We start from the raw sequence: 115,343 nt of genomic DNA on the forward strand, positions 1-115,343 counted from the left end.
GTATCGTTTTGGTCATTATAAAATCAATCTGTTCCTCATCTCCCATGTAAAAAGCATGGGCTCCCGTCTGTACAAACCCCATCTTTTCATAAAAGGCGATGGCATTTTCATTTTTCTCCCACACACCTAACCAAAGATTCGTCTTGTGATGTTCAGTTGCCATCTCTATGGCTTTATGGAGCAATACTTTACCAAGGCCATGTTTTTGGAACTCTTTCTTGATGTATACCCGCTCGATCTCAAGGGATTCCACACCCATCTTCTCAGACTGAGCATCATTGATATTTACCTTCATGTACCCTGCCACTTTGTGGTTGACATAAATAAAAAGAAATTGTGAATCCGCAAGGGACAGTTCCGTTTCTAATTGCTCCCGATTAAACGCCTTTTCCAGATAAGCTTTCATATTTTCGGGTGAATTTTGCGCTTTAAACGTTTCATTAAACGTCTCATAACTAATCTCCTGCAGTTCACATACATGTTCAATGGTACATATCTCTATACGAATCGTCATCTATATTCACATTCCTTTAACAAGTTAATCGTTTGTTGCAAATGCAATAAAAAAGGGTTACATTGAATTTAGCTCAATTTTGTTGTATTTGCAACATAATATCAAAAAAGAGGTTGAATGAATTTGAAATATGTACTTTTTGTCGCAGGTATTCTAATCTTAACGCTTGGCATTTCCCTTACCATTCAATCTGAACTGGGTACCTCACCGTTTGATGCACTTCTGGTAGGGCTGTCACATCATGTAGGGCTAAGTGTAGGTAGCTGGGAGGTCATCATTGCTTTCCTATTAATTGGATGTAATTCGCTTTTGAAGCAGCAAAAACCCGAGTTTTTGGGACTCGTCACCGCATTCATTACTGGTGTGGGGATTGATATCTGGCTTTATGTATCTGATTCCTTGATCACACCCGAAGTTTGGTACAGCAAATTAATGACTTTTTTCATTGGTTTAGTGATCATCAGTATCGGCACGGCGATTTATTTACAGACCAATTTTGCACCCATTCCGATTGACCGCTTAACATTAATCTTGCATGAAATCACTCAAACGCCCTTATTTGTATCGAGAACATTCATTTACCTTGTATTTTTAATTCTGGCGTTTCTGCTAAGTGGGCCAATCGGGCTTGGAACGTTGATAACCGTATGTTGTGCAGGTGTACTTCTTCAGTTCATTATGGGCCATACGAAAAGGATAATAGATCGCATATTAACAGACATGGATACATCGTCACATACTAAAAGTGAAAAAGAAAATTCGGTCTAATCGCTGTACTCCTTCTACACCATAAAAAGGCTGGATCAGAGGTTCAATCCCTGATCCAGCCCATTAAACGTGCTACCTACCTTTACGGCTCAATTCCCCATACCAGCTGACCGTTCACATACCCGGTAACCTTATCATGGTTTGCGAACTGACTACCGGATGCCTTGAACGAGTAATCATTAGTCTGTGTGTAATTCGTCCAATTGTTTTTGGAAAAGCGTGTTTGAATCTCTGCGCTCTGGCCCGCATTCAGTGATCCCGCTGCACTTGTAAAGCCCACTTCAAGATAGTGATCCGCTCCGGCAACTGGAGTCGCCAGTTTAACGAATTGGCTCGTTACATTCGCACTGCCCATACTGGCCCAGTCGGACCAGAAACTCTGAGCTTCCTCCCCGTCAATTGTATAGTAATACCGGAGTTTTACATCACTTAACGGAATAGCCGAATTGCCTGAGTTGACCAATTTGAACTTGGGTGAGACGCCGTTGGTGGATGCACTTGTATTGCCGTTAAAAGCTTGAATCGTCAAATCCCCTGCTGGCACAGTAACCGTGCTATCTATGACGTTCACCGTTAGCACAGCGTCATTTCCTCCATTGAAGTGAAAGGTCAATACGTTCTGGCCCAGCGGAAGCGTGGCGAGATAGGATTTGTTCAGAACAACAGCAGAGCTGGATGCTGTATAATTCTGACCCGCTACAAGTGTAACATCCCCCTTCGTGATGCTTGTAAGCTGACGGCCATTTAAGGTGATAGATACAGAAATATCCTGTGCGGGATTCGTCGCTTTATCAAATGTTGCATTCACAGGAGAAATCACAGCATTTGTACTCGGTGTTGAATCCACAATTTTGACTTTTAACACAGGGTCCTGACCTTGATTAAAATCCAGAACAATCGAATGCTCGCCAACTGGCAGGGTTGCCAGATAAGCTTTTTTCAGCAGCAATGTGCTTCCGTTCAAGGTATAGTCTGTTGTTGCGGTCAACGCATTGTTGCCTGCCCGGAGAGCAGTTAGCGTATTGCCGTTTGCATTCACAGTTACGGTTTTGTCACTTTGATTGGGTGTGTATTTGTCAAATTCAACGTTTCCAGGTGTGATGGATGCACTGGGATTGGGATTGTTAACCTTTAGATTTGGCAGCTCATCCAGCGTAATGACATAATCACTTTGATAAAGCGTTTTCAATGTTGCCGGGTAATTAAAAGCAGAACTCATCAGATGCTCGCCATACCAAGGGCAGAAGTACAGCCATCCTGATTTCTCCTCTGTCAGATTTTTCACGCTTGGAATCGTGTCGTTCTCCGTCATGGCTACCATTTTCGTACCGTTCGTCAACTCAACAAGCTTATAGAAAATCGAGGTAATTGCATCCTCATTCGGTACGCCGGACAAGCCGTCATAACGGTTGTAGATCGTATTGTATTTATCATATCCGACGAGATCTACCTGATCATCGCCCGGATACCAGGCAGGAGAAGTACTGTATACGTAGCTGTTGTAGGTCCAGATCAGATTGTGCAAGCCATACGTCTCAGTCAGTTCGGTATAAAGCAGATCCCATAGCTCTTTGTACACTTCTGCGCCTGCCGAAGCCCACCAGAACCATGCACCTTCCCCGTTCAGCCCGCCGTTGCCTTCTGCTTCATGATACGGACGGAACAGAACCGGCACGTTGTTGTCTTGCAAAATCAATAATTGTTCTGCCAGATCCTCGATGGTCATCATCACGTATTGATACTCTTTCGTACCGGGAATTACCGCATTTGCTGTATTAAAATTCGTTTCTGTTGGCTTGTAGGTAGCCTCTTTCCAATCCACAAAGTCCCCAAGCTCATACGTATTGAAATTACGAGGTACATTGATATGCCAGGAAGCTGTTGCAATACCTTCACGGTTATTCACCCAATCAATCATGCGATCGGTTGTACCGTCCTCCCAACCATACAACGGATTATAATTCATCAGATCAAAGCCACGGATTGCAGGATACTTTCCGGTCAGATCATGAATCCATTCGAATTCAAGCTCTGTATCTCCGTCATTCCCTCCTCCATAGATCTCTTGCTGACCAGAAATAATGTTGTTTCCGTATACCTCCGTTAAATAATTCATCAAAATTTGAGTTTCCGGTGTAGCTTCAGGATCAGTGAGAACTGGCTGCACATTCAAGGGATCCAGATCAGCATGATCCACTGTAAAAGTATCAAAATACGCGAAGCCCCAGCCAGCCTTCAGCTCAATCGTGTTGGCACCCTGATTCAACTTGTGAAAGCCAAAATCGAAGTCTGACCATGTTGTCGTGTAAGGCAGCATGTAAGCACCTTTCGTAACACCATTCACGATTAAATTTTGTGACCTTCCATCTGCACTGAGCTCCTGCATATATCGTGTGGAGATTGCGTACATGCCGGTTTCCGGGACAGTTACTGTGAAGGTTAATGTGCCAGAGTTCTGCATCCAGACAAATCCGGCCCCTGAGAATCCGGGCTTGGGTTGTCCATAGATTGAAGTAACCACTTGAAGATCCGGGGTGAGCTGCGCATCTTCGCTTTCGATGGTGAACAACGGTGTGTCTGCATGAACGGGCGCTGTCATTAATCCAATCAGTAGGGCCAATGCCAGCATCATTGCGGTTGCCTTTTTGAGCAAATTTTTCATCAATTCCATCTTCCTTCCCAAGTGAAATATGATAATGAAAATTTCAATGAACCCATTCATGATGGCGCTTTCATTTTAACCATAGCATGTGCATCAATTTTTGTAAATATATGGTGAATGAGAATGTTTGAAATTCTTTTGTACCAGTACTTTGAACATTATATTTCCTTTCTCTCATCCGACTTGATAATTGACGAAAACGGTTCATAATCTAATCAATTTAGCGTATGAAACTTCATCTCACATTAGATGTGTACTTGAAAGAAAAACTGATAAACAACAAAAAAAAGCATTCCTATTCGGATGCTTTTTCACGTATGTTTCTTCAATTGCCCTTGCTTATATCTTCGGCCTAGGTCCCGGCTCAACTTACAGTTTCCTCGGTAGACGTTTCTTTTACCACACAGCGTTCCCCCGCCTTGAGTACCGCCCGAATAATGCCACCGTAGCCGGTACAACGACACAGATTCCCGCACAATCCCGTTTCAATCTGTTCTTGAGAAGGCTCAGGATGTGCATCCAGTAATGCCTTGGTTGAGATCACCATGCCCGGAGTACAGTAGCCGCACTGAAAGCCACCTTCCTCTACAAAAGCCTGTTGAATCGGATGCAGAGTGCCTTTCTCATCCCCTTGCAGACCTTCAATCGTCGTAATGTCACTGCCTTCACATTGATAAGCCATGACAAGACAGGAATTCACGGGTTCTCCATTCATCAGAACCATACATGCGCCGCAGCGACCAACTTCGCAAGATACTTTGGTACCCGTCAGTTGCAAATGAGTCCGAAGCACATCGACAAGTCGGGTCGTTTGCGCGATCTCCAGATATTTCTGTTCGCCATTCACAACAGCTGTCCAGTGATTCTCAAGTGGTTTACTCATGATGGACCCACTCCTTCCTGCAAAGGTACATTTAAAGGTCTGACCAGTTGTTCCCTCGGTACAGGAAGACGGTTAACCCATACGCCTGTCGCCTGATGAATTGCGGCTGTAATGGCCGGCGCAAGTGCTACGGAGCCAATCTCACCGATCCCCCTAGGGCCAAAAGCATCACCTTCGGGTAAGTCTTCAATAGCCTCAACCTCCAGATTGGTATGAATATCCTGAATGGTTGGGATCAGATACGTGTCGAGGTTCGTGGTTACATAACGGCTGTCCTGCATGACCGCATCCTCGGTCAACGTGAATCCAAGTGCCATGACACTTCCGCCTTCAATCTGTCCGATAAAGCCCATAGGGTTGATAACTGGACCTGCCGCAACAACATGGCGCGTATCAAGAAGCTTGGTTTCTCCGGTCAAAGTATTTACTTCCACCTCTGCCGCAACCGCCGCATACGTATACAAATAATGCCCGCCTACCACATTGTCCGGCGTAGTTGGATAATCAAACTTTGTATCAAAAATCCATTCATCGGCTTCGCCCTGCGTCACGAGTTCAGCATACGAGATCACTAAGCCTGAAGGGACTTCCACTTTCGACAGGTATTGAGATGCGCCTAAACAACTTTCAGCAATTTGAGTATTTTCAGTCCCTCCAGCAACGATCTCAGCCAGTTCAAATTTTTCAGCCTTCTCTAGTTTTCCTGCTTCTTCAGACGTTTGATTTACGTCTTCCAGAGCCAATACTACTTCCTTCTCGCTCTTTCCCGTTCCTCGCACATCTGTTTCCACTTCTGAACTTTCGGCAGGAAGCTGGCCTTTGCGCCATATACCCCCAGGCCCTGTCACCAGTTCATCTGCCGGAACGCCGGACATTTCAGACGCGACAGTGAGAACACGGGAACGAAATGGAGTCTGCAAGCGTTGAAGAGCCATCCAGGCCATCGTTGTTGAACGTGAAGCTGTGCTTGATCCGCTGTGTGGCACACGATCCGTATCTCCGATAATAATACTGAGATCCGATGTACTGCATTGAAACAGATCACATAGCATAATTTCCAGCGTTGCAACGAGCCCCTGGCCAAATTCCTCGTAGCTGAACGCCACCTCAATCTTGCCTTCGTTATTCAGAGACAGACGGCCTCCCGCAGGGTCCGGAATGCCGTAACCCAGCCCTGCACCATGCATGGCGATGGCTGCTCCGACTCCGCGTTTGATCCACGGCGGCAGAGTAGGATCTGCCGGGGGACTCTGATGTTTTTGCCACAGTTCGGAGCGATCCAATGCCTCCCATACTTGGGACAGTCCATCCGTAACCAGAATGCGTTGATTTAGCGGTCCGGGATCATTCTTTTCCCTCATATTACGTCTGCGGAACTCCCAAGGGTCCATGTTCATGATTTCTGCAAGCCGATCCATCTGGCCTTCCATGGCAAAAATCGCCTGGTTCCCGCCAAATCCACGAAACTCACCTGACAGCCCGTTATTCGTATACACAGACACACCTTCCACATCCACATTTGGAATGGCGTAGGGTCCAAGGCAATGCTCGGTACAGAAGTTCAGCACCGGTGCGCCAAGTGTGGCGTAAGCTCCCGTATCTGCTGTAATGCGGACACGGTGCGCCTGTATGATGCCTTCTCGACTCATGCCAGTCTGCATTTCAATCTTCATTGGGTGACGTTTCAGCCCTGCACGTACGGATTCTTTACGTGAATTATGCATTTTCACAGGACGTCCGCATCTCAAGGCCAGTAATACACCATAGGGCTGTACGTTTAGTTCATCTTTTCCGCCAAATGAACCACCAATCGGTGAAGACACCACCCGGATATCTTCTTCAGGACAGCCAATAATGCGTGCCAGCTGCATCCGGTCTTTATAGCCATGTTGCGTTGCCGCGTATACATTCAGCCTTCCCTCTTCATCCGGGACAAACAGGCCACCTTCTGTCTCCATGTACGCATGCATCTGACGAGGCGTATAATACGTCTCTGTCACGATATGATCACACGTGGCAAAAGCTTGCTCGGCATCTCCACGTTTAATCTCCGTCCGATGTAACACATTACCTGGACCATGCTCATGCAGCTCTGGTGCGCCGGGAGCCAAGGCAGCGTCTGTACTATTCAGCGGAGTAAGTTCCTCATACTCTACGCGAATCGCATCCAGCGCAAGTGCCACACGTTCTGGAGAATCCGCAGCAACCGCTGCAATGGCGTCACCGACATAACGAACGATATCCTCGCAGAACACAGGCTGATCCGGAGTCGCTATGCCAAAACGATTCAGACCAGGCACATCTTTGGAGGTCAGAACGGCATAAACACCTTCCAACGCCTCAGCTTCCGAAGTATCTATAGACAGTATACGAGCATGAGGATATTCGCTTCGCAATACTCTGCCATGAATCATGTCAGGTAGCGTCATATCCGTCAGATATTGAAGCTGGCCTGTTACTTTGGGTGCCCCATCTGGCCGCAGGTGCCAGCGTTTCCCGCTCTGTTCTCGATTCAGCAGCATAATCCCTCTCCCCCTTTGTTTGATCCCATTCATCTATTCGTGAAGTGCTTCCCATAGCCCGGCACCAAGCATGTTGCCTGCGGTCTGCTTGCGATAATGTTCTGTTGCAAATGCATCGCCATACGTCGTAAACTCTTCAACCACAGCAGCTGCAAGAGTTGCCGCTTGCATGAAAGAAGCTTCGCTACCAAAAAGCCGTTGTTCCGACTCCAGAAGTCGCATCGCCATGCCTGAGCCTCCACCAGCCGCAATCGCAATCTTGGTCCAGCATTTATCCGAATTAATCTCTCCATACAACGCAACCGTCACCAGCGATGCACTGAACGTCTCCCGTCGACCCAACTTGCGGTAAAAGGAAACTTCTCGTGCAGCAGGCTTGTGCCCACTGTCCACATCAAGCAGAGAGGACGATCTCATCGGGATATGAATCGAGATTAATACATCCCCTGGATTACGGCTTCCATCCCGTCCACCCTGAAGCCAGGAAGACACACTGCGGATCTCAATTCCGCTATCCGTCAACCAGTGCAGCTCCGCATCATATACAAGCAAAGCAGGCAGCGTATCCCCTACTCCGGACACAATGTTCCCGCCAATGGTTGCCACATTTCGAATGGAAGGAGCAGCAATTGCGTTCACCGCTTCTTGCAGGATCGGCAGTTGATGCAGCAACGCTTGTGCAGCACATTCCTTTAATCGGGTCATTGCGCCAATGACCATCTCATCTCCACGAATAGATATACCGCTCATTCCATGAATACGAGCCAGACTAATCATGTGTTCAGGCACTGGAACCAAGCCGCCCTCCCACTGGGTTCGTAGCAATGTTCCACCTGCCGTGAAACAACATATCCCCTTGAGTCTACTTCTCAACGTTTGCAGTTCTTGCAGGTTCTCAGGCTGCCATACCGATGGCATGGCTCCAGAACCGTATGCCGGTGTTACCATCGCTGCATCCCCTTTCTCTCTCTTCCTTGGGCAGGAAATTCAACCGTCTGATCCAAATAATTCTTCAAATCATATGAGAGTTCAGCAGCAACGTCAATTACCTTTACATCGTTTTGGATAAATGTATAAAACCTGCGTTTTATTTGTGCCTGATGCATCACGATCTATTGAAAGCTAACACAGACTCTCTTCCATCACATGATAAAAGAAGACAAACAGGCCAACCAGACTGCCTGGCTGACCTGATCATGTTATTAAATTATACATAGTTAATAATCTTCTCCTGTTATTTAATCTGTCTGCTACGATTCATATACATGACTCAGAATACGTTCCAATTCAGGTTCTGTATCCGCATCCCAGAAACTCGTTTCAGACAGTGGTACATGTACACCTGAATAGTTAGCGCTGCGCATAATCTTACGTGCCCCCTCATCTCCATGCAAGGACAACAGAGGGCCGAACATATGGGAGCGAAAAGCAACAGGAGGTTTGCCTCCCTCACCGTCGGTAGCTGCGACATAGTCACACAGTTTGTGGGTAGCCAGTGCTGTGGTCACCCGATTAATATCCTGCGTTTTTAATAAAGGCTGATCACCCAGTAACATGAGAATGCCCTCCGGTTTGTACTCCATGGCCGACAATACGCCAGAATGAAGAGAATTGGCCATGCCGCAAGCATAGTCAGCACAGGTCACAATTCGAAGTCGCGTTGTGGCATGATAAGCATATGCGGCTGAATCAATCCATTTTACAGGCAGCCATGTCAACGAATCTTCCGGTTTGACCACACATACCACTTGATCCAACTCCGAATTCAGCGCAGCTTCCAATGACCATGCAGCCAGCGACCTTCCGTCAGGCATGACAACCGAGAGTTTATCTCGACCAAGGCGACGACTCTTACCTGCTGCCAGAACTATGCCCGTCATTCGCATGTGCAACGCTCCCCTTCTGCACATCGGAACTCAAAGAAGAGACCTTATGTTTACATGCGATCAATTCCGCTGCAATGCTGATGGCAATCTGTTCGGGACCGTCTGCTCCGATGCTCAAACCAACGGGAGAATGCACATATTTCAACGGTGGTAAGCCATCCAGCAGACGGGCTGTTCGTGTTTTGGAACCCATGATGCCAAGATACGCGTACTCACAGTCCACTAACATCTCTAACAGTTCACGTTCGCGGGGAAAATTGTGACTCATTAAAATCAAATAATCTCCGTTGTGCACGTTTAACAAAGGCATGATCTCACATGGGAAACCCATTACCAGTTCAGCTTCTGGGAACCTTTCCGAGGTGCATAAGGACTCTCGCCAATCGGCTACAACTACTCGGAATCCTGCGGATTGGGCAAGTCTGGCAACAGGAATAACATCATTCCCGGCTCCGATGATAATCAGGCGAGGTTTAGGCGTATACAGCGAAGTAAGTTGCTGCGGGAGGTCCCAGGGAATCGTTGAAACCGTGTTGTTTGTCGCTATTTCAGCATCAACATCAGAGATATGTTGTGAATCACCGGACAGATGGGATGAGTGAGATCCGTTTGACGTAGCAGTTACCACTTCAGGCACAATCGTAAGGCGAGGTATGTCAGGAGAATGTTGTTTTGATACCAAATGTTCATGCTTGATATTACCACTGCTGTGCTGTACCTCAATTTGCAATGAAGCTGGATTATAATTAGCCACGCGATCATGAGGAGGGACGAGCGAAGGACGCAAGATTGGCTGGCGCCGAGTACCCGTTGGTTCAATCCGTTTCCAGCCATATTGAACCTTCGTATAATCATCTTGGAACGTTCGGGTTAACGCTGTTGCAACGCCGGATTGAAAACACTCATGCATCTTCTGTAACGTATATTGGAGTTCACCACACACAGGTTCAAGCAACACAACAACGAGTCCGCCGCAGCCAATCGTCTCACCCCAGGACAGATCATCATCGGGACGCATGTCGTATTCCACGAATTCCATCTGGTTTGTATCCAGCACATGGCTCACCCGGGCCTGAAGATCACTCTCCAGGCATCCCGGACTGATACTACCAACCATTTTGCCATCCTCAGTCAACAGCATAGAGACTCCCTGCTTACGGTAAGCATGACCCTCTACCTTAATCGCTGTTGCGAGCACGCAGCGCGGTTCACGGGCTGCTATTGCACACAGATCATGCATTTCCATATGGGTCTCCATCCTTTCTGGAATTGCATAAGTTTCCTTCGATCAGATACGTTTCATCAATCTCGCAATACTTTTATCCGACTCACGCAGCACAATGCCACGATCAATCGTCTGAATCTTACGATTCTTGAGTACAATGCTGCCATCAATAATAACGGTATCCACACAGCTGCGTGTTGCGGAATAGACCACGCGGGAATAGACATCCGTCTCATAGGAAGGGTACGTGTGGAAATCATCCAGATCCAGCAACAGCATATCTGCCTTTTTGCCCACTTCGAGACTGCCAATTTCTTTTGACAAGCCAAGCACCTCTGCACCGCCCATGGTAGCCATACGTAATACGGTCCGGGCATCCATCACCGTTGGACCATGAGGAATCTTCTGCATCAGAGCTGTGAGGCGCATTTCCTGAAACATATCCAGATTATTGTTGCATGCGGCACCATCTGCCCCAATCCCCACCGCGATCTGACGATTCAGCAGATCAGGAATATCCGCTACCCCGGAGGAAAGTTTCATATTTGATCCAGGACAGTGAGTGACTTTGACACCACGTTTGCGGATGATCTCCTTCTCTTCCTCACTCAGCCATACACAGTGGGCCAGCACCAATCTTGGGGTAGCCAGACCGATATGATCAAGGTATACGATGTTGCGCATTCCGCGTTCGTGTTCTACCAGTTCGATCTCTCCGCGATTCTCGGAGGCATGGGTGTGGACTTTGACATGATATTTATTAGACAGATCTCGTACCTCTACCAGCAATTCTTCGGTACACGATACAACGAAGCGTGGACAGAAAGCATATTGAATGCGACCTCCGCCAAACCCGTTCCATTTCTCCAGCAGATCCACACTCTGTTGCAGCGAAGTTGCTGTATCCTCACGCAGGGGTTCCGGAACCTCGTCCCCATGATCCATCATTACCTTGCCGGAGATGACCCGGATGCCACTCTGTGCCATCGCCTGAAACGCCGAGTCCGTGTGATGTACCGTCTCCATATCCAGAATGGTTGTGGTTCCGCTGGAGATCAATTCGCCCAATCCGAGCATTGCCGAATAATACACGGACTCCTCATCATGTGCTGCTTCCAACGGCCAGATACGTTGACGAAGCCAGTCCATCAGTTCCAGATCGTCCGCACGTCCACGGAACAAGGTCTGACACAGATGAATATGCGTCTGGATGAAACCTGGCAACAGCACTTTACCGCGAGCATCAATGACTTGGTCAGCTTGCACGTCAATGTGCGCTGCAATCTCCTTGATTTTATTATCCTCGATCAACAGATCTCCAATGAACACTTCCTCTTCTGCATTCATCGTCACAAGCTGTGCGCCTTTCAGCAGGATCGTTCCCATGCCAATCTCCCCTATCTGTGTCTGTCTATATAGTACAACTCATACATATTTATACCTGCACTCCGATGACAGACTAACCTTCCGATCACTGTCTGTTACCACCCAATAGCCATACCATCCCCTCTGGGATCTGCTGCCCCGCTAATCATGCCGTCCTCACGAATAACAATGCCTTGCGACTGTCCCATAATACCGTCCCACGGTGCTCTCGCTTCAACGTTATGTCCCCACTGGGCAAGGGTTGCACATACGTCATCATGATATCGATTCTCCACACGCATCGTATCGCCTTCTTCGCCCCAGGTACGTCCGTACACCCAACGCGGCAGGCTGATTGCTTCCTGGATGTTCAGCCCGTAATCAAGCACTCCGGTAAGCACCGATAATTGTGTCTGCGGCTGGCCTTCTCCGCCCTGCGTACCCACGAGCATATAAGGTTTGCCATCTCGTGTAACGAGGCCCGGCATGAGGGTATGGAATGAGCGTTTGTTCGGTTCCAAAACGTTGGCATCCCTCGGATCTAAGGAGAAAAACGACCCCCGGTTCTGCATGATAACCCCCGTATCCCCTGGTACATACGCTGCACCGAAGTCAAAATACAGGCTTTGAATGAACGAAACGGCATTGCCTTCGCTATCAACAACGGCTGCATATGCCGTGTCCTGACCTATTGTTTTGGACAAAAACGGTTGTGCCACAGGTGGAGCAGACTGAATCTCATTCCACAATTGGTCTCCGTAATCCTTGGACAACAGAAGATCCAGCGGAATGTCCCTGAAATCCGGGTCCGTCAGATAACGATCACGATCCCGAAACGCCTTTTTCACCACTTCCGCCATCAGATGATAGAATTCCGGTGAGGTACGTGCTACTGAGGACAGATCCGTATGCTCCAGCATATTTAACATCATCAGCATCGAAAATCCTTGTGAGTTGGGCGGCATCTGATGAACTTCATAGCCACGATACTCCGTGCTAACGGGTTTCACCCACTCGCCCCGATGCCCAGCAAAGTCCGCTGGTGCAAGCATGCCCCCATCCTCACGAATAGCCGAAGTCAGACGATCCGCGAGTTCTCCTGTATAAAAAGTATCTCGACCATTCGTCTGAATCAGACGAATGGAGGCAGCAAGATCAGGCTGGATCAGCAGCTCGCCTTCCTGCAAAAGTGTACCCAAAGGCGCAAATACCGCTCGCAGCGGTGTATGCCCCATTATGAAATCTTCATCCCTTTCCATCCACAGGCGGAGATTTCGGGATACAGGGCATCCTTTTTCCGCATACTGCGCGGCAGGTTCAAGCAGTTTCTCCCACGGTAACTTGCCGTACCGGGACCAGACTTCCCACCACGCATCCACCATTCCTGGAACCGTAATGGCACTAAGCACTCCGCGCTGAGGGATGGCACTCATGCCCATCGCTTTGAACGTCTCCGCATGAATGCCTGCTGCTGAGCGACCACTTCCGTTATAGGCGGTAATCTCACCGCTGGCTCCGTCATGAATCAGGAAGAAGGCATCCCCTCCAAGTCCGGTCATATGCGGATATACCACACCCAGAGCTGCACTGACCGCAACAGCAGCATCATAAGCATTCCCGCCCTGCTGGAGGATGGAGCTTCCCACTGCACTCGCCAGATAATGAGGAGTAGTAACCATGACCTCTCTGGAGATTGGCATTTGGTTTAACATAAGGCGCCCTCCTTCCCTGCATACACATCCATCGCTGCCTGCACCGCTTCACCGGCTGGTAACACATGACGATGACGGAGAAGAACAGCTTCCAAAGCTCCGAGCACATGAAGTACGTTTTTTCGTTGGCAGCTGAATCCCATCGTACCGATCCGCCAGATTTGTCCTTTCAACGGTCCAAATGAACTGGCAATCTCAATGCTGAAATCGTTCAGCAACATGCTGCGCACCGACTCGCCATCGATCCCCTCAGGAATCGTGATACAAGTGACCACCGGAAGTTTACTGGACATATCCCCATACAACTGCAGTCCCATTCCCTGAATTCCCGCGACCAACGCACGTTCATTCACCAGATGTCTTTGGAACCTGGCCTCCAATCCTTCTTGCAGTAGAATGCGTAATCCTTCGTGAAGACCGTAGAGCATAGAGGTGGCCTCCGTATGGTGGTTCAACCGTGCTGAACTCCAGTAATCCTGCAATTGGCTCAGGTCAAAATAATTGCTGGCAATGGTGCGGCCTTCTGCCCGCGCACTGGTTGCGTCACGGAGTCCACGTTCAACTGTTTTGCGGCTCATCAACTTCTGTTCCACACGACTGTTATACGTGAGAGGTGCCATCCCTGAAGGAACGGATAGGCATTTCTGCGTACCACCCATTACCGCATCCAGATGCCAGGCATCCGTCTCTACCGGAGTCCCACCAATGGTTGCTACAGCATCTACAACGAGTAAAATATCAAGGTCGCGACAGGCTTTGCCAATCTCCGCAAGGGGCTGCATCTGTCCGGTGGAAGTTTCACCGTGAACCATCGCAACCAGACTCGGTTTATGGGTATGGATCGCCTTGATCACCTCTTCGGGATCAAATACCGTACCCCATTCCGTTTCAAAAAAGACAACCTCGGCACCACAGCGTTCCGAGATTTCAACCAGCAGATGTCCGAATCGTCCATAGATTGGGACGAGAACTTTGTCGCCGGGCTGTATCAGACTAACCAACACAGCTTCAATGCCTGAACGGGATGTACCATCGACTGGATAACACCACTCGTTATCTGTCATATATAACTCTCGCAGCATTGCCATCGTCTCGTTCATTAAGGATGTGAACTCCGGGTCAAACTGACCCAGGATCGGAAAGGATAATGCTCTGAGAACACGAGGATCAACTTCAACCGGTCCCGGGGTCATAATGGTCCGCAAGGACGGAGATAACTCTTTATAGGTGGACATCTTCATTCAACTCCCGTAACCGTATTTATAGAGTAGCCGGACCAGAACCCGAAAACCGTGCATCAGGTCTGCTTCAGCTGTATATTCAAGTGGATTATGACTGATACCGTCCTGACTTGGCACAAATATCATGGCTGTCGGACAAGCCGGCTGAAAAATCTGCGAATCATGTCCCGCGCCGCTTGGCATTAGCCAATAGGACAACTGCTCCTGCTCACAGGTATCCTGAATGTCTGAGATCATCTCTGCATTCATAGGAATGGGCGTTACCGACAGATGTTCTTCCCAGTCCAGTCCGAGCTGCTGCTCGGCTGCGATTCGACTAAAAGCCTGAAGCATATCCTGCCAGCAGCGATCAATACTCTCCTGCCGGATATGGCGGATATCCAGTGAAAACACCGCCCGGGCAGCAACCACGTTCCCAACACCCGGATCGGCTGTGATTCGCCCAACCGTGGCTACCAGCGGTTCTCCTGCTTCCAATGCGATATTCCTTACTGCAGCAATCATCTCGGCTGCTCCGGCAAGTGCGTCTTTGCGCCAGGACATCGGCGTCGTTCCTGCGTGATTTGCTTCCCCGCTTACGGTAATACTGAACCGCTTCTGACCTACAATGTCGGATACGACTCCAATCGAGTGTTCGAGACGTTCCAGAACCTGACCTTGCTCAATATGAAGCTCAATAAAGGCACCGTAATTTTTCGCGGCAGGTCTATATGCACTATCAGGTCCAAAACCCGTATCCCGGATCGCTTGTGCAAATGTAACCCCGTCTTGATCCTTCAAATGCTCTACATCTTCCAGAGACGTTATTCCTGTTATACTGCGTGAACCCCAATACGCAAAAGGGAAGCGACTTCCTTCTTCTTCGCATAACGATACCACTTGAAGTGTGCGCTTCGGTGCTCCGAAATGCTTCTGCAAATACTCCAAAGCAAGGACACCCGCCACCACACCGTAAGCACCATCATATTTGCCGCCATACACGACAGAATCAATATGTGAACCAGTCACAATTGGTAATACCTCTGCACCAGTTGTTGATTCCTCACCCTCGGCTTTGAGTGTTCCATACAGATTACCGGACTGGTCAAATTCGGGAGACAGCCCTTTCTCCTGCATTTTGGCTGCAAGGGCACCTTGTGCTTCACACCAAGCCGAGTCATACAACAGACGTGTGACGCCACCTTGTGTATCCGCACCATAGGTCGACAGCCAGTCAAGCATGGCTTTCAGCTCCACCTGTTCCACATTCGGCAAAGGAAGTGGGGCATTATTTGTACCGGATGACCGATATACTCCAGACTCATTCATGACGTCTCCTCCGTTCCCGCTTCGATGGGACTAGCAGAGTAAGCCGCAATGTGTTGCCCGATAGGCACGGGAGATAACCCGGATTCCGAGTTGTAAACGCGCTGACCACGGCAAAATACGTCTGCAATCTGACACTTAAATGTACGTCCCACATAAGGACTCTGTTTATGCGTATAGAGCAGATTCTCCGTGTTCAGGGTTGTGCTTTTCTCCCAGTCAATCAGGACCAGATCTGCATCCTTGCCGATCGCAATCTCTCCTTTGTTCTCCAGACCAAGCCTTCTGGCAGGCTGAAGGGAGAGCACTCTTCCGAGCAACGGGAGGTCGATATTACGCCGAAGATGTCCATCCTCCAGCATGATTAGCAATGTGCTTTGCGCACCGGATATACCGCCCCAGATTTCGAAGAAGTTATCGGATTGTTTCATGGATGGCGGACACGGAGAATGGTCTGAGGCAATAACGTCAATCAATCCCGACGTCAGTGCATCCCATAACAGCTCCTGTTCGGAAGAGCTGCGAAGCGGTGGAGCGCATTTCGCTACAGCACCCAATCGGACCACATCCTGATCGATCAGCGTCAGATAATGAGGGCATGTCTCCGAAGTGACATCCTGCCCACGCCGCTTGGCTTCTGCAATCAGATCCAGTGCTTCCCGGGTGCTAATATGCACAAAATGCAGCGCACAACCGGTCTGTTTGCCATATTGCAACGCCCTGGCAACCGCGACGACTTCAGCTTCCACAGGACGGGACCGGATATAGTCCATTGGTCCAGTCTTTCCCTCCGCAATGCTTTTCGCGCCGAGTTCAGCAACCATGCCTTCGTCCTCTGCATGAAGTGCCAGCACCCGGTTTAATTTGGCAATTTCATGCATCCCGTCCAGTAGCGTATGGTCATCGGCTCTGGCAAAGATATCTTCCCCTTCTCCACCCGGCTCGGACATAAATGCCTTGAATCCGGCTGCACCCAGCTGTGACAGTGGAGCAAGTTCCTCACGGTTGCCGGGAACCAAGCCTCCCCAGAACGCATAATCAACATACGATTGGTCTGCCGCTGCTTTCATTTTCATTTCCCATGCTTCCGGTCTCGTGGTTGGCGGTACGCCGTTAAGTGGCATATCGACATAGGTGGTGATTCCCCCTGCGGCAAGGGCTGCCGAACCTGATCGGAACCCCTCCCAACTGGCGAGTCCAGGTTCATTGAAGTGTACATGAATATCCACGACACCCGGCATCACTGTAAGCCCCTCAGCTTCTATGATCCAAGTCGCTTCGCCAGCGGTCAGCCGCGTGGATAGTTCCGTTATTTTCTCACCAGTAATGCCAATATCCAGTTGTTCTACCCGATCTCTCAGCACCACCCGGGCCCCCCGGATGATGGTATCAAATGTTGTCATGTGGATGACCCTCCCCTGAATCAGAACCGGATGTGTGCATGTTCAGCTTCCCCGGTATGTACTGTAACCTCCTGGAGCAATTAATAATGGAATATGGTAATGGCTTGAGGCATCAGATACGGCAAAACGAATCGGAACAATCGTCCATAATGCCTGCCCCAGTTCCTCCAACGAACGCTGTGCGTAATAACTCTCGACATGGAATTGAAGCTCATATATGGCTGGCTCCAACTTGCCTCCATCCAGCAGCGGTGCATCCAAACGCCCATCCGCATTTGTCACCGACTCAGCCACTTTTGTCTTGCTTTCCTGTTCTCCATCCCTCTTCAGGGTATACAGCTCGATCCGAACACCCGCAGCAGGCACGCCTTTGGATGTATCCAGCACATGTGTTGTAATTCGTCCACCAGATATTGACATTAGACGCCACCTTCTTTCCCGAAGTCATGGCCGTCTGTTCCCAGATCATCCCTTGTCATCGAAAAACCCTGGAATCCATAAGGTGGTCTCGGCTCGGTAAATACTTTGCCTTCTCCCTCTTTCACTTCCTCCAGCACTGTCTCCCAAGTCCGATTGTTGGACTCAAATGAAACCTCACTCAGTTGCTCAAATCGACTTAACAACCTTCGTCCAATCTGGTAGATCAGATGTTGAATGGAAGCGGATCGACACTCATGAAATACCGCAGCAGCCAAGTCTCTAACCTGTTCCGCCGCCACATACCGTCCACGCTGATCATCTATGCCATCTCTCGGATCTTCATAACGCCAATTGATGTTCAGGAAAATAAATAACGGTCGATCCCATGTCTCTGGAAGAGTGGTATATTCATCCTGCATAAATCCGGCAAATTCACTGCCTTTGACCTTGATCAGTCTCAGATCGGCTACACCACTGAAATGGTTGCTGAGTTCAATCGAGTCTCCTGTTCGTTCCGCTTCCACGGCAGCTGTCGCACGATCATTCTGCGAATAACGAAATACGAGCGCACTCGGTCGATAACTCCCTTCCAATCCAATCGGTATATCTTCAAAAGGAATCTGGTCCGCTGTCATCTGAACCTTGCTCATCTGCGGATACGTCTCCAGGAAACGCCGACTTACCAGCGCAAGAAATCCTTCCACCGTCGCCCCTGTGTAATCCGCTGCATGTCTAAGAATGAAATTTTTCATTGAATCGGTTGCGACCACCAGCGAATTATCCCCTTCTGCAAAAGAAGGTAAGAATTCATCCCCCTGCACAGCCACCTTGATGTTCAATCCAAACAAAATATTGCTGCGTCCCATGAACGGAGATTCGGGAATGGACTGTATACCCGTCAACGGTTTGGCGTAGGAACGGTACATCCACACATCCCCTTTACCGTAATACATCGTCCGCTGCTGCACTGCGGCTGGCTTGCTCACGAACTCATGTTCATGACCGATCTGTGCAAGCCACTGCTCCAAGCGAATGCCCGCAATTTTGAATACTTCCTTCAATGCAGTCTCGAATTCTTCTTCCCTGCCTCGGCGATGACGTTGTCTCATGGATTCGAGGATGGAGCTTGCGGTATGGCCTTTAACGGCCAATATGAAAGGAAAGCCAAATTGGCTTGTATATGCTTTGTTTAATTGTTGAAGTTCGTTGTATTGCTCTTGTGAGAGTGAATCAAGTCCTGCACCAGCCTGCTCCTGAACGGAGTTGCTGCTCATGCTGATTCGTGCTCCAAGATCCGGGTGATTACGAAGCAACTGCAACTTCACCTGGTCATCCGATGCCTGAACCTTGTTTTTCATCACTTTCATCATCTGTTCAAATGAATCAAAAGGTCGTAAAAGCCCGGCACGCTCAGCCACCCATGGTGATTCCTCAAATAAGCCGCCAAACGTATGCACAAACTGTGTGATAGACCAGTTGTTAACAAGTTTAATTAAGTCGCTCATGTTAGAACCTCCGGTCTGTTGTGGATTATTGTTCTTCATTCTAAGTGCCGTTCAATGTTGCGACAACAATATTTACGCAATTTTGTAATATAACATAACATCAGAGTTGTGATTTGTTTGCTGTGCACGGGAAGATCAACTTTTGTGGTCCTCAAACATGAAATAACCGCACTCCATCAACGGAATGCGGTTCTTGGGGGTCTGACCCGGTAGCATTGTCATGTTGCACAATGTGCGGTCTAGAGTTGGACATTGTGCGGTCTTGCAGCTGCTTTGTCCCGCACAAACTTGCGGAAGGTGAATACTAGCTTTAATTTAAGCAGATCATTCGTTTTCTTAAAGTCCATTTGCAGCAAGCTGCCAACTTTCTCCATCCGATAAGTGACCGTGTTGCGATGCACAAACAGCTGTTTGGCAGCTTCATTGATCAGTCCATCATTTTCTATAAAGGACTCCAATGTATTCATCAGCACCTGATTGGGATCACCGTCCCTGGCAAGTAGTGGTTCGAGTACTTTATTGCAGTAGTTCTCCATGATGTTATCCGGTACGTGTTGGAACACATAGGCAAATTCAAGCATTTCAAATTGCAACGCACGGTCTTTCATGCCGAATCGACGAGCCAGTTGTCGTGTATCCAGACACTCCTGGTATGCTTCACGGAGCGATTTGGGTTCATGTTTCATTTTGCTGATCCAGAAGCGTGGAGCCGGTGCCCCTTTTGCTTCTTGCGCTGCCAGAACATCACCGAAACGGCTTAACAGAAAACCTGACAGTTCCTCTCCATAATCTCGCCCTGTTGGACAGGTATAGATGGACAGAATGCCATCTTCGATCTGAAAATGCTGTGAGGCCGTGAATTGCATCAGCGGATTGTATTGCAACTCACGATGAATCTGTTTAAGCAGCTTACCCTCGGCAAACAGAGTCGGCTCAAGCGTGATCAACACGCACTGATAGGTTCCCTGGAACAGATGGATTCCTTTGTTTTCACTCAAGGTGGTCAATTCCTGAACAGTCATTTTGTTATCCAGATACTGTGAAAGCAATGTACGCATTTCGTCTTGTACGGTCGGATTAATATGCTCACGATAGGTCATATCCATATAGAATGCCAGTACATCCGCAGCCTGTTGGAACAGCTCTTCCTCTGCCCGAAGCGACAAAGCGGAATCCGTAAACACAAGCAACGACCCGTATTCTTCATCATTTTGCTTAATCGGTACGCGGTGACAGCTTCCCTGATTCCATTTCACTCGGTGCATGACGGATTTCCAAGGCCAGCCCTGTGTTACCGCATCTCCCGCAATGCCTTCACTGCCATAGAGCACATGCCCACGAGAACCAATGACAGCAAGCGGATAGTTCAACACTGTGGCTAATTCTGCAAACACATTCCGGTGTGGCTGCTGTTGCAGCGCAAACTGCATTAATTTCTTCTGCTTCTGCACGACCTCATGCAGCAATCGGTTACTGCGTTCATGTTCAGCCTTGAACAAGGCATTCATCTGGTCCGAGAAAGTGAATTGAAAGGGGAGCTCAAGCAACGGTAAACGAAGCCGATCAGCTTCCTCAACAATACCTTGGGGAATAGACTGCCAGAAGCGTCCCAGCTTGATGCCGAGTCCTGCACAGCCACGTTCATTCAAACGCCGCATCAAACGTAATGCATCTGTTTCACTGTCTTTCATAATAAAAGCGGTGGTGAACAACATTTCTCCGGATTTGATCCAATCCGCGATATCAGGAGCGTCCATGACGTTAACGGATTTCATCATCCGTGAAGTCCCTTCTCCACCCGCAACCAGTTTGGCCTCTGACAACGGGTACACCTGTAAAGCCTCTTTAACCGTAAGTTGCATGGACACTACCTCCCATATATATAACACGAAAATGTGTTATTGTCGTTTCTGTAGACTATATTCTGGATTATACTTCTAATTAAATCTATATTCATCCATTTAACTTTGTTGATTGTTAAGTATTATAACATCAATTTTCTAAATAAAGCTTACACGGCAAAAAAATAAAACCTATGACCTAATTACAGCGCAATTTCCTGTAATCGGCATAGGTTTTTAGATCAGATTTCCATGGTTTCGGGATTCATCCATAATTTCATACGGGATAATACATCTTTGATATTCAGCGGTTTGCTGAGATAGTCCGAAGCACCTGCAGCAATACATTTCTCCCGATCCTCTTTCATGGCCTTGGCTGTCAGTGCAATAATCGGAAGCTGAGTCATGCCAAGCCGTTCACGGATCTGGCGCGTCGTCTCATAACCATCCAGTTCCGGCATCATAATATCCATCATGATGATATCAGGCTTGACTCCTCCACGCTCCAACAATTCCAGACATTCGTACCCATTCTGAGCTGAAATGACATTCATGCCATATTGCTCCAGAGCGTTAGCCAGCGCATATACATTTCGAATATCATCATCAACGACAAGCACTTGACGACCACTGAGCAAAGATTCTTCCAGAGGTGTCAATAAAATATCCGATTGTTCGGAAGTTATTGAAGGAAGCTTATTGACCTCAGGTGTAGTGGTAGCCACCTCATTAAGGAACAACCGCGATGCATTCATAGTCTCAGGTTCATCTCTTCGCAGTGGCAGGAACAGCGTGAACACACTGCCATGTCCTTCACGACTTGTAGCCGAGATTGAACCCCCCAGCAAATTCGCAAGCGATTGAGAGATCGACAGGCCAAGTCCTGTTCCGCCATATTTACGTGCGGTAGCCCCATCCGCCTGTTTGAATGCATCAAAGATCTGTAGAAGTTTGTTTTCCGCAATGCCAATACCTGTATCACTGACGGAGAAAGCAATCACATCGGTCTCTTGATCTTTCAATTCAGGATGAGCCAGACTCATTTTGGAGATGGTTAAGGCAACTTCACCCTCACTGGTGAACTTGAATGCGTTCGAGAGCAGGTTTCGGAGAATCTGGTGCAATCTCATCTCATCCGTCACGATGGTTTCCGGTAAAGGACTTTGGAGCTGAATCCGGAAGTCTATTTTTTTCTGTTCCGCTGTTTTCAGGAAATACTGGTTCATGACTTCAGGAACACTGCCCAGATAGACATCATCGAAATCCACTTCCATCTGTCCGGCTTCCACCTTGGATAGATCCAAAATATCATTGATCAGATTCAGCAGATCTTTACCTGATTTGTGAATGACTGAAGCATAGTTCTGCTCTTCACTATTCAAGTGTTGGTTTTTATTCTCAGACAATATTTCGGATAAAATCAGCATGCTGTTAAGAGGTGTCCGCAGTTCGTGGGACATGTTTGCCAAGAATTCGGATTTGTACCCTGAGCTTGTTCGTAACTGATCTGCCACAACTGCAAGTTCATTGGCTGATGTCTCAGCAGCACTCTTCTGTATTTCCAGACGATCATTAAGCATATGAAGCTCTTCGGTCTGCATTTGCAGTTCCTCCGTCTGAGACAGCATCTCTTCGGTCTGAGCCTGAAGTTTCTCCGATTGTGCCTGTAATTCTTCATTCAGAACTTGTGACTCATCATATAATTGCTGTAATTCCATGCGAGTGACGGTCGAGTGTAGTGAAACACCAAAAATGTCCGTCAGTTCTTGCATCAGCTTCATATCATTCTCTTGCAATGGCTTCATCGAAGCAAGCTCGATTACCGCAATCGTTCTGCCTTCGAACAGGATCGGTACTACAGTAAGTGATGTGGCAGATGTATACCCGAGCCCCGAAGAGATTCGGATATAGTTCTGGGGCAGATCATTCATGCGTAGAACTCGCTTCTCTACAGCACTTTGACCTACAAGCCCCTCACCCGGGGCAAGCGACACTTTACCGGGCGAACGTTCTTTCTCTCCATCCCCAGCATATGCAGCCACGCGCAGCAGTCGATTGTCTTTCCAGTAATATAAGACGCTATATGGAACTTCAAACAACTTGGCAAGCTCGTTCAGGAACAAGCGGGACAATCCTTCCAGATTGGTCGGGTTCTGTAAGAGTGTGGCAATGCCTGTGATCTGGTCCTTGACCCGATTCTGTTCCTGTACTTCATCCAATAATTTGTTGGTTTCGTGGCCCAGGTCTCCCACTTCATCATGTGTACGCACCTGAATCCGCTGCTTCAGGTTTCCACCTTTGGAGATATCACTGATGGTTTGCATAACATCTCGCAACGTTTTGACGATATTTCCTGATATCACAATCGCGGCTGCAATGGATAATGCTGCAATAATACCCCACAGCGTGTACATAATCGTCAGCAGTGTGGAACTGCGTCTGGCAAGTTCAGTCACCCTCGCCTCGGTCAGAGCGATCTCTGTGTTACGGAAGGTTGTAAGTTGAGAGCGCAGTAAATCAATTTCAGTTTTACCCGGATCAGATTCGAAGAATGCAACAACTTTCGCTTGATCCCCTTGCTTTTTCAAGTCCACCGACGGCTCCCCAGCAATCTCAATCCAGCGTGTAATATGAGCTTTGATGTTTTGCAGACTCTGCTGCTGTGAAGGATTATCGCTAATGAGAGCATTCAACTGATCATAGTTGGAACTCCACTGGGATAGGCCTTGGGAATAAGGCTCCAAGTAACTTTCATTGCCTGTAATCATGAATCCACGCTGTCCTGTCTCCATGTTCAAGACATTTTTTTCAATCGCGTTGGTCAGATTATGTACTTCCAGATCATGATGGGAGATAAAATCATTTTCCTTCTGTAACACATTAATTTGGGCCGTAAGCACTAGCAGAACAGCACCAAACAAAAGCACAACCACAAGATAGCCCAATAAAATTTTGGAGCGTATCGTAAATCTTCTCGTTTTTGACAACGCGGAAACCTCCAAATATATACGTATCCCATTCAATTAAATTAAAACGGTGCATATGTAGTTTATATGTATACGTATAGTCTGACAAGCTTTAAGTTCATCGGTAAGCATGAGAAAAACGACCTGCTTGTGCAGGTCGTCCTCTTCATTGATCTATATTGCTCATTTTGGCTGATTTTAGGCCTTTGGAGCGATCATTTTGGCTGGATCGACATATTGATCAAATTGCTCTTCGGTAAGCAGGCCCGTTTGTAACGTCGCCTGTTTCAAAGACAAGCCTTCTTTATGTGCAAGTTTCGCGATTTTGGCTGCATTCTCATAACCAATATGCGGGTTGAGCGCTGTAACCAGCATAAGCGAGTTGTTCAGATTATGTTCAATCTGATCCAGGTTAGGCTCAATGCCTACGGCACACTTGTCATTAAACGCAATAATGGAGTCCGCCAGGAGTTGCACGGATTGCAAGAAGTTATAGATGATAACCGGTTTGAATACATTCAGTTCAAAATTACCCTGACTTGCCGCGAAACCAATCGCTGCATCATTACCCATGACCTGCGTAACCACCATAGTAATGGCCTCGCTCTGAGTTGGGTTGACTTTCCCCGGCATAATGGAGCTGCCTGGCTCATTCTCAGGAATACGGATCTCGCCCAATCCACTACGTGGGCCACTGGCCAACCAGCGGACATCATTGGCGATTTTCATCAAATCAGCTGCAAGCGCTTTAACGGCACCGTGCGCATACACAACTTCATCATGACTTGTAAGTGCGTGGAATTTGTTTGGTGCAGATACAAAATCTTTCCCCGTATGTTTGCCAATCTCCTTGGCAGTGAAGTCTCCAAAGTCCGGATGTGCATTAATGCCCGTTCCGACAGCCGTACCGCCGATCGCAAGCTCCTTCAGGTACTGTACACTTTCACGGATCATACGCTCACTCTTGCCCAGCATGGCTTCCCAACCACTAATCTCCTGGCCAAGCGTAATTGGTGTTGCATCCTGGAGGTGGGTACGTCCAATCTTGATAATATCCTTGAATGCCTCCGACTTGTCTGCAAAAGTGGCTTTCAAGACCGCAATGGCCGGCAAGAGTTGATCCTCAACAGCCAGAACACCTGCGACATGCAGAGCCGTTGGGAATGTATCGTTGGAGCTCTGGGACATATTCACGTCATCATTTGGATGCAGACGCTCTTCCTTGCCCTTTTGCTCTAGCAGTTGGTTCCCCAGATTGGCAATCACTTCGTTCACGTTCATATTGGATTGTGTTCCGCTTCCAGTCTGCCACACAACCAGTGGGAAATGGTCATCAATTCGACCTGCAATAATCTCGTCTGCTGCATAAGCAATAGCATCGGACTTCGCCGCAGATAATTTACCTAATTTATGGTTACTGGCCGCAGCACTTTTTTTCAAAATGGCAAGGGCACGGATCACTTCCATCGGCATATGTTCACTGCCAATCGGGAAGTTTTCCTTGCTGCGCTGCGTCTGAGCTCCCCACAGCCTGTCGGCTGGTACTTTCATTTCGCCTAACGTATCTCTCTCAATGCGGTATTCCACTTGCTTGTCCTCCTCCAAAAAGATGGTTTGGGTCTCTACAAAGCTTGTGTATCTCGTCATATTATACATGATTTGCGAGCAGGTTTTCACCTTTTCGACAAAATTGTAAGCGTAGCGCAAAACGAGCGTGAATTATTTTTGTGATGCAATTGGATACAATCGGCTGCTTTGTTCGAATAGTTCACCTGGTTCCAGACCGACCAATCCGATTTCTTCTGCCGGGATGCCTTCAACATTAGGAGCGTTAACCAGGTTCATCTGTGGTTCAGGACAGAAGAATTCGCCACCCATGTTATTGTTCCAGATCATCCAGTGTTTGTACGATGTACCCACATCATATACCAGTTTGTCTCCAGTACGGTTGTCCGTAAGTTCCATATAGTTACGTCCATTCTGCGGTTCCGCAGTGTAATGATTATCCATCGCAGCAAAGAACGGACTAACCCCGTCTTTCTTCAATTGTTCTTCCTCAGGTGTAAGCGGTTGAAATTGTCCTGTTGGCAGAGAACGCTCATTCAATTCACGTCGTTGTCCAATCGTAACTTTGGCCGTGTAATCCGAGGCTTGACTGTCCGGTGCAAAAGGTACAGCAATCGCTGTGTGGAATGCAAACAAATTCGGCATGTATTCAGTCCCGTTGTTGCGGACGATCAATTGTTGCTGAAGTCCTTGGCTACTCAATGAGTAACGAAGCGTCACCGTGAATGTAAACGGCAGGTACTGATAGAATGTATGTCCTTCTTTCACGTCTTGGCTAAGCAACACATAGCTCTCCAGCTGATCCGAACCGTATCCCTCGACCTTCCACTCGGCATCATGCAAAAATCCATGCAAATGGTTGCCTGTAGCCGGTTCGTTCACAGGCAACTGATAGACTTTACCATTCCACGGGAAACGTCCATCCTCATAACGGTTCGGTGGAGAAAGAATCGGAATTCCATAGACCGCAGGTGCAGCCATAAACTCATCCATCTGATCCTGATTCGGCTCTCTCAAATAACGGAAACCCTTTTCTGTATCACGGAAAGCAACGAGGTTGGCACCCACGCTTGGAATAACTGCCGCTTCAAACTGATTAAAACGAAGCCAAATGGCCGGAATCCCTCCAAATTGTTCTTCAAATGCTGCATTTTGCTGTGTCATCGTTATATGTACCTCCTGCATACTAAGGTTATATTATACGGCTCGACTATATCATGCCCGAGCGCAAAATACCAATCTATGATAGAGAACAAATTCATGATTGAGCCTCAAAAAAGACATGAAAAAGACAGCTGCAAACGGCTACGGCTGTCTCTGCTGTCTTTCATATGATAGTTCAATTAATCCACATATTTGCCATGATCCGGCACAGTGCTCTCTTCAAAGTCCAGATCAAGCCGCTTCAAGGATTCACTCAGCATATCTCCGCTCAAGGCATGCCCATGCCCGGTAATTGCAAGTTTCGGCTCCAGATGCCTGATATGCTGGACAGATTGATGAGCAGCCTGCCAATCGGTTGTGAAATAAGATGGTGGGCCATGCAACTGTTTGTCCTGAAGCAACACACTCCACAGCGACTCCTGCTTCACTGTGATGATTGCGTCTCCCGCAATTAACAAACGGTCTGCTTCTCGAAACAGCGACACATGTCCAGGCGTATGACCTGGCGTGTGCACCCACTCCCATCCTGATAGACCTGGCACGGAATGATCTTTGGGTAAACTGAATATCCGATCATCCAGATTGATTGCCTCATTGGGATAAGCGAATGACAACCTGGACATTAGACCTCCACCTACCGAAGGGTCCGCTGGCGGGTAATCTTTTAATCCCGTTAAATACGGAATTTCAAGCGGATGGGCATACACTGGCACACCCCAGAATTGTTCCAGCTCAATAACCGTTCCTACATGGTCGAAGTGACCGTGTGTCAAAATGATCGCAGACGGCGGACCTTGAAATCGTTCTGTTGCAACCTGAACAATATGATCTGTGAACCTCGCCATTCCGGTGTCCACGAGGACCCAGTTCCTGCTTCCTGGCTCTCCGATGAACACGACATTAACGAATAGTGTACGTAGACTGAGAATATCGGGCGCGACTTCTTCAAGACCCGTCAACCCTTCTGTAATCAGATTGTCAGATGCCATTCACGGTTACCTCCCATTAGGCGGATTGTCTCTCTGGTTCCATTCATCTCGTAGACTTCCCTTTTCTGGATCATCTATTCAACATTTCCAATAAAATAGACGGTATACACCCTGTTTCGGGCATACACCGTCTAGTATAGTCATCGACACAACACAATAGAACAAGAACATCTCGGCCAGTTAAGCCGGAAATGCCTCCAGAGCAGCATCGAGCAATTGATTGTACAGATCGTCATCATTCTCAAGCAGCTCGTCCATACGCAGTAACTCTTCTTCATCACCGGATTGCTCCGTGAAATGCAAGCTATAGTCCCAATCTTTTCCGTTCTTGCTCATGAAGGTAATCTCATATACTGACTTTTCGCCTTCTGTGCGGTAAACGGTATTTCCCACGTATCCTTTTTCACCTTCACGGCGCATTTCAGCACTTATAATTTCAATATTCACAATCATTCTCTCCTTTAATCTTTCATCTACAGTCGGTCTCCAACATTTCTGGTAAACCTAGTTTGGTAATTATTATTGGTTAATTGTACAATATATAACGTAGCAACGTATACCTTATTCAATGAAGGAACCATTCTGAGTCCTTACATAGTTGTAATGAGGACTATAATAGCCAACAAGCTACGATATTATTATCACATTGGAGGAAAAAATAGCATGAATACTTTTGAAACGAATCTGCAGCAATATGCTGAATTGGCTGTACAAGTCGGTGTCAATGTCCATCCTGGACAGACACTCGTGGTTAACGCTCCAATCTCGGCAGCACATTTTGTACGACTGATTGTCAAAGCAGCTTACGGTAAAGGTGCGAAATTGGTCAAAGTAAACTGGAGCGATGAAACCGTTACACGTCTTCATTACGATCTTGCCCCTGATGAAGCCTTCTCCATTGAACCAAAATGGTTTGCAGCTGAAATGACTGAACTCGTTGAAGAAGGTGCCGCTATTCTGCACGTCATCGCTGAAAATCCGGATCTGCTGAACGGTGTAGCTCAGGAACGGATTGTTACTAGCCAAAAAGTGCGCGGCAAAGCGCTCGAAAAATATCGTTCTTATCAGATGGCTGACAAATTCAGCTGGTCTATCGTGGCCGTTCCTTCTCCGGAATGGGCAGCTAAAGTGTTCCCGGATCTTCCAGAAGCGCAACAAGTGGACCGCCTATGGGATGTCATTTTCAAAACAGTACGGATCGGTGAACAGGATGCTGTTGCCGAATGGAAAACCCATTTGCAAAACCTGGATTCCCGCGCTGATCTGCTGAACAACAAGAAATACAAGAAGCTTCACTATACAGCTCCAGGCACAGACTTGACCATCGAACTTCCAGAAGGCCATATCTGGGTATCCGGTGGAAGTGTGAATGAGCAAGGACATGTCTTTATTGCCAATATGCCTACGGAAGAAGTATTCACGGCTCCGCTGAAAACGGGTGTTAACGGTACAGTTCGCAGCACGAAACCACTGAGCTACGGCGGCAACCTGATTGACGGATTCTCCCTTACATTTGAGAACGGTCGAATCGTTGATTACACCGCTGAGCAAGGACTGGATGCACTCAAAAACCTGATCGAGATGGATGAAGGTGCACACTATCTGGGTGAAGTAGCCCTCGTTCCACATCAGTCCCCAATTTCCGATACCAATATTTTGTTCTACAATACTTTGTTTGATGAAAATGCCTCCAACCATTTGGCGATTGGTAATGCCTATGCCTTCTGTCTGGAAGGTGGTAAAACGATGTCCAAAGAAGAGCTGATTGAACGTGGCATGAACTCCAGCCTCACTCATGTAGACTTCATGATTGGATCCGGAGAAATGAACATCCACGGCGTGACCTCCGAAGGCGCGGAAGAGCCGATCTTCCTGCAAGGAAACTGGGCATTTTAATCCCGTTTGATGTGATTTAGGAGAGAGGAGATTACTCCTCTCTTTTCCTGCGTCAACAGGTCACCAATTCAACAATTGGAGGGAACTCATATGTTAAGTTTTGAACAAAAACTGGATCGTTACGCCGAACTTGCTGTAAGAGTAGGTGCTAACGTGCAACCAGGACAAGTATTTGTCATCTCTGCGATGATTGATACCGCTGAATTCGTACGTTTGCTGGTACGTAAGGGATATGAAGCTGGAGCCAAGCAGGTGATTGTAAAATACGGAGATGAAACCGTCAATCGATTGCGGTTTGAGATGGCCCCTGAAGAATCCTTCCAAGAGCCGCCGAAATGGCATGCAGCGGAGCTTGAAGAACTGGCAGCCAATAATGCAGCCTTCCTGACCGTATTGTCATCCAGCCCAGACCCTGATGAAAGGTATTGACCCGGAGCGGATTTCCACTCATCAGCGTACATATGGTCAGGCGATGGCCAAGTACCGTCAGTATCAACAGGCGGATAAAATGAGCTGGACGGGTGTGGCTTGTCCTTCCCCCGATTGGGCAGCCAAAGTATTCCCGGATCTCCCGGCAGCTGAGCAGGTTAGCCAGCTGTGGGAAGCTATTTTCGCTGCGGTGAGAGCCGATCTGGAGGACCCTGTAGCGGCTTGGGAACAGCATATTGAACGACTGGAGACCAAAGCCGTTGCCCTGAACAACAAGAAGTATCAAGCATTACATTTCCTCTCCCCGGGGACGGATCTTACTGTCGAGCTTCCAGAAGGTCATATCTGGGCGCAGGCAGGTAGCGTGAATGAGCAAGGCACCCCTTTTGTCGCGAATATCCCGACAGAGGAAGTATTCACCGCTCCAGCCAAACATGGCGTTAATGGCAAAGTGTCCAGCACCAAACCACTCAGTTATGGCGGCAGTATCATTGATCGTTTTTCACTCACATTTGAGAACGGACGTATCATTGATTTTCATGCTGAAGAAGGTCAGGATACGCTGGAAAGACTCATTTCGATGGATGAAGGATCTCATTACCTCGGCGAAGTCGCTTTGGTCCCCTTCCATTCACCGATCTCTGAGAGTGGTATCCTGTATTACACTACATTGTATGATGAGAATGCGTCGTGCCATCTTGCGATTGGCAGTTCCTATGCATTCAATATCGAAGGTGGCAAAACGATGTCTCCTGAAGAACTTGCAGCTCGTGGCATGAACACCAGCATCACCCATGTGGACTTCATGATGGGCTCTCCCGAGACGGACATCTACGGTATCACGGCAAACGGCGAACGTGAAGCCATCTTCCTTAAGGGAGACTGGGCATTCTAACTGATCACGGAGGGTTATCTCCCGTAATAATTTTTCCTGAATAGGCGAAAAAGGCTGTCTTGCAACCATGTATTCATGGTTGGCGAGACGGCCTTTTATTAATTTTCAGCAAACTTTCCCGCATGTTATACACACTTCCCTCATCTGGTTTGTCCCGGACCAACCTCCCATTGTATCGTTTCCATATTATGTTGTAAAATGTAATGATACCAATGTTTGTGGATTGTTCACCAGAAAGGAGAACATCATGGCCAATCGGCTCCAGTTATTACTAGCCTCAGATTTCCATAATTTAGGCTCTGCACTTCAAGAAGAAGTGTATTATGAATATTATAATATGGTACATGGTCTTATCGTTTATATCATCAAGGAGCGTGCTGCAGCAGAAGATATTATTCAGGAAGCTTTTATCAAAATCATTAAAAACAAACCCATCTTTGAAGACGAGGTCAAACTGAAAGCCTGGCTCAAGGTTGTCACACGGAACACAGCTATTAATTATCTGAGAAAAAATAAAAATAACCGTAACCAATTGGATACGGATAGTGTTTTTATAGATATGGAGACGATGAATCAGACCGCAGCTTCCGTGGAAAGCATGGTAGAAACGCAGATGATGGAAGAGTCTATTGAATATTATCTCGGACAGCTCAAACCGGAATATCGTGTACTTGTTGAGTTACGGTGGAAAAAAGGTCTCTCTTACCGAGAGATGGCCGAACTACTGGATACCTCCGAAGACATTGTGAAGCAACGCTTGTTCAGAGCCCGTGGCAGTATCAAGAAGAAATTACATAAGGAATGGGGTGGAAGCATTGAGCAAAGGCAAGTCCGATAAAAACGTGGAGCGATTCGATTCAGAGCTGGAAGACGAATATTTCGACGCTGCGTTTGACCTGGCTTTTGATGAAGCTTTCCATCAGGCCGTCTCTGCCCCTTCCGCCTCCCATACCGAATCCATGCAGCAATCCTGGCAGAAGGTAAACAGGGAAATTAACAGAATCGGTTTACGTAAAAAAAGAATACGTACCTTGCGACTTTCAGTCGTCGTAGCTGCGTCCGTGACCATCGGGGCCGTTATTTTCAGCCTGCCGTCCGGTACGCAAGCGGTATCCCCTTTTGTGCAATCCATCAAAGATTGGGGTAATGGCATGAAATCCGTTATCATTGAGGATCGCACGACCCAACTGGGGGCTGATCCGTCAACAGCCAAAACGCCTCCACCACCGGAAACCAGCTTAGACGACATTCTTAAAGTACAAGAAGAAGAAGCTCTTAATACACCTTCGTATGAGTTATCGAGCCATCTGTTTCGTCCAGTACTTGTTACGGAAGAGATCGCACGCGAAGGGTTCATGGGTGACTTTCTGTTATCCAATGCCATTCCCGAGCGATTCAACAAGGTCAAATTCGAACTCGTGCTTGATACTGAAAACCCTGTGAATCCAGACGATTATTATGAGTCCACACAAATGAGAGTTCAATATACCAGTGAAGGCAAGAGCATAGAGGATGAGATTATCCAGTTTGATTATGTCCATGTCATGCCTGGGGAGAAAATTGAAGGGGCCATGCTTCGTGACATGAGCACCGTAAAGCTGGCGGATGGCTCGGAAGCACTGATGTATATCGGCCCACCCTATAACTCCTTTCAGTGGATGATGGGTTCCAACAATATGAGTCTGTTTGGCACCCTTTCGGAAGAAGAAATGACTGCTATTGCCAACGATTTTCAAGAGCAGAAGTTTCCCGGCAGCACCCGTCGATAAGATCAGAATAACACGGTGCCAGAGACATGTTTGCTTGTTTCCGTGGTACTTCCATCATACGCTGTATGAATACTGGTAACGCGATAATAATATCCTGGCATAACGGTCCAATCCGATGCGGCATTCAGTAAGTTTGTATTCGTTGCATTGTTGGAATTCGTTTTAAAAGTTACCCATGCTGTTCCTGTCCAGCGCTCAAGTCGATAATCTACGGAAAGTGTCTTCATTGCTGTATATGTCATGGTCTTGGTATTGACGATAGCCGATAGTCCACCCCCAGGAATGAGTGCACCGACCGCTTGATAGATATGTCCAAGTTCTCGAGTGTTAGCAAGCGAATGGATGGATGGTTCCGGCGGAGGTGGGGGTGTAAGGGCACCAGAGGACACGTTGATCATCGGGCTTGCAACGGCTGGTTCGGACGTAGGTATAGCCAGCATTGTTGGCACCATTAACAAGGCAACAAGGGTTATTTTTAGCATAGATGCTGCACTCTTATTATTCATTTTCCGCATATTGATCCATCCTCCGCTTCCATACTTGATTTTGTGTAAGGGTATAAACGGACGGATCGGGTGACAGGTTTCAAAAAAAAATTAGACGCTCCGATGTTTCTGTCGGCAGCGTCTTTTATCTTTGTATGCATCTCCAGCATGGTTGAAACCTAAATTATTCCAGCCCGTATGTATTGGGTAATGGATACACAAAACCATATGAACCAACAAGGTTTGCAAATGAGGTGTATAACTTGAGTAAATTTCAATCCAAATCCAGAAGGCATCGTCACAGCTCCAATCCGAATGAACTACATATCGAAGTTTCCGGCTCGTTCAAACGTTGGCTTGTTATCTTGGTGAGTGCGCTTACCGCAGGGACCTTAATATATTTCTTGGCTACAGCTCGGGAAAGCTGGATAAGCATGGGGATTGACCGCTATGTATTGCCCTTTATGATCTGGGGACTTGTACTGTCCCCCGTCCTTGCTTTTCTTTTCCTCAAGCAGAGCGGACGAACCCTTTCCCATGTCAAATTTTTACGTGTTTTCGGGATTGCTTTCTGCCTTCTGCCTCTGGTACTTCTGTTTTATGTGTTACCCGTAACACTTGGCATGGTGAATGATCACCTGACCCAGTTTAAGCAAAATCCCGTGTTATCCACCACTAAGGTGGGGGACTACAATTTTTACGAGGTTACTTTTGTCGATACGCCTATGTACGCCATCATCACCATTAAGACACCGACAACAACCCAATCCACTCGAAAAAAGCTGAATATTCAGTATGATCTCGCTCCTGGAGAGAATGTTTACGTCACTTATAAGCGAATTTCTATCGAGAATAGCTTGGTCACGGAGAATCGTTACGCCGATGTTGTCATTCATGCACCCAAAGAATCATGAGCATGCAAAAAAGCTGTACGATGACCATTACGTCACCATACAGCTTCATCTGTTACAATTTCGATCTGGCTACGCGCCTTCTTCTTCAACCAATAGTTCCAGCTTAATCACATTTACTCGGGAAATCCGCTTATGTTCTGTCTCTTGAATGACAAATACATAACCCCCATACTCAACCGATTGACCAACCTCAGGTGGAATGGCATCTACTCTGGAGTATAACCAGCCCCCGATGGTATCATAATCGGCACGATCCATCTCCAGTCCGAATCGTTCACTGACTTCTTCAATCAGCATCAATCCATCAATAGAGTATTCCATCTCATCCACTTGTTCAATGACAGGACGCTCATGGTCGAATTCATCCTGAATCTCGCCTACGATCTCTTCCATAATATCTTCAAGTGTGACCAGCCCGGAGGTTCCTCCGTATTCATCAATCAGTATAGCAATCTGTGTCTTGCTACGCTGCATTCGCTTGAGCAGATCACTGATCAGGGTGGTATCTGGCACAGCCAGGATGGGCCGGATTACGGAGATGGTATCCGTAAGCTGGGATCGCATCAGATCCTTAATGTGAATAAAGCCGATAATATGATCCTTGTCTCCGTTATATACCGGATACCTTGTTCGCATACTTTCACTGGCAATCTCCAGATTCTCCAGCATGGACTCATTGGCATTCAGACAGATCATCTCCGTCCGCGGAATCATAATTTCACGGGCGGTTGTATCCGTAAAATCAAATATATTATCAACAAGTGCTAATTCAGTGTTATCAATTAAACCGCTCTTATTGCTTTCTTTCATGAGAATACGTAATTCATCTTCACTATGCGCGTCGTCCATCTCCGAAGCTGGTGCCATTCGGAACAGTCTCAATAAGCCGTTAGCCATACCGTTCAGTGCCCATATGAATGGATACATTAACTTGTAGAAGAACGTTAGCAAAGCCGCAGACCACAACGTGATCGTCTCAGACTTTCGAATCGCCATCGTTTTGGGAGCAAGTTCTCCCAGTACAATGTGCAAGATCGTAATAATCACAAATGCAATGGCAATAGAGATTCCATGAACGTAGACTGGTCCCAGTCCAAATGCAGTAAACATGGGCTCTAACAGATGTGCAATTGCCGGTTCTCCCAGCCACCCGAGTCCCAGTGAAGCCAAAGTTATACCTAGTTGGCAAGCTGATAGATATGCATCCAGATTACGTACGATATTGGAAGCATAGATGGCATTTTTGTTGCCTGTTTCCACCAAAGCCTCAATCCGACTTCCACGAACCTTTACCATCGCGAATTCCGCCGACACAAAGAAACCATTCATTAATACAAGTAAACCAATGATTACTAAATTTAAAATACTCGGTAAGGGGTCACTCAAATTTTCATCCTATTCGCCGTCATTCTTCGGCAAATAGGTCCACCTCCTTCGAAAATGTAGGATATTAGCCATTCTGCCGTTCATATGCAATTTCAACTTCCCAATGCTTCCACCTCCACCTTGTTCTGTCGAATAACAAAGATATGCTTCTTTTATTATATAATTCTACACTACACAGTCAATCCGTGTCCTATGACAACGAAATGGCAGAAACGCCTTTTTTCTTTAACAAAAGTCTCGATTACGCTGTTTTTTTAACATTTCACAAACAATGATCTAACTAAACCAAAGAGAGTATCCTCGCTTATGCTTCCGCATGGCTGAATACTCTCTTTTTGCAATACTGTTATTTTCTCAGATTCTATCCGCCGATTACGATGTCGACTCAATCTCCACTACGGTTTCCGAAGCGGGATTCCAGCGCCACTTCGCTCGTCCCCCGCTTGCGTTATGCAATCCACCGATCCAGAATTCATCCTGCTTCAGCAATGCCCAATCGACTTCTCCATTCAACACCTGAATTCCGAGTTCCGTTAGCGACAGGATTCCGTCACGGAATTTTTCATCATGCTGCTTGAAATTAGGGAAAGTGGTTGCACCGCTCATCTGAAGAAGGGCATGAGGTCCTTCTGTCATCCGCTTCAGATGTGCCCAGTATTCAAGATCACCCATCCCGAGAATATGCAGCTTGTCTCCTACCTCGCGAAATAATGGATACGGATGCTCCACACCTGCTCTAATAGTCTCCAGTGTTGCCTGCTCAATGAGTCCCAGACCGTTCGATACAGATGGCAGACGGGACAAATGTGCCTTAAAGGCAGCTTTCGCAAAGGGTAGCGCAGAAGTGTCTGCCTGCAAGTAATCCAGATGATGCCGGAAATCAGTCGACGTATAGGCTTCCCAGAACTGCGCACCAGCTTGTAACTCGTTTTTCTCAATCACATGCCAACTACCGGACAGACGTTCAATCTGTGTGGAGGTAAGCTGTCCCAGTCCTCTAAAATGCTCAATCTCTGGATACGAGTCAATACAGAGCAGATTCAGTTTCGTATTCTGGAGTGCTTGTCCTTTGAAATAATGTAACAGATACGATAACATCGTCTGATCATAGAGATCGTATTCGAACCATAAGACAATTTCCTTGTATTGTTGAAACGAATGCAACTTGCGTTCAAGTTCCTCAATCTTCAAGTATTCCGCCTGTGGAATGCCCAACTGTTGTTCTAACACGGATGCCCGATTCTGCCGCTCCTTCGTATCTCCCATTTCTTTGGCTACCGGGCCGAACGTGTACAACTCTCTCCATACCAGGATGTCTCCCTGAATTCCACTCTCTCTTAAACGATTGGCAGCGTGATCCCCATTCATAATGTGTAACAATCCTTTTCCTCCTTCATACAAGTCACTGAATACAGAGACCAGATCCCTTACAGGCATAGAGCGCTTGAGTTTGGATCGGGCATCGAACAGTCTTTTCTTTAATGCAGGTACCTTCACCCCGAGGAAATCCGATATTTCCTTGAGCGAGTATCCTTCCAAATAAAACAGTTCAACAGCAATCCGCATCGATGATGGCAGTATTGCAATAGAATCACGTAGCGTACGATGCATTTCGTTTTGCACCGCTTGTTTTTCCGGATTATGCACCTGATCCTCTTCATGGAAAACATGCTCCAGCTCCTGAACTGGAATCATGGTATGCTGCTTGCGTCGTAGCCAGCGATAACACTGTCTCTCCACGATTACCTTGAACCACCCGGGAAAAGCCTCAGGAGCTTCCAGCTTGGACAGATTGCCAAAGGCTTCAGTAAACGCCTCCTGCACGACATCTTCTGCCCAAAATGTATCCCCCAGTCGGTGGTAGGCAACAGCAAGTGCCATCCCGCGATATTGAGACATCAGTTGTGCGTAAGCTTCGGATTCACCCTTCATCGCTCCTTCAATCCATGAATTCAATGCTATGGACTCCCTTCATATAAGCATGCTGCTTGTTCTATTCATGTATAAGTGCCATGTTATCGCCAAAAGGTTACGTCTGACTCTAAACCTAGAGTAACCTTCGTATATATGTTTATGTAAAAAGCTGTCCTGTCTGTGGATTACCTCCACATGCAGGACAGCGAAGTAAATCAGTATGTGTTAAACATGTCAGTTATCAATCAAAATGATGAGGGCCAATGATTATCTGCTTGGAGCTTGAGGGTAATTGCCTACCACTCCTGGATATTGATACAACAACGGCTCATCAAATGTAGCATAGTCAAAGTTGACCATCAACAGCATGATCCGTCTTCCTGTCTTCGGGTCACTGATGATAATATGGTCACGGCCCGCTGCTTCAATAATACCTTGGAATATGCGAGCGTTCCATTCTTTATTGCCTTCATATGTCATGTAGAACGTACCGAATTTACCAAGGTTCAGACGTAAAATATTCTCAATGTATGACTGCTCAAACTGTGGAGCCGTTGTTGTAATCACTGCACCCGTTGGTGTCATTGGGCTTCCACTGGATACGAGTGGGGGTACACTTGTGGAGCTTGGTGATACCATCCCTGGCGTTGGTGACATGGCAGGCATTCCGTTACCAATTTTGTAAGACGTACCTTGAACCTGAGAATTGGCTTGTTGACCCAACACAGAATTTGCTTGCTGACCCAGTGTTTGAGTCGTTGGTTGATAAGGCTGATTAATCATGGTGATTCCTCCCAAAATTTAATATACTTCCGGACAGTCATCGCCTGTCGGACTGAAGAAACAATGCGCTTTGAAACGTCCTGTATTTTGCTGGTCATACCACGTTGGTGGGCAGTCGCCCACAGGTCGGAAAAACCACAATGAATTGCTCGCTGGCCAGATGCGCTCTCCATTGATCACCCGTTGTGCGAGACGAATCTCGGACTGTCTTGCCCGTTGGTAGAAGTACCCCTTCTGTGTTGACTCGTAGCCTCCTGGATTCTGGAATACCATACGATTGATATCGCGAATATCCTTAAAGTCCAGACAATCCACCAGCACCCGGTTCACACCTACATTGCCCACAAGCAACATCCCCTGTTCGCCGTCACCTTCAGCCTCTGCCCTCATGAGCCTAGCCAGCAGCTTGACGTCCTCTGAGTTGGCTTTAATAACAGCCATAGTCTGTTTCCTCCCTTGTTTCAGCTGTTCATCACCGTACATCGTATTGTGCAGGAGCCCATTCGGTGACACGATTCCATCTTTTTTCCATAAAAAAAAGCCCGGAACCTCACCCAAGGTGAAGTCCCGAAGCAACTCGTTTCTTATAATACTCGCCTGTTTAAGGCTTGGCTTCAATCCAATAATCATAGGCATGAACAATGTTGCCTTGGTAAGCCTGATGTTCGGCCAGCAGATCCGGAAGCTTGGCAAGCTGAAGTTCCATCTCCGCTGCCCCTTTTTCATAAAAAGAAATATGAGGACCTTCGTGGTTCTGCTTCATTTCTACCGAAATCATCAACCTTTTACCCAAACGATCCGCGATCTCCATCTCCTGACTCACAACAGCAGCAATCCCATTGGAACCTTCGGCGTTGTTACGGAAAGCCATCAGCGACACATGATCGAGTGTACGGATTATAAATTCAGCCACAGATGTATCCTTTCCTGGCAACGCGAAGCTATCCAGCCATACAGCAAGGTCTGCGCTTGTTTCGAGATCACTGTCCTTCTTCGTTTCTTCCTGGAAAAATGTAATGTTGGCAGCCCATTCCGTCAACAGGGTGTCCCGACTATTCTCCCACTCTGGCAATGTGTAAGGCTCAATATCCAGATGGATGCCTTCAAATCGTTCATCCGGCTCGGATTCAGCATTATAGTTTTTCACATAATCAATCAAGCGCTTAATACGTGGACGATTCTCCTTTTTGCCCCAGATCGGATGTCCACCCATCGCATGGATCTCAATGCCCTGCGCTTTTGCCCGTTTCACAAAACTACGATAGCTGGAATAGGGTTGATCCAGATCCAAACGGACATACAACCAGTTAATATTCTGCTCTCTAGCAAACGCTAGTATGTGCTCTCCCCCGTCATTTGTCACCTGAGAGGCCTCCCAGATATACGTTCCCCGAATCTCAGGCTGATTGGATGGAATCTCCGGTGATGGCAGTTCCGACGGCTCCAGTTGTCCCCAGTATACGATGTCATGTACAGCAGAACCTGCGTAGGAACTATGCTTGCTGAATGCGGAGGCAACTTCTTCAATAACGCTTTCCAGTTGCGCTGCACCTTTCCCGGCAAATGACGTGAACTCCTCGCCAGGCATGGGCTTGGTGTTCAACCCAACCGTCACGCTCACATTGCTGGCATCGGCCCAGTTCATTTCCTGTTCAATCAAACGTATGATACCATTGTTCCCTTGCGCGTTATCACGGTAAGCGAGTAAAGTGACATGCTCCACTTGTTCAATGAACCAACGTGACAATGGTTCGTTATCTGCATCCTCAGAAACTCTATTTCCTGTGACGGTATAGGAATCCAGCCAAAATGGCAGGTCTATATTCACTCTAACTGCGCCATCCTGTCTTACTTGCTCAAATAACAGATTCATATTGGCTACCCAGGATTGTACCAGTTGCTTAGCATCTTCTTGCCAGGCTGGTAACACATAGGGCTTGATATCCAGATGTATGGCATCAAATTGCTCGTTGGGCTCAGTAGCTTGATTGTAATCACTTACCCACGACGCTAATCTGAGCATGGGGCCTTCACGACCACTGAGTGCCCAGGATGGATCGCCTCCCAGCGCTTCAACCGCAATACCTGCACGGCTTGCTTTGGCTATAAACGTCTGGTATACCTCCTTGGACAGCGTCATGTCTACATTCACGTACAGCCTGTTTATCTTATGTTTAGCTGCATTGGCCAACAGCTCATCTCCGTTGCTAACAGACTGTGCCTGCCATACCCAGGCTGCCCGTATATCTGCGCCGTCAGCTTCAGCAGGTGACTCATTCCCTATCATTATCATCCCTCCGATCAGCAGTAACAGCCAAAATACCTTCCGGGATTGTTTCCCGAACATATACTCCCTCCATTCCTCTACTGTTGTAAAATCACATTTATTATAGCAACCGAGTTATTAAAAACAAATAAGCCCAAGTGCTTAACTTGGGCTTATTACTCTTAATTTGGGACAGCTTAGGGCTCGCCCGGTTCAATCCCGGTTCTAGTCCTCATATATCATTTTTCGGGTCATGCCTCCATCAATAACGAGGTTGGTCCCTGTGACAAAGGTATTGCTTGGGTCAGACAAATATAGACAAGCACGGGAGATATCCGAAGGAACACCCACACGACCGGAGGGATGCTGTTCATGATCCTCCTTTTTCAATTTCTCCACGTCTCCTGTCTCAATCCATCCCGGACTGATACAATTGACCCGAATTTGGTCTTTGCCCAGTGAGACCGCCAGCGCATGTGTCAGAGCTACAATCGCTCCTTTGGATGCGGCATAAGCTTCGGTATCAGGCTCAGACATCAGTGCACGTGTAGAAGCCATGTTGATAATGGCACCCCCGTGTTCATTGCTTTTCATATGTTTGGCTGCTTCCCGACTCGCCAAAAAGCAACTTCTCACATTGGTATTGAGTACATCGTCCCATTCTTCCAGCGTTAGCTCATAGGGTGATTTCCACTTGGCGAGTCCTGCATTATTCACCAGAACATCGATTTGCTTGAATTCTTCCACGGTTGTACGAAAAAGATTCGTAATATCCTGCTCGCTGCGAACATCACATTGAACAAAGATCGCTTCTCCGCCTTCATTGCGAATGGAAGCTGCGGCTGCGGCACCCTCGGCTTCCTTGTGATCGGCAAGTACAACTTTGGCTCCAGCGACCGCATAAGCCTCGGCCACACTTCGTCCTATCCCTTGAGCGGCACCGGTTACAACAACGACCTGATCTGTAAATGACATATTGATTGCCTCCTCTATTGTAATGATCCTTTGATCATAATCTCATTAAGCCTCTTCTTATATAAAAACACGTTAGCCCCATTAAGAAACGCTTGTCCAGCAAATAATCAAAAAAAGCTCACGCCATCCTGGCGCAAGCTGCTCAGTTTAACCACGTAGGCGTTCAGAATATACGCGATTATATCGCTCGAAGCCTACATAACGCGTTCCTTTGAACGAGAGCCGTCCTTCATCCCCCTCAGCACACAGGCCATACTCTTCGCCATTGACTTTGAATTCGAGCCGATCTCCACTTTCGACTTCAAAGGTGACGTAGTATAACGTTCGTGCTGTACTGCCCGGTTCAGATTGCGACTGACTCATCTTCATCCGTCTGCTGGTGATTCGTGAAGGCACGGTCAATAGCGGCTCCGAGTTGTTGCGTCCCCACCTCCATACCTCCTTTCCCATCGACAGAAGAACTATACCTATAATCAGAACAAATACAACCGGAAAGACGGTTCCAAACAAATCAAACATCCAGGATGATTCAATGCCCATGTCTCTCCCTCCGTTCATACAACTTAGGACAGCCGGAGTCTTGACCCGTCTCCAGTAATGTATATGCACGTAAACAAGGAACTTGTTATCCGGATTGAAATCCAACGATGTGAAGGGAAAAACCCTCCGGCAGAATACCGAAGGGTTGCTTCATACGAAAATAAGTACTATTTCATTATCTAATACCCTGCTGCCTGGCAGCCATGTTTTACTTAAAGGTTGTTGCAAATCGTTGATCCGACAATATAACCTGATTAACCTGTCCCTCTTTTGTCAGCATAAACGATGCACGATAGATAGCCAGATCATCTTTTTCCGCTTGCAGCGACTTCTCATCCAGGAATGTTTCCTTCTGAATATGATAGGCATAATCGATATTACGTTCAGACTCGACTAAAACATGTTCCTTGCCATGCAGATCGAGAATCTCTTGATGTGTCATCCCCGCCTCTGCCCCGCGAGCCGTCTTAAAGTACCCTTTCGAGTCCTTATTCAAGATGATACTAACGACTTTGGCATCCCTATAACCAATCGTGATCCCGTTATTGTATTGATAGGATTGACCCACACCGGTTGATGTTCCCTCACCGAGGATTTTCTCCGCTTCTTCCTGACTCATTCCATACGCAATCTTATCCTCACTGTCGGTTTTCGTCACAGCCAGATCCTGTTCTGAAAATTCGTTTGGATTGAACTTGCTATTGCTGCAAGCCGTGATCATGATTAATAATAATGCCGCAACAACCCATGTTATTTTTCTCCAGTGTCCATTCTTCATGTACTCACCTCTGAGGTTTTTCTAATATTTTATCATATTAACTACTGAAAAAATAATTAGTGGTGACGTTTTCACCATTCCTCACAAAACAAAAAGGGTATCCGATATGTAGTTACTCCTGTACCAATATCCGCTCCAACTGAGATAACAGCCTCAGGTAAAGCACTGTTATCTCAGTTCAAGCAAACCCATGTTACCATTGTGGATGCATATTTAATAAAGTTGAGGAGAGTTTGCTAGCCTCTTAACGGATTCACGCTATTTGTGTGATCACAAGATGTGCCGATACAGGTCTTGTTCCGCCCGCAAGAGGCGTCATGGTTAATGCAGTGGGATTACCTGCTGGATTTCGTACAGTTAGTATTGAATTTATTACTGTTGTTTGCACGAGAGCCATTCCTGGCATCTGACTTGTACCTGTTGCCCGTCCCACTACTGAATTGAAAAGATCAGCACCATTGAGTGTTAACATAAGTTGCCCAGCTTCATTCATACTCCCCTGGAACATAACTAAATACGTACCAATGGCTGCCAGATTGAATGAACTAGGGCCCGTGCGAGAGATCGTCGTTCCACTTGTTGGACCATCTTGAGGGAAGTTAACATCTGCACCTGGAGCAACCGTTGCAGCATTATCAGGTGGCATCAGCGCGAAAAAGTCAGCGAACCCCAGTACGCCTCCAGCTGCTCCTGTCGCACCTGTAACTCCTGCGGCACCAGCCGGACCAGCTACTCCTGTCGCACCTGTCGCACCTACTGCTCCAGCGGGGCCTACCGCTCCTGTTGCACCAGCTGGGCCTGCCGGGCCTACTGCTCCAGCGGGTCCTACCGCTCCTGCTGCACCGGCTGGGCCTGCCGGGCCTACTGCTCCTGCAGCTCCTGTCGCACCCGTCGGCCCAACAGCTCCAGGAAAACCTTGAGGTCCAATTGCTCCGGCAGGTCCGGGATTACCTTGCGGACCTTGTGGCCCTACAGCCCCTGCTTCTCCCGGAATCCCCTGTGCTCCCATAGGTCCAGCAGGTCCGACCGGACCTTGAGAGCCTACCGCTCCAGCAGGACCAGGCTGTCCCTGAGGTCCTTGTGGTCCAGGTGGCCCCCCCGCTGGTCCTTGAGCTCCTGGTGGTCCTTCAACCCCTTGTTTACCTGGAATACCTTGTACGCCCTGTACGCCTTGTATACCTTGGGGTCCTGTTGGGCCAACAACAGTAGGGGTAGATATATTCACTTCTGGAGGAGGACATTTTACTTGAACAAATTTTTTGACCACTTTTAATCGGCGTTCTTTTCTTTTAACTTTACACGGATGTAACATTGCCTTTTTTCTCTTCATACGTTTCTTCACTTCTGAATGACTCACAGTGTGGACACCTCCCTATAGACATAGTTTAACGTACGTATGTAGATGATAAGATGCGTGGACGAACAACCATTTTAGTAAAAAAATCGGCTTATTTCCATTAAAAACAATAAAATGATATCACACCGCCCATACAGTTGATCTAAATTGGTCATAACCATCGATTGAGTCGAGCTGATTTACGTAACGATATTTGTTCACAAAAAAACTCATGCCGTTTGGGCATGAGTTGCATGATTTAACCACGCAGACGTTCCAAATAATACCGATTAGTTCGTTCAAAGCAAATATATCTTGTCCCTTGAAAGAGGGCCGTCTTAAATCTGCGTCGGATGTACGACGATATAGGAGTTTTGAGAAAAGGGCAACCATGACCTCCATAACGTGTTGAGTTCACTTATGCTGATTTTTCGATTGTAATATTCTTCATCACAATTAATCTTGTGATCTAACGATTCAGCCAAGTAAAAATGCGTTTCATCATAACCAACGACGGGAACAAAATGCAAATAACGTTGTTTGGGATGTACTCTAATAAATAAAATAACAGGTACACCCTGGCTGATCTGTCTTTTCAACGTATTCTCATTACCACGTAAGTACATTACTTGATATCCTAGCTTCCTGAAAAAAACAACGACCGCTTTAGGATATACCGTCCCATCCAGTAATTTGCGAGGATAGGTTTCATAAAGCTTTGTTCCGTTGGACTCCAAACCGAAATGTCTTAAGACAAACGCACTGGAAAATGCAGCGCATTCGTAGTTTTTCTGAATATCCAACCGATTTGAAGATTGAATGTAATATGTGCTTGGCACATTGACTGTGTACATGCGATCTTTCTTAGGAAAGCTGAAATAAAGGGAGATCACCCAGAGAATAATCAACCAAAGTAATACATTGAGAAACAATTCGTGACCTCCTTCGTCTCATCAAGATGTCTTTCAGGTGTTCATTCCTCGCACCAGTTCTTTAAAACCCATTCTTTAATTTGTTCAGCTACTCCCACTGCTGTAAGCTCTGTCGTATCAATTGTTTGCATTGGCGGGTCAAACGCAGTTTCCGAATTCTGGAGTAACCAGTTGGCAAAACTTTTGTGATCTTCAACCAGGTTCTCGTCCCACCCACGGGCTCTTAAACGTGTCTCGCGAGTAACATCGTCACAATGCAAATTCATATATAGAATTCGATCAAATCGATCGATGTAATCGGACGATGCAATATTTTCCGGCACCATCGTTCCACATAAAACAGTCCCTCGTCCACTTAGCGATATGTTATACGCAATCCTCAACCAATTCTCTTTGGCAATCTGCCAATCCACGTTATCGATGATATCCATATCAAAGACGTCCAATTCGGGAAGTTGCTTGCGAACAAGCGAAGAGATCGTTGTTTTTCCTGTCCCACTTGCGCCTGTCACTATAAACAGCGGTAATTTTCTCATAACAAGCTCCTTTAGTTAAAATAAATTTTGATTTATTACGTTCTCCATTGATCTGCTTTCAACCCATAAATAATCCTGTTTAAATATGCACCATTAATATATTCGTAATCTCTTAATTCACCTTCACGTTGAAAGCCTAATTTTTCAGGAATTGCGCGGCTTTTGAAGTTGTCTGTTGCTACGCCAATTTCAACTTTATTTAATTCAAGTTCATCAAATGCGTGAGCAATTAACACTTTAATCGATTTTGTAATAAGTCCCCTACCCTCATATTCCTGACCTAGCCAATATCCTATTTCAGTCTTCTTGTTTTCTTGATCAATGTATAAGTATCCAATAGAACCAGCAAGCTCGTCTCCACACCAGATTCCTAACCAATAACCATCATCTTGAGCATAGCGTATACGTGTTCCCTTGATGAAATTTCTTGAATCATCTTCTGTTAATGTCATACTGGGGAACTTCAACCACGCTCCTATATGATCCCTGTTTCGATCAATCAGATTATATAATTGGGGTGCATCTTTCATTGCCAATAGCGATATATAGGTAGCAGTATCCATTTGATATTTAAACATAGCCCACTCTCCGATTCGTTTCATTTATTCACCGTTTTCTCGCTTTAACCACAAAGGATACAGGTAACATCTTCGCTCTTTTAAGGAGACTATCGCTATTATTATGTAATTGCATGATATCCTCATCGGATTCTTCTATCATTTGTTCAATGACAAACCCCGCTTTCGCTAACGCATTGACATAGGTTGATATTTGACGATCAGCCAAGGTTAATTCACCCTGACAAAAGTCAGGAGATACCGCATACCACGATTCATCAGAATATGGCTTATTGAAGACAAATCTATCATTTTCTTCAACGACACATCTATGAATTGGATGAGACCAGCTGAAAATAAAAATGCCATCTTTCTTTAAATAAGAAGCGATTCGGCTGAAGGTAACTTCAAGATCGGTTGTCCAACCTATGGCATAAATCGAATACACAGCGTCAAAATAATTCGTAGGAATCCCACATTCCTCTTCCATGGGTGAACATATCAATGTTGCAGAAATACCGTTTGTTCTCAAGTGTTGCTGTGTCTTTTCTATCTGTTTCTGGGATATATCCATACCCCATAGCTCACCAGCTTTGCGGTCTCCATGATACTGCAAGGATTGACCATTTCCACAGCCCACCTCTAACATCTTTAATCCTGAGACATCACCAAAAAGCTGGTGTTTTTCTTCTGAGATAAATGCTCCATAATGTGGAAGCACGATTGCTCTCAAAAAGTCATTCCCTTTTGTATCCCAATAAAAGCTGTTTGTTTCATAAACACTGTGCTTGTTCATCTGATAGCCTCCTTTATAAACTACATTCAGAACATTACTTGTTACCTTCGTTGAAATATGTAATCTCATTGCCATTAAGTAAGCTTTTAAAGCCGTTCTTATAGTAAGGCATAAGCTCATCTGCCTGTGTTATATCCAACCATGCAATCTCAGAGATTTCGTCTGGTCTTGATATCTCCTCATTCCCTCCGACGATTTCCGCTCTGAATGTGATAAAAATGGCATGTTCTTTGATTCCTTCAAATTTACACTCGTTTATTGCTACAATGCCGTGGACGCCAACATCAAGTCCTGTTTCTTCTTTGGCTTCCCTGATTGCTGCTTGTTCCCATGATTCATCGGCTTCAACAGCTCCGCCAGGCAGCGACCAGCTTGAACGCCCTACATTTCTTACTGCAAGCACTTTAGATTTGGATGGATTGGTTAGTAGTGAGTATACAACATCGACTCATTTCATTGATTGAACTTCCTTCTTGGAATGGACCTTCAAATCTTTTTCGTTCATCATGACTACTTAGAACCTGCCTAACTTATCAATTTTTTGTTATTTTCTATTGTTTGTTCTTCTATATATTTTTTAATAATCATTTCTCCTTCAGTTGAATTCAAAAATTCTCTTATCTCATTCCCTTTTGATTTTTCCAGCGAAGTAGATTCTTCACTTTCAGTTTTAAATCCAAGTAACATTATTGCTATTCCTAGGCTAATTAAAGTGAAAAAATCACTATAAGTATTCACCTCTTTAACAGAGATAGCGACCTTTATATTAGGCAAAACTATGATAGCCATCACTGCACATCCAAGAAACAATGGGCGAAAACTAGATAAAACCTTGCTAAGTTTCAAACCCTTACTTGCCATTATTCTTTTAATCACAAATTCCATTAAGTCATATAGGATAAGAAAAAATGCTGCTATCGATATGTATAACAACCACTTACCAGTCACATTAATATAAGGAGTTAGTCTTAAGATTGATAAAATAATGAAGCTAACTCCGACCACTTTAGTAAAGGTTGCGTTCAATGTAATTCCCCCTATTGTAGTTTTGGTCAATTAACGAATAATTGTAAAGTTTCCAAAAAAAAAAAATTAGACAACACCACGCTTTTCCGGAAACTTTTAAATATTATTCTTATCACTGAACTCAATGCAAAAAGGTTGCATCTCAGGTTTTAAACAATACTCTATTCTTTCTCTGAAGTTTTTCCATTCGACTTTTAAAATGGCTTCTTCAATTGGAAAGAAACCAGACTCTAAACTCTCCAATGATGTCGTTAATTCTCCTCCTATCGGTTTGGCTAGAAATAATGTGTTACATATTGAATTTTCGATATTTTGAAATATTCCACAGAATTTGATAATTTCAATGTCTATTCCGGACTCCTCTTTCGTTTCTCTGATCGCAGCTTGACTTAGGGATTCTCCTTCTTCTACTTGACCACCTGGCATTTCCCAACCTCTTCGTGGTCCTCTAATAAGTAATAATTCATTTTGTTCGTTGATCACGATTGCAGCGGCAGATAAGATATGTTTTGGAGGGCTCATTTGTTTTACTCCTTCTAAAGAGATTGGATATGCATTTGAAGAACAATTTTTAGCCAGACTAAAAGAAGTTATATATCCCGTCTTCAAAATAATTATATTCTTCATCCGTTATTCTTAACTTTCCATACCCGTTATAAAATATTTCTCTATCTCTTTCATTATCAAACGCATTATGTTTCGGTCTAATGGCTAATGCTACATCATATCTTGGATCACCATAAGCGGCACCTGCCCAGTCAATAACTCCAACAATATTACAATCATTAACTAGCACATTATCTATAGTAAAATCTCCATGAATGAAAGTGTTCTCTATTGGTTTTGGTCTTGCTTCTTTTAACTGTTGAAGTAGTTCTACTGATCCGTCTACAGCAAAGTGAGTAAGATTATATTCTGCTTTATTAAGCATTGTATCTAACCAAGGACTGTTATTGTTCAATAATTCAACAGGACAAGAGCATTCATGTATTTTCTTTAAACAAAGCCCAAAGTTAAAAATCGCTTTTTCTTTACTTTGGAGGTCAGGCATCTTAGAGAGAAATTCTCTTAAACTTATTCCGTCAATATAATCGATCAGAAGCCATCTCGATGTGTCCTCAGTATGAAATGAATATACCTTTGGAACAGGGAGTCCCGTACGGTAAAGGTATTGGAGCACCTTATATTCATCTAATAACCATTCATTATAAAGATCGTTTTCTGTCTTCTTAATGATGTACTTTTGGCCGAACGTATCCAGAATAGCCACAGTAGAAGTATGACCTTGCTTAGGAAAAGTGATTTTCTGAACTTTCCCTATATGTTCTTTTATTTCAATGGGGAGATCTTGAATATTCATAGTTTATCCTTTCTACAATTTCATGCTCTTTCTCTTTCAGATAAATTCAATACAACAATTCCACATTTTGAGTCATTCACCTTAATTATTTCTATAATAACCCATGCTGCAATATTTGCGAAGTGAATTTAAGAGCGCATACATTTCTCTCCAAATCAAAAAGAACCCTCCCGCAGGAGCGTTCTCCGTGATTGATTCGTGTATCATTAGCCTAAGCGTACATTAGATCCATATACCCGCGAGTTACATCTCCACCTTCGGCTGGTTCGGGTTGGTCTGCCTGTGCGTGTTCTGCCATGCAAGCCTTCACTGCTTCCTCTGTTGTACAACGATTTGCATCGTCACATGTGTAGCATAATTGAAGCATATATCTGGTTAATTCATCCGCCTGCGTGAATTGAGTTTGACCGTTGGTTCTCATCTTCATCACTCCTTCTCTTGTTGAGTTAAATATATCACCTTCTAGTGGATTTATTTGTGATTTATTTCACAAACAAAGTAAAAAAGAAAGGAACCCTTAGGCTCCTCTCCTTTCTCCTATCTATTCACATCGATAACACTCTACGTTTATAGTACTTTCCAATGTACACCGCCATCTACCGTTTGCAATAACAACGATCTTTTGGCATCTGTATTTTCAACCAATATCCAGCCAAGCTTGGGGGTAACCATCTGCATCTTCACAATCTCCGGATAGTCTTCGAGAATTTTCTCCAGTACACTGCTTGCAGGAAGAGCGCTCCACGTTTTGCCCGCATCCTTGGTGTGGTAGGTTATGCCCTTTTGCATCGCCCAACCTTCTGACGCGTTCAGAAATACCGGTGAAAGGTTACGATTCGGACCCGTTTGTTTGTTTAAAGTGAAATTGGACAATTTCCAGCTCTTTCCGCCGTCGGTGGTAAAAAATCCATTGAATGTCGTGCTCTCCCCTTTAGAACAGGACATTGACATCCAGGCTGATTGCGCTTCACGTCCAAAAAATTGTGGTGAACTAACACTGAAATTACCACACCCGTTAAATTTGTTTCGATCAAAGAAGGATGGTCCAGTATTCCAGTTCTTTCCGCCGTCTGATGTTACATACAACTTCGGTGTGCCGAACTCCAGCGCTGTTAAGAAACCATGCTTTGGATCCGAGAAAGTCATCCCCGTGGTGTACCCACGTTTGGAAATCTCTTCTGCTTCCTGTTTGCCGTCTTCATTACTCGATGACATGCGGTTCCAGGTGATTCCACCGTCCTCGGTAAAGTAGAGTTTCTTCTCCTGTTTACCAATAGCGGTATCGACCGTAGTGAGAATCCAGCCTTTTTCAGGAGATACAAATGAGATCGCAGTCACTTTATCCGTCTTGGACAGAGAAGACAGACTCCATGTTACGCCCCCATTGTTGGTGCGAAGCACCATGGTATCTGTTCCACCCATGCCTTCACGAACAATCCAACCGTGCGCACGATCTACAAAATAAATGCTTTGTCCATATTTAGGGTTAGCCGGAAATTGTACATTTTCCGAAGGTGAAATATTGGTCCAGGTCTTTCCCTGATCCTGAGTGTAGTACAGGCGCAGCGCATTCCTCGTCACACCCCACGCCAATCCTCCGTTGTCATTGAGCAACTGAAAATCGGTCAAACGGGTCTGTATTTGGTACTTGGCCATATCTGCAGATTCTGTACTGTTCACAGGGGGAACGACAGTTAACGTCTGCCCTGTATTCCCGGCGTCCTCCTGCTGCTGCGGAGGTTCTGCTACCGGAGGTTGATCTGAGTCGGTGCATGCAGCCAATACAGCTGCTATACCTATAGACAGCAATGCTGTCTGCGCGATTTTAATCCATTGCGAACGCAAGTGGGCTCCACCTCTCTCATCCAATATACAGGCGCGCATGCCTGTCCTATGGCGTTTTATTTACGATTCATCAGAATCCACTGCTCCTATTCTACCACAAACCTTATGTAAAAGGCTCATTGCCCACTCATGGTCGGCCCGCTCCCTTTTTCCAGCTCATACTCTGGGCTATAGGTCGCACACATATTACCATTAATTTTATCCTAAACTGTTTTTCGACGGAATAATTGGTAAAAAGACATGAAATGTGAACTATTTTATAGACAACACTCGCTTTATATTCTCTAATCCCTTAATATGGATGGGAGTATAACCCAAAAAGGAGAGGATATGAACATGACAAATAGTGCAGCTCTGAAACCAAGTCGTGTCGTGATTGTAGGCATGGGTGCGGTGGGAACAACAACGGGATACACGCTAATGTTGAGACAGCGTTCGTCCGAGTTGGTATTTGTGGATGTGAATCATGATAAAGCAACCGGCGAAATGCTGGATATGAACCACGGTCTTCCATTTACGGGAGGCGTGAAAGTATGGGCTGGCGATTATTCCGACTGCAAAGATGCAGATATCATTATTATTACAGCCGGTGCTTCCCAGAAGCCGGGCGAAACTCGGATTGATCTGCTGAAGAAAAATGCAAGCATTTTCAAAGATATTATTGAGCGCATTACTGAAGTGAATTCTCATGGTATTTTACTGATTGCAACCAATCCTGTAGATATTTTGTCCTATACTTCATGGAAACAAAGCGGATGGCCTGCTTCCCGTGTCATCGGCTCAGGTACATTGCTCGATAGCGCACGTTTCCGTTACCTGATTGGTAAGAATAAAGGGATCGACCCGCGTAGTATTCACGCACACATTATTGGTGAGCATGGAGATTCCGAAGTACCGGTATGGAGCCTGGCTAACGTTGCAGGAACAGATCTGAAATTGGATGAAGAAACACAACAGGATATCTTCGACCGCACCAAAAATGCAGCGTATGAGATTATTAATGCCAAAGGCGCGACTTCCTATGCAATCGCCCTTGCTCTGGACCGCATTGTAGCTGCAATTCTCGGCAACGAAGGCTCCGTTCTGAACGTATCCACGTACCTTGAAGACTACAATGGTGTATCGGATGTTTATCTGGGTGTTCCATGTGTCGTAGATCGCAACGGTGTGCGCGAAATTCTACCTCTTCCACTGAATGAATCCGAGAAAGTGGCTTTCCAGGCATCTGCTAACAAATTAAAAGAACAAATCGCTGGATTGGAATAATCCAAGTATAAAAAATAACCACCTGTATTCCTGTATTAAGGAGTACTCAGGTGGTTATTAGCTTTCTAAATTTCATTTAGTTTACATAACATTTGTTCCGTTAATTTTTATCTTTGAACATTTTTTAATTCAAAATTTCGAATCATTCGATGTCAATCGTTACAGTGTATTACTAATTACCAACTCTCCGTTACTCTAAATACCACATCAACTGTGTTCGAGCCTGGACCACCAATATTCGATACGGCTAAAGTTACAACCTGATTTTCCGGAAGAGTGAAATCCAAAAGTTCTGAAGAAGCCAATATTTTGGTATTCCCTGCTCCCCCTCCTGTAATGCCTTGAAACACCACTTCTCCACCTGTAATTGTTGTAGAGGTATTGTTGACTAGCAGTGCGGTCTCGCTATCAGGAATAATCGTTGTAGCTGTGGGATAATTAACAAAAGTTCCATTTAACGTCCCTCCTACAAGCACTTGGTAACTTAGATCTACGGATGAAATAACATTAATTTCTTCCAAATTCACCTGTACCGAATTCGTTCTAGCCGAACCCGCTGGAAACACAGCTTTTCTTGTAAATGAAATGACGGGTGTTAATGTTGATGTAACATTTGTTATTCTTCTTCTTTCGGAAGTGACTCTATAGGTTGGTTCATATTTTCCGATAATACTATATTGTCTTCCACCCACAAATATACTATAAGCAACACCGGTTCCATTATTGGCGACTTGCGCTCTTAAGGGAAGATTTGGATCAACAAAGCTTGTTTGACCTGTTGGGGAGAATCGATGAACGGTAACTACCTCTTGGGCTAACGTTACGGGATCAGGGATAACCACTCTAAATTCGATCACTCCGTAACCATACCATGTAAACACAATTTGGTATATATTTCCTTTTGATAAGTTTAGTGTAGCTCCGCTTGGTCCTGTCCCGTTTAATGGATCTACATTCCATAAGCTTTGAGGAACTGTCGTATCAACTCCTGCTCTACGTACGGTTACAAATACCGTAGTACTGTTCACTCCAAAAAAGGCTCCGTTTTGAGTATCAAATAATCCCCATTGTGCCACTTGGTTACCTATGGGCAGAGAAGGAATCCGTACGCCTATCCCCGCCTCTCCTGCATATCCCGGTTCATATCGTCCTCGCAATACACTTTCTAAAACGGCCGAATCTACGCCACTGGCAGTGTTGCTCAAATTATACTCAGTCGCGTTATTTGTAACCGTGCCAGCCCCAGTAGTCGTAACTGCATCTCTAAGGATCGATAGACCATACACAGAGGTTAGCTCCACAATTGGAGTTTTTTGTGCTACACGCAACTCATCGAATTGCGAACTGACATTTGGTCCAATATTGGAGATGATAATATCTGACAATGTTTCTCCTCCTTTGCAGAAAGAGGGAGAAGAAGTGAATATTCTTCTCCCCGCTTTTTATTGACTACCATTCTTCAGTGACACTAAAGGTTGCGGTGACAGAATTCGTACCACCACTTAAGTTAGCTACAGCCAGCGTGACAAATTCAGTGTCTGGTAATTGAAAATCCAATAATGACGCAGAAGCTAAAATTCTGGCACTGCCTTCTACGCCAGCTGCTAAGCCTTGTAGTAGTACTTGACCTCCAGTAATGGTCGTTAGCGTACTATTTACTAACAGACCTGTCTCCGAGTTTGGAATATTCGTCGTTGCCGTTGGATACGTTGCAAAGGCTCCATTAATGGTTCCGCCTAATATGATCTGGTAGTATATATCGTCTGAGGTTACAAGGTCGATTCCTTCAAGTTTTACACTGACTGAATTCGTTCTGCCTGAACCTGCCGGAAAAGTTGCTTTTCTTTGGAAGGCCAAAATCGGTGTCAGAGTCCCGGTTGCAGTTACAGTTCTTCTTTCAGAAGTAATTCTGAATACCGGACTATATCTGCCCACAATGCTATATTGTCTTCCTCCAACAAATAAATTAAGTGCAGATGCTGTTCCACTATTCGAGATTTCAGCACGAAGAGGAAGATTAGGATCGGCCAAACTTGTTTGCCCGCTTGGTGAGAATCGTTGAACGGTGATTACTTCTTGCGCTAAAGTCGTAGGATCAGGAATAACGACCCTAAACTCAATGACCCCATAACCGTACCAAGTAAATAAAATTTGAAATATATTCCCCTTAGCCAGACTAAGCGTAGCTCCGCTAGGACCGGTTCCATCTAATTTATCAACGTTCCAGGAAGCCTGAGGAATAATCGTGTCAGATCCTGCTCTTCTGACTGCTATAAATATTCCGTTTGCCACACTCTGGCCAAAAAACAAACCATTTTGGTCATCAAAAAGTCCCCATCTCACCACTTGTGTTCCAGTAGGGGCAACAGGCAATCGCACACCGATCCCTGCTTCTCCAGCATACCCTGACTCATACCTTCCCCGTTCTGAGCTTTGAAGTATTGCCGTATCTGCTCCAGATGCTGTCGTGGTTAATTGAAACTCTGTGTTGTTGGTTCCAACCGTTGCAGCACCCAAAGTAGAGACGATGTCTCTTAGGTTAGATAGACCATATACTGAAGTCAATTCAATAATCGGCGTTTTTTCACTTGCTCTTAATTCGCTAAATTCAGAACTAACATTTGGGCCTACTCCCACTATAGTTACGGTAGGGTCTACTGTACCAGTTACTCCGGTTGCTCCAGTTGCACCAGTTACACCAGTTACTCCGGTTACACCAGTTACACCAGTTACTCCGGTTATACCAGTTACTCCAGTTGATCCGGTTGCTCCAGTTACTCCGGTTGATCCGGTTACTCCAGTTGCACCAGTTGCACCAGTTGCACCAGTTGCACCAGTTGCACCAGTTACTCCAGTTGCTCCAGTTACTCCAGTTACTCCAGTTACTCCAGTTACTCCAGTTACTCCAGTTACTCCAGTTACTCCAGTTACTCCAGTAGCTCCGGTATCTCCAGTAGCTCCGGTATCTCCAGTAGCTCCGGTTACACCAGTTACTCCAGTTGCACCAATAACTCCAGTCGCCCCAGTTTCTCCAGTTACACCAATAGCTCCGGTTACACCAGTTGCCCCAGTCACTCCAGTTTCTCCGGTTGCTCCAGTTATTCCGGTTGCACCAGTTATTCCGGTTACACCAGTAGCTCCAGTTTCACCAGTTACTCCAGTTGCTCCGGTTGCTCCAGTTACACCAGTTACACCAGTTACTCCAGTTGCACCAGTTACTCCAGTAGCTCCGGTATCTCCAGTAGCTCCGGTATCTCCAGTAGCTCCGGTATCTCCAGTGGCTCCGGTTACTCCAGTTGCACCAGTCACTCCAATTACTCCGGTTACTCCAGTTACTCCAATTACTCCGGTTACTCCAGTTACTCCAGTTACTCCAGTTACTCCAGTTGCACCAGTTACTCCAGTTGCTCCGGTATCTCCAGTAGCTCCGGTATCTCCAGTAGCTCCGGTTACTCCAGTTGCACCAGTCACTCCAATTACTCCAGTATCTCCAGTTGCCCCAGTCACTCCAGTTACTCCGGTTACTCCGGTTACTCCGGTTGCACCAGTTTCTCCAGTTACACCAATAGCTCCGGTTACTCCAGTATCTCCAGTTGCCCCAGTCACTCCAGTTGCTCCGGTTGCTCCAGTTGCCCCAGTCACTCCAATTACTCCGGTTACTCCAGTTGCACCTGTTGCACCAGTGGCTCCGGTTACACCACTACTTCCAGTAGCTCCAGTCACCCCGGTAACTCCCGTGGACTCATTTGCACCTAACAATTCTGAAGATACAATACGATGGGGCGTTACAAGCTGCCCAGCAGAATTTTTTCCCCAAACTGATATTTCTACTTGCTGCTCTGCGAGACCACTTGTTGTAAAGATAAATTCAAATACATCCAGGTTTGCAAAGTAATTCTTCGTTATTGCTTGATTCGGACTTATACTAATAAGTTCAAGTACATATAGAGTTCTGATTCCATTCAGATAATATCCTTGAATTAAGATGCTCGCATTATTGACCAGATCTCTATTATCGATCTTAATCGTCAACTGTTGTGTTGGCCTCACGCCACTAACTGGATTATTCTCAATCGGTCCAGTTGATAAAGTAGCCATGTCATCCCTCCCCTCACATGCATATTAATTTTTGGCATCACCTAACTTCTTTACATAAGGTATTCCAATTATTGCTTAGGGTGAGAGTGATCGCATAATTCAGTATTTGAGAACTCAAAAAGCCTGTCACTTGGACAGGCTTCTCTAAATCTAATTATTCAATAGCTAATTGTTCAACCCAAATGCGGGAAGTTTAACGTCCAGCAGAGCCATAGCCTCTTCTTTCTCCCGGCTGGTTACGTGAGTGTACACGGTTGTTGTTTGAATCGACGCGTGACCAAGCAGCTCCTGCACGGTACGCAAGTCGGCTCCACGCCGTAACATCATGGTCGCAAACGAGTGACGTAGCTTATGACTGGAGTAATTTTGACGTTGATTAGCCGGTGATTCCTGCTGGAAACGTTCAAAGGTTTCTGTAGATATGAGCTGGATGCTGCGAATCGACAGCCTCTTCCCTTTCTGCGAGACAAATAGTGCTTCCTCTTTTGGCCGCCAAGGATCGAGACGCTCAGCCATAGCTTGAGATAACACATCCGCCACGGTCTCTGGTACAGGGAGCGAGCGCCATTTACGACCTTTACCGAATACGTCCAATGTACGCCGCGCCGCGTTATAGTCTTTGCAATCCAGAGCATGCACTTCTCCAACCCGTAATCCCATATATCCCATCAATAGAAAAACAGCCAGATTACGTGTGCGATACTTCCCATCTACCGACTCCAGAAAACGTGTCAGCCCACTTTCATCAAGGAAAACGGGCGCACGGTTTTTCTCGGTTTTGGATTTTTTGATCCCAAAAGCCGGATTATTGGTTAACAATTCGAGTTCAATGAGGGACTTGTAAAAACAGTTCACCGCCGCATGTTTGCGATTTCTCGTGGCATCACTAACCCCACGCTCCCGAGCGCGGGACAGAAAAGACAGCACATGCAACTTTTTGACCTGCTCCAGTGATTTTCCTTGAATGGAGACCAGGAATTCCACCACGTCACCCGTGTATGATTTTACCGTATGGCCTGTATATCCGGCGTCCTTCATCCATATGTGAAAAGCTTCTAGCTCGTCCGCATATTGCTCCTGGATCTCCTCAGTCATCATCTGTCTACGTCACCTCGATTCGATTCTTTATAAGTTGAACAGTGCTCTACGCTTCATCCACAATGACAATGTCAATCAGCGGAATGATCGCTTCGGGTTTGCCCTGACTACGGGTAAGCACAAACGATGGCAATGGATTCTCGTGCAGCCCATTCACGGATTCGCAGATCTGAGTATATAAATCCATATGCAACGTCTCGCCTTCGCCCGCCACATCAATAACAGGCCAATCGTTCTGAACGCAAGCAGGCCAGTAAGCCAGTTCGTTCGCCGGCACAATGCTTAATTGTTGAATGGACGGATCAATACGGTAGATCCCTTGCCGTTCAGGTTCATCGCCCAGCTTGTCCACGGCAAGTATTCGAGCAGACTGCTCATCTGGTGCAGAATAGAGTGAATAACACCACGGAGTCACGCCCCAGGCAATCGCCATCAGACCTTCTTCCAGCAGCGTATCCAACAGTTCACCTTCCGCAAATTGTTCGATCAGATTATGGTTACCTGATCCAATCAGTTCCTCCACACGCTTAGCGAGTCGAGGCAGGTCAGCGAGAATAAATCCCCCTCTGCCATAGGAGTCAAACACATGATGGTTTCTGCTCCACACAGCTTGAGATGGTGAACTCAACGACGCTGCTTCTGCCGGGAAAAGCGATATATATACGGTGATAACTTGCGCATACTTAACCATTGCAAGTTGTTCGGGTTCGAGTGTACCTTCAGCAATACGAGGTGTTTTCATATGCAGGGAGATTCGAAGTTCGTATTCCCCTTCTGCAAATGCTGCCCAACCAAGATTAACAGACTGTTCAACGCCTTCAATAGATGCAATGGAGATTGTGCTATCTGGTTTCAGGTTAACAGCATACTGCACGTATGCCAGCTCCTGACCATAGATGATATTGGCATCCTGACGATTGACGGGTGAATCCAACTGTTGTGCAATGACAGATACTTTACGTCCATCCTTCAGAAGGCGCTGCGGATCAATATCTAACTGTAGGTCACCTGTACCTCCTGATTGTGAAACAATTAATTGCGCCTCGGCAAGTACGGTTGAGTCAGCTAATGCAAATCCAAAAGCTGCATTTTGATGATCTGAATTCGTATGTAATGGTGTGTTCATGATACATCCCCTCTCTTATGTCTGATGGCATGTCACATCCCCAAATATATTTCATATTTGGCTTAGCCGCAACCCCGCCCCCGTGATTAAGTTCGTCACGTCCCTTATTACTTACCCATATATGAAGAAAATTCCAACCTTCCCCTGCTGTTATCATCCTTTATCTTTCTATATAAAAAATCCCCATCCCGCTCCGCCTAAGCGATACGTAATGAGGAAAATTGAAGATGTTCTCGACTAGTTTACTTATCCTTCGCTCTCAAAGCACTGGAGATCCGGCGTGCCGGATTCAGATGACTGTAATGCCGTCCATACGCAAAGTAAATGATCAATCCGATGATCAACCAAGCAAAAAACGTAATCCATGTCAGAGCCGCAAGGCGTGTCATCAAGTATACACAACCCAAGGCACTCAGAATCGGAATCAGTGGCACAAGTGGAACGCGGAAGCCGCGTTTGAGATCAGGGTTATTTTTACGCAACACGATAATGCCCAGACTTACAACTGCAAAAGCAAACAACGTTCCGATGTTCGTAAGCTCCGCCAAATGTCCCAACGAGATGAACCCGGAGAACAGAGCCACGATAATGCCTGCAACCCATGTCCCTACCGCTGGTGTCTGACTTTTGCCACTAACCTTGGAGAAGACCGGCGACAGCAGTCCGTCACGAGACATGGAATAGAGCAAACGTGTCTGACCATACATCATGACCAGCAATACGGTCGTAATGCCGGCAATCGCTCCAAGAGATACAATCCAGGACAAACCCTTCAGTTGAACAAATTCAAATGCAAACGCAACCGGATCACTTACATTCAACATGTTATAAGGCACAATCCCTGTGAGGATCAACGATACAACAATGTAGAGAACGGTACAGATTGCCAGTGAAGCAATAATTCCAATCGGCAAATCCCGTTGTGGCTGCTTAACTTCTTCTGCCGCTGTGGAGACCGCATCAAATCCGATGTAGGCAAAAAATACCGTCGCTGCCCCTGCAGTTACACCCGAGATGCCAAAAGGCAAAAATGGCTGCCAGTTGGTTGGCTCTACATAGAAAACACCTACACCAATGAAGATCAGCACAACAATAATTTTAATCGCTACCATGATGCCGTTCGCACGAGCCGCTTCCTTCACCCCTCGGGTAAGCAGAAAAGTGATAATTAACGTAATGACCGCAGCTGTGATGTCAAAATAGGTTCCCTTTTCCGGGCTAAACGCACTCGTCAGCGCATGGGGTAACTCCAATCCAAATCCGGACAACAACGTTTGAAAGTATCCAGACCACCCACTGGCTACCGCCGCACTTGCGAATCCATACTCCAATATCAGATCCCATCCCAGAATCCAGGCAATCACTTCTCCAAAAGCCGTATAGCTATACGTGTACGCACTACCCGATGCCGGTATGCTTGATGCAAACTCCGAGTAACACAATGCCGCGAAGGCACATATGATACCTGCCAGCAAAAATGACAGTACAAGGCCCGGGCCAGCATACGTTGCGGCAGCTACACCGGTCAGCACAAAAATCCCGGTACCAATAATAGCTCCTACGCCAAGTGTGGTTAAGTCCAACGGACCAAGTGCCCGTTTCAATGCACTGTTGTTATCGCCCCCGGTGGCAATTGGTTTTTTACGAAATAATGAAGATCGTTGTTCGTTCTCACGCATAGTCATGTTCCTCTCGTCATGAATCTTGAATGTGCAATATGTGCTGTGGATGTAGCAGAGATTGGATGGCTTCCCATCTGTTCTATGAAAAAGTCATTTGTTCTATCTTATCGATCACCTATAAAAAACCTATTGAATTCTACACGTTATCGCGTTGCTTGGTTAAATTTATTTTTAAAGATCACTTATTTTGTTCTTTTTTCGCGAAAATTATCATGATCTGTTGCACGTGGTTGAATATGAAAATCGATTTAAAACAAAACTGCGTATAATTTATATTATGCGTAGTTTTTATGAGCCTATTTTTCCGCAAAAAACATCTTATATACCTTGTTATCTGAAGTTGATAAAAAGAGAGCTCTTTTCGTCTTTTTCCGCTGTATCTTTCTCCCTTATCTTGTCTAATTGGACGATATGTAAGCATGTAAAAGAGCCACATATCATTATGCGGCTCTTTATTTCTTACTATAGGTTCACGAGAAAGCAATTCTCTCTGCATCTGACATCCGGTATTGGGATAACAAATAATCTTTGCTTTGCATCGCCGCATGACGAATTGCGTCCAGATCAACATTCAACAGCTTACCCTCTCGCTTCACGAGTCTACCTGCCACAAAGACCGTATCCACATTGGATGGATTGGCAAATTGCACAACAGCGCCGATTGGATCATGAACGGGGAACATATTCAGATCGGTGGTACGAATCATGATTAGATCCGCTTCCTTCCCTGGGGTCAACGTACCCACCTTCTGCTCCAATCCCAATGCTTGGGCACCAGCTGAAGTTGCAAATCTCAGCACTTGGCTGGACTGCAAGTTCAACTCACCAGGCATCTCACCCTGCTGCAGAAGTTGTTCATTAGCTCTGGATCGTTCAGCCTGAAGTGCAAACTTCATCTGCGAGAACATATCTCCGCCTGTGGACGTCACTACATCTACACCAAGTGTAGGGGTTCCCCCGTGTTCAAGAAAATAGCCGGTGGCCGGATATCCATGACCCATCATCATTTCAACCTCAGGTGTGACCGACAAGGAAGCACCGCTATCTGCCAGCATTTTGTATTCATCCATGCCCATCGTGTTACCGTGAACAATATTCACTCGTGGACTTAACAGTCCCGCTTCGTACATGTGACTAATGGAGCGATCCACAGATCCCCAACTGCCAAATCCGGCATGCATGGAACAGATGGCATCCAGCTCCTGTGCTAGTTCGATCTCTTTCACGGTTGTATCCCAATGACTGAATTCTGGACCGCGAATGGCCAGCCCATAAGTAAGTAATTGATCCCGTGATGAAAAATAACGTTCTTTGACTCTTCTCACATCATTATTCGAATACGTGAGTTGACTATCCCGATTCCAGTAGTCCGTCTCACCAGGTACTCCGTGAGCAAATACCGCCCGAATGCCAGCATCCTGAAGTCCACGAATCAGTTCATCCGTATGGTCAGGGGAATATGGCATGCTCCAATCCATTACTGTCGTCACTCCTGCGTTAAGCGCTTCCAAGGAACCGAGCAGGTTGGCAATATAACTATCTTGTGGGCGGAGCTTGCTTCCCATCGCACCATAATAGAGATTTTGCAAATAAACTGGTAGCGACCAGTTGGTTCCCGCTGTTTTGACAAGTGATTCCCACATATGCCGATGCGTGTCCACCAGCCCAGGCATAATAATCATCGATGAAGCATCAATGATCTCCGCATCCGGAATATCCAGGTCGGGCTGAACCGCCATGATCAGTGAATCCTGAATCAGAACGTCCGCCCTCTTATACTGTCCAATTTTAGCATCCATCGACAACACACAGCCATTTTTCAACAGATAACTTGTCCGCACAAGAAACATCTCCCATCTATTTTGGTTTGAAAGACGATCACATCCTGCTTACGAATCCGTACTGCTTCTGACTATTTTTTCGCTAGTATATATACATTATATAGTTATTGTTAGTATTTATCAATTTTGGAATTTGCGTTTCGCCCGAAATCTTCTAACCTTCATCAGATTGCCACACATCTTATCATCACAGTACTTCTGTGTTCTGCTTCGGGTATCATCATAGAACATCCAGCGACAATCCGAATTATCACAGATCCGAATCCTGCCCCCTTCTCCCTCCACCAAAGTCACAGCAAAATCAGCAGCTACTTCAGCCATAACCTGATGCCAATGAGCTTCTACTGCTACCAGTTGGAGTTTCAGTTCCTGATCAATTGTATTCAATTTTCTTATCACATGCCCTGCTTCCATAAAGCCATTCAACCATTGTTTTTCTATATCCGTTAATGATGCTCCAGAAGATAAGCGGGCTCCAAGAGCTATCAATTCATTCCTGAAATTTCTCATCGACAACTCATCTTCTGGAGATGCAGGAACAGAAGCGTTAAGTTGCCATCGTTCCAGAAAGTCTTGCTGCCAGCTCGCCTTCCCCAGTCTGTCCTCCGATCGATCTCCCCCACGCCAGTCGTGATAATCGCTGTTTACAAAATCGGTCCATAACCTGTCCATATATACCTCCGTTCAGTGTAACCATCTAATTATATAAAGAAGGTTACAACTCATCTTTGTTGTGTTATATTAAGTGTAACCTTATTAATCAGTTTTAGCTAGTTACATCACAAATCACAATTATTCGCAAGGAGGAATAAGCAATGACAAAAACAACAGCACTAGATGTGTTACTTATTCAAAAGGATGATACTTGGGATCAATGTAATTGGATTGTACCTTTGTCGAAATCCTTGGAGGGTCTTACAGCAGAACAAGCAGCCTGGATTCCACCCTCAGGGGGATTAAGCATCTGGCAGTTGGTTAACCATATGTATTATTACAACCATCGCTTATTGTGTCGCATGCAAGGTAAGGAGCCCACCCTTCCTGCTGTAGACTCCAATGAATACACATTTGGGAATCCTGGAGATGCAACGGACGCAGCTGGATGGAATACACTGCTACAGGCTACAACTCGATTAGCCCAACAGTTGCGAGATCAATTAGCTACACTACAAGAGTCTGATCTTGAAGCCTCATATATGGACTCCGAAGAGAAATGGGCACACGAACTGGCTCGCTGGGTACTCCATGATGCGTATCACGCAGGTCAGATCGTGCTCCTTCGCAGACAGCAAGGAAGCTGGAAAATCATTTTCTAAAAAAAATGCTTGAACTGCTAGCGCTTACAGGAATAAGATGAACTTATTAATGTTACAGCTTGTTCAACACACTATATAATTGAATAGGATCTTCGGGGTAGGGTGCAATTCCCAACCGGCGGTGATGTTCTTCGGAACCAGCCCGCGACTCGCTATTAGTTCTTAACGAAGGACATCTAGCGACTGACTTGGTGTGAATCCAAGGCCGACGGTACAGTCCGGATGAGAGAAGATCAACACATTGACATGCCGTTCACGGGAAGGCCTCTTTCCTGACGCATGTCCTTGGATGAGCCCCCGTTTATTTGGTTTATACCAAAACGGGGGCTTTTGTCGATTTTGCCAACTGAAGATTCCGTGTTCTGACGAAGGAGTCCTGAATATGGAAAAGACATCAGCAGCATCACCTGTTTACCGCAAGGAACGAAGTAATACCGGATTCTGGCTTGTAGTTCTCGGCGCCGCTTTATGGGGTGTCGACCCACTCTTCCGCATTATTTTGCTAAATACGATGACATCCACGCAGATTGTACTGGTGGAACACATCATCGTCAGTCTTATTGCCATTCCCGTACTGTGGAAATTTCGAGCTGATCTGAAAAACCTGCGTGCTCGCCACTGGATTGCCGTGATTTTTATTTCATGGGGAGGATCAGCACTCGCAACGGTATTGTTCACCATGGCACTAACACATAACGATCCGAATACGGTGCTTTTATTGCAAAAAATGCAACCACTCTTCGCTATCGTGCTGGCTAAACTGTTATTAAAAGAAACGTTACCACGCCGCTTCGGTGGATTGTTCTTCATTGCATTAGCAGGAACCTACCTGCTTACATTTGGCTTCACATTGCCATTAGGTAACTGGGACAACTGGATTCATGCTGGAAGCTTGTTATCCCTTGGGGCTGCTGCCTTATGGGGAGGTTCAACCGTTATGGGCCGATTGATGCTGGGGCAGGCGCGTTATGAAACGGTAACCTCCCTGCGCTTTGTCGTTGCTCTCCCGCTCCTGATCTTTATGACGTGGAACGAAGGTGCGGCATGGACATTTCCGTCCGGAACGGGTGAACAGACTGCTGTCATCCTCAACATTCTCGGTCAGGCATTGTTACCAGGTTTGCTCAGTCTTCTGTTGTATTACAAAGGTCTGTCGTCAACCAAAGCATCTGTTGCAACACTCGCAGAACTTAGCTTCCCGATGGCGGGTGTGTTGGTGAACTGGATTGCTTTCCGTACGCTGATCACATGGGAGCAGCTGCTTGGTTTTATCTTAATCTGGGTTGCCCTCTTTGCCATTTCCAAACAGCAGGAACGATCATCAACTGCGGCCGATGCGGCTCCGAAGCTGCGTACAGAGTAAGTGGATATATCTGAGGTTCACATATTAACAAATAGAAAAATAAAACCACTGCACATCAAATTAGATGAGCAGTGGTTTTTTTATTTCCATGACTCGATATTACTCGTTCATTTTCTCAATTAGCAATATGAACTATTAACCCTGTGCTTTATTTCTATATCGCAAAAGCAAATCCCCCTCTTTTCCCTCCAATCTCATAACGAATATGCATATCATTGCACTACGTCCCTTCAATGTTTTGTCTTTTGTCTAATCCGGTGGTACGATGACATATGGAATAAACAGATGAATTATATTCAGAGAGGAACGATCATGATGTCTTCATTCTCATATACCTCCTACGACGCCGTAGGTTTGGCTGAACTGATCCGATCCCGGGAAGTATCCCCGGTTGAAATGCTTGAAGCGGCGTTTGCACGCCTTGAAGAAGTGAATCCGCAACTTAATGCGGTTATTCGTACATATGAATCTCGCGCACGTGAGGAAGCCGGTTTGGTTCGCCCTGGAGAACAACCTTTTGCCGGGGTTCCCCTGCTCTTGAAAGATATTTCGCAATCCTTGGAAGGTGAATTTCTGACTTCAGGCTCCCGTTTGTTCAGCGAGCATCGTGCATTACGCAATTCCAATTTTGTCACTCGACTCCGTGATGCAGGCTTTATCTTCATAGGACATACCAATACGCCTGAATTTGGTTTGAAAAATATTACCGAGCCCCGTCTTCATGGTCCCACTCGCAATCCATGGAATATCAATCACTCCCCGGGTGGTTCAAGTGGGGGTGCCGCTGCCGCTGTAGCTTCGGGTATTGTTCCTCTTGCCGGAGCCAGTGACGGAGGAGGTTCGATTCGTATCCCAGCTTCCTTTAGCGGATTGTTTGGATTAAAGCCAACCCGCGGGCGCACACCTGTAGGACCGGGAGTTGGTCGTCAATGGCAAGGCGCATCGATTGATTTTGCCCTCTCTCGCTCGGTTCGGGACAGTGCTGCATTGCTTGATACGTTACAAGTCATTCAGCCCGAAGCTGCGTTCCATGCTCCACTCTTTCCAGGCAGTTACTTGGCTGATATGAGCTATCCACATCAACGCAAACTGAAAATTGCATACACAACGGATTCACCCGTGGGTACACCTGTCAGCGCAGAAGCCAAAGAGTCTATATACAAGCTCGTGCGCTGGTTGGAAGAACAAGGTCATCATGTTGAAGAAAAACTGAGTCCCGTCAACGGAGTTCGGTTGATGGAGAATTATTACATGATGAACAGTGGTGAGATGGCTGCGATGATCTCTTCCATGGAACGATCCATGGGCCGGGCTCTGACCTCCGATGATATGGAGATTGAATCTTGGGTTCTGGCTGAAGCAGGCAAAAAGGTGTCCGCTGCGGAATTTGTACATAGCTTAGCTGAATGGGATGTAGCTGCAGCCCAGATGTCCACTTTGTTCGAGCGTTATGACTTCTACGTCACACCTGTTAATGCTTTTCCTGCGCCTAAGATTGGTGAATTAACACCTCATGACGAACAGATCCGTAATCTGATGCGAATTAGTGAATTGGACAAGACCCAGCAGCAGCAACTCATCTATGAAATGTTTGAGCCAAGTCTTACGTATACACCGTTCACCCAGCTTGCAAATCTGACAGGCCAGCCTGCGATAAGTGTACCTCTGCATATGACACCTGAAGGTTTGCCAATGGGCGTTCAAGTGATGGCAACCAAGGGACGTGAAGATTGGTTATTACATCTGGCTGGACAGCTTGAACAATCAGAGCTTTGGATTGGAATGAGAGGTAATCCACTGTTCCCTGCATAAAGGCATATAATGTGGTTTGTGTTTAATTTCATCATTGGATGTTTCTGCCTGAGTAGAGTACGTCGCCATAACAGTGAATGAAAGCTTCATCTGCTCCGCATACTGAAAGCAAACAGTAGCGGAGGAATGTGACAGATGAATACAAATCAGCGCCATAAACAATCTTATCGTATCCCTGCCAAAACGGGATATGCCCTGAAAGTAAACAAGGGTTCTTTACTACGCATAACGGATCTGGAGGGACAGCAAGTCATTGATTTTGTGGCATACGATGCTACAGATGCTAACCATCGCTTGGACCCCGGCGTGACGATGGACGTATTGCGTACTTACCGAATTAAACCAGGACAGTTTGTGTATTCCAATCAATATCAACCATTACTCAAGATTGTTCGTGACACCGTTGGGGTACATGATTTCTTCAACTCTGCTTGTCGTCCAGAGATGTATGAGGTGTTATACGACAAAAAGGATCACGCGAGTTGTTATCACAATCTGAACACGGCACTGGAACCCTTCGGGATTCTACCACCCGATCAACACTATCCGTTTAACTTGTTTATGAAGTCCGTTGTAGACAGTGAAGGCAAGATTGATGTTGTAGCTCCCGACTCTCGTGCAGGAGATTATATCGAGATGGAGGCATTAATGGATCTCACAATTGGACTCTCTGCCTGTCCTTGTGAAGAAAGCTCATGCAACGGATACAACTGCACCCCAATTCAATTGGATGTGGAACTTTAACAGAATAACAAGGCCTTGACGCAGTATGAGATAAAAGTAGTTTGTTCTAATTCACTCCTTGCGGGAATACGATGACTTGTACCCATTTTCTGTGACGACTGGTACAATTCATCGAACCCGTTAAGGAGTGAACGTGTTTATGTCTGTACTGTTCAGTTATATCATTCTGGGAATATCATTGTCCGCTCCAATCGGTCCGATTAACGCCGCCCAACTCGACCGCGGAGCCCGCCACGGATTCATGCATGCCTGGATTCTAGGACTCGGCGCTATGTTTGCAGACTTGGTGTATATGCTGCTGATTTATTTTGGAGTTGCCCATTTTCTGGACACGCCGTTCATGCGCTCTTTTCTCTGGTCATTTGGCAGTTTTATTCTGATTTACACGGGAGTGGAAACGCTCTCGAAGCTGAAACAGGGCATTCAAGGTACATCTACTGCGGAAGCAACTGTTCGAAAATCTTTTATTTCCGGCTTTTTGATGGCCCTGTCCAATCCACTGAATATTTTATTTTGGCTGGGGATCTATGGCTCTATTCTCGCGACAACTGTGAAACATACGGATACCGCTCATTTGCTGCTCTACAGTTCAGGCATATTCATTGGTATTCTGGTGTGGGATGTCATTATGGCTGGCATGGCCAGTCGATTCCACAAACATAGCAGTGAAAATGTATTACGCTGGATCTCCATCATATCGGGAATCTGCCTGATCGGATTTGGTTTGTATTTTGGGTATGAAGCTGTACGTTCCATTTTTTTCTGACAACAAAATCAGACTGGACAGTCACCCAACTTCCCCCACATTAATACTGTAACGGTATCATGTGGAATGGAGTTGGGAATCAATGGCGGAGCTGTATAGTGCCGACGAAATAAACACCTTGTTTGAGCGTCTTCCATCTTGGCAGCAGGACGCTTATTCGCAATTTGGTAAAATGATCGCCGACGAAGATAATACGTATCCATGTGTACCTGGACGAATGGGATTTCTGTCAGGACATTTGAGGTACGGCTTTACGTGTGACCCCCGATCTGAAAATGCTGCCGAAGATATGGCCGATCTGCTTAGACAATATGGTCCTGTCTCCAGAGACACTGGTCATTACGCTTCCATGGTTGTGATCTGTGAGACGCCAAGTGATCTGAAAGATCATACAACGGTAGAGCAATATCAGACGTTATTCTGGCAAATGCTTAATCGGGTAAGTTCACACGATACCGAGCCGTGGCCGGAACATATTTCAACCGATCCTCATGATTCATCATGGGAGTTTTGCTTTGGCGGAGAGCCTTACTTTTGTTTCTGTGCAACTCCTGCACATGAACTCCGAGCCAGCCGGCATTTTCCTTATCTGATGTTTGCTTTTCAACCACGGTGGGTATTCGAATCCATTAATGACAACACCCCTCTTGGCCGTAAAATGAAAACCTTAATTCGCAAACGTCTCGCTGCCTATGATGCTGTACCTGCTCACCCTTCGCTGATGTGGTATGGTCAGCAGGATAATCTGGAATGGAAACAATATTTCCTGCCTGATGATGAGCAGACACCTTCCAAATGTCCATTCATGCGGATGAAGCAAGCCTTAGGCAAGTTGACGAAATAATCTTAAAGCACTCATTAATCCGTTGTACGACATCCACAAGAGTTGTTGAGAAGAGAGTTGCTTATGGTTTGGATGGTGCTGACTGCGGTGGTTTCGAGCCACGTACCTTATGAACAACATACGTGATGATCCCAAGGAACACCACAAGTCCCATACTTGCCAGCAGGCCCGTTCTGCTGGCTTTTTCCATCGCTGTCCCAGCCACAGCAGCCACAATTAATACTATGGCAATCCACACTTTGATGAGATTCCACTTTACGGGCTTCATTTTTTTAATGTACGTGATGCAGATGAGCAGCCATGTATACATTAATACCAGACTACCTGCTGTCGTCACATATTCAAACAAACTCTTGGGCATCCATAATGCCATCAACGTAGACAGGACTAATCCAGCCGCTGTGCAACACAATGCCTGAAGTGGCATGTCCTTTTTTCCCCAGGTCTTCGTGAACAGCTTTGGTGCATCTCCATCTTCCGCGAGTTTCACCAACATGGACGTAATGGCATATAACGAAGCCACCATCGTCGAGAAACCGGCTATAATCAGAATCCCGTTGAGAATGTGGACCACAACAGTGAATCCAATGGTTGACATGGCTTTGACAAGCGGACTTTCATCTGGAGTTAACTGAGCTGAAGGCACAAGCAACAGGATCAACGCAATTGCAATCACATAGAGTGTACTCACCGATAATAGCATCACTCGACCTGATTTCACTGCATCTTTTGGTTCTTTCAGGTTAGCTGCCATCAAGCCCATAACCTCTATCCCGGCAAAAGCAAAGAATGCATAGATGAAACCGGTCCATACGCCTTTACCTCCATGCGGGAACCATTCATTCTTCAATTGCTCTGGTGTTACTTTTACAGGTAACCAACCCAGACAAGCCGCTCCTGCTATAGCTATAAATGCAACCGTTGCAGCAAGTTTGATTACAGCAAGAATATTCTCCGTTTTGGTTAATCCCTTCGCTCCCAGTGCAGCAATGAACAGACCTATAGCGGCATAGATCGCAACAAATGCCCAAAGTGGAAACTTGGGAAACCAGAATTGAGAGAACAGCCCAAGTGCCGTTAATGAGCTGCCCATGATGAGCATTTCAGAGAACCAGTACATCCATCCACTACCAAAACCAGCCCAAGGTCCGAATGCTTCGCCCGCATACGTTCGAAAAGCGCCTTCCTTTGGATCTTCTGCCGTCATCTGTGCCAGCGCACCAAATACAAAGTAAGTACCTGCCGCCGCCAGCACCAACAATATAAGTACGGATATGCCAGCCCAATGAATCGCCAGACTGGTCCCTAGAAAAAATCCCGTTCCCAGTGTGCAACCCGCGCCAAACAAGGATAGGCTGAACCAACTTAGTTTTTCGTCGTCGTTTTTACGGTGTTGCTGACTTTTCATGAAGCTCCTCCTTCTGCCTTATCCCCTTACGATTTACAGGTCATGGAGGTTTTATGTCTGTATTGCCAAAAGAATTGTTATTATTATTCATAAAGATATATTTTCAATTTGATTTAAATCCGCAAAAAAGTGGTTGACTTCAATCGCTTAGAATGGTTTTCCTTTTAAACTTGGTGGTGCGTCAATGTACTGTATGAGCGATGGTAACTAAGGTGAGAAAATGATCTTTCTATTGTGAATTTTTCATATGTTGAAATATTGTAACTTTAGTCGTTATTTCTTTTAAATTGAATGTAGATTGCCTCTTTTTCGTATTTTCTCAATAGCTTTATCGTTTTTTATGATTATAGTTGTTTTAAAGAAGGGGCTCATTTCTGGGTTTTTTCCTCTTTTATCCTTTTTTACCCGTTTTCAGACTAGGCTGACGTATAGGCATTATTCTCTAGTATTTTTAACAGTCTCTTTTCCAATCATTGTTGTGAATTTTTCATATGTTGAAAATATTTTATATTTTTCATAAAAAAAGCCGCCATAATGGCGGCTTCGTGAATATTTCCAAATTAAGTCCGGCCAGTCCAATCTGCTCCGGCGATTTCTTTCCATCGTGCTCTAATCTCATCATATATTTCCTGTGGTAATGTGCCTTTAGCCACAAGGTCGGCATTTTGCTGCCAGCGATTGGGCTTGGCTGTTCCTACAATAGCCGTATCTACACCTTCGGTACTTAGTGTAAATCGCAGTGCTGTCTCCACCGCTGCCTGGGCATCTTCACCCAGAAAACCATAGTTAAGTTCGCTTAAGCGCTTCCAGTATATAAATGGATATGCCTCTTCCGAAAGTGTTTCATACGTCCAGGCCGCATTGGCAATAGGTCTTTTGGCGATTACACCCATGTTTCTCTTCCTTGCCTCAGGCAACGTAAGATCAATTGCTTCCTGATCTGCGATATTTAATGAAGTCTCCAGGCTGTCAAATACTCCGGTCTGAATCGCATATAGCGCATCTGTTGTATCCCCACTGTATCCGATAAATCTGGTCTTACCTGATTCCTTGGCACGCTGTAGTACTTCGATTACTGCTCCTTGTCGGAGTACTTCTTCAGAGCAGCTATGCAAATGGATAACATCCACATAGTCGGTTTTCAGCCGTTTCAGACTACGGTCAATTGTTTGCTCCAGTACTTTGGCATCCCAATCCGGACCTTCGATCCCGGCAGCATGTCCACATTTGGTGAACAAATAGTAGTCATCACGCCGATGTGACAGCACCTCACCGATTAATTCCTCGCTGTCACCGTAACATTCAGCCGTGTCTATCACGTTTAATCCAGCATCCAGGGCACTACTCAGCAATGTCGCTACATCCGTTTTGGATACATTTTTGCCTATTTCCGCTCCGCCAAATCCAAGTGTACTTACGTTCATGCCAGTATTACCGTACTTGCGCGTTTCCATGGTTATCTTCCTCCAAGTTCAATGAATTGGGTACAGATAAATAGAAATACAGATTAACTTTTTCCCTATGTTATTACCCAAGAGTTGGTTATGCCACCCACTTTTCCACTGCAACCAACTTCATTTATTTAGAAGCCATAAATGGACATTCCACCGTCAACCAGTAACGTCTGACCCGTTATGTATCCGGCTGCATCTGATGCCAGGAACACGACCGGTCCTACCACTTCCTCCAGTTCTCCAACGCGCTGAAGCGGTGTGCGGCTTACAATTTCCTGCAAATACTGGGGATCATCCAGCAGCTTTTCAGTCAGAGGGGTTCGGAAATACCATGGCCCTACTGAATTGACACGGATTCCATACTTGCCCCATTCCAGTGCGAGCACTTTGGTCATATGAATTAACGCAGCTTTGGTCGCGCCATATACAACCCCTGTCCGCAAAGCCGTGTGACCGCCTACCGAAGAGATGTTAATGATCTTCCCGGTCCCACGTTCTTTCATATGCTGACCCGCCAATTGCGAAGCGAAGAAAGCCGATTTTAAGTTTGTCTGCATGATGGTCTCCCACTGCTCGTCCGTCACTTCAAGTGCTGGAGTCCGTATGTTCATACCTGCGTTATTCACCAGAATGTCCAGACTACCCATCTCCGAGATTGCCTCTTGAAACGACTCTTCCATTTGTTCTTTTGATGTCACATCCGCAGTCAGAGCGAGCGCTTTACGCCCTGTCTGTTCATAGATGTAGGCTGCTGTCTCCTCAATTTCTTTCATCGTTCGGGATACAAGTACAACGTCACTGCCTGACTGGGCAAGTCCAATCGCAATTGCTTTTCCGATCCCTCTCCCTGCACCTGTCACCAGTGCTGTCTGTCCATCGAGATGGAATGTGGGTACATTCATGTCACTCACTCCTTCATCAGATTTATAAGTTGAGCTAGAGATTATTTACACTGACACTACGATGACAGAATAACCTTCCAATCGCTGTTATCCCCAGATTTTTTGATTCCCTTTTCTGAAGGGGAAATCCGGGGATAAACGCGAACGCTTCGCTTTTTCAGTTTTTTTCTGTCCTCTCCGTTATCTTGTAAATGATTAGTTCAACTTATATCGCAATCATGCAAATGCTTTATATGTAGGTAAACCCTGATGGGAATCAGGTTACAAAATACTGGCTTGGATTGCCCAGTTCCGGATGGAACTTCTCTCGAAAACGGCCTCCGGTATAATCCCCTATAATTTTTCGCCAGAACGCTTGGGCAATGACATTGTTACGAACCTGGGTCACTTTCCATCTTCCAGGAAAACGTTTGAACAGCTCATAGGCTGCTCGAGTGCCTACTCCACTGCGACGATATTTTTGCATCACAAAAAACTCAGTCAAATAGTAGTCATTATCCTTACTTCCAGGCTCCAATTTCTCCACCAGAGCAAACCCTGCAGGTGCCCCGTCACTTGTAATCAAAAAAGGAAACTTGCGGTCCTCTTCTGCCCAGAATGCCTCCAGACCGGGATATTCCGGAAAAATGCCGTTACTGTCCACATCAATATTCAGATATTTGGTAAAATCATATAGATAAAATTGCATTAAATGCCGAATCACCTGACTGCGTTCCCGGGGAACCAGTTCTATTTTCATATTCATCCGGTTCACCTCCTCTGCTCTACGTATACTAATTACTTTAAAGGTTTACGCGCCGAAGGGCAAGGAAGCATACCTACTTACTGACTACTTCCGTGAACAAGCTGTGAGCATGTAAATTATGGTACACTAGAGCATAGAATATCAGCACATTGAATATTAATTTTATATGTTTTTCACATGGAGGTGTCGAACTTGACCAACGTGCAAAAAGAGATTGATCGACGCAAGCTGGATGACAAACTACCTTCCATGCCTTGGTTCGTTCAACAATTCATGGACTACAAGCTGCCTGACCTGTCCCCCTCTACCCTGCTCGAATATCTGAGAGATTACGAAGCTTTCTTCGGATGGTTGCGAGCAGAAGGGCTGTCTGAGGCAAGCTCTAATAAAGAAGTTACCTTGACTGAACTGGAAGTTCTACGCATGGATTCGGTTACCGCCTATCGGTTATTTCTCACAACCAAACGGGAAGGAACCAATTCCAGAATTACCGTCTCTCGCAAACTCTCTTCCCTCCGCTCCCTTTTTCATTACCTGAGCCAGATTGCGGAAGATGAAGACTTTTATCCTTTGCTGAAGCGGAACATTATGGCCAAAATTGAGATCAAGCGTACCCATAAACCCAAGGACACCGCTGCCAAACTCAAAGGTAAAATCCTGGAGGAAGAGGAACTGCTGGAATTTATCGGCTATATCCTTGAAGGTTACGCTGTTGATATGGAGAAGAACAAACAGGCACTGTATTCCCATGAGCTCAATAAAGAACGGGACGCCTGCATTGCCAGCCTGATTCTGAATTCCGGCTTACGGGTGTCGGAAGTTGTGAACCTGAACGTCGATGATCTCGATCTGAACAACAAACTCCTGTATGTTTATCGCAAAGGTAACAATGATGAGACGTACAAAACACCCGTTTATTTCAGGGAGCAAGCCAAGGACGAACTCGCAACTTATATGAACCTGCGGCAATCACGTTACCGCACGCCCAAGCGGGAGAAAGGTCTGTTCATTGCTCTGCGTAACGGAGACTCGGAAGGAAGTCGAATGACCAAAAGAGCGATTCAGGCCATGATTATGAAATACGCCAAGCGCTTTGGCAAACCTTATCTAACCGTGCACAAATTACGCCACTCATTCGCAACCGACTATTATTTGCAAAATGATATTTACAAAACGAAGGAGCAGCTTGGACACGCTTCTACGGAAACGACCGAGATCTATGCTCACCTTACCGACAAAACGATGTCCGAAGCCATCGAACGTCGTACCGAAGACGGGATGTAACATCCCGAACAACATAAAAGCAGCAAACCGCATCAAGGATTTCGATCCGAGAAAGGTCTGCTGCTTTTTTTTGCTTTTACATCATTTAAGGAGAAGAGCATGAACAGAAATGATTTTAGTTTACATAATAAAAATTACGTAATTTCAAAAAAGAATCAATCATACTCTCTGTACATTCAATCATATCCAGCCACCATAATATCCTACTTCTTGACGTTTCTACGATTCAAATTCACGATTCTGCCTACACTCGCTCTTAACCATCGCTAACAACGCTTTGGCTATATCCTCCGTTTTATGAACCGAGTACCATGTTATATCTCTGCTTACGGTGCTCCGCTCTATAAACTGCTCTGAAGGTAACCATGAGATCATCCCCACTACCCCATCAAGCTGATCAACCAAGGTCAGATCTTTCTCTTCTCGAACCATCACGAATTTGGGATAAGAAGCATCCTTGAATCCTTCAACAACAATCCAATCATAACCGGACAGATGAATTAACATATCCTCAAGCTTGGTTGCCTGTCGCTCCATAATGGCAGTGCGTTTCTCCGACATGACAACCACCGCCGAGGCCCCTGCCTCCCCAAATTGATACGAATCAGTTCCTTCTTGATCCATCTCAAAATGGTCATGTCCATCATGCTTAATCGCAGCTACCTTAAGTCCCAAGGAAGAAAAGTGCCCGATCAGGGCAGCTGTCAGGGTTGTCTTGCCCGTGTTTTTGTATCCAACAATCTGTATGATATGTGGTTTTGTATCACTCATTGTAGTCATCTACCAACTACCTCACATGACCTGTGGGAAGTTTAATAATACGTACCTGCTCACCCGCAGGAATGCCTTTTTTCTCAGGTGGAACAACAATCAGGCAATCACTGTCCTTAATGGTGATCATCACGCTGGATTCATCTACACGGGCGGCAGCCGGTATCGCGTACACCATGCCGTTGCGGATCTCTGTGCGTCCACGAACGAATCGTGTAAAATTGTTCACTTTGGTGTACTCTTCTTCCAAGATCGCAGTCCATTCTTCCATATAAGGATGAGCATCCGCCTGCATGGAACGAATGGTTGGACGCACAAACAAACTAAAGCCCACAAAACAAGCCCCAGGGTTACCGGAAAGTGCAAATAGCAATTTATCTTTATATACAGCAGCTGTGGTCACACTGCCTGGTCGCATCGTCACTTTGTTAAACAACATCTCCACATGTTCTTCCAGCACAAGTTCGCCCATAATATCATAATCCCCTACGGATACACCGCCTGTGGTCACCACGATATCATTATCTTGAATGGCTTCTTCCAGTTTGGCCCTTGCCGTATTCACATCGTCCGCAATAGAACCGTACATCACAGGCTCTCCACCTGCTTCAACGACCAGAGAGCGCAGCATGTAACTGTTGCTGTTTCGAATCCGACCTGGTTTCAATGGCTCATCTACATCAAGCAATTCCGTGCCGGTTGCGAATATCGCCACCTTTGGACGTTGAAATACGGGAACTTCTGCTATGCCAAAAGTAGCTAACACGGACTGCTCTCCTGCCCTGATGATCGTTCCTGCTTCGAGCAGTTGCTGTCCCTCTTGGACTTCCAGTCCGATTGGGGTGATGTTAGCACCCGACAATATGTGCCGTTTCAATGCAATCCATTGTTCTCCGTTCTCTACCTTGCTCTCGGTCATCTCCATCATGACTACCGCATCTGCACCTTCTGGAACCTGTGCACCGGTCATTATTCGAGCCGTCGTACCTGAAACAATGGTGTGGTCCGAGGTGTAGCCGCAAGGAATTTCATCAATTACTCGAAACCAAACTTGATGATCACTGGATGCATCTATGGTATCTGTACTTAGAATAGCGAATCCATCCATACCCGATCTCCGGAAGAATGGATACGGATGAGGTGCCTGAATCGTCTCTGCAAGTGTGCGGCCATGAGCAGATTCAAGGTGAACTTTCTCTATGGAGCCTACAGTAACTCTTGCAGCTATTTTGGCCTGGGCATCCGCTACCTGTACAGCTGTTCGATTGAATTTGGCAGTTGTCATATCATGTGAATGTGAGTTCAATTTCAAAAGTATTCTTACCTCCTAAAGACTATCATCCTTTAAGAAAGTGTAGCCCGAATACTGTAATATAACAAGTACATCACTTATTGAATCCTGTGACAAAATCTTATTTCTTACAGTTGTAACATCCCTTGATCTATGTTCAACATGAAAGGCATCTTGTCTGCCCATAATATAATTGACAAAGGGAGGCGATGATCATAAGTAATCGATGTGAATTATGCGGAAGAGAACCTGTGAACACGACCGTTCATCATCTGACACCCAAAGAAATGGGCGGAACATTTCTGCCAACGGCCAACCTGTGCATCCCCTGTCACAAACAGATTCATTCGCTATACACCAATCGCGACATTGTAACCCTTGGTCTCACGGATCTGCAATCCTTGAGACAGGATGAACGAATGATTCCATTTATCCGCTGGATTCGCAAACAGCCTGCTTCAACGATTCCCCGCGTACGCAAGTCCAATCATGTTCGCAAATCGTAAACCAAAAAGAACAGCTCCAAGGTCATGTGCCGGCGAGGTGAATCCGCCTTCCCTTGTCACTGTTCTTAAATGAACTATGCGATTGGCAGCCATCCTTATGATTAGATGTTTATTATCTTCGCCTCTTAATTCGGCCGCCGCCCACTCTGGTTTTTGGTTTTTTATAGGATTTCTTAGGTGAATCAAACAACCCACCACTGCTCTTGTTGCGATCAATAGTTCCCTTGCTCTGATCCTTGTTGCGGTTGAATAATCCTCCGCCAGATCCCACGCTTGAATCTTTATCGCTTCCGCGCCTTGTAATCGTACCTTTCCGATCAACAGTAATAGGTGGAGCAAGCTTCTTGTCATTACTTGTTGGTGCACGATAAGATCCTGCACTCGGTTTATACGTATCTTTATTGGTGTATCCTCGATAGTTGCCATAACCTCGCCCGCCAAAAGAATCGAACAGATTACCAATTAATGTAGCGGTGAGATAACCTTGTAAAAAAGATGAATCGTAGTTCTGCCGAACATATTCCTTGGAGTCCACCTCAACCAATGTATCCTCCGGCTTGTTCGGGTCTTGTTGCAGGTGATAATACTCGTCCTGATACACGAGGAACATACGCTCTGTGTTCTCTGCCGAGATCTGATCCGGTTGCCGCTGGTCAGACAATTCCTGAGCCACTTCCGGAACGGTACGGTCCGAAGCCCGGTACACATAGGACGTTGAGTTACCACTCCCGTTAACCGATTCAAGCGGATATGTGTCCTGAACAGAAGGTGCTGCTCCGCACGCGGACAACAGAGACATCACAAGGCTGAGGACCAGCATTAATTTTAATCCATGTGCCAAGCGTTTTTTCATTGGAACCTCTCCTAGCTCGAACGAATCACTTTGATATCCGCAGGAAGAATGGACTCACCCTCATACAGTGTAAATCTTCTGTCTTGCCACTCCACCCGAAGAAGCATATTATCATCCGACTGATACTGCCATACCAATTGTTCTCCAGCCTGGCCATATGGGGTTCTACCTGCCGTTGATACCATGCCTCCATACTCTTCCTCCAGATGATATGCGCGTCCATCCAGGTCCAGCAATGTGGGCACCTCATCAGGTGCATCAAGCCTGCCATCAATTGGTGTATATAGGGCGTAACGTGTGAGTTCCCGTTCTTCGATATGCAAATATCGAAATGCGGTACCATCCTGCAGCGTGAGCACAACTGCATTTCGAGCACGATTTTGTACCCGACCAACGACTTCATAAGTGACCAGAGAAACCTCACAGATATCACCAGGTGCAAGCTGAAGCATCGTTTTTTCTGCCTGCGGTGGTTCAGGTTTCGTTAGTATTCCTTTAATTCGTTTCCATACACTCATGAGAATTACTCCTGTTCCTTAGCTTATAAACAAGCTGCAATAATCAGTGCGCCCACGATATGTAAAGCGCCAGAGAACAAACCGTAACCTGTCTTCCCTTGCTGAATTCCCGTATCCAGATCCAGATTGGCCCATTTGCGAATCATAAAGTGTACAACACTCTCCAGAATTAACAAAATGATAAAGGATACAACGGAGACCAGCAGTGCTTCTCCCAGGTGACCAGCCGTAGAAATGGACGTAGCGAGTACATATCCTTGTGCAAATAATTTCATAACCATACGTGTAGTAACGGCCATATTGCCAGCCTTAACTTCAGCAAAATCCTTATACTTCGTGAACAGTGAATCAACATACATCAGGACAAACAGCAAAACCGAACCAGATCCGGTCCAGACCAGCATCGCCAAAATGTTCAAATCCATTTACACAGCCCCCACATATCAACATGAACCGCATTTAAAAGCGAAGGAGAAATACTCTTCTCCTCCGCTGGTTAACCCTGCTGACAACCAAGGTATTAGTTCTTATTATCGTACTGTTTCATCAATGCTGCGAGTTCGTCTTCAACAGCCTGATCTTTACCCAACTTCTCGAACTCTTCATCCAAAGACTTGCCTTTAGAAGACATTTCGTTGCTTGCTTCTGCCTGTGCTTCCATCTGCATCATTTTCTCTTCCATACGCTTCATACCAGCACTTGCAGTATCAGAGCCAAACCCATTCAACGCTTTGTTGATTTCCGTTTGGGCTTTTGCTGCATTGTAGCGGGCTACCAGTGTTTCGCGTTTGTTCTTCATTTGAGTCAGTTGCTTACGCATCTCGTCGAGCTTGCCACGCAGGTTATCTGCAGAAGCCTTGTTTTGGTCATAGCTGGTTTTGTACTCAGCCATCTTCTCTTCAGCAGCCTTTTTCTCTTCCAGAGCACGTCGAGCCAAATCCAGATTCTGAGCACGTGCCGCCGTATGCGCCTGCTCTTCACGTTTCTTCACAAGTGCTTCCTGCTCTTCGAATAACTGCTTGAACTTCTTCTCAATGGCGATCTGTTGAGCTACTGCTTTCTCCGCATCTTCCAGATCCTCTTGCATGTCACGGATATATTGGTCCGTCATCTTGATTGGATCTTCCGCCTTGTCAATAATGGCGTTAACGTTAGACATTGTTAAATCACGCAATCGTTTGAAAATGGACATTATGTTATTCCTCCTAGTCGATATTACATCGTATATAAACATACATACGTAACAATCTACAACTCGTTTCAATTTTAGCAAATAAAATCAAAACATGCGATTGCTCTTTATGTTAGGAAGATCGTTTATCGTTGTTCAGATGATCCTCCATCAGCCTCTCTGCAGTCTGCACGATTTCGTCGATCTGCATCCGCGTGATGGAATCAAAATGGATACCCATGATCACCGTAACGGTTACTTTCAGCTGCAGGGCAGCCTTTCGAGCAAGCCGCTCACACAGCTCTTGTTCCTTATGCCCAGGAATATGTACCGTCGTCCCGCTTATGCGCTCATGATCCACGTAGAACGTGGCTACGGCGCCAATATGCGCCTTTCCTCCGGTAACGAGAAAAACCTTATCCTCTCCTGCTTCAATCACCTGTAAACGTATGGATTTCAAATCATATGTACTCATATCCTATCCACCTATCCTTTTCTATATGTTATATATGGAGGAATTATGGCTGTCATAAGCTAAATCCGCAATGAAACTTCTCACACTACGCATATTTTATGGAACCCCCGGGCATACCAAGGAGAACGTCATTTTGGAAAAGGAGGCCGTTATTATGCGCGTACGCCTCATTATGCTAATGGTTATCGTTATTTTTCTCGGAGGATATCATGCTCCAGTTTCATCGCGGGATGTTTCAAGCCCGCCAAGTGAATCAGTATCAGGTTCAGATTCTGCGGAAGAAGAACAACTGACATTGGGACAGTTACGTCAAAAATATGCCGATACGTTCAAAACCAATGGTCCTTCAACCAAGAAGGTTGCACTGACTTTTGATGATGTACCTGATCCACGATTTACTCCACAAGTGCTGGATGTATTGAAGAAATACAATGTCAGAGCTACATTCTTCATCGTGGGTAGTCGTGCTGAGAAACATCCGGATCTGGTGAAACGCATCGTTAAGGAAGGGCATATGGTTGGTAATCACAGCTACAATCATCCTGAATTCAGTAAGCTGTCGATGAATGCCTTTCGCAAACAAATTTTACATACCGGGGATATTATTCGACGTTTGGCGGGATATACGCCCAAGATGATTCGGCCACCTTATGGAGACATTAATGAAGAACAGCTGAGATGGGCTGCCAAACAACGCTATAGCATTGTGAACTGGAACGTAGACTCCCTGGACTGGAAAGGCCTCTCCAAGGAAGAGGTGAAGGATAACATCCTATCTGCCGTGAAACCTGGCTCCATCGTTCTACAACATGCAGGAGGCGGTGTAGGATCAAATCTGAACGGTACGATTGAGGCTTTGCCTGAAATCATTGAGGAATTGCGTAATCGGGGATATGAACTGGTCACCTTGGACGAAATGCTGGGATTGCCAAAGGCCAAAGATTAGGATGACCGTGATAACAAATAATGAGAATATTAAAAGGGTGCTGTTCAATCGCAAATTAGCGACTGGCAGACACCCTGTTTGAATTCATTTTAAATGTAATTTACTCTCTACTTCAGAATGTACAGCTCGATATCCTGAAAACCAAATGAGCTTACAGACTGTTTGCTACCCGGGATAAAGATATCAATCCGGTGACCCTTGATTGCACCGCCCACATCCCGCGCTGTGGCTACAAAAGCCTGTTTTGGCAATCCTGGATGGCTGTGACCAGTTACCAGTACTTTGGTTCCAAGTGGAATTACACTTGGATCAACTGCAATCGTGCCCAGTTCAAGGTCATTTCCGAAATAATCGACTGCACCCCATCCTCCATTTTCGGACGGATCTGCAGAGTATGCCGTTGCTTTTACGTTCACAGCTTTGCTGTAATCGAATGTCTTACCCCAGGCTTGAACAACTTTGTTATCTGCGTTAACGTCCAAGCTCGCTGTAGTAACAGTCTTCGCTTGGGTCTTGCTCTCCGTTGCCGCAGCGGCTGCTACATTGTTTGCCTTACCGGGAATCGTAATTTTCAAACCACCATAAATGTTGTAAGCCGAAATGTCGTTGTTTGCTTTAACCAACGTGTTGAGTGCTACTCCATATTGTTTCGATAAGGTGTAGAAGGTATCCCCTTCTTTGGCCACATGAACTGAATCGGCGTGAGCCGGAACGGCTTGAATGAGCATTGCTGTTGTCATTAATGCTACTGCTGTTTTGGCTATACGTTTCTTGTTAATCATGGTCTTCCTCCCTCATTGTGCCTGCGAAGTTAGTTGTCGGATTCGGATGAGGAGCCCACCCTATAGGTTCTTCATTACATTTGAAACGTTATGTACCCCTAATTCACCCCAAGCAGTGTGCCATAGATCTTCCCCCTGCACAATCTGCATCGTTACATCCCCCGCACTCCCTGTCCGGAAGTTTCGGCAGAGTTCAATATATCACAATTTTGTAACCTGAACTTGTAGTAATTCTTACCAAATGGTTTTTAGCATGTCATCATATCTAAGAATACTGCATTCTTTAGAATTATTGGACGACCCGATTCCTTTACATCTGGTAACAGAATAGTTACTTTTCAAATCTATAAATGATTAATACGCACAAAAAAATAGCGTTACCGACTCGATGTCAGTAACGCTATTTAATCTTTCGTTTAGAGTACTTTGGCAAGAAAATCACGTGTACGTGAATTTTTTGGAGCTCCAAACACCTCATCAGGTGTTCCCTCTTCCACAATAACCCCGCCATCCATGAACAAGATGCGGTCTCCCACTTCACGTGCGAAACCCATCTCATGGGTTACGATGACCATCGTCATTCCGCCTTCTGCAAGACGTTTCATGACATCCAGCACTTCACCGACCATCTCAGGGTCCAGTGCCGACGTAGGCTCGTCAAACAGCATCACATGCGGCTGCATGGCCAATGCTCTAGCAATGGCGATCCGCTGTTTCTGTCCACCAGACAGCTGATTCGGGAATGTATCTTTTTTATCGTACAAGCCCACGGTGTTAAGCAGATCAGCAGCAATTTTTTCCGCTTCCTGAGTGGATTGTTTCTTCACTTTAATTGGAGCAATCGTAATGTTTTGCTCTACCGTTTTGTGTGGGAACAGGTTGAAGTGCTGGAACACCATGCCCATTTTCTCACGAGTTGCGTTAATGTTATGCTTGGGGTCCGTGATTGACACGCCTTCAAAATCAATCTCTCCTGAGGTAGGCTGTTCCAGCAGATTCAGACAACGCAAGAAAGTACTTTTACCTGAACCGGAAGGACCGATGACCACGACAACCTCACCTTTGCCAATCGTCACGTTTATGCCCTTAAGCACATCGTTATTTCCATAAGATTTGTGTAATTGTCTAACGTCTATCACTTGCACTCAACTTCCTTTCCAGTCGTCCCAGCAGCTTGGACAAAATGAACGTCATTACAAAGTAGATGGCTGCTGCAATCAAAAATGGACTCAATCCTTGGTACGTAATGTTCTTGACTACACTTGCCTGATACATAATATCCACCATACCGATAACGGAGATAATGGAGGATTCTTTGATGATAGTTATGAATTCATTACCGATCGCTGGTAATACAGCTTTGAAGGCTTGTGGCAATATGATATAACGCATCGCGGCGCCTCTGCCCATTCCGAGGGAACGAGCTGCTTCCAACTGACCACGATCCACACCTTGGATACCTGCACGGAAAATCTCCGCCAGATAGGCACCACTATTGATTGAAAGTGTAATGATACCTGCCTGAAGTGCAGTGAAGTTAATGCCAAAGCTCAGGGAAAAACCATAGTAAATAATCATCAATTGTACCAGCATCGGTGTGCCACGGATCACTTCAACGTAAGCCGTACCGATCCAGCGCAAGATTGCAGCGTCATGCAAACGGAACAAACAGATGATCAATCCAATAATTACCCCGAAGATAACCCCAAGTGCAGACAACAGAAGTGTGTATCCTACACCTGTAGCATAGAAACTTTTGTACTCCCAGAATACTTGGAAAATATTTTGTGATTTGTTCGCTTTATCCGCCATCAAGAGGCTGGCGTCAGTCACCATCTGATTGATTTTATCTTCGCTTTTCAGTCGCTCCAGTGTTCCATTTACTGCAGCTAGCAGCTCGGTATTCCCTTTACGAATCCCGATTGCCGCTTCTGCTTGCTCTTCGTCCGGAACAGCAGCAGCAAGTCCAATGATGTCGTCCAGATAACCTGCAGCAACGGTATCTTCAACGATTGCCGCGTCAATGCGTTTTGTTTGCAGTTGAAGCACGATATCCGAGATTTTATCCAGCGCAGTAAGCTTCGCTCCTGGAATACTCTGTCCGATCGTTTCCTGAATGGAGCCTTTCTGAACGCCAATCTTCGCATTTTCAAGTTCTGCCATAGTTGGATATTTGTCTTTATCCACATTGCGAACCATAATCACTTGTTTGGATTTATAATAGGTGTCGGAAAAATCGATACTTTTCTTCCGCTCATCCGTCGGCGTCATACCTGAAATCACCAGATCAACACGCCCGCTCTGCAATGAAGGCAGAAGACCGTCGAAGCCCATATCCTCAATCACAAGCTCAGCGCCAAGATCTTTGGCAATCTCCTTGGCGATCTCAATATCGAAGCCGACGATTTCATCTTTGCCATTAATCACTTTATGGAATTCATATGGTGCAAAATCGGCACTTGTACCGAGCACCAGCTTTTTACTGCTTGAATTATCTGTAGTTCCACTTGCAAGTGCCACAGGAACGGCAGTCGTCAGCAGAATAACAAAGGTCAACAGCATCATGGTGTAACGACTTATTAATTTCAACCTTTTTCTCTCCCCTTACAATACTTTGTATGCTTCTCATGTTGATGACTGAGTCATTATAAAGTACAATGCATGATTATGCAATGCATTTTGACATTACAAATCTTGACTTGTTTCTGAAAAAATAAAGCAAACATGATATAATCAATGAATTATTTTCATTTTTGCATAAGGAGTTTACTAATGACATCTAACAAATCACAGATACTGACGGTTATTGATCAATATGCTTCCCGTTTCAAAGCCATTTCATCATATATCGGTGCCAATCCCGAACTGGGAAATGAAGAGTATCTCGCTTCTGCCCGTTTGAAAGAAGAACTGGTCTACCACGGTTTCACTGTAGAGGCTCCAATCCTTGGACTGGAGACAGCCTTTATCGGAACCTATTCAGCCGCCAAACCCGGCCCTACCATTGCTTTATTGTGCGAATATGACGCCTTGCCGGAGATCGGTCACGCTTGTGGTCACCATCTGATCTGTATGATGAGTCTTGGTGCTGCTGTTGGGCTGAAATCCATTCTGGATGAAGTAGGTGGAACCATTAAAGTGTTTGGTACCCCCGCTGAAGAGACACGTGGTGCCAAAGTACCGATGGCGGAAGCAGGTTTGTTTGATGACTGTGATGTCGCTCTCATGGCGCATCCATATTATGCCTACGAAAAGTCAGGCAGCTCGCTGGCTATTGATGCTGTGCAATTTGAATTCCATGGCCGATCTTCACATGCTGCTGCAAGCCCGCACGAAGGCATTAATGCACTTGATGCCGTCATTCAAACGTTCAACGGGATTAATGCATTCCGGCAACAAGTGAAAAGCACCGTTCGGATTCATGGTGTGATCAACAACGGAGGTCAGGCTGCAAACATCATTCCTGACTATGCTTCTGCGCAATTTTATGTACGGGCAGCAACTCGCAAAGAACTGAATATCCTCACAGAACGTGTGATTCAGATCGCTGAAGGCTCTGCTTTGCAGACAGGTTGTAAGCTCGTGACATCCAACTATGAAACATCCTATGACGAGATGGTTACCAATGAAGCATTCTCAGCTGCGTTTAGTCAAAATCTGATGGAACTTGGTATCCCGCAAGAAGAGATTGTGAGTGGTAATGATCACGGATCTATGGACATCGGTAACGTTTCCCTGAAATGTCCTGCAATCCATCCCTACATTCGTGTTGTAGACGAGGTGCATACACTGCACTCCATAGCCTTCCGTGACCTTGCACTACAGGAGCGTGCGCTGGATGGCATGATTCTGGGAGCAAAGGCACTTGCAACAACAGCCTATGACGTACTGAGCCAGCCAGAGCTGCTTCAAACCATCCGCACGGAGTTTGAGCAAGCTATTCGCTAAAATTTGCTTTTATCATGTTATATAAGGGTGCCCTGAACAATCTTGAATTCCAAGCTGTTCAGGGCACCCTTTTTTCTAAATTAGCTGTAAGTATATTCAGTACAAAGCTGGAAATGCTGTGAAAGAAACCTTTGAAAACGATGAAAATAATACATTTTATTACAGTAAATGTGATTCGTTTGCTGGCTAACTTGGTTAATTATAACTATGAGTGCGTGTTCAAAAAGACTGGTTTTCATAACTTATCCTATATTCAGGAGGTGCTGTCATGCTGCTCGAAGCCATGTATCATGTTCCTCGTGACAAATGGGCTTATGCTTATAATTCGTCTACCATACATCTGCGCGTACGAACCAAACGTAATGATGTACAATACGTGACTGCACTGACCGGAGATAAGTACGATTGGAATGGAACATACAAGGAAATTCAATTGGAGAAGGCTGCTTCAGACAACATGTTTGATTATTGGGAGGCTGCCGTCAAGCCACAATTCAAACGTCTCACTTATATATTTCGGATAACTGCCGGTTCAGAAGATGTGTTTCTTGCGGATAATGGAATTCATTATGAGACCCCCTATCCAACTGGAGGATATTATGAGTTCTCGTATATACATGAAATTGATGTGTTTAAGGTGCCCGAGTGGGCCAAAGAGGCCGTCTTTTATCAGATCATGACGGAACGGTTTGCTAATGGAGATCCCAAGCTGAATCCAAAAGAAACGCATGACTGGGGTGGCAAACCTGAGTTGGACAATTATTTTGGTGGAGATCTGCAAGGTGTGCTGGATCATCTGTATGACCTAACTGAACTTGGCGTGAACGCCATTTACTTTACCCCGTTATTCCAGGCCAATTCCTACCACAAATACGACACGATTGATTATAAAAAAGTCGACCCCCATTTCGGTGATAATGCCCTGCTCAAACAATTGACAGAAGAATGTCATCGCCTGGGTATACGTGTCATGCTTGACGCGGTGTTTAACCATTGCAGCGAAGACTTCCCTCCTTTTCAAGACGTTCTCCAGAATGGAAAAAACTCCAAGTATGCCGATTGGTTCCACATCAATGAATATCCGGTTCAGATCAAGGACGGTATACCAACCTACGATACATTTGGTTTCTATGGCAACATGCCCAAGTTCAATACAGCCAACCCTGAGGTTAAGGCATATCTACTTGATGTGGCTGAGTACTGGATCAAGGAAATCAAGCTGGACGGCTGGCGGCTGGATGTAGCGAATGAAGTGGACAACCATTTCTGGCGTGATTTTCGCAAGGTTGTGAAAGCAGCGAATCCTGAAGCCTATATTGTTGGTGAAGTATGGAGCGACTCCTTGACCTGGCTTATGGGAGATCAATTCGATTCGGTCATGAATTATCCTTTTGCCGACAAAGTGCTTCAGTTCTTCTGTGGATCAATGGATGGTTATAACTTTGCCAACGAGATGGGTTCACTGATTATGCGCTATCCGCAACAAACCAACGAAGTGATCTTTAATATGCTGTGCAGCCACGACACCCCACGACTGCTCACCCGGTTAGGAGAAGACAAACGCCGATTAAAGTTGTCGGTTGTATTTCTTTTCACCTATATCGGTACACCTTGTATCTTCTACGGCGACGAAGTTGGGATTAGTGGTGATGCTGACCCTGATTGTCGAAAATGTATGGAATGGGACCCGGCCAAGCAAGACAGAGAATTGTATGATTTCTATCGTCTGATGATTGATTTACGCAAAAGTAATGAAGCCCTGCGCAAAGGACGCTTCCGATTCCTCAAGGCTGATCACAATGATCCCTGTATCGTGTACGAGCGTGTGGATGACAACCTTCACTTTACCGTATGGATGAACAATACACCTCAAGATCGAACACTTTCTCATCCTATGGAAACAAAAGACTGGAAAGATGCATTAACTGAAGAGCCTGTGTTTCCAACCGATGGAATGATGAATATTAAGCTTGACCCCTATGGGTACCGCATTTTGTACAGACAGCTTGATCCGGCAACCATTCAACACTAATGATGTTTAAATTCAGACAGTCATATAAAAGAAAACACTTCCACCGTCTCAGATGATGACTTTCATTCTGAACTTTTGGAAGTGTTTTGTTTTTTAATTAAAAAAGCCACAGCAGGAATGCTGTGACTCATTCAAGACTACATCAGTTTACTTGATCAAGTGTGATCCGACGATAAATGTCCATATATTCTTCGGCTGAGACATTCCAGCTGTATTCTCCGCCCATTGCATTTTTCACAATTTTCTTCCAGTGTTCTGGCTGTTTGTATATCTCCTCAGCACGCCGAATGGTACTCATCATGTCATGAGCGTTAAAGCTTGTGAATGAGAAACCATTACCTTCTCCAGTAAACTCATTGTATGCCTGCACAGTGTCGTTCAGACCGCCTGTTTCCCTTACGAGAGGCACACTACCGTATCGCAGAGCCAGTAGCTGACTAATACCACATGGTTCGAACCTCGATGGCATCAGGAAGATATCACTGCCTGCATAGAAACGGCGGGATAACCCATCGTTAAACGTGATCTGGGCAGACATTTTGAGCGGATAACGATTAGCGGCTTCACGGAACCAGTGTTCATACATAGGCTCTCCTGTTCCCAGTACCGCGAATTGAATGTCATCATAGTACAGCAATTCATCCAGAATGCGGCAGACCAGATCAAGTCCTTTAGAGTCCACGAGCCTTGTCACCATCACCATGAGTGGTACATCAGGACGAACAGGAAGTCCAAGTTCCTTTTGCAGCTCAATTTTGTTCTCCGTTTTCTTGGACAGACTGGTTCTGTATTTCACTGGAATTTTGGTGTCCGTTGCCGGGTTGTAACTCTTGGTATCAATCCCGTTCACAATCCCGCTGAAACGATCTCCAAGTGAACTGAGCAGTCCGTCCAGTCCGTATCCATAATAAGACGTTTGCACTTCCTGTGCGTATGTTGGGCTTACGGTTGTCACATGGTCAGCATACACAATTCCTGCTTTCAAGAAATTGACGTTACCGTAATATTCGGCTCCATCCACGGTGAAATATCGATCGTCCAGCTCAAGGATATCACTGAATAACTCATGCGGGAATACCCCTTGGTACAACAAGTTATGTATGGTGAATACCGTACGAATATCACTGTAGAATGAATCATGTCTGTAGTGGGCTTCAAGCACCAAAGGAATCATTCCTGCATGCCAGTCATGACTGTGCAACACGTCAGGCTTGAAATCAATCTGTGGCAACACTTCGAGAACTGCACGGTTGAAGAAGGCGAAACGCTCGCCATCATCCATATAACCGTACACTCCATCACGCCCAAAATAATACTCATTATCCACAAAATAGACTGGAATCCCATCATGAACCAGCATTTCTATTCCACAATAGGGTCTGCGCCAGCCAAGAGGCACATCCGTTGTAATTACGGGCTGTAACGCGTCTTTATACTCATCGGGAATCCCCTTGTACTTAGGCATAATCACCCGCACATCTGCCCCGCTCTTCTTTAAAGCAAACGGGAGAGCACCGATTACGTCAGCAAGGCCTCCTGTTTTGATAAATGGATGTACTTCAGCAGCAGCAAATAGAATATTCATGCCTTTGTCCTCCTCTTCGGTTTGAGCGTGTTGCTTTCATTTTTATTCTTCGTTTTTGAACTGACGGAAGTTATACTCGCAGGTGATTCATCCGTTTTCCGACGTGTGTTCTTTTTTAGAATCACGATGCTCAGCGGAGGCAATACCAATTCGAGACTATGCGGATGCCCATGAAAAGGAATCTTTTCGGTAGGCAGTTGCATATCATTAGTAATGCCTGAACCGCCGTAAACGGAATGGTCACTGTTCAGTACTTCGGTATACATACCGGGACGCATGACACCAATCCGGTAACGCTCCCGCTTGACCGGCTGAAAGTTAATAAGCACAAGGAGTGTATCCGCAGGTTTTTTTCCTTTGCGTACGTATGAAATGACACTCTGGTCCTGATCATCCGGGGTGATCCATTCATAACCGTCCAAGGAATGATCAAGCTCCCACAAAGCTTTTTCACTCAAGTACAGGTTAGACAGCTCACGCTCAAACTTATGCAAATTGCGGTGACTGTCATAATCCAGCAAGAACCAATCCAGTTGATCCTCATCTTTCCATTCGATGAACTGGCCAAAGTCTCCACCCATAAACAACAGCTTTTTCCCTGGGAAAGTCATAAAATAGCCCAGAAAAGCACGCATGCCGGCAAATTTCTGCTCATAAGTTCCTGGCATCTTGTCGAGGAGCGACTTTTTGCCATGAACAACCTCGTCATGTGACAGAGGTAGCACATAATTTTCAGCAAAGGAGTATACGACCGGGAAAGTCAGCAAATGATGTTTGGAAGGACGCTCATGAAAATCAGATTCCATGTAATCAAGCGTATCGTTCATCCAGCCCATGTTCCATTTGTAGTTGAAACCCAGACCACCTTCATCTACAGGCAAAGTCACCATTGGCCATGCACTGGATTCTTCAGCCATCATCAACGCATAAGGGAAATACTTGAACACCGTCTCATTCAGTTGCTGCAAAAAAGCTACAGCTTCCTTGTTCTCTAGACCACCTTCATCATTGGTACGATATTGTCCTGGCTGCTTCTCAAAATCAAGCCGAAGCATACTCGTAACCGCATCAACACGGAGTCCGTCAAAATGATACATCTCCATCCAATATAATGCATTGGAGATCAGAAATGAACGAATCTCAGGTTTCGAGTAGTCAAAGCTGAGTGTACCCCAGCCTGGCTTCTCTGCTAACATCGGATCTGCATACTCATACAAAGGCGTACCATCAAACATACGCAACCCATGAGCGTCTTTGGCAAAATGTGCAGGTACCCAATCCAGCAATACGCCAATCCCAGCCTGATGTAGTGTATCCACTAGATACATCAGATCTTTTGGATGCCCATAACGACTGGTTGGCGCATAAAACCCTGTGTTTTGGTAGCCCCAAGAAAGGTCATATGGATGCTCACTAAGGGGCATCATTTCAACATGTGTATATTTCATTTCTAATAAGTAAGGAACAAGCAAATCAGCCATCTCGCGATAACTATAGAGGCTTCCGTCTTCTTTGCGCTTCCAGGTTCCCATGTGCATTTCGTAAATATGTAGAGGTTTGTTATACATGGCACGTTGTTTGCGTCTCCAGGCTCCATCATTCCATTTGTACCCTTCGATTGAACTGGTGACAGAGGCTGTCTGAGGTCGAACCTCTGCTTGAAACGCATATGGGTCCGCTTTGAGCAATTCTGTTCCATCTTCCGTTAATATACGGAACTTGTATAAAGTTCCTTCGCTAATTTCCGGAAAAAAACGACTCCAAAATCCTGATTCGGGTATCTTATATAAAGGTTCCTTTTCGCCTTTCCATTCATTGCGGTCCAGAGCCAGTCCTACTTCTACGGCATTTGGTGCCCACACGGTAAAGCGATACCCCTGAAGGCCATCGCAAGTCTCAGGCTGCGCGCCCAACATTCGATAACTGTGATGAAGATTACCTTCATGAAATAAATAAATATGCTCCGGCAATATGTCCGGGTGTGCTAACGGTTGAATGGCCAAGAGATCACCTTCTTCTCAAGAAAATAGATATAACAGTAACCATTACCCCATTCTAGCCAAGTTGAAAAGAAAAATGCGGTGAATTAGAAAATGTTGTACATTTTCAGAATTTTTACAGTAACAATCGTTTCATTTGCTCTACTTTGCGTTAATGATGTACTACAATGCACAATATTTTGGGAGGGAAACGATTATGTTTAATAAAGATTGCATCGCTATGCTGTTGGCGGGAGGAGAAGGGAAGCGATTAGCCCCTTTAACCTCGAGTATCGCAAAACCCGCTGTACCGTTTGGCGGGCACTACCGGATCATCGATTTTCCTCTCAGTAACTGCGTAAACTCAGGGATCGATACTGTAGGAGTATTGACGCAGTACCAAGCGGAATCTTTACACGATCACATCGGTGGAGGAGAACCATGGGGACATGGCAACTCAAGTGAGGCAGGAATCTCCTTGCTTCCATCTTATCATACAGGAAATGACGAATACTTGGGAACGGCGGATGCTATTTATAAAAATATCGACTATATTGACCAACAAAACCCCGAAAATGTTCTAATTTTGTCGGGTGACCATATTTATCATATGAATTATCGTGATATGTTGGAGGCTCATCAAGCCAATAATGCCGCAGCAACGATTTCAGTTATGGAAGTTCCTTGGGATGAAGCACATCGCTTTGGGATCATGGCTGCCGATGCTGATTTGCGTGTAACCGAGTTTGCCGAGAAACCGGCTGAACCAAAAAGTAATCTGGCTTCAATGGGCATTTACATGTTCAAATGGGATTATCTGAAACGCCATCTCTTGCAAGATGCCGCTAACCCTGAATCCAGCCATGACTTCGGTAAAGATGTTATTCCTCAAATGTTGAACGAAAATAATCCCCTTTTTGTCTATAACTTTAATGGTTATTGGAAAGACGTAGGTACGGTTAAGAGCCTTTGGGATGCACATATGGATCTGTTACACAACGAGGAAGACTGGAGTCTGCAAAAAGAAAACTGGCCGATGTTTACTCGCGACTGGCGCTCCAAGCCAAGTGCTTACAAAGCAAGACATACAAAGATCGAACATGTTACTTCCATGATTCACGACTCTTGTGCAATCGAAGGTCGTTCAGAACGTTCCGTTATCTTCTGCGGTGCTGAAGTGGGTAAAGGCTCTGAGGTTAAAGACAGTGTTGTTATGCCTAACGCACGCATAGGCCGTGGGGTTCACATCGAACGTGCCATCATCGGTGAAGGTGCAATAATCAAGGACGGTGCAATCGTTAAAGGTACGGCAGATGAAATTGTGGTCGTTGGACCTAACGAGATCGTCTCTGCCAAACCGGCTGTCCGTACGCAACCTGTTCGTATGTTGAAAGAAGTATATGAGAAAAGTGGGCGCCTGCGCGCTGGTGAACTTTCTTCATAATGAAGTAAACATAATATGAAAAAGGCGAGCCTCAGATGGCTCGCCTTTTTTTGTGTTGATATGGATGTTACAAAGCGTACATGCTCGATCATCAGGTAGAAAAATCTCTTATCTTTTAAAACCTTAAGACTTTTCTAGATCCGATTTAGCATCACTTGCTTTTCGCTCATCTGTGACTTCAGCATCACCAGACGCGGTTACAGATTCTTCTGGACCCATCTCCTCAGACACAGCCGGTAATGTAACCGTAACGGTTGTACCAGATCCAAGTTCACTCTGCATCGTGATGGTTCCCTCATGCAGTTCTACCAGTTCCTGCGTAATCGCAAGCCCCAGTCCCGTTCCCCCATTTTGATGATTTACCTGGAAGAAGCGGTCCCGTACTTTGATTAGGTGTTCTTCACTAATTCCGATACCAGTGTCCTGAACAGCTGCAATGATCTGACCATTCTCCTCTTTGACGGACAAGAAGATCCAGGAATTCTCATGTGAAAATTTGATCGCATTATCCACAACATTCAGGAAGACTTGTTTCAGTCTGTTACCGTCTCCATGGACATTATAAGCACGAGTCTCGTCAGTCTCCAACTTGAGATGGACCTGTTTTTGTTCCGCTTTGGCCCAGACATTCAACATCGTTTCCTGTACAATTTCACGAATGTTGACGGTTCCTTTGACAAGCTTCATCTGATTCTGCTGCAATTTGGAGAAATCCAGCATCTCTTCAACAAGTCCAATCAGCCGTTCGGTTTCCTTGGAGATAATACCCATACCGATACGGGTTTCTTCCGGATCATAACCGCCTGAATCCAGTGTCTCGCTCCAGCCTTTGATACTGGTCAGAGGTGTTCTTAATTCATGTGAGATCGAAGAGATAAAATCATCCTTGATCTGATTACTGCGCACAATCTCATGTGCCATGAAGTTAAGTGTTGATGCCAATTCGCCCAGTTCGTGCTTATAATTCCCTTTAACCCTGACATCCAGCCGTCCTCTAGCCATTTGGGCAGATACTGCGGTGATGTTGTTAATTGGACGTACAATGGAATTTGCCATACCAATACTGATGATCAACACTATGGCAAGCACGCCAACACCGACGGCAGCGGCGAGTAGTCCCATATTCAACAGCTTTGAATTCACATCTTCAAGTGATGTCAGATATCGAATAACATAAGTATTTTCGCCGCCCAGATCAAACTTGTGTGAAACGGCCATGACGGATTCTCCAGTACCTGGTTGTCTTCCAATCCAGCGTCCCATATCCCCATTCAGAGCCTGCATAATATCACTGGTTTGCAGCACAGCACGGTCAGATTCGAAAGCAGTTGAACTCGCCAATACGCGCCCGTTCAGATCCAAAATTTCCAATTCAGTATTGGACAATGCCAAGTTCACAAGGAGTCTGGACAGATTATTGCCATCCTCTGTAGTATTCTCACGAGCAATCGGCTCGAAAAAATCCTTTGAATTAGAAATGTGGGTACTAATCGTATTGTAGATACTTTCATAATAATACCTTTGAACTGCCAACATAAATACGAATTCGACCAACAGCAGAGCGAGAAAAACTACAAAGAAATAATGTAGTACGATCTGCCGTGTAATGCCTTTTTTAATCATTGTTCCCGGCCCTTCCATTTGTACCCGTGACCCCATACTGTCTGCAGGTATTCGGGCTCGGAAGGATTGTTCTCAATTTTTTGACGCAGACGTCGAATGTTTACATCCACAATTTTTGGATCACCCATGTACTCTTTTCCCCATACGTGATCTAACAACACATCGCGACTGAGAGGTGTATTTTCTTTTTCCAGGAAAAACTGAATCAAGGAAAATTCCGTTGGAGTTAACTCAATGGCTTCATTCTGTTTTTTAAATTGCTTCGAGATCAGATCCAGGGAAAATGGCCCTGACTGGAACGTAACCTTTGCCGCGGTTTCCCGATGCACGTTCACTCGACGTAATAAAGACTGAATACGCGCAATCAACTCGGTAGGGCTGAAAGGCTTGCTGACGTGATCATCTGCACCAACGGAGAGTGCGTACACTTTATCCTGTTCCTGCACTTTCGCGGTCAAAAAGATGATGCCCAGACGTTCATTGGTTTCACGGATCCGTCGACACACCTCGAATCCATCAATACCTGGTACCATGACATCCAGCAGAGCCAGATCAATATCCGGTACTGTCTGCAGTATGCGAAGCGCTTCATGACCGTCACCCGCTTCAAGCACTTCGAATCCGTTTCTCTTTAAATTAATCACTATAAAACTGCGGATGGATTCTTCATCCTCAAGAATAAGTACTTTACTCATTAAGTTCTCCCTTTCTATTCAGCTGAGAAGTATTGCTCAGTGCATCTTTACCCGCCTCTGATTGTGCTACCCGTGAAGCAATAACCCGATCTTTGGTACGCGTAATTTCCTTCCAGCTTTTACCCTTCTCCTGTTCCCACTTGGAAAGGGTGAAATATTTGATCTCTGCTACGGTTTCGTCCGTATCAATCATTTTAAATCGAATATATTTTTCCTTCTCCGATTTGGTGTCAATAGTGATCTTACCGTACCACTCTGGTTTGAGATTTAGATGGAATAAATCAGCATCATCCCGGAATTGGAATGAGACAAATTTCTTGCTGTCTTTACCATCCCACTGATAATAGGTGTAAAACCACAACCGAGAGTCAAATACGTAATGCTCCCAACCTTTTGGAGTCTCTTTAAGTCCAAACTCAATAATACCATCATTATCGACATCACCGCTTAAAATTTTGTCATCTCTATACGTTTGATCCGGTGATTTGAAAGCATTGACTAACTTGTTATCTTTAACATACATAATTTGCGAGAAGGAACTCCGATCATCCAGCTCGGCATCCAGTACAATGCCCATCTGTCCTTTGGCGATCTCTCCGCCCAGAGCATTATAAACTTCTTTAACGGTATAATCGGTCTGCACCCGATCAACTTCCTTGAAGCTGCCATCTTCGTACTGGTATAACGCAATCGTTGCAAAACCGCTGTTGTTCAGCGAAATGATAACAAAATCACTCTTACCATCTCCGCTCAAATCCAGCGTGTTCCCTTGCGCATCATCAATGATATATTGATTATACGGAACTCCACCCAAGACCTGCTCCAGTGCCCCGCCCTTGTAGGAATATGCAGTCAGGGCCTTCTGCTCCTGCAGACTTACACCAAGAATAATATCCGGATTTCCGTCATTCGTAATATCCAATACTTTAAAGGATTGCAACTCATTTCCCGGCACATCAAATGTAAGTTTTTTAACCCATGTGCCTCCCTGCTCTTCCAAAATCATGCCATGGATTCGCACATTCTCATTAGGTGTCTCATAAAAAACAATCGCTTCCCGAGTTCCATCCCCATTCAGGTCTTCCACCCGAATCATGCTGGTATTATTCATATCCTTGGGACGAATCAATGTACTCTCTGGCGGCAGTTTAACCTGTACCACGTTGTACAGTTTCTCCTTATCGGTGGACATCATTGGTTTTCTCATCAAACCCTTGGGGTCACTTATGACTGTGCATCCGCTTAGAACAGAACCAAGCATAATCGCCATAGTTCCTGCTGCTACAAAGCGTCCCCACCGTGAATTAAACAATCTCATCACTCTTTTCAATAGTTTAAATCTGGTTTTTTTCTTGCTGTGTCAGTCTTCGTCCACGAATATCAAAAGCAATCTTGCCTTCTGCCAATCCCCAGATCCGTGTGGCATGTTTCTCAGCAAGTTCAATAGGCAATACTGCAATGACAGTTGCGCGTTCTTCTTCACATAATTTGCGCAGCGTTTCCAGCACTGAATCTGCTGTGTGAGGGTCAAGACCAATCACTGGTTCATCGGCCAAAACCACTTTGGCACCATGAGCAAGTGCTCTTGCAATAGCAACACGCTGCTTCTCGCCACCACTGAGCTTCTCTGCTATTTGATGTGCTTTATCAAGTAATCCCAATCCTTCGAGATAATCCATAGCACCCATATAATCATCAGAACGTACCATGCCGGTCACCATTCTCCATACGGGAGTCTGACCCGATCGTCCGATTAATACATTTTTAAGAGCCGTACGTCTAGGAAATAATTCTGGATTCTGTTCCAAGTATGCCCATTCCCGTTTGATTTTCCGTTTTCCGGACCAGCCTTCTTTCAAAATCTCGGCACCATCCACCGTAAACCGGCCGGAATCCCATTTTTCCATCATGGCCAAACATTTAAGCAACATGCTTTTACCGCTACCGCTTGAGCCAACTACAGCTATCATTTCACCCTGTTGCATATCAAATCGAATATCCCGCAGAACGGGAACGCGGTCCACGCCAACGGATTTACTCAAGTTCTCTACTCTGATCATCGCGATGTCTCCTCTTGTCCATGTTTTTCCCTACCACTAGTGTACTCGGAAATGGACATCAATTTCCATGCGAACACCAGCTTCTATTTTAACACAGATTCGAACTCAGGTTTACGACGAAATAATATACCTGCCACGCCGAAAAGAAGGTACAGGATTCCGAGCAAGGTGAACATGCTTCCGGGTGAAATCCAGTTGATCATCTGACCCCCCAGATTCGGCCCAATAATACTTCCAATTGTGAAATGAAAGGATGCCACAACGTTGGCTGCAGGCAGCAACACTTTAGGCAAAATGTCTGCGGCATAGGCCAGGCCCAATGAGAAAAAGGAGCCAACCAAGCCTCCCGCGATTGTTAACAATACAAGCGTCCACCAGAAATGCGTACCTGCGACTGGAACCAGCATGAAGATGATTCCCCCGCTGATACCCGCAAACATCAATATCTTCTTCCGACCGTATCGGTCACTCAACATCCCGAGTGGCAATTGTAGGAACAAACCTCCAATCCCGATAAAAGGAAGCAACGACGAAATCTGATTGGTATCGAATCCAATACGCAGCCCATACACGGGGAAGTTACTATTCATACCTGCTTCCATATATCCGTATAAGAGTGCTGGTAAAAGTGCATACCAGGCCCATGCCAGACTACGACGGAAGCGACGTTCCGGCAGTTGGCCATGCTCTGCTTTTTCCGGTTTCGTATCCGGAAGCTTCATTAATACAAGCATAAGTACTGCTGCGATACATATGAACAAGACCCAGAAAGGCACTGCATCACCGAATCCAAGCAGCTTAATTCCCAGCGGTCCAATACTGAATCCCAGCCCGTAGGACATGCCATATAGTGATATGTAGCGCCCACGCTTTTCAGGTGCAGTAACGAGCAACACCCAGAGCTGAGCCGCATAATGAAGTGCACTGTCTCCTATTCCAACGACCAGACGCAAAATGAACCATATTTTAATATCTGGTAAGTACGGAAACAATATTAAAGGGACCATGACTAATATCAGGCCGCCCACTATAAGCTTTTTGAACCCGAGTGCTCCCAATAGTCGCTCCGCAACGAGAGTCATGGCAAAAGAGCCAATGTACAACGCGGCGGCGTTTAATCCGTTTAAACCTGGTGAAACTCCTTTTTGCTCCAAAAAAATCGAAAGCACAGGCAGCAAAAGCCCCTGACTTATTCCCGCCACCACAATAACCGTAATCAAAATGAGATAGTTGGCTGTCGAGTGTGATAGTTTGGGACGAGTAATCGATGACACGAATTCATTCCTCCTGCGAGCACACAAAGAAAAATCGCCATCGCTGACGACTTTTGTATGGTATACATATGGTTTTAAACTGCTATTCTTGAATCAGGGCTTTGCCCCGGACTTGAACATTATAGTGGACAACGCCCTGCAAAACAAGCCATAATAGAGGTTGTTCAAAAAGTTCACTTTTGATTACGAATCATGCCAGTGGCATCATCAGCTTCGAAGATGAAATTCAGCCGAAATGTCCGTTGCTCACGTAGTTTTCCTACGCTCCGCTACTCCATTTCAATCTTCATTCCATCTTCTTGGTACTGAAAACCAGACTTTTTGAACACGCACTAATCGTACTTAAGTCGCTGCGTACATTTAGATGTGACGGGAGGATTCTGCAACAATATGGCTTATCATGTGAAAATTGATGTTTCACCGATATATGAAATGCTTAACAGCTTTCTGGTTTATGTCACGAAAAAATGGATTCAGCATCTGGATATTGGTCCTGAATGGATTCTGGAAGTGGAAGGCAAACTAAGTTCCAATGTACGAGCTGCGCTCGCACCTGCTGCCACTTGGCCTTTTGATGATTTTGATGTTTTGTTTGCATGGGCAGCCTATCAAAATGATACATCGGAGAATCGTGATTTCCTGGACATGCTTGCCGGAATGACAGCGGAAGACCTGTTTGCACGTGTGTCTCCTCTTCTGCCGGCTCTTACAATAGAAGAATCTACGCGCATTCGGAACAGCTATGTCCCATTATTGCGACTATGGGATGAACACTACTGTCAGAATATGAGCGAAGATCAGCGTGTGTGGCTGGAAGAAGATGCCGAAGAAAAACGCATTTTGCTTGATAAAATGGGCTCTGAACTGCTTATTGAATATGCTACAGCGGGCGTTCTTGTTGAACCGATGCCGGGACTGAACGAAGTCATCCTCTTCCCAACGGTGCACAATCGTCCTATTAATATGTACTGCTTCTATGAGGGTATGATGATCATGCAGTATCCCGTAGATGCACCTGAAGAGAATGAAGACCAGCCGCCAACATGCCTTTTACGTTTCACCCATGCGTTGGCTGATCCCGAAAGACTTCGCCTGCTTCGTTACGTATCGGATGAACCCAAATCCCTCGCTGAGATGTGTGAAGAATTGGGTAAAGACGAAGACACGGTCAAAGACCAGGTTATGGCGCTACGCATCGCAGGTCTGCTACGGACCCATCTGCTCGGAAGTAACCGTAAAGAGAAATACAGTATTCGGCCAGATGGCGTATCTGAATTGAATATGTTCCTGGAATCCTATATTCGCATTTAATTTAGTTGAACCATTGTGGATTTACTGGCTACAAGGAGTGAGTTAGATCATGAAAATAATGAAACAACATATTTTGTTTGACCTTGATGATACACTCGTATATTGCAACAAATACTTCAACCTGATTTTGGGAGAATTCTTTGAGAATATGCAAGAGTGGTTTGATGGACATTCTCTGACAACACAAGAGATTCGGGAAAAACAGCTGGAGATCGATGTAACCGGAGTGAACAAGCTTGGTTTTGCGAGTCATCATTTTCCGCAATCCCTGATTGATACCTATCGTTATTTCTCCGGCAAGTTCGCCAGATTAACCTCTCCCAGAGAAGAGTCTTATCTGAGCAAGTTGGGTATGAGTGTGTACGATCAGGAGGTTGAACCCTACCCTCATATGGTTGAAACGCTTGAGAACCTCAAAGGTGCTGGACACTCCCTCTACTTATATACCGGCGGCGAAACCGTGATTCAGCAGCGCAAGATTGATCAGATGAAACTCTCGGCTTATTTTGATGATCGGATCTATATCCGACAACACAAAAACGTCGAGGCACTGGAAGGCATTCTGTCTAATGGTCCGTTTGATCGTCGTGCAACCTGGATGATTGGCAACTCACTACGCACAGATATTATGCCTGCTGTAAAAGCCGGAATTCACAGCATTTATATCAAACAACCGAATGAATGGCAATACAACATTGTAGAACTTCAGCCTAATCCGGAAACGTCGATGTATACCATCACTGCACTGGAAGAAGTCCCTAAAGTCATACACGAAAATATACAACAGCAGCAACAGAAAAGGACCCTTGGTTAAGGGTCCTTTTGCTGTATGTTAACTGTTAACTAAGTTCAAGCATCCTGTTTCTCACCAGATAACTTGCCTGTTACCACATCTTGCAAAATAATACGTGCCTTCACCGTACTTCCGTCTTTTCGTTTGAAAGACAGCACTTGCGTACTCCCCTTCTCAATCAGCGATTTTAACATAGTACTGGTGATTTTTTTGCCCGCATACTCTTTCCAGACCACAAACGAACAGCCTTCTTTGAAACGTGAGCATCCATAACCCTTCTTGCCCTCTATAATCTGACCCGAGCAGCCAGGAGAAGGACAAGGTGCCAGTAACTCTCTCACTCCGGATGAGCTCGCACTTGAAGACGGCGCCTTGGTGGTCGTGCTTTTCCCACTGCCAGCTCTGGACGAAGCTGCCGAAGTCTGACGGGACGTTTTTAGAGTTGAACTGCCACTAGCCGTCTTGGCAGATGTCCTTGTATTCCCGGCTTGAGTTCTGCCTCCCTTGCCTTTCCCTCTGCCCGCACGTGAATCTTCTCCAAAAGCATCTGCTGGAGCAGGAGCTTGTACACGCACTTTCTCAATGATGGACAAGGTGAATTTCTTGACGTTCTCCATGAACTTGTCCTGACCCGCCTCACCTTTGGAAATCTGATATAACCTTCTTTCCCATTGCCCGGTCATCTCAGGTGAAGTTAACAGATCTACACCCGCGCGACGAATCAACTCAATAGCCGTTCTGCCTTTGAGCGTTAACTGCATTTTCTTCCCTTGCAGCGTAATGTAACCTACGTTTTTGAGGCGTTCAATTGTAGCCGCACGTGTAGCCGGAGTACCCAGACCACTATCTTTCATCGCATCTCGCAACTCTTCATTCTCGATCTGCTTGCCTGCACTCTCCATCGCTTTCAGCAATGTTCCCTCGGTATAACTTTTGGGAGGCTGGGTTGCCTTCTCCTTAAACTCACTCTTTGTACATTGAACAGGCAATTCAGGTTGTACAGCAAAAGCCTTGTCCGTCCACTCTTCAGCTTCCTCTTCCTCATTGCCGTTTTTCTTAGTCTTTTTCTTGCCTGCACCACCCTGTTCCTGATCTCCGGAACCGAGAACCACTTTCCATCCGAGAGACAGCAACTCTTTGACAGATGTCTTAAACTGATGTTTCTCCACTTCGGTGAGCACGGTATGTTGCTTATACTCCGCCGGAGGATAAAAGTGAGACAAGAAACGTCTGACAATCAAATCATAGATGTTCTGCTCATCCTTGGATAAGGTACCTGGTCGCTTCAAAGTAGGTAGGATCGCATGGTGATCCTCAACTCTGCTCGGATTACATACCCCTTTATTATTCTTATGAACAAGCTCTGGCTTGGCCCCTTGCGCAAGCTCACTATAGGTACCATTTTTAAGCAGGTTTAGTGTTTTGTGCATACCTTCAATATTCTGTTCTGTAACATAGTTGGAGTTTGTCCGCGGATACGAAATCACCTTGTGTTTTTCATACAAGGCCTGTGCAATATCCAGTGTTTTTTTGGCACCATATCCAAACTTGGCATTGGCTTCACGCTGTAAAAGGGTCAGGTCATACAAACGATACGGATACTCCTTCGTCTGCTTTGCTTCGTATTTGGTAATCTGCCCTGTCTTGCCCTTCACACTGGCTGCAATGGCCTCTGCTGCCTCCGCATCGGTCAACTTATCTCCCTGACGCAGTCCCCGGTACTCGACACCTTCCTGCCGAAACCAGGCGGCTACTTCATAAAAGGTCTGTGATTGGAACGCTTCAATCTCTATTTCCCGATCGTAGATTAGCGCGAGTACCGGCGTCTGCACACGGCCTACAGACAACAATGCATTATGACGGGTTGTAAACGCACGTGATGCATTCATCCCAATCAGCCAATCGGCTTCACTTCTGGCGCGAGCAGCATGGGTCAAATTTTCAAATTCAGAGGCATCCTTCAGACCATCAAAACCACGTCTAATGCTCTCTGCTGTCAAATCCGATATCCATAAACGCTTTACAGGCTGACGCAGCTTCAATTGCTGTTGTATGAGGGCGAAGATGTACTGACCTTCTCTCCCTGCATCACAAGCATTAACGATCGCTGAAGCCCGTTTTGCCAGTTCTCCAATCATTTTAAGCTGATCTTTTGTCCTCGGATTGGGTACAATCTTGAACTGATCGGGTATGATCGGCAGGTCCGCTATATTCCAGCGCTTGTACTTTGTATCATAGGCATCCGGTTCAGCCAGTCCAAGCAAATGCCCAATCGCCCAAGTGATGATGTAATGTTCACCCTCCAGATACGTGCGATTGTTCTTGGCCTTTGGTTCTATGACGGCGGCAATGGTTCGACCCATGTCGGGTTTTTCCGCTATAACCAGTGTCTTCATCCGTCCATCTCTCCTCCTTCACCGTCCGCATGACGGCAAAAAGGGGCATTCCGCCGACGGAAGCCCCTTGCTTCTGAAACTCATTATATCAGATTTTGGATTCGGGAGCATCTTCCCGAAATGAATTATCCTGCTGCCTGTTCTTTTAATACATGCTTTTGTCTGCACTCTTTGCATACACCCTGGAAATCCAGACGATGATCCGTAACAGCAAAGCCATACTGACGCTCGATTTGTTGTTCCAAACGAAGCAGCCCATCTTCCATAATCTCTTCCACTTTACCACATTCTGTGCAGATCAAATGATGGTGGTGATGGGAACCGTCTGTACTTCGCAGATCAAAGCGCGCAGCGCCGTCACCAAAGTTAATCTTTTCAACGACCTGAAGGTCACTCAGCAGTTCGAGAGTGCGGTATACGGTAGCCAATCCAATCTCAGGGAACTGCTCCTTAACCAGGAGAAATACTTCCTCTGCGCTAAAATGATCCTTTTCATGTTCAAGCAATACACGTACAGTAACTTCCCGTTGTTGTGTTAACTTATATCCTTTTTCAACCAATTGATTTTTAATGTGAAAGATCTGTTCTGAAATGGACTTGTCCCGGTTACTTGCCATAGCAGGTCGCACCTCCGATTTATATTCATTGAAATTTACTTTTATCGTACGGATTCATGGTTTCAGTTAATCCTTATTTATAATCATTATAATATAATAATAAATCTTTATCACTTAAAAAGCAATGATATTGCTCACACTTACATGAAATATGTAGTCAAATTGGTTAAAATAACAGCAAACAACCCTCGCTGATCGCGAAGGTTGTCATTTATATCTTGTTCTATACTTTTACACCAGAACCGAAGCACCCATCAAGTATTTGTCCACTTCACGAGCAGCCTCACGGCCTTCATTAATTGCCCATACAACCAAGCTTTGACCACGACGCATGTCACCTGCTGCAAATACTTTATCCACATTGGTGTTGTATTTGCCGTAACGTGCCTTAACGTTTGTACGACGATCTGTTGCAAGTCCCAGTTGCTCTACCAACGTTTGTTCCGGTCCATCAAATCCAATGGCAATCATGGCCATCTGAGCCGGGAATACACGCTCTGTACCTGGAATCGGCTGATAAATCTTGCGACCAGTCTCATCCACAATACGCTCGATCTGTACTGTATGCAATTCTTTGAGGTTCCCCTCATCGTCTCCGACAAATTTCGTTGTCATGATGGAGAACTCACGCGGATCTTGACCAAACAACGCTTTGGCTTCCTCTTGCGCATAATCAAGTGTGTATACGTTCGGGAATTGTGGCCAAGGGTTGTTAATGCGATCACGTTCCATAGGCGCTTGTGTATGCGTACCGAATTGAGTGATCGTACGACAACCATGGCGCAGCGATGTAGCCACACAGTCAGATCCTGTATCACCGCCACCAATGACGATAATATCTTTATCTTTAGCGGACAGATATTGACCATCTTCCAGATTGGAGTCCAGATAACTCTTAATACTGCCATTCAGGAAATCCATGGCGTAATGAACGCCTTTTAAGTCGCTGCCTTCAATATTGAATTCACGCGGCTTCGTTGCACCACCGCACAATACAACAGCATCATACTCATCCACCAGTTGTTGTGCTGCAATATCTTTACCAATCTCGGTGTTCGTAATGAATTGAATGCCTTCTGCTTCGAGCAGATCAACACGACGTTGAACTACGTTTTTATCCAATTTCATCGTTGGGATACCGTACATCAGCAATCCGCCGACACGGTCCGAACGCTCATATACGGTTACCGAGTGTCCTGCTTTATTCAACTGAGCCGCAGTAGCTAATCCCGCTGGACCTGAACCTACCACAGCTACACGTTTACCCGTACGTTTTTCAGGAGGTTGGGGAACCACCCATCCTTCTTCGAAACCTTTTTCAATAATTGCTTCTTCAATCGTTTTGATGGTTACAGGCTGACCAATTAAGCCAACTGTACATGATCCTTCGCAAGGAGCTGGACAGACGCGACCTGTAAACTCTGGGAAATTATTCGTTTTGTGAAGGCGCTCAAGTGCTTCTCTCCACAGTCCGCGATATACAAGATTATTCCATTCTGGAATCAGGTTATGCACGGGGCAACCTGACGTGCCACCAATCATATCTATACCTGTATGGCAATACGGGGTACCACAATCCATGCATCGTGCACCTTGTGTTCTGAGCTCTTCTTCAGCCATATGTTTATGAAACTCTTCCCAATCCTTAATCCGCTCCGCTGGCTCACGATCTGCTGGCAGTTGACGTTTGTATTCCATAAATCCAGTAGGTGTAGACATCTTACGTTTTCCCCCATCCGTTCTTGTCTTAATCCCTTCATGTGCATGGTTCTATATGAAATGGATTACTCATTACTTGAGTTTTTGTCTATTGTATCACAAAATCTTCTCGAAGATATTTCAATTATAGTAGCATTTACTGTGCTGAATATTAAATGGATTATCCGCATAATTATTTGTATTTTATACATCATATCTTTCAAGTCTACCCATGGTCAATACCCTTATTTTGGTGTTAAATGTGATTTTGAACTGCGAAATATGGTGTGTGTTAAAGAAACAAAAGGTCGAAACGTTAAGTGAATGTTAGATAATTTGTCATCAAATTCAACATATTTTGCTATAAATCATTCTCAATTCCGAATATCAGACCTTTTTTAGGGCTTCACAACGTTAAAACCCCAAAACTTTTACACTTTTTTACTGTTCAATGCTTGGCCGTATGTATAATATACATAAATACCAATTACTAATGTTATATTAATGTTATATGTATTCCAATCTAAACAAGTGACTCATTATTTTTATAAAAGAAAAAACGCTGTTCACGAATATTTCGCAATCAGCGCCTCTCATCATACAAATACGACCGAAGTCAGGAATTTCTTAAGCCATATTTACCGTTTACGTTCGTAAAATTCGAATGTATACGCATGAACATTTTTTTCATCCTGTTCGCCTTCAATCTGTTCAATGAGTTCCCATTCGGACCAATCCACTTCAGGGAAAAACGTATCTCCCTCAAAATTCTCATGAATTTTGGTCACCACAAGACGATCTGCAAGTGGCAAGAACTCACGATACACTTGGGAACCCCCAATTACGCACAGTTCCTCACCTTTGGTTACACTCAGCCCCTCTTCAATCGTATGTACGATTTCAGCCTGTTCCACCTTGTAGTTCAGATCTCTTGTCACTACGATATTACGACGCTGAGGAAGCGGCTTACCACCAAAAGATTCCCACGTATTACGGCCCATGATAATCGTTTTGTTTAACGTACGTTGTTTGAAAAAGGCCATATCTTTGGGTAAACGCCATGGAATCGAATTGTTTAATCCGATCACACCGTTTTCCCCCATGGCCCATACCAATTCAATACTCAAGGGTAATACACTCCTTCAATCCAAGTCTCTTGTCGAGATTGAACACGTAATTAGACTGCAATTGGAGCTTTAATGCCCGGATGATGCTGATAGTTCTCGAACTCGAAGTCTTCAAACTTATAATCAAAAATAGAATCCGGCTTACGTTTGATTACCAGCTTAGGTAAAGCATAAGGTTCACGCTCCAGCTGAGTTTTAACCTGATCAACATGGTTAGAGTAGATGTGAACATCCCCTCCAGACCAGATGAAATCACCCACCTCAAGATCACATTGCTGGGCAATCATATGAGTCAAAAGCGCATAACTCGCGATGTTAAACGGCAATCCGAGGAACGTATCCACGGAACGCATCGTAAGCATACATGATAATTTACCCTCTGCAACGTAAAACTGAAACGCAAAATGACAAGGTGGAAGCTTCATATTGTTGATCTCAGCCACATTCCATGCGCTGACAAGGTGACGACGCGAGTCCGGATTATTTTTGATCGAATCAATGACTGCAGCGATCTGATCAATTTTTTCTCCGTTTGGTGCTTCCCATGTACGCCACTGCGAACCGTATACCGGTCCAAGATCTCCATTTTCGTCCGCCCAGTCGTCCCAGATCTTCACACCGTTTTCTTTCAAATAAGATATATTGGTATCGCCACTCAAAAACCACAACAGTTCATGAATAACCGATTTGAGATGAATTCGTTTGGTTGTTACCAGCGGAAATCCTTCGGAGAGATCATAACGGAGCTGTCTGCCAAATACAGATTGTGTTCCTGTTCCTGTACGGTCTCCTTTATGCACGCCGTTGTTCAGAATATCCTGTAATAAATCAAGATAGTTTTTCATGTTGATATCCCCTCGCACTTTTATTCGTACTAAACTAAAGATTATTTACACTTACCACTCCGATGACAGAACAACCTTCCGATCGCTGTTATCCCCAGATTTTTTTGATTTCCTTTTCCAAAGGTAAAAGCCGGGGATAAAGGCGAACGCTCCGCTTCTTCAGGTTTTTTCTGTCCTCTACGTTCTCGTGTAAAAGATTAATTTAACTTAAATACTAAATACATAGACCGTGATTGGCTTGGAGCCACATCATGACTGATCATTACTACAGTGTACCACAATTGAGTTGTTGGATAAAATCAAATCACTAAAACCTGTGAACGTGTAAATTTTCATCATATCACATACACGAGTATCTTAAATTTCTCGGCTCTTGCTCAGAAAAAAGAGACGAATAACGCGTTAACGTCATTCGTCTCTTCTGATATACGTATAATGCCGGACGGATCCGAAGCTTAGATGATCTTAACGGGAGATGATGTGGATCGGGTGACCCATAACCAATTCCGCAGCTTCCATCACGATTTCGCCCAAAGTTGGGTGAGCGTGAATTGTGAGAGCCAGATCTTCCAAAGTAGCGCCCATCTCTATTGCCAAACCAAGCTCAGCAATCAAGTTGGAAGCTTCCAGACCTACGATTTGGCAACCCAATACAAGGCCGCTTTCTTCGTCAGCTACGATTTTCACGAAGCCTTCAGCGTGGTTCAAAGATACAGCACGGCCGTTACCCGCATAAGGGAACTTGCCAGCTTTTACTTTGTAACCTTTTTCTTTAGCTTCTTTCTCAGTGTAACCTACGCTGGAACACTCTGGATCTGTGAACACAACAGCTGGCATACATTTGTAGTCAACTACAGATGGTTGTCCTGCGATTGCTTCAGCAGCCACTTTACCTTCATAAGAAGCTTTGTGTGCCAGAGCCAAGCCAGATACGATGTCACCGATAGCAAAGATGTGAGGAATGCTGGTACGACCTTGGTGGTCAACTTTGACAAATCCACGCTCGTCAACGTCAACACCAATCATGTCAAGACCCAGTTCTCCATCTGTGTTTGGACGACGTCCAACAGTTACCAGCAGGTAATCTGCAGTTACTTCTTTGGACTCACCATTTACAGAGTACTTAACAGTTACATCTTTATCCGTTTGCTCAGCACTTTCAGCTTTTGCACCCGTTACGATTTCGATGCCTGTTTTCTTCATGTTTTTAGCCACGAGGCTAGTCATGTCTTTATCGAAACCTGGCAGTACTGTATCCAAACCTTCGATGATTGTTACTTTTGCACCGAATTTGGAGTACATTTGACCAAGCTCAGCACCGATATATCCGCCACCGATAACGATCATGCTTTTTGGTACTTCAGGCAAGTTCAGAGCTTCTGTCGAAGACAGAATGCGTCCGCCAAACGGGAAAGGTTTCAGTTCGATTGGACGGGAACCTGTTGCAATAATTGCATTTTTAAATTTATAACGTGGAGACTCGTGGTCATTAAATACACGAGCTTCGTTTTCGTTGATGAACATGCACTCACCGTTGAAAACTTCAACTTTGTTGCCTTTAAGCAAACCAGCTACGCCGCCAGTCATTTTCTTAACAACGCCGTTTTTGAACTCTTGAGTTTTGCTGAAGTCCACTTTTACGTTCTCAGCAGAGATACCAAAAGCTTCACCGTGAAGTGCAGACTCATATTGGTGTGCAGCAGAGATCAGGGCTTTGGATGGAATACATCCACGGTTCAAACAAACACCGCCCAGTTCGGATTTGTCTACGATCAATACGCTTTGGCCCAGTTGAGCAGCGCGGATGGCAGCTACATAGCCGCCAGGACCCGCACCAATTACTAATGTGTCGATATTGAGAGAAGCGTCGCCTACTACCATATCTTACACCTCCATAACAAGCAGCTCAGGGTTAGCGAGCAGCTGTTTAATGTAATTCATAAAGTTTTGTGCTGTTGCGCCATCGATGATACGGTGGTCAAAGCTCAGGGAAAGAGCCATTACAGGTGCTGCAACTACTTCGCCGTTTTTAATCACTGCTTTTTCGCTGATACGTCCTGTTCCGAGAATAGCAACTTCAGGGAAGTTGATGATTGGAGTGAAGAACATACCGCCAGCAGAACCGATGTTACTGATGGAGATTGTGCTTCCTCTCATTTCATTCGCGCTCAATTTGCCCTCACGACCACGAGCAGCCAGATCACGGATAGAATCAGCAATCATCCAGATGGATTTACGGTCAGCATCTTTGATAACAGGAACGATCAAGCCGTTGTCTGTATCTGTAGCGATACCGATGTTGTAGTATTTTTTGTAAACAATTTCGTTAGCTTCTTCATCAATCATAGCGTTCAGAGCCGGGAATTGGCGGGAAGCCGCAACCAGTGCTTTAACGATGAATGGCAAATAAGTAACTTTTGTTCCTTTTTTCTCTGCAATTGGTTTCATGCGAGTACGGAAAGCAACCAATTCAGTTACGTCCACTTCGTCCATGATTGTAACGTGAGGTGCTGTGTAAGCCGATTTAACCATTGCATTCGAGATCGCTTTACGGATACCTTTGAATGGTACGCGCTCTTCTTCAAGGTATTGATCAGCTGCTGCTGCTGGTGCTGCGGATTTTTTCTCTTCTTGAGCCGGAGCTTCGGAAGATGCCGATGCGGAAGAACCGCCACCGTTTTTGAAAGATTCAACATCTTCTTTGGTTACTTTACCGTTGTTGCCAGTGCCGTTAACTTGAGCGATGTCTACACCTTGTTCGCGAGCAAATTTGCGCACGCTTGGTGTTGCCAGAACGTCTTTGGCAGGTACTGCCGGAACGCTGTTATTGCCGCCTTCTTTAGCTGCATCCGTGCTGGAAGCTGCTGCAGAAGAACCGCTTGTGTCAGCTCCGCCTTGAGCTGCATCTTTCTCTTGCTCGCCTTGGTCGCCAGCAGGAGCGTCGTCTTGCTCAGGAAGTTCGCCTTCTGCATCGATGATCGCTACAACTTCACCAACGTGGCAGACTTGACCGTCTTTAGCGAATACTTCTGTAACTGTTCCGTTAACCGGACAAGGTACTTCTACAACCGCTTTGTCATTCTGTACTTCCATGATGATGTCATCGTCAGTTACTTTGTCACCGACTTTGATGTGCATCTTGATGATTTCGCCTTCGTGTAGGCCTTCGCCCAATTCAGGGAATTTATATTCAAATTTAGCCAACTGAAAAACCTCCTTGATTATGTGCTCAATCCTGAAAACAACCCTTAACTCCAAGAAACAACTGTTACTGCTAATGCAAATAACTGTTACTCAAGGGGCTAATGGCTGTTTACAGTGCAGCTTGCGCTGCGGTGTGAATCACCATACTGCGCCTTGCGGCATGTCAGATGATTAAATTAGAAATTTACGACTTTATTAACCGCAGCAACGATACGTGCTGGGTTAGGCAGCCAAGAATCTTCGATTTGTGCAAAAGGATATACAGTATCCGGACCAGCTACACGCAGAACCGGCGCTTCCAAGTGCAGGATTGCTTTTTCATTGATTTGGGCAATGACTTCAGCTGCAACACCTGCGCTCTTTTGAGCTTCCTGTACAACAATTGCACGGTTTGTTTTCTTAATGGAAGCAACGATGGTATCGATGTCGATCGGGCTAACCGTACGAAGGTCGATAACTTCAACTTTGATTCCTTGTTTTTCGAGTTCTTCTGCTGCTTTCACAGAAGTGTGAACCATCATACCGTAAGTAATGATCGTTACATCGGAACCTTCACGAACAACGTTCGCTTTGCCCAACTCAACAACGTAATCTTCTTCAGGCACTTCTGCACGGAAAGCATGGTACAAGTTCAAGTGCTCCATGAAGAATACAGGGTCGTTATCGCGAATAGAAGCGATCATCAGACCTTTTGCATCGTAAGGGTTAGAAGGAACAACGACTTTGATACCTGGTGTTTGCGTGAGCAGACCTTCCAGGGAATCTGTATGCAATTCTGCCGCTTTTACACCGCCACCGAATGGTGTACGGAATACGATTGGAGAATTGTATTTTCCACCAGAGCGGAAACGCATACGAGCAGCTTGCACTACCATTTGGTCAAGTGCTTCGAAGATAAAACCAACGAATTGGATCTCAGCAACCGGACGGAAGCCTTGTACACCCAGACCTACAGCCAGACCACCAATAGCGGACTCAGCCAGTGGTGTATCAAATACACGCTCTTCGCCAAACTCTTTTTGCAGACCTTCCGTTACACGGAAAACGCCGCCTACATTACCTACGTCTTCACCGAAGAGCAGAACGTTAGGATCACGTTTCAACTCCACGCGAAGCGCATCACGGATTGCTTCTTTCATGTTCATTTGTGCCATTTGCTTCATTTCCTCCTTAAACATTGACAGTTCACATTTGAATTCGTACATGTATACCGGGACATTAAAGTCGCGGATGTTTATGCTTTATCGGAAAAAACTTATTGGAAATCAGCTTTTTGCTCTTCCAAGTGCTTAGGCGTTTGTTCGAACATGCTGTCGATCAAGCCTGAAATCGTCATTTTCTCGGTTTTTTCCGCTTTTTTGATTTCTTCATTTACTTTAGCTTTTGCTTCTTCTTTCACACGTGCTGTATCTTCTTCAGTCCAAAGACCTTTTTTCTCCAGATATTTAGCGAAACGTGCGATAGGATCTTTAGCAGACCATTCTGCCTCTTCTTCTTTTGTACGATACTTGGAAGCATCATCCGAAAGGGAGTGAGGACGGAAACGGTATGTTACTGCTTCGATCAATGTTGCGCCTTCTCCGTTACGTCCGCGCTCAGCAGCTTCCTGAACAGCTTTGATAACAGCGAAGATGTCCATACCGTCAACTTTAACACCTTTGATACCTGCTGCTACCGCTTTGTGAGCGATGGACAGAGCTGCTGTTTGTTTAGCAAAAGGAGTTGTGATGGCATAACCATTGTTTTGTACGAAGAAGATAACAGGCAGTTTGTATACACCAGCGTAGTTCAGACCTTCATAGAAGTCACCTTCAGAAGAACCGCCATCACCTGTGTACGTGATAACAACTTGTTTTTGTTTCTTCAATTTGTAACCCATAGCGATACCCATTGCATGCAGAATTTGTGCACCAATGATGATTTGTGGCATCAATACATTAACGCCATCTGGAATTTGTCCACCATGTTGGTGTCCACGGGAGTACAAAAATGCTTGATAAAGAGGAAGTCCATGCCATACGAGTTGCGGAATGTCACGATAGCCAGGACATACAAAGTCTTCTTTTTCAATTGCAAATTCACTACCAACCATTGTCGCTTCTTGACCAGATACTGGAGCATAGAAACCAAGACGACCTTGACGGCCCAGGTTTACTGCACGGTCATCCCAAGTACGGGTAAATACCATGCGGTACATAATTTCTTTTAATTGATCATCGGAAAGTGTAGGCATCATGTCTTTGTTAACAATTTCGCCGTCAGGAGACAGCACGGACAGAGCTTCTACATCCTCTGTATACACTTCATAAGGAACCTTGCTCATTTTTTTCTTCACCTCAACAAAAAATTTGAATATCAAGTTCCGCTGTTATAATATTATTATACACCTGTTTCACTCCATACGTCAAAGAAATCCGTAATTTTTTTATGTTTCCTGCCGGATTGTATGTATAACAGGGGCTTAATATTGGTATAACAGCATAATACATGATTGCGTGTTTGACCTAACCCCGCACAAGGGTAATCTTACCGTATTGCGCGGTCGAATGCAAAAAATTAACCGAGAAAGGTGACGTTTTATGACGGATTCCCGCTATTTGAAACGCACGATTGTGAAGGAAGAGATTGAAAGTCGCTATCTCGGAGAGAAGCGAACACTCCGTATTTACCTTCCTCCAGGCTATAACGAATTACTTAGCTACCCTGTCGTTTATTGTCAGGATGGCGAAGAATTTTTTAATTTCGGACGAATTGCTACAACAGCTAACCAAATTATTCTGGACGAAGGAGCCGAACCTTTCATTATTGTAGGGGTTCAAGTCGATGTTTCTGTGAGAACGCAGGAATATGCTCCATTTGGAGATCGGTTCAAGGCATATACCACTTGCTTCGCTGAAGAGATTATTCCCTATATAGAAGAGAAATATCCTGTGCGCCGTTCTCCGCAGGAACGCATTCTTGCCGGAGACTCGCTCGGTGGCAGTGTTTCACTTCATCTTGCTCTGTTATATCCGGATCTGTTCACACGTGTGATCAGCATGTCTGGCGCCTTCTACTCTGCTTCACAGGAAATCTATGCCGCAGCTGAAGATCTGTCTTGGCTCTCGATCTGGATGATTGTTGGCTTGCAAGAGACTGATTTCGAGGCAGACACGGGTACGTATGATTTTGTTCAATTAAACCGGGATACTCGAGAATTACTGGAAAAACGTGGTGCCCTCGTCTCCTACCAGGAGAAAGACGGAAAACACCAATGGGGTTTTTGGCAGAAGGAGTTGCCCGAAGCATTACTTTATTTTCTCCAGGAAAGATAAAAGGACCACATTAACAGGCGGCTGAAATGCCGCTATTGTTTTTCATTTTAATGATACCGCTTACAATTGTAACCTGAAAAAGAAGCAGGATATCCTGCTTGCTTTAAGTGCTCTAATCCTGCTTCTTTGTCGAATTACAAATTAAGCATGAATTTCGTTTACTTTTTAGGCTAAGGAATGTTCCGCTTCAATCTTACTCAACAGAACATCGCAGCCTGCGTTAACCAGCTCGTACACCTCTTCAAAATTGCCCGTGTAATATGGGTCAGGTACTTCTCTGAGTTTTTCCTCGGGAAGCATGTCCATGAACTTGATGATGTCCGCCTCAGCTCCGCCTGGAACGTTGCGCACATTATCTGCATTGGAATTATCCATACACACAATGTAATCAAATTGAGCAAAGTCTTCGCTGGCGAACTGTCTTGCTGCCATGTTGGCATAAGAAATCTGGTACGAATCAAGCAATTTTCGAGTCCCTTCATGCGGAGGTTTACCAACATGCCAGTCTCCTGTACCCGCTGAGTCCACACGAATCTGGTGTTCAAGCCCCTTCTCCAGGACTTTGTGACGCAAAACGGCTTCAGCCATTGGTGATCTACATATATTACCCAGACATACAAACAAAACATTAATCATATTAATCCCCTTTGCTTAACGTACCTTGAAGTACCGACGATGTTGGCTGTGTCACAATGTTCTCCGGCTGAGGACTGACGTTTCCGGTCTCAGATGGTACGAGCGAACGACGTGGCAGTTTCCATTTATAATGTACAGAACACATCCGGAAGAACACAACGGCCGCAAAACAAAATAATAATCCGGCATTCGTTGTTAACCAGCCCATACCTATAACAAAACCGGCTGTCATTGCCCATACAGCATAAATTTCGTCACGCAATACAAGCGGTTTACGTCCAGCAAGCACATCACGAATAACGCCTCCACCAATACCGGTCATTACTGCTGCAACGATAACTGCGC

99 protein-coding genes, 2 pseudogenes and 2 riboswitches (2 of these 103 cut by a window edge) are annotated in these 115,343 nt (G+C 45.6%); of the genes and pseudogenes, 22 read left to right on the forward strand and 79 right to left on the reverse strand.

Annotated elements, in window-relative coordinates; genetic code table 11:
- Positions 1-514, reverse strand: the 5' portion of a protein-coding gene (locus tag MKY44_RS15730; protein WP_341007813.1) for a GNAT family N-acetyltransferase. It extends 5 nt beyond the left edge of the window; the window shows 514 of its 519 coding nt (coding positions 1-514); its start codon is at positions 512-514; its stop codon lies beyond the left edge, outside the window.
- A gap of 123 nt (positions 515-637) precedes the next feature.
- Between MKY44_RS15730 and MKY44_RS15735 the strand changes: the two genes are divergently transcribed.
- Positions 638-1,282, forward strand: coding sequence for a YczE/YyaS/YitT family protein (locus MKY44_RS15735; RefSeq protein WP_341009868.1), 645 nt, complete (start codon positions 638-640; stop codon positions 1,280-1,282).
- 82 nt (positions 1,283-1,364) lie between these two features.
- Here the strand turns inward: MKY44_RS15735 and MKY44_RS15740 are convergent, their stop codons facing one another.
- The 19 genes from MKY44_RS15740 to MKY44_RS15830 all read right to left on the reverse strand — a co-directional run bounded on the left by MKY44_RS15740 (position 1,365) and on the right by MKY44_RS15830 (position 28,390).
- Positions 1,365-3,944, reverse strand: a complete 2,580-nt coding sequence (locus MKY44_RS15740) for a X2-like carbohydrate binding domain-containing protein (RefSeq protein ID WP_341007814.1) — start codon at positions 3,942-3,944, stop codon at positions 1,365-1,367.
- Between the two features lie 364 nt (positions 3,945-4,308).
- On the reverse strand, positions 4,309-4,827 hold the full coding sequence (locus tag MKY44_RS15745; RefSeq protein ID WP_341007815.1) for a (2Fe-2S)-binding protein: 519 nt from the start codon (positions 4,825-4,827) through the stop codon (positions 4,309-4,311).
- Positions 4,824-7,349 (reverse strand): molybdopterin cofactor-binding domain-containing protein, encoded by a 2,526-nt coding sequence (locus MKY44_RS15750; protein WP_341007816.1) that lies wholly within the window; start codon positions 7,347-7,349, stop codon positions 4,824-4,826. The genes MKY44_RS15745 and MKY44_RS15750 overlap by 4 nt, the downstream gene beginning before the upstream one ends.
- Before the next feature lie 33 nt (positions 7,350-7,382).
- Complete coding sequence (locus MKY44_RS15755) at positions 7,383-8,297, reverse strand: FAD binding domain-containing protein (protein WP_341007817.1); 915 nt, start codon at positions 8,295-8,297, stop codon at positions 7,383-7,385.
- 302 nt (positions 8,298-8,599) lie between these two features.
- Positions 8,600-9,235 carry a nucleotidyltransferase family protein gene (locus MKY44_RS15760; RefSeq protein ID WP_341007818.1) on the reverse strand — a complete coding sequence of 212 codons (636 nt, stop codon included), beginning with the start codon at positions 9,233-9,235 and terminating at the stop codon, positions 8,600-8,602.
- Positions 9,201-10,481: an XdhC family protein gene (locus MKY44_RS15765; RefSeq protein WP_341007819.1), complete on the reverse strand. Its 1,281-nt coding sequence runs from the start codon at positions 10,479-10,481 to the stop codon at positions 9,201-9,203. The genes MKY44_RS15760 and MKY44_RS15765 overlap by 35 nt, the downstream gene beginning before the upstream one ends.
- A 42-nt stretch (positions 10,482-10,523) precedes the next feature.
- Complete coding sequence (locus tag MKY44_RS15770) at positions 10,524-11,846, reverse strand: 5'-deoxyadenosine deaminase (RefSeq protein ID WP_036613764.1); 1,323 nt, start codon at positions 11,844-11,846, stop codon at positions 10,524-10,526.
- 95 nt (positions 11,847-11,941) lie between these two features.
- A complete protein-coding gene (gene ggt / locus MKY44_RS15775) occupies positions 11,942-13,537 on the reverse strand; it encodes a gamma-glutamyltransferase (RefSeq protein ID WP_341007820.1) in 1,596 nt (531 codons plus the stop codon).
- Positions 13,531-14,772, reverse strand: coding sequence for a pyridoxal-phosphate-dependent aminotransferase family protein (locus tag MKY44_RS15780; protein ID WP_249912519.1), 1,242 nt, complete (start codon positions 14,770-14,772; stop codon positions 13,531-13,533). Before MKY44_RS15780 ends, ggt begins: the two co-directional genes overlap by 7 nt.
- Before the next feature lie 6 nt (positions 14,773-14,778).
- Positions 14,779-16,086, reverse strand: coding sequence for a Zn-dependent hydrolase (locus tag MKY44_RS15785; RefSeq protein ID WP_341007821.1), 1,308 nt, complete (start codon positions 16,084-16,086; stop codon positions 14,779-14,781).
- Positions 16,083-17,486, reverse strand: coding sequence for an allantoinase AllB (gene allB, locus MKY44_RS15790; RefSeq protein WP_341007822.1), 1,404 nt, complete (start codon positions 17,484-17,486; stop codon positions 16,083-16,085). Before allB ends, MKY44_RS15785 begins: the two co-directional genes overlap by 4 nt.
- A gap of 42 nt (positions 17,487-17,528) precedes the next feature.
- A complete protein-coding gene (gene uraH / locus MKY44_RS15795; RefSeq protein WP_047843326.1) occupies positions 17,529-17,906 on the reverse strand; it encodes a hydroxyisourate hydrolase in 378 nt (125 codons plus the stop codon).
- Positions 17,906-19,411 carry a factor-independent urate hydroxylase gene (gene pucL / locus MKY44_RS15800; RefSeq protein WP_341007823.1) on the reverse strand — a complete coding sequence of 502 codons (1,506 nt, stop codon included), beginning with the start codon at positions 19,409-19,411 and terminating at the stop codon, positions 17,906-17,908. The genes uraH and pucL overlap by 1 nt, the downstream gene beginning before the upstream one ends.
- Before the next feature lie 239 nt (positions 19,412-19,650).
- Positions 19,651-21,273 carry a PucR family transcriptional regulator gene (locus tag MKY44_RS15805; RefSeq protein WP_338587141.1) on the reverse strand — a complete coding sequence of 541 codons (1,623 nt, stop codon included), beginning with the start codon at positions 21,271-21,273 and terminating at the stop codon, positions 19,651-19,653.
- Between the two features lie 221 nt (positions 21,274-21,494).
- Complete coding sequence (locus MKY44_RS15810) at positions 21,495-24,239, reverse strand: CHASE3 domain-containing protein (RefSeq protein WP_341007824.1); 2,745 nt, start codon at positions 24,237-24,239, stop codon at positions 21,495-21,497.
- Positions 24,240-24,416: 177 nt separating this feature from the next.
- Positions 24,417-25,805, reverse strand: coding sequence for a class II fumarate hydratase (fumC, locus tag MKY44_RS15815; protein ID WP_074095411.1), 1,389 nt, complete (start codon positions 25,803-25,805; stop codon positions 24,417-24,419).
- Positions 25,806-25,937: 132 nt separating this feature from the next.
- A complete protein-coding gene (locus tag MKY44_RS15820) occupies positions 25,938-26,948 on the reverse strand; it encodes an aldose 1-epimerase (RefSeq protein ID WP_341007825.1) in 1,011 nt (336 codons plus the stop codon).
- A gap of 179 nt (positions 26,949-27,127) precedes the next feature.
- Complete coding sequence (locus tag MKY44_RS15825) at positions 27,128-27,937, reverse strand: MBL fold metallo-hydrolase (protein ID WP_036673769.1); 810 nt, start codon at positions 27,935-27,937, stop codon at positions 27,128-27,130.
- A 180-nt stretch (positions 27,938-28,117) separates the two neighbouring features.
- Positions 28,118-28,390 (reverse strand): hypothetical protein, encoded by a 273-nt coding sequence (locus MKY44_RS15830; protein ID WP_047843332.1) that lies wholly within the window; start codon positions 28,388-28,390, stop codon positions 28,118-28,120.
- A gap of 210 nt (positions 28,391-28,600) precedes the next feature.
- On the opposite strand from MKY44_RS15830, the gene MKY44_RS15835 reads away from it, so the two are divergent.
- From MKY44_RS15835 to MKY44_RS15850, 4 genes and pseudogenes are all read left to right on the forward strand, one after another.
- The gene (locus MKY44_RS15835) at positions 28,601-29,833 is read left to right on the forward strand and encodes an aminopeptidase (protein WP_124115192.1); all 1,233 of its coding nucleotides are present in this window, start codon (positions 28,601-28,603) and stop codon (positions 29,831-29,833) included.
- Positions 29,834-29,923: 90 nt separating this feature from the next.
- Positions 29,924-31,157: pseudogene (locus tag MKY44_RS15840) on the forward strand (aminopeptidase).
- A 247-nt stretch (positions 31,158-31,404) separates the two neighbouring features.
- Complete coding sequence (locus MKY44_RS15845; protein ID WP_074095416.1) at positions 31,405-31,995, forward strand: RNA polymerase sigma factor; 591 nt, start codon at positions 31,405-31,407, stop codon at positions 31,993-31,995.
- Positions 31,973-32,926 carry a hypothetical protein gene (locus MKY44_RS15850; RefSeq protein ID WP_341007826.1) on the forward strand — a complete coding sequence of 318 codons (954 nt, stop codon included), beginning with the start codon at positions 31,973-31,975 and terminating at the stop codon, positions 32,924-32,926. Before MKY44_RS15845 ends, MKY44_RS15850 begins: the two co-directional genes overlap by 23 nt.
- A gap of 2 nt (positions 32,927-32,928) precedes the next feature.
- Here the strand turns inward: MKY44_RS15850 and MKY44_RS15855 are convergent, their stop codons facing one another.
- Positions 32,929-33,441, reverse strand: a complete 513-nt coding sequence (locus tag MKY44_RS15855; RefSeq protein WP_341007827.1) for a hypothetical protein — start codon at positions 33,439-33,441, stop codon at positions 32,929-32,931.
- 233 nt (positions 33,442-33,674) lie between these two features.
- Here MKY44_RS15855 and MKY44_RS15860 point away from each other — a divergent pair, with 233 nt between their 5' ends.
- Entirely contained in the window at positions 33,675-34,325 is a 651-nt protein-coding gene (locus MKY44_RS15860; RefSeq protein ID WP_341007828.1) for a hypothetical protein, read from the forward strand.
- A 69-nt stretch (positions 34,326-34,394) separates the two neighbouring features.
- On the opposite strand, the gene MKY44_RS15865 is transcribed toward MKY44_RS15860, so the two are convergent.
- The 19 genes and pseudogenes from MKY44_RS15865 to MKY44_RS15955 form a co-directional block, all read right to left on the reverse strand.
- Positions 34,395-35,711 (reverse strand): hemolysin family protein, encoded by a 1,317-nt coding sequence (locus MKY44_RS15865; RefSeq protein WP_341007829.1) that lies wholly within the window; start codon positions 35,709-35,711, stop codon positions 34,395-34,397.
- A 372-nt stretch (positions 35,712-36,083) separates the two neighbouring features.
- Positions 36,084-37,667 (reverse strand): sigma-70 family RNA polymerase sigma factor, encoded by a 1,584-nt coding sequence (locus MKY44_RS15870; protein WP_341007830.1) that lies wholly within the window; start codon positions 37,665-37,667, stop codon positions 36,084-36,086.
- Between the two features lie 225 nt (positions 37,668-37,892).
- The gene (gene gerQ / locus MKY44_RS15875; RefSeq protein WP_036613981.1) at positions 37,893-38,351 is read right to left on the reverse strand and encodes a spore coat protein GerQ; all 459 of its coding nucleotides are present in this window, start codon (positions 38,349-38,351) and stop codon (positions 37,893-37,895) included.
- A 75-nt stretch (positions 38,352-38,426) separates the two neighbouring features.
- Positions 38,427-38,849: a cell wall hydrolase gene (locus tag MKY44_RS15880; RefSeq protein ID WP_074095421.1), complete on the reverse strand. Its 423-nt coding sequence runs from the start codon at positions 38,847-38,849 to the stop codon at positions 38,427-38,429.
- A 160-nt stretch (positions 38,850-39,009) separates the two neighbouring features.
- The gene (locus tag MKY44_RS15885; protein WP_341007831.1) at positions 39,010-40,695 is read right to left on the reverse strand and encodes a hypothetical protein; all 1,686 of its coding nucleotides are present in this window, start codon (positions 40,693-40,695) and stop codon (positions 39,010-39,012) included.
- Between the two features lie 204 nt (positions 40,696-40,899).
- On the reverse strand, positions 40,900-41,649 hold the full coding sequence (locus MKY44_RS15890; protein WP_076250310.1) for a glucose 1-dehydrogenase: 750 nt from the start codon (positions 41,647-41,649) through the stop codon (positions 40,900-40,902).
- Between the two features lie 147 nt (positions 41,650-41,796).
- A complete protein-coding gene (locus MKY44_RS15895) occupies positions 41,797-42,189 on the reverse strand; it encodes a DUF2500 domain-containing protein (protein WP_017688132.1) in 393 nt (130 codons plus the stop codon).
- A gap of 208 nt (positions 42,190-42,397) precedes the next feature.
- Positions 42,398-42,967 carry a hypothetical protein gene (locus tag MKY44_RS15900; RefSeq protein ID WP_341007832.1) on the reverse strand — a complete coding sequence of 190 codons (570 nt, stop codon included), beginning with the start codon at positions 42,965-42,967 and terminating at the stop codon, positions 42,398-42,400.
- A gap of 253 nt (positions 42,968-43,220) precedes the next feature.
- Positions 43,221-44,324, reverse strand: coding sequence for a collagen-like protein (locus MKY44_RS15905; RefSeq protein WP_341007833.1), 1,104 nt, complete (start codon positions 44,322-44,324; stop codon positions 43,221-43,223).
- A gap of 317 nt (positions 44,325-44,641) precedes the next feature.
- Positions 44,642-45,235 (reverse strand): C39 family peptidase, encoded by a 594-nt coding sequence (locus tag MKY44_RS15910; protein ID WP_341007834.1) that lies wholly within the window; start codon positions 45,233-45,235, stop codon positions 44,642-44,644.
- A 41-nt stretch (positions 45,236-45,276) separates the two neighbouring features.
- A complete protein-coding gene (locus MKY44_RS15915) occupies positions 45,277-45,771 on the reverse strand; it encodes an AAA family ATPase (protein WP_341007835.1) in 495 nt (164 codons plus the stop codon).
- Between the two features lie 35 nt (positions 45,772-45,806).
- Positions 45,807-46,349 (reverse strand): GNAT family N-acetyltransferase, encoded by a 543-nt coding sequence (locus tag MKY44_RS15920; RefSeq protein ID WP_339783319.1) that lies wholly within the window; start codon positions 46,347-46,349, stop codon positions 45,807-45,809.
- 28 nt (positions 46,350-46,377) lie between these two features.
- Complete coding sequence (locus MKY44_RS15925; RefSeq protein ID WP_341007836.1) at positions 46,378-47,124, reverse strand: class I SAM-dependent methyltransferase; 747 nt, start codon at positions 47,122-47,124, stop codon at positions 46,378-46,380.
- Positions 47,125-47,158: 34 nt separating this feature from the next.
- A pseudogene (locus tag MKY44_RS15930) lies at positions 47,159-47,551 on the reverse strand (NUDIX hydrolase); the annotation flags it as partial.
- Positions 47,552-47,649: 98 nt separating this feature from the next.
- A complete protein-coding gene (locus MKY44_RS15935) occupies positions 47,650-48,150 on the reverse strand; it encodes a hypothetical protein (RefSeq protein WP_341007837.1) in 501 nt (166 codons plus the stop codon).
- Positions 48,151-48,246: 96 nt separating this feature from the next.
- A complete protein-coding gene (locus MKY44_RS15940) occupies positions 48,247-48,672 on the reverse strand; it encodes an NUDIX hydrolase (RefSeq protein ID WP_340914311.1) in 426 nt (141 codons plus the stop codon).
- A 58-nt stretch (positions 48,673-48,730) separates the two neighbouring features.
- Entirely contained in the window at positions 48,731-49,510 is a 780-nt protein-coding gene (locus tag MKY44_RS15945; RefSeq protein ID WP_341007838.1) for a phosphotransferase, read from the reverse strand.
- 211 nt (positions 49,511-49,721) lie between these two features.
- Entirely contained in the window at positions 49,722-49,931 is a 210-nt protein-coding gene (locus MKY44_RS15950; RefSeq protein ID WP_100527420.1) for a hypothetical protein, read from the reverse strand.
- A gap of 146 nt (positions 49,932-50,077) precedes the next feature.
- On the reverse strand, positions 50,078-51,355 hold the full coding sequence (locus MKY44_RS15955) for a WD40/YVTN/BNR-like repeat-containing protein (protein ID WP_341007839.1): 1,278 nt from the start codon (positions 51,353-51,355) through the stop codon (positions 50,078-50,080).
- Positions 51,356-51,691: 336 nt separating this feature from the next.
- Here MKY44_RS15955 and MKY44_RS15960 point away from each other — a divergent pair, with 336 nt between their 5' ends.
- Positions 51,692-52,621 (forward strand): L-lactate dehydrogenase, encoded by a 930-nt coding sequence (locus MKY44_RS15960; RefSeq protein ID WP_341007840.1) that lies wholly within the window; start codon positions 51,692-51,694, stop codon positions 52,619-52,621.
- Positions 52,622-52,797: 176 nt separating this feature from the next.
- On the opposite strand, the gene MKY44_RS15965 is transcribed toward MKY44_RS15960, so the two are convergent.
- The 7 genes from MKY44_RS15965 to MKY44_RS15995 all read right to left on the reverse strand — a co-directional run bounded on the left by MKY44_RS15965 (position 52,798) and on the right by MKY44_RS15995 (position 63,138).
- On the reverse strand, positions 52,798-54,006 hold the full coding sequence (locus tag MKY44_RS15965; RefSeq protein ID WP_341007841.1) for a hypothetical protein: 1,209 nt from the start codon (positions 54,004-54,006) through the stop codon (positions 52,798-52,800).
- Positions 54,007-54,070: 64 nt separating this feature from the next.
- Positions 54,071-56,719 carry a collagen-like protein gene (locus MKY44_RS15970; RefSeq protein ID WP_341007842.1) on the reverse strand — a complete coding sequence of 883 codons (2,649 nt, stop codon included), beginning with the start codon at positions 56,717-56,719 and terminating at the stop codon, positions 54,071-54,073.
- A 165-nt stretch (positions 56,720-56,884) separates the two neighbouring features.
- The gene (locus MKY44_RS15975; RefSeq protein WP_341007843.1) at positions 56,885-57,817 is read right to left on the reverse strand and encodes a tyrosine-type recombinase/integrase; all 933 of its coding nucleotides are present in this window, start codon (positions 57,815-57,817) and stop codon (positions 56,885-56,887) included.
- Positions 57,818-57,863: 46 nt separating this feature from the next.
- Positions 57,864-58,943, reverse strand: a complete 1,080-nt coding sequence (locus tag MKY44_RS15980) for a hypothetical protein (protein ID WP_341007844.1) — start codon at positions 58,941-58,943, stop codon at positions 57,864-57,866.
- 242 nt (positions 58,944-59,185) lie between these two features.
- Complete coding sequence (locus tag MKY44_RS15985; protein ID WP_341007845.1) at positions 59,186-60,622, reverse strand: amino acid permease; 1,437 nt, start codon at positions 60,620-60,622, stop codon at positions 59,186-59,188.
- A gap of 473 nt (positions 60,623-61,095) precedes the next feature.
- Positions 61,096-62,466: an amidohydrolase family protein gene (locus MKY44_RS15990; RefSeq protein ID WP_445670652.1), complete on the reverse strand. Its 1,371-nt coding sequence runs from the start codon at positions 62,464-62,466 to the stop codon at positions 61,096-61,098.
- A 120-nt stretch (positions 62,467-62,586) separates the two neighbouring features.
- Entirely contained in the window at positions 62,587-63,138 is a 552-nt protein-coding gene (locus MKY44_RS15995; RefSeq protein ID WP_341007847.1) for a CGNR zinc finger domain-containing protein, read from the reverse strand.
- 143 nt (positions 63,139-63,281) lie between these two features.
- Between MKY44_RS15995 and MKY44_RS16000 the strand changes: the two genes are divergently transcribed.
- From MKY44_RS16000 to MKY44_RS16025, 6 genes are all read left to right on the forward strand, one after another.
- Positions 63,282-63,782 (forward strand): DinB family protein, encoded by a 501-nt coding sequence (locus tag MKY44_RS16000; RefSeq protein ID WP_341007848.1) that lies wholly within the window; start codon positions 63,282-63,284, stop codon positions 63,780-63,782.
- Positions 63,783-63,866: 84 nt separating this feature from the next.
- A riboswitch (FMN riboswitch) is annotated at positions 63,867-64,020 on the forward strand.
- Between the two features lie 144 nt (positions 64,021-64,164).
- Complete coding sequence (locus MKY44_RS16005; protein ID WP_253437073.1) at positions 64,165-65,145, forward strand: DMT family transporter; 981 nt, start codon at positions 64,165-64,167, stop codon at positions 65,143-65,145.
- Between the two features lie 315 nt (positions 65,146-65,460).
- On the forward strand, positions 65,461-66,957 hold the full coding sequence (locus MKY44_RS16010; RefSeq protein ID WP_341009870.1) for an amidase: 1,497 nt from the start codon (positions 65,461-65,463) through the stop codon (positions 66,955-66,957).
- 135 nt (positions 66,958-67,092) lie between these two features.
- On the forward strand, positions 67,093-67,701 hold the full coding sequence (locus MKY44_RS16015; protein ID WP_074095440.1) for a DUF1989 domain-containing protein: 609 nt from the start codon (positions 67,093-67,095) through the stop codon (positions 67,699-67,701).
- Between the two features lie 139 nt (positions 67,702-67,840).
- Positions 67,841-68,467 carry a LysE family translocator gene (locus MKY44_RS16020; RefSeq protein WP_017688112.1) on the forward strand — a complete coding sequence of 209 codons (627 nt, stop codon included), beginning with the start codon at positions 67,841-67,843 and terminating at the stop codon, positions 68,465-68,467.
- 82 nt (positions 68,468-68,549) lie between these two features.
- Positions 68,550-69,311 (forward strand): YqcI/YcgG family protein, encoded by a 762-nt coding sequence (locus MKY44_RS16025; protein WP_341007849.1) that lies wholly within the window; start codon positions 68,550-68,552, stop codon positions 69,309-69,311.
- Positions 69,312-69,372: 61 nt separating this feature from the next.
- Here MKY44_RS16025 and MKY44_RS16030 read toward each other — a convergent pair whose 3' ends face one another.
- The 4 genes from MKY44_RS16030 to MKY44_RS16045 all read right to left on the reverse strand — a co-directional run bounded on the left by MKY44_RS16030 (position 69,373) and on the right by MKY44_RS16045 (position 73,820).
- Positions 69,373-70,719, reverse strand: coding sequence for an amino acid permease (locus MKY44_RS16030; RefSeq protein WP_341007850.1), 1,347 nt, complete (start codon positions 70,717-70,719; stop codon positions 69,373-69,375).
- Between the two features lie 560 nt (positions 70,720-71,279).
- Positions 71,280-72,173, reverse strand: coding sequence for an aldo/keto reductase (locus tag MKY44_RS16035; protein WP_341007851.1), 894 nt, complete (start codon positions 72,171-72,173; stop codon positions 71,280-71,282).
- A gap of 128 nt (positions 72,174-72,301) precedes the next feature.
- Positions 72,302-73,075, reverse strand: a complete 774-nt coding sequence (locus MKY44_RS16040) for an SDR family NAD(P)-dependent oxidoreductase (protein ID WP_341007852.1) — start codon at positions 73,073-73,075, stop codon at positions 72,302-72,304.
- A gap of 256 nt (positions 73,076-73,331) precedes the next feature.
- Positions 73,332-73,820, reverse strand: a complete 489-nt coding sequence (locus MKY44_RS16045; RefSeq protein WP_076250273.1) for a GNAT family N-acetyltransferase — start codon at positions 73,818-73,820, stop codon at positions 73,332-73,334.
- A gap of 177 nt (positions 73,821-73,997) precedes the next feature.
- Between MKY44_RS16045 and xerS the strand changes: the two genes are divergently transcribed.
- Positions 73,998-75,104: a tyrosine recombinase XerS gene (gene xerS, locus MKY44_RS16050; RefSeq protein ID WP_341007853.1), complete on the forward strand. Its 1,107-nt coding sequence runs from the start codon at positions 73,998-74,000 to the stop codon at positions 75,102-75,104.
- Positions 75,105-75,323: 219 nt separating this feature from the next.
- On the opposite strand, the gene mobB is transcribed toward xerS, so the two are convergent.
- A complete protein-coding gene (gene mobB / locus MKY44_RS16055) occupies positions 75,324-75,884 on the reverse strand; it encodes a molybdopterin-guanine dinucleotide biosynthesis protein B (protein WP_341007854.1) in 561 nt (186 codons plus the stop codon).
- A 7-nt stretch (positions 75,885-75,891) separates the two neighbouring features.
- On the reverse strand, positions 75,892-77,160 hold the full coding sequence (locus MKY44_RS16060) for a molybdopterin molybdotransferase MoeA (protein ID WP_341009872.1): 1,269 nt from the start codon (positions 77,158-77,160) through the stop codon (positions 75,892-75,894).
- A 215-nt stretch (positions 77,161-77,375) separates the two neighbouring features.
- Between MKY44_RS16060 and MKY44_RS16065 the strand changes: the two genes are divergently transcribed.
- Complete coding sequence (locus tag MKY44_RS16065; protein ID WP_341007855.1) at positions 77,376-77,672, forward strand: HNH endonuclease; 297 nt, start codon at positions 77,376-77,378, stop codon at positions 77,670-77,672.
- 112 nt (positions 77,673-77,784) lie between these two features.
- Here MKY44_RS16065 and MKY44_RS16070 read toward each other — a convergent pair whose 3' ends face one another.
- The 5 genes from MKY44_RS16070 to lpdD form a co-directional block, all read right to left on the reverse strand.
- Positions 77,785-78,525: a DUF4247 domain-containing protein gene (locus tag MKY44_RS16070; protein WP_017688102.1), complete on the reverse strand. Its 741-nt coding sequence runs from the start codon at positions 78,523-78,525 to the stop codon at positions 77,785-77,787.
- An 11-nt stretch (positions 78,526-78,536) separates the two neighbouring features.
- Positions 78,537-79,043: a DUF4178 domain-containing protein gene (locus MKY44_RS16075; protein WP_076317633.1), complete on the reverse strand. Its 507-nt coding sequence runs from the start codon at positions 79,041-79,043 to the stop codon at positions 78,537-78,539.
- 23 nt (positions 79,044-79,066) lie between these two features.
- A complete protein-coding gene (locus MKY44_RS16080) occupies positions 79,067-79,468 on the reverse strand; it encodes a DUF350 domain-containing protein (RefSeq protein ID WP_036613690.1) in 402 nt (133 codons plus the stop codon).
- A gap of 95 nt (positions 79,469-79,563) precedes the next feature.
- Positions 79,564-80,235 carry a PspA/IM30 family protein gene (locus MKY44_RS16085; protein WP_074095448.1) on the reverse strand — a complete coding sequence of 224 codons (672 nt, stop codon included), beginning with the start codon at positions 80,233-80,235 and terminating at the stop codon, positions 79,564-79,566.
- Positions 80,236-80,347: 112 nt separating this feature from the next.
- A complete protein-coding gene (lpdD, locus tag MKY44_RS16090) occupies positions 80,348-80,689 on the reverse strand; it encodes a prenylated flavin chaperone LpdD (RefSeq protein ID WP_341007856.1) in 342 nt (113 codons plus the stop codon).
- Between the two features lie 154 nt (positions 80,690-80,843).
- On the opposite strand from lpdD, the gene MKY44_RS16095 reads away from it, so the two are divergent.
- Positions 80,844-81,635: a polysaccharide deacetylase family protein gene (locus tag MKY44_RS16095; protein WP_341007857.1), complete on the forward strand. Its 792-nt coding sequence runs from the start codon at positions 80,844-80,846 to the stop codon at positions 81,633-81,635.
- 107 nt (positions 81,636-81,742) lie between these two features.
- Here MKY44_RS16095 and MKY44_RS16100 read toward each other — a convergent pair whose 3' ends face one another.
- From MKY44_RS16100 to MKY44_RS16110, 3 genes are all read right to left on the reverse strand, one after another.
- A complete protein-coding gene (locus tag MKY44_RS16100; protein ID WP_339193704.1) occupies positions 81,743-82,417 on the reverse strand; it encodes a 3D domain-containing protein in 675 nt (224 codons plus the stop codon).
- 2 nt (positions 82,418-82,419) lie between these two features.
- Positions 82,420-82,616: riboswitch (cyclic di-AMP (ydaO/yuaA leader) on the reverse strand.
- A gap of 217 nt (positions 82,617-82,833) precedes the next feature.
- On the reverse strand, positions 82,834-83,556 hold the full coding sequence (locus MKY44_RS16105; protein WP_036613682.1) for an amino acid ABC transporter ATP-binding protein: 723 nt from the start codon (positions 83,554-83,556) through the stop codon (positions 82,834-82,836).
- The gene (locus tag MKY44_RS16110) at positions 83,543-85,006 is read right to left on the reverse strand and encodes an ABC transporter substrate-binding protein/permease (RefSeq protein WP_081746001.1); all 1,464 of its coding nucleotides are present in this window, start codon (positions 85,004-85,006) and stop codon (positions 83,543-83,545) included. Before MKY44_RS16110 ends, MKY44_RS16105 begins: the two co-directional genes overlap by 14 nt.
- A 183-nt stretch (positions 85,007-85,189) precedes the next feature.
- Here MKY44_RS16110 and MKY44_RS16115 point away from each other — a divergent pair, with 183 nt between their 5' ends.
- Together MKY44_RS16115 and MKY44_RS16120 are read left to right on the forward strand one after the other, a co-directional pair.
- Positions 85,190-86,365: a M20 family metallopeptidase gene (locus MKY44_RS16115; protein WP_341007858.1), complete on the forward strand. Its 1,176-nt coding sequence runs from the start codon at positions 85,190-85,192 to the stop codon at positions 86,363-86,365.
- Between the two features lie 268 nt (positions 86,366-86,633).
- Positions 86,634-88,397 (forward strand): alpha-glycosidase, encoded by a 1,764-nt coding sequence (locus tag MKY44_RS16120; RefSeq protein ID WP_341007859.1) that lies wholly within the window; start codon positions 86,634-86,636, stop codon positions 88,395-88,397.
- A gap of 142 nt (positions 88,398-88,539) precedes the next feature.
- On the opposite strand, the gene glgA is transcribed toward MKY44_RS16120, so the two are convergent.
- Together glgA and glgB are read right to left on the reverse strand one after the other, a co-directional pair.
- Positions 88,540-89,982: a glycogen synthase GlgA gene (glgA, locus tag MKY44_RS16125; RefSeq protein WP_341007860.1), complete on the reverse strand. Its 1,443-nt coding sequence runs from the start codon at positions 89,980-89,982 to the stop codon at positions 88,540-88,542.
- A complete protein-coding gene (glgB, locus tag MKY44_RS16130; protein ID WP_210108449.1) occupies positions 89,979-91,985 on the reverse strand; it encodes a 1,4-alpha-glucan branching protein GlgB in 2,007 nt (668 codons plus the stop codon). Before glgB ends, glgA begins: the two co-directional genes overlap by 4 nt.
- A 193-nt stretch (positions 91,986-92,178) precedes the next feature.
- Between glgB and MKY44_RS16135 the strand changes: the two genes are divergently transcribed.
- Positions 92,179-93,405 carry a glucose-1-phosphate adenylyltransferase gene (locus tag MKY44_RS16135; protein ID WP_074095458.1) on the forward strand — a complete coding sequence of 409 codons (1,227 nt, stop codon included), beginning with the start codon at positions 92,179-92,181 and terminating at the stop codon, positions 93,403-93,405.
- Between the two features lie 123 nt (positions 93,406-93,528).
- Here the strand turns inward: MKY44_RS16135 and MKY44_RS16140 are convergent, their stop codons facing one another.
- The 5 genes from MKY44_RS16140 to MKY44_RS16160 all read right to left on the reverse strand — a co-directional run bounded on the left by MKY44_RS16140 (position 93,529) and on the right by MKY44_RS16160 (position 99,057).
- Positions 93,529-95,028, reverse strand: a complete 1,500-nt coding sequence (locus MKY44_RS16140) for a sensor histidine kinase (RefSeq protein ID WP_341007861.1) — start codon at positions 95,026-95,028, stop codon at positions 93,529-93,531.
- Complete coding sequence (locus MKY44_RS16145) at positions 95,025-95,723, reverse strand: response regulator transcription factor (protein ID WP_017688086.1); 699 nt, start codon at positions 95,721-95,723, stop codon at positions 95,025-95,027. The genes MKY44_RS16140 and MKY44_RS16145 overlap by 4 nt, the downstream gene beginning before the upstream one ends.
- Positions 95,716-97,035: a hypothetical protein gene (locus MKY44_RS16150; protein ID WP_143781232.1), complete on the reverse strand. Its 1,320-nt coding sequence runs from the start codon at positions 97,033-97,035 to the stop codon at positions 95,716-95,718. The genes MKY44_RS16145 and MKY44_RS16150 overlap by 8 nt, the downstream gene beginning before the upstream one ends.
- Positions 97,036-97,057: 22 nt before the next feature.
- Positions 97,058-97,783: a phosphonate ABC transporter ATP-binding protein gene (locus tag MKY44_RS16155; protein WP_036613671.1), complete on the reverse strand. Its 726-nt coding sequence runs from the start codon at positions 97,781-97,783 to the stop codon at positions 97,058-97,060.
- A gap of 83 nt (positions 97,784-97,866) precedes the next feature.
- Positions 97,867-99,057: an MFS transporter gene (locus MKY44_RS16160; RefSeq protein ID WP_341007862.1), complete on the reverse strand. Its 1,191-nt coding sequence runs from the start codon at positions 99,055-99,057 to the stop codon at positions 97,867-97,869.
- 390 nt (positions 99,058-99,447) lie between these two features.
- On the opposite strand from MKY44_RS16160, the gene MKY44_RS16165 reads away from it, so the two are divergent.
- Both MKY44_RS16165 and MKY44_RS16170 read left to right on the forward strand, forming a co-directional pair.
- Entirely contained in the window at positions 99,448-100,368 is a 921-nt protein-coding gene (locus tag MKY44_RS16165) for an ArsR/SmtB family transcription factor (protein ID WP_036613670.1), read from the forward strand.
- 49 nt (positions 100,369-100,417) lie between these two features.
- Positions 100,418-101,182 carry an HAD family hydrolase gene (locus MKY44_RS16170; RefSeq protein WP_036613669.1) on the forward strand — a complete coding sequence of 255 codons (765 nt, stop codon included), beginning with the start codon at positions 100,418-100,420 and terminating at the stop codon, positions 101,180-101,182.
- 35 nt (positions 101,183-101,217) lie between these two features.
- Here MKY44_RS16170 and MKY44_RS16175 read toward each other — a convergent pair whose 3' ends face one another.
- From MKY44_RS16175 to pdhA, 9 genes are all read right to left on the reverse strand, one after another.
- Positions 101,218-103,557 (reverse strand): type IA DNA topoisomerase, encoded by a 2,340-nt coding sequence (locus MKY44_RS16175; RefSeq protein ID WP_341007863.1) that lies wholly within the window; start codon positions 103,555-103,557, stop codon positions 101,218-101,220.
- Positions 103,558-103,682: 125 nt separating this feature from the next.
- Positions 103,683-104,174 carry a ferric iron uptake transcriptional regulator gene (gene fur / locus MKY44_RS16180; protein ID WP_036613667.1) on the reverse strand — a complete coding sequence of 164 codons (492 nt, stop codon included), beginning with the start codon at positions 104,172-104,174 and terminating at the stop codon, positions 103,683-103,685.
- A 231-nt stretch (positions 104,175-104,405) separates the two neighbouring features.
- On the reverse strand, positions 104,406-105,893 hold the full coding sequence (locus tag MKY44_RS16185) for a glutamate synthase subunit beta (protein WP_221821631.1): 1,488 nt from the start codon (positions 105,891-105,893) through the stop codon (positions 104,406-104,408).
- Positions 105,894-106,510: 617 nt separating this feature from the next.
- Positions 106,511-106,999 carry a dihydrofolate reductase gene (locus MKY44_RS16190; RefSeq protein ID WP_036613663.1) on the reverse strand — a complete coding sequence of 163 codons (489 nt, stop codon included), beginning with the start codon at positions 106,997-106,999 and terminating at the stop codon, positions 106,511-106,513.
- A 50-nt stretch (positions 107,000-107,049) separates the two neighbouring features.
- Positions 107,050-107,844, reverse strand: a complete 795-nt coding sequence (gene thyA, locus MKY44_RS16195; protein ID WP_036613661.1) for a thymidylate synthase — start codon at positions 107,842-107,844, stop codon at positions 107,050-107,052.
- A gap of 465 nt (positions 107,845-108,309) precedes the next feature.
- On the reverse strand, positions 108,310-109,725 hold the full coding sequence (lpdA, locus tag MKY44_RS16200) for a dihydrolipoyl dehydrogenase (RefSeq protein ID WP_036613658.1): 1,416 nt from the start codon (positions 109,723-109,725) through the stop codon (positions 108,310-108,312).
- A 3-nt stretch (positions 109,726-109,728) separates the two neighbouring features.
- On the reverse strand, positions 109,729-111,048 hold the full coding sequence (locus MKY44_RS16205) for a dihydrolipoamide acetyltransferase family protein (protein WP_341007864.1): 1,320 nt from the start codon (positions 111,046-111,048) through the stop codon (positions 109,729-109,731).
- A 176-nt stretch (positions 111,049-111,224) separates the two neighbouring features.
- Complete coding sequence (locus tag MKY44_RS16210; RefSeq protein WP_074095465.1) at positions 111,225-112,202, reverse strand: alpha-ketoacid dehydrogenase subunit beta; 978 nt, start codon at positions 112,200-112,202, stop codon at positions 111,225-111,227.
- Between the two features lie 101 nt (positions 112,203-112,303).
- Entirely contained in the window at positions 112,304-113,371 is a 1,068-nt protein-coding gene (gene pdhA, locus MKY44_RS16215; protein WP_017688072.1) for a pyruvate dehydrogenase (acetyl-transferring) E1 component subunit alpha, read from the reverse strand.
- Between the two features lie 256 nt (positions 113,372-113,627).
- On the opposite strand from pdhA, the gene MKY44_RS16220 reads away from it, so the two are divergent.
- Positions 113,628-114,362, forward strand: a complete 735-nt coding sequence (locus MKY44_RS16220) for an alpha/beta hydrolase (protein ID WP_036613651.1) — start codon at positions 113,628-113,630, stop codon at positions 114,360-114,362.
- A 165-nt stretch (positions 114,363-114,527) separates the two neighbouring features.
- Here MKY44_RS16220 and MKY44_RS16225 read toward each other — a convergent pair whose 3' ends face one another.
- Complete coding sequence (locus MKY44_RS16225) at positions 114,528-114,998, reverse strand: low molecular weight protein-tyrosine-phosphatase (protein WP_341007865.1); 471 nt, start codon at positions 114,996-114,998, stop codon at positions 114,528-114,530.
- A gap of 1 nt (position 114,999) precedes the next feature.
- Positions 115,000-115,343: the final stretch of a trimeric intracellular cation channel family protein gene (locus tag MKY44_RS16230; RefSeq protein ID WP_341007866.1), read on the reverse strand. The gene runs 358 nt beyond the window's last position; 344 of the gene's 702 nt are visible here — the last part of the coding sequence; the start codon falls outside the window, past its right edge; it ends in the stop codon at positions 115,000-115,002.

The sequence above is a fragment of the Paenibacillus sp. FSL R7-0026 genome (assembly GCF_038004485.1).
In the GTDB taxonomy this organism is placed as follows: Bacteria; Bacillota; Bacilli; order Paenibacillales; family Paenibacillaceae; genus Paenibacillus; species Paenibacillus xylanexedens_A.

Excerpts from the sequence above, each read along its gene's own strand:
- MKY44_RS15740 (WP_341007814.1), bottom strand. The coding sequence starts at position 3,944 with ATGAAAAATTTGCTCAAAAAGGCAACCGCAATGATGCTGGCATTGGCC.
- MKY44_RS15745 (WP_341007815.1), bottom strand. The coding sequence starts at position 4,827 with ATGAGTAAACCACTTGAGAATCACTGGACAGCTGTTGTGAATGGCGAA.
- MKY44_RS15750 (WP_341007816.1), bottom strand. The coding sequence starts at position 7,349 with ATGCTGCTGAATCGAGAACAGAGCGGGAAACGCTGGCACCTGCGGCCA.
- MKY44_RS15755 (WP_341007817.1), bottom strand. The coding sequence starts at position 8,297 with ATGGTAACACCGGCATACGGTTCTGGAGCCATGCCATCGGTATGGCAG.
- MKY44_RS15760 (WP_341007818.1), bottom strand. The coding sequence starts at position 9,235 with ATGCGAATGACGGGCATAGTTCTGGCAGCAGGTAAGAGTCGTCGCCTT.
- MKY44_RS15765 (WP_341007819.1), bottom strand. The coding sequence starts at position 10,481 with ATGGAAATGCATGATCTGTGTGCAATAGCAGCCCGTGAACCGCGCTGC.
- MKY44_RS15770 (WP_036613764.1), bottom strand. The coding sequence starts at position 11,846 with ATGGGAACGATCCTGCTGAAAGGCGCACAGCTTGTGACGATGAATGCA.
- ggt (WP_341007820.1), bottom strand. The coding sequence starts at position 13,537 with ATGTTAAACCAAATGCCAATCTCCAGAGAGGTCATGGTTACTACTCCT.
- MKY44_RS15780 (WP_249912519.1), bottom strand. The coding sequence starts at position 14,772 with ATGTCCACCTATAAAGAGTTATCTCCGTCCTTGCGGACCATTATGACC.
- MKY44_RS15785 (WP_341007821.1), bottom strand. The coding sequence starts at position 16,086 with ATGAATGAGTCTGGAGTATATCGGTCATCCGGTACAAATAATGCCCCA.
- allB (WP_341007822.1), bottom strand. The coding sequence starts at position 17,486 with ATGACAACATTTGATACCATCATCCGGGGGGCCCGGGTGGTGCTGAGA.
- uraH (WP_047843326.1), bottom strand. The coding sequence starts at position 17,906 with ATGTCAATATCTGGTGGACGAATTACAACACATGTGCTGGATACATCC.
- pucL (WP_341007823.1), bottom strand. The coding sequence starts at position 19,411 with ATGAGCGACTTAATTAAACTTGTTAACAACTGGTCTATCACACAGTTT.
- MKY44_RS15805 (WP_338587141.1), bottom strand. The coding sequence starts at position 21,273 with ATGCAACTTACGGTTAAAGAGGCTTTACAGGTGTACCCGTTGTCAGAG.
- MKY44_RS15820 (WP_341007825.1), bottom strand. The coding sequence starts at position 26,948 with ATGACACAGCAAAATGCAGCATTTGAAGAACAATTTGGAGGGATTCCG.
- MKY44_RS15825 (WP_036673769.1), bottom strand. The coding sequence starts at position 27,937 with ATGGCATCTGACAATCTGATTACAGAAGGGTTGACGGGTCTTGAAGAA.
- MKY44_RS15830 (WP_047843332.1), bottom strand. The coding sequence starts at position 28,390 with ATGATTGTGAATATTGAAATTATAAGTGCTGAAATGCGCCGTGAAGGT.
- MKY44_RS15835 (WP_124115192.1), top strand. The coding sequence starts at position 28,601 with ATGAATACTTTTGAAACGAATCTGCAGCAATATGCTGAATTGGCTGTA.
- MKY44_RS15845 (WP_074095416.1), top strand. The coding sequence starts at position 31,405 with ATGGCCAATCGGCTCCAGTTATTACTAGCCTCAGATTTCCATAATTTA.
- MKY44_RS15855 (WP_341007827.1), bottom strand. The coding sequence starts at position 33,441 with ATGCGGAAAATGAATAATAAGAGTGCAGCATCTATGCTAAAAATAACC.
- MKY44_RS15880 (WP_074095421.1), bottom strand. The coding sequence starts at position 38,849 with ATGGCTGTTATTAAAGCCAACTCAGAGGACGTCAAGCTGCTGGCTAGG.
- MKY44_RS15885 (WP_341007831.1), bottom strand. The coding sequence starts at position 40,695 with ATGATAGGGAATGAGTCACCTGCTGAAGCTGACGGCGCAGATATACGG.
- MKY44_RS15890 (WP_076250310.1), bottom strand. The coding sequence starts at position 41,649 with ATGTCATTTACAGATCAGGTCGTTGTTGTAACCGGTGCCGCTCAAGGG.
- MKY44_RS15895 (WP_017688132.1), bottom strand. The coding sequence starts at position 42,189 with ATGGGCATTGAATCATCCTGGATGTTTGATTTGTTTGGAACCGTCTTT.
- MKY44_RS15900 (WP_341007832.1), bottom strand. The coding sequence starts at position 42,967 with ATGAAGAATGGACACTGGAGAAAAATAACATGGGTTGTTGCGGCATTA.
- MKY44_RS15915 (WP_341007835.1), bottom strand. The coding sequence starts at position 45,771 with ATGAGAAAATTACCGCTGTTTATAGTGACAGGCGCAAGTGGGACAGGA.
- MKY44_RS15920 (WP_339783319.1), bottom strand. The coding sequence starts at position 46,349 with ATGTTTAAATATCAAATGGATACTGCTACCTATATATCGCTATTGGCA.
- MKY44_RS15925 (WP_341007836.1), bottom strand. The coding sequence starts at position 47,124 with ATGAACAAGCACAGTGTTTATGAAACAAACAGCTTTTATTGGGATACA.
- MKY44_RS15940 (WP_340914311.1), bottom strand. The coding sequence starts at position 48,672 with ATGAGCCCTCCAAAACATATCTTATCTGCCGCTGCAATCGTGATCAAC.
- MKY44_RS15945 (WP_341007838.1), bottom strand. The coding sequence starts at position 49,510 with ATGAATATTCAAGATCTCCCCATTGAAATAAAAGAACATATAGGGAAA.
- MKY44_RS15950 (WP_100527420.1), bottom strand. The coding sequence starts at position 49,931 with ATGAGAACCAACGGTCAAACTCAATTCACGCAGGCGGATGAATTAACC.
- MKY44_RS15960 (WP_341007840.1), top strand. The coding sequence starts at position 51,692 with ATGACAAATAGTGCAGCTCTGAAACCAAGTCGTGTCGTGATTGTAGGC.
- MKY44_RS15970 (WP_341007842.1), bottom strand. The coding sequence starts at position 56,719 with ATGGCTACTTTATCAACTGGACCGATTGAGAATAATCCAGTTAGTGGC.
- MKY44_RS15975 (WP_341007843.1), bottom strand. The coding sequence starts at position 57,817 with ATGATGACTGAGGAGATCCAGGAGCAATATGCGGACGAGCTAGAAGCT.
- MKY44_RS15980 (WP_341007844.1), bottom strand. The coding sequence starts at position 58,943 with ATGAACACACCATTACATACGAATTCAGATCATCAAAATGCAGCTTTT.
- MKY44_RS15985 (WP_341007845.1), bottom strand. The coding sequence starts at position 60,622 with ATGCGTGAGAACGAACAACGATCTTCATTATTTCGTAAAAAACCAATT.
- MKY44_RS15995 (WP_341007847.1), bottom strand. The coding sequence starts at position 63,138 with ATGGACAGGTTATGGACCGATTTTGTAAACAGCGATTATCACGACTGG.
- MKY44_RS16000 (WP_341007848.1), top strand. The coding sequence starts at position 63,282 with ATGACAAAAACAACAGCACTAGATGTGTTACTTATTCAAAAGGATGAT.
- MKY44_RS16005 (WP_253437073.1), top strand. The coding sequence starts at position 64,165 with ATGGAAAAGACATCAGCAGCATCACCTGTTTACCGCAAGGAACGAAGT.
- MKY44_RS16010 (WP_341009870.1), top strand. The coding sequence starts at position 65,461 with ATGTCTTCATTCTCATATACCTCCTACGACGCCGTAGGTTTGGCTGAA.
- MKY44_RS16015 (WP_074095440.1), top strand. The coding sequence starts at position 67,093 with ATGAATACAAATCAGCGCCATAAACAATCTTATCGTATCCCTGCCAAA.
- MKY44_RS16020 (WP_017688112.1), top strand. The coding sequence starts at position 67,841 with ATGTCTGTACTGTTCAGTTATATCATTCTGGGAATATCATTGTCCGCT.
- MKY44_RS16025 (WP_341007849.1), top strand. The coding sequence starts at position 68,550 with ATGGCGGAGCTGTATAGTGCCGACGAAATAAACACCTTGTTTGAGCGT.
- MKY44_RS16030 (WP_341007850.1), bottom strand. The coding sequence starts at position 70,719 with ATGAAAAGTCAGCAACACCGTAAAAACGACGACGAAAAACTAAGTTGG.
- MKY44_RS16035 (WP_341007851.1), bottom strand. The coding sequence starts at position 72,173 with ATGGAAACGCGCAAGTACGGTAATACTGGCATGAACGTAAGTACACTT.
- MKY44_RS16040 (WP_341007852.1), bottom strand. The coding sequence starts at position 73,075 with ATGAATGTACCCACATTCCATCTCGATGGACAGACAGCACTGGTGACA.
- MKY44_RS16045 (WP_076250273.1), bottom strand. The coding sequence starts at position 73,820 with ATGAATATGAAAATAGAACTGGTTCCCCGGGAACGCAGTCAGGTGATT.
- xerS (WP_341007853.1), top strand. The coding sequence starts at position 73,998 with ATGGAGGTGTCGAACTTGACCAACGTGCAAAAAGAGATTGATCGACGC.
- mobB (WP_341007854.1), bottom strand. The coding sequence starts at position 75,884 with ATGACTACAATGAGTGATACAAAACCACATATCATACAGATTGTTGGA.
- MKY44_RS16060 (WP_341009872.1), bottom strand. The coding sequence starts at position 77,160 with ATGACAACTGCCAAATTCAATCGAACAGCTGTACAGGTAGCGGATGCC.
- MKY44_RS16065 (WP_341007855.1), top strand. The coding sequence starts at position 77,376 with ATGATCATAAGTAATCGATGTGAATTATGCGGAAGAGAACCTGTGAAC.
- MKY44_RS16070 (WP_017688102.1), bottom strand. The coding sequence starts at position 78,525 with ATGAAAAAACGCTTGGCACATGGATTAAAATTAATGCTGGTCCTCAGC.
- MKY44_RS16075 (WP_076317633.1), bottom strand. The coding sequence starts at position 79,043 with ATGAGTGTATGGAAACGAATTAAAGGAATACTAACGAAACCTGAACCA.
- MKY44_RS16080 (WP_036613690.1), bottom strand. The coding sequence starts at position 79,468 with ATGGATTTGAACATTTTGGCGATGCTGGTCTGGACCGGATCTGGTTCG.
- MKY44_RS16085 (WP_074095448.1), bottom strand. The coding sequence starts at position 80,235 with ATGTCCATTTTCAAACGATTGCGTGATTTAACAATGTCTAACGTTAAC.
- lpdD (WP_341007856.1), bottom strand. The coding sequence starts at position 80,689 with ATGAGTACATATGATTTGAAATCCATACGTTTACAGGTGATTGAAGCA.
- MKY44_RS16095 (WP_341007857.1), top strand. The coding sequence starts at position 80,844 with ATGCGCGTACGCCTCATTATGCTAATGGTTATCGTTATTTTTCTCGGA.
- MKY44_RS16100 (WP_339193704.1), bottom strand. The coding sequence starts at position 82,417 with ATGATTAACAAGAAACGTATAGCCAAAACAGCAGTAGCATTAATGACA.
- MKY44_RS16115 (WP_341007858.1), top strand. The coding sequence starts at position 85,190 with ATGACATCTAACAAATCACAGATACTGACGGTTATTGATCAATATGCT.
- MKY44_RS16120 (WP_341007859.1), top strand. The coding sequence starts at position 86,634 with ATGCTGCTCGAAGCCATGTATCATGTTCCTCGTGACAAATGGGCTTAT.
- glgA (WP_341007860.1), bottom strand. The coding sequence starts at position 89,982 with ATGAATATTCTATTTGCTGCTGCTGAAGTACATCCATTTATCAAAACA.
- MKY44_RS16135 (WP_074095458.1), top strand. The coding sequence starts at position 92,179 with ATGTTTAATAAAGATTGCATCGCTATGCTGTTGGCGGGAGGAGAAGGG.
- MKY44_RS16140 (WP_341007861.1), bottom strand. The coding sequence starts at position 95,028 with ATGATTAAAAAAGGCATTACACGGCAGATCGTACTACATTATTTCTTT.
- MKY44_RS16145 (WP_017688086.1), bottom strand. The coding sequence starts at position 95,723 with ATGAGTAAAGTACTTATTCTTGAGGATGAAGAATCCATCCGCAGTTTT.
- MKY44_RS16155 (WP_036613671.1), bottom strand. The coding sequence starts at position 97,783 with ATGATCAGAGTAGAGAACTTGAGTAAATCCGTTGGCGTGGACCGCGTT.
- MKY44_RS16165 (WP_036613670.1), top strand. The coding sequence starts at position 99,448 with ATGGCTTATCATGTGAAAATTGATGTTTCACCGATATATGAAATGCTT.
- MKY44_RS16170 (WP_036613669.1), top strand. The coding sequence starts at position 100,418 with ATGAAAATAATGAAACAACATATTTTGTTTGACCTTGATGATACACTC.
- MKY44_RS16175 (WP_341007863.1), bottom strand. The coding sequence starts at position 103,557 with ATGAAGACACTGGTTATAGCGGAAAAACCCGACATGGGTCGAACCATT.
- fur (WP_036613667.1), bottom strand. The coding sequence starts at position 104,174 with ATGGCAAGTAACCGGGACAAGTCCATTTCAGAACAGATCTTTCACATT.
- MKY44_RS16185 (WP_221821631.1), bottom strand. The coding sequence starts at position 105,893 with ATGTCTACACCTACTGGATTTATGGAATACAAACGTCAACTGCCAGCA.
- thyA (WP_036613661.1), bottom strand. The coding sequence starts at position 107,844 with ATGAAAAACTATCTTGATTTATTACAGGATATTCTGAACAACGGCGTG.
- lpdA (WP_036613658.1), bottom strand. The coding sequence starts at position 109,725 with ATGGTAGTAGGCGACGCTTCTCTCAATATCGACACATTAGTAATTGGT.
- MKY44_RS16210 (WP_074095465.1), bottom strand. The coding sequence starts at position 112,202 with ATGGCACAAATGAACATGAAAGAAGCAATCCGTGATGCGCTTCGCGTG.
- pdhA (WP_017688072.1), bottom strand. The coding sequence starts at position 113,371 with ATGAGCAAGGTTCCTTATGAAGTGTATACAGAGGATGTAGAAGCTCTG.
- MKY44_RS16220 (WP_036613651.1), top strand. The coding sequence starts at position 113,628 with ATGACGGATTCCCGCTATTTGAAACGCACGATTGTGAAGGAAGAGATT.
- MKY44_RS16225 (WP_341007865.1), bottom strand. The coding sequence starts at position 114,998 with ATGATTAATGTTTTGTTTGTATGTCTGGGTAATATATGTAGATCACCA.